At 64.8% G+C, this 113295-nt stretch carries 100 protein-coding genes, 1 tRNA gene, 1 pseudogene and 2 riboswitches (2 of these 104 cut by a window edge); of the genes and pseudogenes, 37 read left to right on the top strand and 65 right to left on the bottom strand.

Features of this window, described 5'->3' with window-relative positions:
- Positions 1–743, top strand: the end of a protein-coding gene (locus tag QUG03_RS08015; RefSeq protein WP_488877554.1) for a putative bifunctional diguanylate cyclase/phosphodiesterase. The gene continues 1018 nt to the left of window position 1, outside the view; the window shows 743 of its 1761 coding nt (coding positions 1019–1761); its start codon lies off the left edge, out of view; the stop codon is at positions 741–743.
- Positions 744–792: 49 nt separating this feature from the next.
- Here the strand turns inward: QUG03_RS08015 and QUG03_RS08010 are convergent, their stop codons facing one another.
- The 20 genes and pseudogenes from QUG03_RS08010 to cbiB all read right to left on the bottom strand — a co-directional run bounded on the left by QUG03_RS08010 (position 793) and on the right by cbiB (position 24717).
- The gene (locus QUG03_RS08010) at positions 793–2085 is read right to left on the bottom strand and encodes a cobyrinic acid a,c-diamide synthase CobB (protein WP_500819801.1); all 1293 of its coding nucleotides are present in this window, start codon (positions 2083–2085) and stop codon (positions 793–795) included.
- On the bottom strand, positions 2085–2687 hold the full coding sequence (gene cobO / locus QUG03_RS08005) for a cob(I)yrinic acid a,c-diamide adenosyltransferase (RefSeq protein WP_231163386.1): 603 nt from the start codon (positions 2685–2687) through the stop codon (positions 2085–2087). The genes QUG03_RS08010 and cobO overlap by 1 nt, the downstream gene beginning before the upstream one ends.
- Positions 2688–2716: 29 nt before the next feature.
- Entirely contained in the window at positions 2717–3739 is a 1023-nt protein-coding gene (locus tag QUG03_RS08000; RefSeq protein WP_227108425.1) for a FecCD family ABC transporter permease, read from the bottom strand.
- The gene (locus QUG03_RS07995; protein ID WP_486637185.1) at positions 3736–4704 is read right to left on the bottom strand and encodes an ABC transporter substrate-binding protein; all 969 of its coding nucleotides are present in this window, start codon (positions 4702–4704) and stop codon (positions 3736–3738) included. Before QUG03_RS07995 ends, QUG03_RS08000 begins: the two co-directional genes overlap by 4 nt.
- Before the next feature lie 254 nt (positions 4705–4958).
- Positions 4959–5492, bottom strand: a pseudogene (locus tag QUG03_RS07990) (ABC transporter ATP-binding protein); the annotation flags it as partial.
- Positions 5493–5495: 3 nt separating this feature from the next.
- On the bottom strand, positions 5496–6602 hold the full coding sequence (locus QUG03_RS07985; RefSeq protein WP_500819800.1) for a CobW family GTP-binding protein: 1107 nt from the start codon (positions 6600–6602) through the stop codon (positions 5496–5498).
- A complete protein-coding gene (gene cobJ / locus QUG03_RS07980; protein WP_500819799.1) occupies positions 6599–8143 on the bottom strand; it encodes a precorrin-3B C(17)-methyltransferase in 1545 nt (514 codons plus the stop codon). The genes QUG03_RS07985 and cobJ overlap by 4 nt, the downstream gene beginning before the upstream one ends.
- Before the next feature lie 175 nt (positions 8144–8318).
- Positions 8319–9158, bottom strand: a complete 840-nt coding sequence (locus QUG03_RS07975) for a cobalamin biosynthesis protein (RefSeq protein WP_500819798.1) — start codon at positions 9156–9158, stop codon at positions 8319–8321.
- Positions 9155–9958, bottom strand: a complete 804-nt coding sequence (gene cobM, locus QUG03_RS07970; protein ID WP_253314338.1) for a precorrin-4 C(11)-methyltransferase — start codon at positions 9956–9958, stop codon at positions 9155–9157. The genes QUG03_RS07975 and cobM overlap by 4 nt, the downstream gene beginning before the upstream one ends.
- On the bottom strand, positions 9955–10683 hold the full coding sequence (cobI, locus tag QUG03_RS07965; RefSeq protein WP_500819797.1) for a precorrin-2 C(20)-methyltransferase: 729 nt from the start codon (positions 10681–10683) through the stop codon (positions 9955–9957). The genes cobM and cobI overlap by 4 nt, the downstream gene beginning before the upstream one ends.
- Positions 10680–11804: a cobalt-precorrin-5B (C(1))-methyltransferase CbiD gene (gene cbiD / locus QUG03_RS07960; protein WP_500819796.1), complete on the bottom strand. Its 1125-nt coding sequence runs from the start codon at positions 11802–11804 to the stop codon at positions 10680–10682. The genes cobI and cbiD overlap by 4 nt, the downstream gene beginning before the upstream one ends.
- 5 nt (positions 11805–11809) lie before the next feature.
- Positions 11810–13369 carry a precorrin-8X methylmutase gene (locus tag QUG03_RS07955; protein ID WP_500819795.1) on the bottom strand — a complete coding sequence of 520 codons (1560 nt, stop codon included), beginning with the start codon at positions 13367–13369 and terminating at the stop codon, positions 11810–11812.
- The gene (locus QUG03_RS07950; RefSeq protein WP_235088674.1) at positions 13366–14067 is read right to left on the bottom strand and encodes a cobalt-precorrin-7 (C(5))-methyltransferase; all 702 of its coding nucleotides are present in this window, start codon (positions 14065–14067) and stop codon (positions 13366–13368) included. The genes QUG03_RS07955 and QUG03_RS07950 overlap by 4 nt, the downstream gene beginning before the upstream one ends.
- Positions 14068–14103: 36 nt before the next feature.
- A complete protein-coding gene (gene cobA / locus QUG03_RS07945) occupies positions 14104–14826 on the bottom strand; it encodes a uroporphyrinogen-III C-methyltransferase (protein WP_500819794.1) in 723 nt (240 codons plus the stop codon).
- Position 14827: 1 nt separating this feature from the next.
- Positions 14828–16732 (bottom strand): putative cobaltochelatase, encoded by a 1905-nt coding sequence (locus QUG03_RS07940; protein WP_500819793.1) that lies wholly within the window; start codon positions 16730–16732, stop codon positions 14828–14830.
- A 165-nt stretch (positions 16733–16897) separates the two neighbouring features.
- Positions 16898–21031: a cobaltochelatase subunit CobN gene (locus QUG03_RS07935; protein ID WP_500819792.1), complete on the bottom strand. Its 4134-nt coding sequence runs from the start codon at positions 21029–21031 to the stop codon at positions 16898–16900.
- Positions 21028–21357: a (2Fe-2S) ferredoxin domain-containing protein gene (locus tag QUG03_RS07930; RefSeq protein ID WP_107800024.1), complete on the bottom strand. Its 330-nt coding sequence runs from the start codon at positions 21355–21357 to the stop codon at positions 21028–21030. The genes QUG03_RS07935 and QUG03_RS07930 overlap by 4 nt, the downstream gene beginning before the upstream one ends.
- On the bottom strand, positions 21354–22400 hold the full coding sequence (locus tag QUG03_RS07925) for a HoxN/HupN/NixA family nickel/cobalt transporter (protein WP_235088681.1): 1047 nt from the start codon (positions 22398–22400) through the stop codon (positions 21354–21356). Before QUG03_RS07925 ends, QUG03_RS07930 begins: the two co-directional genes overlap by 4 nt.
- 108 nt (positions 22401–22508) lie before the next feature.
- Positions 22509–22691, bottom strand: a riboswitch (cobalamin riboswitch).
- Between the two features lie 105 nt (positions 22692–22796).
- Positions 22797–23783, bottom strand: coding sequence for a threonine-phosphate decarboxylase CobD (gene cobD, locus QUG03_RS07920; RefSeq protein ID WP_500819791.1), 987 nt, complete (start codon positions 23781–23783; stop codon positions 22797–22799).
- Positions 23776–24717 (bottom strand): adenosylcobinamide-phosphate synthase CbiB, encoded by a 942-nt coding sequence (gene cbiB / locus QUG03_RS07915; protein WP_500819790.1) that lies wholly within the window; start codon positions 24715–24717, stop codon positions 23776–23778. Before cbiB ends, cobD begins: the two co-directional genes overlap by 8 nt.
- A gap of 130 nt (positions 24718–24847) precedes the next feature.
- Here cbiB and QUG03_RS07910 point away from each other — a divergent pair, with 130 nt between their 5' ends.
- The 3 genes from QUG03_RS07910 (at position 24848) to QUG03_RS07900 (ending at position 28040) form a co-directional block, all read left to right on the top strand.
- Positions 24848–26317 carry a cobyric acid synthase gene (locus QUG03_RS07910; protein ID WP_500819789.1) on the top strand — a complete coding sequence of 490 codons (1470 nt, stop codon included), beginning with the start codon at positions 24848–24850 and terminating at the stop codon, positions 26315–26317.
- A 215-nt stretch (positions 26318–26532) separates the two neighbouring features.
- Entirely contained in the window at positions 26533–26994 is a 462-nt protein-coding gene (locus QUG03_RS07905) for a hypothetical protein (protein WP_500819788.1), read from the top strand.
- A gap of 470 nt (positions 26995–27464) precedes the next feature.
- Positions 27465–28040 (top strand): DUF2726 domain-containing protein, encoded by a 576-nt coding sequence (locus tag QUG03_RS07900; protein WP_500819787.1) that lies wholly within the window; start codon positions 27465–27467, stop codon positions 28038–28040.
- Positions 28041–28110: 70 nt separating this feature from the next.
- Here QUG03_RS07900 and QUG03_RS07895 read toward each other — a convergent pair whose 3' ends face one another.
- The 8 genes from QUG03_RS07895 to QUG03_RS07860 all read right to left on the bottom strand — a co-directional run bounded on the left by QUG03_RS07895 (position 28111) and on the right by QUG03_RS07860 (position 34127).
- Positions 28111–28785: an H-NS histone family protein gene (locus tag QUG03_RS07895; protein WP_500819786.1), complete on the bottom strand. Its 675-nt coding sequence runs from the start codon at positions 28783–28785 to the stop codon at positions 28111–28113.
- Positions 28786–28974: 189 nt separating this feature from the next.
- Positions 28975–29907, bottom strand: a complete 933-nt coding sequence (locus QUG03_RS07890; protein WP_500819785.1) for a zonular occludens toxin domain-containing protein — start codon at positions 29905–29907, stop codon at positions 28975–28977.
- A gap of 11 nt (positions 29908–29918) precedes the next feature.
- On the bottom strand, positions 29919–30272 hold the full coding sequence (locus tag QUG03_RS07885) for a hypothetical protein (RefSeq protein ID WP_500819784.1): 354 nt from the start codon (positions 30270–30272) through the stop codon (positions 29919–29921).
- Entirely contained in the window at positions 30269–31693 is a 1425-nt protein-coding gene (locus QUG03_RS07880; protein ID WP_500819783.1) for a hypothetical protein, read from the bottom strand. Before QUG03_RS07880 ends, QUG03_RS07885 begins: the two co-directional genes overlap by 4 nt.
- A gap of 69 nt (positions 31694–31762) precedes the next feature.
- The gene (locus QUG03_RS07875) at positions 31763–32017 is read right to left on the bottom strand and encodes a hypothetical protein (protein ID WP_500819782.1); all 255 of its coding nucleotides are present in this window, start codon (positions 32015–32017) and stop codon (positions 31763–31765) included.
- A 234-nt stretch (positions 32018–32251) separates the two neighbouring features.
- The gene (locus tag QUG03_RS07870) at positions 32252–32458 is read right to left on the bottom strand and encodes a hypothetical protein (protein ID WP_500819781.1); all 207 of its coding nucleotides are present in this window, start codon (positions 32456–32458) and stop codon (positions 32252–32254) included.
- 18 nt (positions 32459–32476) lie between these two features.
- Complete coding sequence (locus tag QUG03_RS07865; protein WP_500819780.1) at positions 32477–33805, bottom strand: phage/plasmid replication protein, II/X family; 1329 nt, start codon at positions 33803–33805, stop codon at positions 32477–32479.
- Position 33806: 1 nt separating this feature from the next.
- On the bottom strand, positions 33807–34127 hold the full coding sequence (locus tag QUG03_RS07860; RefSeq protein WP_118267649.1) for a CTX-RstB family phage integration protein: 321 nt from the start codon (positions 34125–34127) through the stop codon (positions 33807–33809).
- Between the two features lie 255 nt (positions 34128–34382).
- Here QUG03_RS07860 and QUG03_RS07855 point away from each other — a divergent pair, with 255 nt between their 5' ends.
- On the top strand, positions 34383–34799 hold the full coding sequence (locus tag QUG03_RS07855) for a DUF3693 domain-containing protein (RefSeq protein ID WP_500819779.1): 417 nt from the start codon (positions 34383–34385) through the stop codon (positions 34797–34799).
- A 34-nt stretch (positions 34800–34833) separates the two neighbouring features.
- Here the strand turns inward: QUG03_RS07855 and QUG03_RS07850 are convergent, their stop codons facing one another.
- Positions 34834–35529: a DUF1906 domain-containing protein gene (locus QUG03_RS07850; RefSeq protein WP_500819778.1), complete on the bottom strand. Its 696-nt coding sequence runs from the start codon at positions 35527–35529 to the stop codon at positions 34834–34836.
- A 74-nt stretch (positions 35530–35603) separates the two neighbouring features.
- Positions 35604–35912: a hypothetical protein gene (locus QUG03_RS07845; RefSeq protein ID WP_500819777.1), complete on the bottom strand. Its 309-nt coding sequence runs from the start codon at positions 35910–35912 to the stop codon at positions 35604–35606.
- 327 nt (positions 35913–36239) lie between these two features.
- On the opposite strand from QUG03_RS07845, the gene hpaR reads away from it, so the two are divergent.
- Positions 36240–36689, top strand: coding sequence for a homoprotocatechuate degradation operon regulator HpaR (gene hpaR / locus QUG03_RS07840; RefSeq protein ID WP_500819776.1), 450 nt, complete (start codon positions 36240–36242; stop codon positions 36687–36689).
- Here hpaR and QUG03_RS07835 read toward each other — a convergent pair whose 3' ends face one another.
- The gene (locus QUG03_RS07835; RefSeq protein ID WP_500819775.1) at positions 36690–37490 is read right to left on the bottom strand and encodes a M90 family metallopeptidase; all 801 of its coding nucleotides are present in this window, start codon (positions 37488–37490) and stop codon (positions 36690–36692) included. It lies immediately after the preceding gene.
- A 162-nt stretch (positions 37491–37652) separates the two neighbouring features.
- Here QUG03_RS07835 and QUG03_RS07830 point away from each other — a divergent pair, with 162 nt between their 5' ends.
- The 8 genes from QUG03_RS07830 (at position 37653) to QUG03_RS07795 (ending at position 44566) form a co-directional block, all read left to right on the top strand.
- Complete coding sequence (locus QUG03_RS07830; RefSeq protein ID WP_227108360.1) at positions 37653–38849, top strand: cation:proton antiporter; 1197 nt, start codon at positions 37653–37655, stop codon at positions 38847–38849.
- Between the two features lie 4 nt (positions 38850–38853).
- Entirely contained in the window at positions 38854–39987 is a 1134-nt protein-coding gene (locus tag QUG03_RS07825; protein ID WP_107800002.1) for a YbdK family carboxylate-amine ligase, read from the top strand.
- Between the two features lie 26 nt (positions 39988–40013).
- The gene (gene nudC / locus QUG03_RS07820) at positions 40014–40817 is read left to right on the top strand and encodes an NAD(+) diphosphatase (RefSeq protein WP_227108358.1); all 804 of its coding nucleotides are present in this window, start codon (positions 40014–40016) and stop codon (positions 40815–40817) included.
- Positions 40818–41207: 390 nt separating this feature from the next.
- Positions 41208–42122 carry an MBL fold metallo-hydrolase gene (locus QUG03_RS07815; RefSeq protein ID WP_500819774.1) on the top strand — a complete coding sequence of 305 codons (915 nt, stop codon included), beginning with the start codon at positions 41208–41210 and terminating at the stop codon, positions 42120–42122.
- 27 nt (positions 42123–42149) lie between these two features.
- Positions 42150–42452, top strand: a complete 303-nt coding sequence (locus QUG03_RS07810) for a hypothetical protein (protein ID WP_107800000.1) — start codon at positions 42150–42152, stop codon at positions 42450–42452.
- Positions 42440–43279, top strand: a complete 840-nt coding sequence (locus QUG03_RS07805; protein ID WP_500819773.1) for an MbnB/TglH/ChrH family RiPP precursor modification enzyme — start codon at positions 42440–42442, stop codon at positions 43277–43279. Before QUG03_RS07810 ends, QUG03_RS07805 begins: the two co-directional genes overlap by 13 nt.
- A 19-nt stretch (positions 43280–43298) precedes the next feature.
- On the top strand, positions 43299–43970 hold the full coding sequence (locus QUG03_RS07800; protein ID WP_500819772.1) for an HvfC/BufC family peptide modification chaperone: 672 nt from the start codon (positions 43299–43301) through the stop codon (positions 43968–43970).
- An 11-nt stretch (positions 43971–43981) separates the two neighbouring features.
- Positions 43982–44566, top strand: coding sequence for an HvfX family Cu-binding RiPP maturation protein (locus QUG03_RS07795; RefSeq protein ID WP_500819771.1), 585 nt, complete (start codon positions 43982–43984; stop codon positions 44564–44566).
- Positions 44567–44785: 219 nt separating this feature from the next.
- Here QUG03_RS07795 and QUG03_RS07790 read toward each other — a convergent pair whose 3' ends face one another.
- The 3 genes from QUG03_RS07790 to QUG03_RS07780 all read right to left on the bottom strand — a co-directional run bounded on the left by QUG03_RS07790 (position 44786) and on the right by QUG03_RS07780 (position 46224).
- On the bottom strand, positions 44786–45325 hold the full coding sequence (locus QUG03_RS07790; RefSeq protein WP_500819770.1) for a hypothetical protein: 540 nt from the start codon (positions 45323–45325) through the stop codon (positions 44786–44788).
- 295 nt (positions 45326–45620) lie between these two features.
- Positions 45621–45696 (bottom strand) — tRNA-Thr (locus QUG03_RS07785).
- A 45-nt stretch (positions 45697–45741) separates the two neighbouring features.
- On the bottom strand, positions 45742–46224 hold the full coding sequence (locus tag QUG03_RS07780) for a hypothetical protein (protein WP_500819769.1): 483 nt from the start codon (positions 46222–46224) through the stop codon (positions 45742–45744).
- A 263-nt stretch (positions 46225–46487) separates the two neighbouring features.
- Here QUG03_RS07780 and QUG03_RS07775 point away from each other — a divergent pair, with 263 nt between their 5' ends.
- A complete protein-coding gene (locus tag QUG03_RS07775; protein ID WP_500819768.1) occupies positions 46488–47699 on the top strand; it encodes a SpoIIE family protein phosphatase in 1212 nt (403 codons plus the stop codon).
- 9 nt (positions 47700–47708) lie between these two features.
- Here the strand turns inward: QUG03_RS07775 and QUG03_RS07770 are convergent, their stop codons facing one another.
- Positions 47709–48464, bottom strand: coding sequence for an N-formylglutamate amidohydrolase (locus QUG03_RS07770; RefSeq protein ID WP_500819767.1), 756 nt, complete (start codon positions 48462–48464; stop codon positions 47709–47711).
- Between the two features lie 193 nt (positions 48465–48657).
- Positions 48658–49395: a class I SAM-dependent methyltransferase gene (locus tag QUG03_RS07765; protein ID WP_500819766.1), complete on the bottom strand. Its 738-nt coding sequence runs from the start codon at positions 49393–49395 to the stop codon at positions 48658–48660.
- Positions 49396–49630: 235 nt separating this feature from the next.
- Positions 49631–49793: riboswitch (FMN riboswitch) on the bottom strand.
- Positions 49794–49876: 83 nt separating this feature from the next.
- On the opposite strand from QUG03_RS07765, the gene QUG03_RS07760 reads away from it, so the two are divergent.
- Positions 49877–50242 carry a YfeK family protein gene (locus QUG03_RS07760; RefSeq protein WP_107798990.1) on the top strand — a complete coding sequence of 122 codons (366 nt, stop codon included), beginning with the start codon at positions 49877–49879 and terminating at the stop codon, positions 50240–50242.
- A gap of 97 nt (positions 50243–50339) precedes the next feature.
- Positions 50340–54275 carry an ATP-dependent RNA helicase HrpA gene (hrpA, locus tag QUG03_RS07755; RefSeq protein ID WP_500819765.1) on the top strand — a complete coding sequence of 1312 codons (3936 nt, stop codon included), beginning with the start codon at positions 50340–50342 and terminating at the stop codon, positions 54273–54275.
- Positions 54276–54359: 84 nt separating this feature from the next.
- Here the strand turns inward: hrpA and QUG03_RS07750 are convergent, their stop codons facing one another.
- The 3 genes from QUG03_RS07750 to QUG03_RS07740 all read right to left on the bottom strand — a co-directional run bounded on the left by QUG03_RS07750 (position 54360) and on the right by QUG03_RS07740 (position 57864).
- Positions 54360–55676 (bottom strand): MFS transporter, encoded by a 1317-nt coding sequence (locus tag QUG03_RS07750; RefSeq protein ID WP_500819764.1) that lies wholly within the window; start codon positions 55674–55676, stop codon positions 54360–54362.
- A 66-nt stretch (positions 55677–55742) separates the two neighbouring features.
- Positions 55743–56984, bottom strand: a complete 1242-nt coding sequence (locus QUG03_RS07745) for a GNAT family N-acetyltransferase (protein WP_500819763.1) — start codon at positions 56982–56984, stop codon at positions 55743–55745.
- A 79-nt stretch (positions 56985–57063) separates the two neighbouring features.
- A complete protein-coding gene (locus QUG03_RS07740; protein ID WP_227108334.1) occupies positions 57064–57864 on the bottom strand; it encodes an AraC family transcriptional regulator in 801 nt (266 codons plus the stop codon).
- A gap of 137 nt (positions 57865–58001) precedes the next feature.
- Here QUG03_RS07740 and QUG03_RS07735 point away from each other — a divergent pair, with 137 nt between their 5' ends.
- The 6 genes from QUG03_RS07735 to QUG03_RS07710 all read left to right on the top strand — a co-directional run bounded on the left by QUG03_RS07735 (position 58002) and on the right by QUG03_RS07710 (position 64874).
- Positions 58002–58892 carry a DMT family transporter gene (locus tag QUG03_RS07735; RefSeq protein WP_488905718.1) on the top strand — a complete coding sequence of 297 codons (891 nt, stop codon included), beginning with the start codon at positions 58002–58004 and terminating at the stop codon, positions 58890–58892.
- Between the two features lie 142 nt (positions 58893–59034).
- The gene (locus tag QUG03_RS07730; protein ID WP_107798984.1) at positions 59035–59814 is read left to right on the top strand and encodes a class II glutamine amidotransferase; all 780 of its coding nucleotides are present in this window, start codon (positions 59035–59037) and stop codon (positions 59812–59814) included.
- A 68-nt stretch (positions 59815–59882) separates the two neighbouring features.
- On the top strand, positions 59883–61688 hold the full coding sequence (locus tag QUG03_RS07725) for a putative nucleotidyltransferase substrate binding domain-containing protein (RefSeq protein WP_253314266.1): 1806 nt from the start codon (positions 59883–59885) through the stop codon (positions 61686–61688).
- On the top strand, positions 61688–62296 hold the full coding sequence (locus QUG03_RS07720) for a 3'-5' exonuclease (protein ID WP_227108331.1): 609 nt from the start codon (positions 61688–61690) through the stop codon (positions 62294–62296). Before QUG03_RS07725 ends, QUG03_RS07720 begins: the two co-directional genes overlap by 1 nt.
- 241 nt (positions 62297–62537) lie before the next feature.
- The gene (gene exaC, locus QUG03_RS07715; RefSeq protein ID WP_500819762.1) at positions 62538–64058 is read left to right on the top strand and encodes an acetaldehyde dehydrogenase ExaC; all 1521 of its coding nucleotides are present in this window, start codon (positions 62538–62540) and stop codon (positions 64056–64058) included.
- 153 nt (positions 64059–64211) lie between these two features.
- Positions 64212–64874 (top strand): class I SAM-dependent methyltransferase, encoded by a 663-nt coding sequence (locus QUG03_RS07710; protein ID WP_500819761.1) that lies wholly within the window; start codon positions 64212–64214, stop codon positions 64872–64874.
- 51 nt (positions 64875–64925) lie between these two features.
- On the opposite strand, the gene QUG03_RS07705 is transcribed toward QUG03_RS07710, so the two are convergent.
- The 12 genes from QUG03_RS07705 to QUG03_RS07650 form a co-directional block, all read right to left on the bottom strand.
- On the bottom strand, positions 64926–67121 hold the full coding sequence (locus tag QUG03_RS07705) for a phosphocholine-specific phospholipase C (RefSeq protein WP_500819760.1): 2196 nt from the start codon (positions 67119–67121) through the stop codon (positions 64926–64928).
- Positions 67122–67137: 16 nt separating this feature from the next.
- Positions 67138–67314, bottom strand: coding sequence for a hypothetical protein (locus QUG03_RS07700; protein ID WP_488905714.1), 177 nt, complete (start codon positions 67312–67314; stop codon positions 67138–67140).
- A 189-nt stretch (positions 67315–67503) separates the two neighbouring features.
- Positions 67504–68859, bottom strand: a complete 1356-nt coding sequence (gene creD, locus QUG03_RS07695) for a cell envelope integrity protein CreD (RefSeq protein WP_500819759.1) — start codon at positions 68857–68859, stop codon at positions 67504–67506.
- 115 nt (positions 68860–68974) lie between these two features.
- Positions 68975–70393, bottom strand: a complete 1419-nt coding sequence (gene creC / locus QUG03_RS07690) for a two-component system sensor histidine kinase CreC (protein ID WP_500819758.1) — start codon at positions 70391–70393, stop codon at positions 68975–68977.
- 1 nt (position 70394) lies between these two features.
- Complete coding sequence (creB, locus tag QUG03_RS07685) at positions 70395–71075, bottom strand: two-component system response regulator CreB (RefSeq protein ID WP_107798977.1); 681 nt, start codon at positions 71073–71075, stop codon at positions 70395–70397.
- The gene (gene nudB, locus QUG03_RS07680; protein ID WP_107798976.1) at positions 71072–71536 is read right to left on the bottom strand and encodes a dihydroneopterin triphosphate diphosphatase; all 465 of its coding nucleotides are present in this window, start codon (positions 71534–71536) and stop codon (positions 71072–71074) included. The genes creB and nudB overlap by 4 nt, the downstream gene beginning before the upstream one ends.
- On the bottom strand, positions 71536–72159 hold the full coding sequence (locus QUG03_RS07675; protein ID WP_019100757.1) for a response regulator transcription factor: 624 nt from the start codon (positions 72157–72159) through the stop codon (positions 71536–71538). Before QUG03_RS07675 ends, nudB begins: the two co-directional genes overlap by 1 nt.
- Before the next feature lie 18 nt (positions 72160–72177).
- Positions 72178–73461 (bottom strand): mechanosensitive ion channel family protein, encoded by a 1284-nt coding sequence (locus QUG03_RS07670; RefSeq protein WP_235088712.1) that lies wholly within the window; start codon positions 73459–73461, stop codon positions 72178–72180.
- 137 nt (positions 73462–73598) lie between these two features.
- A complete protein-coding gene (lolD, locus tag QUG03_RS07665; RefSeq protein WP_107798975.1) occupies positions 73599–74309 on the bottom strand; it encodes a lipoprotein-releasing ABC transporter ATP-binding protein LolD in 711 nt (236 codons plus the stop codon).
- Positions 74302–75546 (bottom strand): lipoprotein-releasing ABC transporter permease subunit, encoded by a 1245-nt coding sequence (locus QUG03_RS07660; RefSeq protein ID WP_107798974.1) that lies wholly within the window; start codon positions 75544–75546, stop codon positions 74302–74304. The genes lolD and QUG03_RS07660 overlap by 8 nt, the downstream gene beginning before the upstream one ends.
- A gap of 72 nt (positions 75547–75618) precedes the next feature.
- Entirely contained in the window at positions 75619–75840 is a 222-nt protein-coding gene (locus QUG03_RS07655; protein WP_048415208.1) for a hypothetical protein, read from the bottom strand.
- A 74-nt stretch (positions 75841–75914) separates the two neighbouring features.
- A complete protein-coding gene (locus tag QUG03_RS07650; RefSeq protein ID WP_500819757.1) occupies positions 75915–76694 on the bottom strand; it encodes a C40 family peptidase in 780 nt (259 codons plus the stop codon).
- A 229-nt stretch (positions 76695–76923) separates the two neighbouring features.
- Between QUG03_RS07650 and QUG03_RS07645 the strand changes: the two genes are divergently transcribed.
- The gene (locus tag QUG03_RS07645) at positions 76924–78606 is read left to right on the top strand and encodes an ABC1 kinase family protein (protein WP_486637155.1); all 1683 of its coding nucleotides are present in this window, start codon (positions 76924–76926) and stop codon (positions 78604–78606) included.
- A gap of 1 nt (position 78607) precedes the next feature.
- Positions 78608–79420, top strand: coding sequence for a hypothetical protein (locus QUG03_RS07640; protein ID WP_500819756.1), 813 nt, complete (start codon positions 78608–78610; stop codon positions 79418–79420).
- 265 nt (positions 79421–79685) lie between these two features.
- On the opposite strand, the gene QUG03_RS07635 is transcribed toward QUG03_RS07640, so the two are convergent.
- Positions 79686–80324, bottom strand: coding sequence for a hypothetical protein (locus tag QUG03_RS07635; RefSeq protein ID WP_500819755.1), 639 nt, complete (start codon positions 80322–80324; stop codon positions 79686–79688).
- 368 nt (positions 80325–80692) lie between these two features.
- Here QUG03_RS07635 and QUG03_RS07630 point away from each other — a divergent pair, with 368 nt between their 5' ends.
- The 4 genes from QUG03_RS07630 (at position 80693) to QUG03_RS07615 (ending at position 89387) form a co-directional block, all read left to right on the top strand.
- Entirely contained in the window at positions 80693–81115 is a 423-nt protein-coding gene (locus tag QUG03_RS07630) for a hypothetical protein (RefSeq protein WP_500819754.1), read from the top strand.
- Positions 81116–81420: 305 nt separating this feature from the next.
- Positions 81421–82413: a DUF2860 family protein gene (locus QUG03_RS07625; RefSeq protein ID WP_500819753.1), complete on the top strand. Its 993-nt coding sequence runs from the start codon at positions 81421–81423 to the stop codon at positions 82411–82413.
- Between the two features lie 214 nt (positions 82414–82627).
- Positions 82628–83494 carry a YopJ/AvrA family T3SS effector serine/threonine acetyltransferase gene (locus QUG03_RS07620; RefSeq protein ID WP_500819752.1) on the top strand — a complete coding sequence of 289 codons (867 nt, stop codon included), beginning with the start codon at positions 82628–82630 and terminating at the stop codon, positions 83492–83494.
- A gap of 211 nt (positions 83495–83705) precedes the next feature.
- Positions 83706–89387, top strand: a complete 5682-nt coding sequence (locus QUG03_RS07615; protein WP_500819751.1) for an alpha-2-macroglobulin family protein — start codon at positions 83706–83708, stop codon at positions 89385–89387.
- 119 nt (positions 89388–89506) lie between these two features.
- Here QUG03_RS07615 and QUG03_RS07610 read toward each other — a convergent pair whose 3' ends face one another.
- On the bottom strand, positions 89507–90043 hold the full coding sequence (locus QUG03_RS07610) for an AidA/PixA family protein (RefSeq protein ID WP_500819750.1): 537 nt from the start codon (positions 90041–90043) through the stop codon (positions 89507–89509).
- A gap of 78 nt (positions 90044–90121) precedes the next feature.
- A complete protein-coding gene (locus tag QUG03_RS07605; RefSeq protein WP_486637147.1) occupies positions 90122–90649 on the bottom strand; it encodes an inclusion body family protein in 528 nt (175 codons plus the stop codon).
- A 247-nt stretch (positions 90650–90896) separates the two neighbouring features.
- Here QUG03_RS07605 and pbpC point away from each other — a divergent pair, with 247 nt between their 5' ends.
- Together pbpC and QUG03_RS07595 are read left to right on the top strand one after the other, a co-directional pair.
- Positions 90897–93149 carry a penicillin-binding protein 1C gene (gene pbpC / locus QUG03_RS07600; protein WP_500819749.1) on the top strand — a complete coding sequence of 751 codons (2253 nt, stop codon included), beginning with the start codon at positions 90897–90899 and terminating at the stop codon, positions 93147–93149.
- A 73-nt stretch (positions 93150–93222) separates the two neighbouring features.
- Positions 93223–94263, top strand: coding sequence for a patatin-like phospholipase family protein (locus QUG03_RS07595; protein WP_500819748.1), 1041 nt, complete (start codon positions 93223–93225; stop codon positions 94261–94263).
- Positions 94264–94427: 164 nt separating this feature from the next.
- On the opposite strand, the gene QUG03_RS07590 is transcribed toward QUG03_RS07595, so the two are convergent.
- From QUG03_RS07590 to yedE, 3 genes are all read right to left on the bottom strand, one after another.
- Complete coding sequence (locus tag QUG03_RS07590) at positions 94428–95963, bottom strand: DUF3472 domain-containing protein (RefSeq protein WP_500819747.1); 1536 nt, start codon at positions 95961–95963, stop codon at positions 94428–94430.
- A 138-nt stretch (positions 95964–96101) separates the two neighbouring features.
- Complete coding sequence (gene yedF, locus QUG03_RS07585; RefSeq protein ID WP_019100738.1) at positions 96102–96341, bottom strand: sulfurtransferase-like selenium metabolism protein YedF; 240 nt, start codon at positions 96339–96341, stop codon at positions 96102–96104.
- Entirely contained in the window at positions 96338–97549 is a 1212-nt protein-coding gene (gene yedE / locus QUG03_RS07580; protein WP_227108292.1) for a selenium metabolism membrane protein YedE/FdhT, read from the bottom strand. The genes yedF and yedE overlap by 4 nt, the downstream gene beginning before the upstream one ends.
- A gap of 374 nt (positions 97550–97923) precedes the next feature.
- Here yedE and QUG03_RS07575 point away from each other — a divergent pair, with 374 nt between their 5' ends.
- A complete protein-coding gene (locus QUG03_RS07575; protein WP_107799168.1) occupies positions 97924–98943 on the top strand; it encodes a transporter in 1020 nt (339 codons plus the stop codon).
- Positions 98944–98950: 7 nt separating this feature from the next.
- On the opposite strand, the gene QUG03_RS07570 is transcribed toward QUG03_RS07575, so the two are convergent.
- On the bottom strand, positions 98951–99856 hold the full coding sequence (locus QUG03_RS07570) for a LysR family transcriptional regulator (RefSeq protein ID WP_500819746.1): 906 nt from the start codon (positions 99854–99856) through the stop codon (positions 98951–98953).
- Between the two features lie 158 nt (positions 99857–100014).
- Here QUG03_RS07570 and QUG03_RS07565 point away from each other — a divergent pair, with 158 nt between their 5' ends.
- A complete protein-coding gene (locus QUG03_RS07565) occupies positions 100015–101568 on the top strand; it encodes an MFS transporter (protein WP_500819745.1) in 1554 nt (517 codons plus the stop codon).
- 179 nt (positions 101569–101747) lie between these two features.
- Here QUG03_RS07565 and QUG03_RS07560 read toward each other — a convergent pair whose 3' ends face one another.
- On the bottom strand, positions 101748–102404 hold the full coding sequence (locus QUG03_RS07560; RefSeq protein ID WP_500819744.1) for an O-methyltransferase: 657 nt from the start codon (positions 102402–102404) through the stop codon (positions 101748–101750).
- Positions 102405–102548: 144 nt separating this feature from the next.
- On the opposite strand from QUG03_RS07560, the gene QUG03_RS07555 reads away from it, so the two are divergent.
- Entirely contained in the window at positions 102549–103217 is a 669-nt protein-coding gene (locus tag QUG03_RS07555; protein WP_500819743.1) for a class I SAM-dependent methyltransferase, read from the top strand.
- A gap of 152 nt (positions 103218–103369) precedes the next feature.
- Here QUG03_RS07555 and QUG03_RS07550 read toward each other — a convergent pair whose 3' ends face one another.
- Positions 103370–104305: a LysR family transcriptional regulator gene (locus QUG03_RS07550; protein WP_107799172.1), complete on the bottom strand. Its 936-nt coding sequence runs from the start codon at positions 104303–104305 to the stop codon at positions 103370–103372.
- 86 nt (positions 104306–104391) lie between these two features.
- Here QUG03_RS07550 and QUG03_RS07545 point away from each other — a divergent pair, with 86 nt between their 5' ends.
- A complete protein-coding gene (locus QUG03_RS07545) occupies positions 104392–104871 on the top strand; it encodes a GNAT family N-acetyltransferase (RefSeq protein WP_107799173.1) in 480 nt (159 codons plus the stop codon).
- Positions 104872–105012: 141 nt separating this feature from the next.
- Here QUG03_RS07545 and sbcC read toward each other — a convergent pair whose 3' ends face one another.
- The 3 genes from sbcC to QUG03_RS07530 form a co-directional block, all read right to left on the bottom strand.
- Positions 105013–108438 (bottom strand): exonuclease subunit SbcC, encoded by a 3426-nt coding sequence (gene sbcC, locus QUG03_RS07540; RefSeq protein WP_500819742.1) that lies wholly within the window; start codon positions 108436–108438, stop codon positions 105013–105015.
- Complete coding sequence (sbcD, locus tag QUG03_RS07535; RefSeq protein ID WP_227108263.1) at positions 108435–109655, bottom strand: exonuclease subunit SbcD; 1221 nt, start codon at positions 109653–109655, stop codon at positions 108435–108437. The genes sbcC and sbcD overlap by 4 nt, the downstream gene beginning before the upstream one ends.
- A 73-nt stretch (positions 109656–109728) precedes the next feature.
- A complete protein-coding gene (locus QUG03_RS07530) occupies positions 109729–110202 on the bottom strand; it encodes a hypothetical protein (protein WP_107799176.1) in 474 nt (157 codons plus the stop codon).
- A 211-nt stretch (positions 110203–110413) separates the two neighbouring features.
- Between QUG03_RS07530 and QUG03_RS07525 the strand changes: the two genes are divergently transcribed.
- Positions 110414–111520 (top strand): acyl-CoA dehydrogenase family protein, encoded by a 1107-nt coding sequence (locus QUG03_RS07525; RefSeq protein ID WP_158274271.1) that lies wholly within the window; start codon positions 110414–110416, stop codon positions 111518–111520.
- A 225-nt stretch (positions 111521–111745) separates the two neighbouring features.
- On the opposite strand, the gene QUG03_RS07520 is transcribed toward QUG03_RS07525, so the two are convergent.
- Together QUG03_RS07520 and QUG03_RS07515 are read right to left on the bottom strand one after the other, a co-directional pair.
- Positions 111746–111940, bottom strand: a complete 195-nt coding sequence (locus QUG03_RS07520) for a hypothetical protein (RefSeq protein ID WP_107799178.1) — start codon at positions 111938–111940, stop codon at positions 111746–111748.
- Positions 111941–112071: 131 nt separating this feature from the next.
- A complete protein-coding gene (locus QUG03_RS07515; RefSeq protein WP_500819741.1) occupies positions 112072–113112 on the bottom strand; it encodes a histone deacetylase family protein in 1041 nt (346 codons plus the stop codon).
- Between the two features lie 137 nt (positions 113113–113249).
- On the opposite strand from QUG03_RS07515, the gene QUG03_RS07510 reads away from it, so the two are divergent.
- Positions 113250–113295, top strand: partial view of an Lrp/AsnC family transcriptional regulator gene (locus QUG03_RS07510; protein WP_227108254.1) — the 5' end (the start) only. It continues 428 nt past the right edge of the window; 46 of the gene's 474 nt are visible here — the first part of the coding sequence; the start codon lies at positions 113250–113252; its stop codon lies off the right edge, out of view.

Raw genomic sequence — 113295 nt, 5'->3', positions numbered from 1 at the left:
AGCAAGGCGAGCTGGAAATGCATTATCAGCCCAAGGTCAGGCTGGATACCGAAGAGGTGGTGGGTTTCGAAGCCCTGGTCAGATGGAACAGCCCGGCGCAAGGCCGGGTAAACCCCGACGATTTCATGCCCACGCTGGAGTCATGCAATCTCTTGAGCCGTTTCACTTATCTGACGCTGGAGCTGGTGCTGTCCCAGCAACAAAGCTGGATCAGCCAGCGACAAAAGCCATTCAAGGTGGCGGTGAACATTTCCGCGCGCATGCTGGAGGACAATCGGTTTGTCGAAGAAGTGATGGCGCGGCTGGCGCTCTACAAGGTTCCGCCCAGCCTGCTGGTGCTGGAGTTGACGGAAACCGCGCTGGTCATCAACCCGGTCAAGGCCAAGGAAATGATAGAACAACTGCACGCTCAGGGCGTGTCCTTGTCGATAGACGACTTCGGCGCGGGCTTCACCTCCTTTACCTATCTGAAAAGCTGCCCCATCACCGAGATCAAGCTGGACAAGGCGTTTGCGCAGGACTTGGAGCCGGGCTCCTTCAACGCCTCCTTGATTCAGTGCATGGCGGTCTTCTGCCAAAGCCGCGCCATTGACTTCATTGTCGAAGGCGTTGAGCGTAAAAAGTATTGGCCGGTCTTGATGCAACTGGGTTGCTGCCTGGCCCAGGGCTTCAGCATTGCCAAGCCGATGCCGGCCGCCAAGGTCTTGTCGTGGTGGGAGACCTGGGAGCAAGGCAAGTCATGAGGGCGGGCCGGTCGCGTCTCGGATCGCGGGCAAGGGCTCAGGCAACGGTTCAGGGCAGAAACAGGCTTGCCGCGGCGCGGGGGTTGGACGGGAAATAGGCGTGGAAATAACTGGCCAACAGGCTGCCGCTGCGGTACAAGGCCTCGCCGGTTCCGGCGCCGCTGGCGCGCGCGGCGCGGGCGATCGGCTCCAGCGCCGTGTCCAGCCGGGTGTAGTGGAAGGTGTGGCCGCGCAGCGCGCCGCCGGGGAAGGTCATTTGCTGAAGTCCCAGCCCGCATAGCCTGTCTTGAAGGACCGCTTGGCCGGGCAGCAGGCCCAGCATAGACGCGCTGTCGCCGTCGCGGTTGGTCAGCCGTTCCAGCAGATAGAGCATGCCGCCGCACTCGGCGTATAGCGGCTTGCCGGCCGCTATATGTCCATGCAGCCCCGCTTTCAGCGCGGTGTTGGCGGACAGCGTGTCCAGATGCAGCTCCGGATAGCCGCCGGGCAGGTAGACGGCGTCGCAGTCCGGCAATGCCGTGTCGGTCAGCGGCGAGAAGAAGCGCAGCTCCGCGCCCAGCTGGAGCAGCGTTTCAAGATTGGCCGGGTAGACAAAGGCGAAGGCGGCGTCGCGGGCGATGGCGATGCGCCGGCCGGCCAGCAGTTTCGGCGGCTCGGCGGGCGCGGCGGGGGGAAAGGCCACCGCCGGCGGCAGCGCGGCCAAGGCGGTGGCGGCGATCTGGCCCGCCATGCGCTCGAGACGCACGTTGAGGTCGGCGATCTCCTGCGCCTGCACCAGGCCCAGATGACGCTCCGGCAGCCGCGCCGCCTCGTCCCGGCGCAGCGCGGCCAGCAAGGGCAGATGGGCCGGCAACTGCTGGGCCAGCATTTCGGCGTGGCGATCGCTGGCGACATGGTTGGCGATAAAACCGTGAAAGGCCAGGCCGGGGCGGAAGCTGGCCAGACCGTGGGCGACGGCGGCGAAGCTCTGCGCCATGCCGGCGGCGTCTATCACCGCCGCCAGCGGCACGCCGAGCAGGGCGGCCAGATCGGCGCTGCTGGGCGTGCCGTCGAACAAGCCCATGCTGCCCTCGATCAGGATCAGGTCGGCCTCGGCGGCGGCCTTGTACAGGCGGGCACGGCAATCGTCCTCGCCGTTCATCCACAAGTCCAGGCCATAGACGGTGTGGCCGCTGGCCCGCTCCAGCACATAGGGATCGAGGAAGTCCGGCCCGGTCTTGAACACGCGGACCCGGCGGCCCTGATTGCGGTGATGGCGGGCCAGCGCCGCCGTCAGCGTGGTCTTGCCCTGGTGCGAGGCGGGGGCGGTCAGGAACAGCGCCGGGCAGCGCAAGGACGTCATCAGAACTCCACCCCGCGTTGCGCCTTGATGCCTTGCTCGCGGTAGGGGTGTTTGACCAAGCGCATTTCGGTGACCAGATCCGCCGCCTCAAGCAAGGCTTCCGGCGCATGGCGGCCGGTGACCACCACGTGCTGCATCGCCGGCCGGGCGGCGAAGGCGGCCAGCACTTCGTCCAGCGGCAGGTATTCGTACTTCAGCACCACGTTCAATTCGTCGAGGATCACCATGTCGTAGTCCTCGCTCCCCAGCATCGCCAGCGCCTGCTCCCAGCCCTTGCGCGCAGTGGCGATGTCGGCCTCGCGGTCCTGAGTGTTCCAGGTATAGCCTTCGCCCATGGTATGGAAGTCGCAGTTGTCGAAGCCGCCCAGCAGATCGCGCTCGGCGGTATGCAGCGCGCCCTTGATGAACTGCACCACGCCCAGGCGCATGCCGTGGCCGACGGCGCGCAAGCCCATGCCGAAGGCGGCGCTGCTCTTGCCCTTGCCGGTGCCGGTGTTGACGATGAGCAGGCCTTTTTCGCCGGTGGCGGCGGCCTTTTTCTTTTCAAAGCCCGCCTTGCGCTTCTCGGTCATGCGCTGGTGGGAAGCCGGATCGGTTTTCATCGTGTCGTCCTTGTGTGGGGCCGGCGCCGTCAGCGGCGCAGCAGCCAGATAAAGAAGGCGCCGCCGACGGCGGCGGTGCCGACGCCCACCGGGATGTCTTCCGGCGCGATCAGGGTGCGCGCGGCGGCGTCCACCCAGATCAGGAACAGCGCGCCCAATAGCGCGCAGGCCGGCAGCAGGCGGCGGTGGTCGGCGCCGACGCAACGGCGGGCGATATGCGGGATCATCAGGCCGACAAAGCCTATCGCGCCGCTGACCGCGACCATGGTGCCGGTCAGCAGCGAGGAGGCGGCGAACACCGCCAGCCGCAGCCGGGTCACGCGTATGCCCAGCGTGACCGCGGTCTGCTCGCCGGCCATCAGGGCGTTCAGCGGCCGCGCCACGGTCAGCAAGGCGGCGAGGCCCAGGCACAGCGCGGCCAGCGGCGCCGGCAGCAGCTCCCAGCGCGCCTGGCCCAGGCCGCCCAGCATCCAGAACAGCACGGCCGAGGCCGAGCGGTGGTCGCCCAGATACAGCATCAGATTGGCCAGGGCCATCAGCAGGAAGGACACAGCCACGCCGGCCAGCAGCAGACGCTCGGCCTGCAAGCGGCGCTGGCGCACGGCGATGCCGGTGACCAGCAGGGTGGCCAGCAAGGCGCCGGTGAAGGCGGCCAGCGGCAGGGTGGCGCCGCCCAGCACATTGCCGCTGAACAGCAGCACCGTCACCGCGCCCAGCGTGGCGCCGGAGCTGACGCCCAACAGGTGGGGATCGGCCAGCTGGTTGCGGGTGGTGGCCTGCAAGGCCGCGCCCACCAAGGCCAGGCCGGCGCCGACCATGCCGCCCAGCAGCACGCGCGGCAGCCGCAGCTGCCAGATGATCAGATCCTGGCCCGGCTGCCAGGCCGGTTCCACCGGCAGGCCCAGCTGGTGTAGCAGCACATTGGAACTGACGGCGAATTCAACCGGCGCGGCGCCCAGGCCGGAGGCCAGCGGCAGCGACAGCGCCAGCAGGGCCAGCAAGAGGCTCAGCAAGGGCCAGGCCGGCGGACGGTTGGCGATGGCGCGGATCACTTGGCGAAGACTTCCGGGTGCAGGCCGCGCGCCAGCGCGCTGATGGCGTCGGCGTTGGCGATGCCGGGCGTGGCGCTGTCGTAGGGCAGCACGATGAAGCGCTTGTCGCGCACCGCCGCCATCTTGTTCAGCGCCGGGTGTTTCTGCAGGAAGGCGATCTTTTGCTGGGCGGTGACCTTGCCGTAGTCGATGATCACGACCACTTGCGGATTGCGCGCCACCACGGTTTCCCAGTCGACGCGGGTCCAGCTGGCGTTGACGTCGTTCAGGATGTTGCGGCCGCCGGCGGCCTGGATCAGCGCGTCGGGCATCGCCAGCCGGCCGGCGCTGAAGGGGCGATCCTCGCCGCTGTCGTAGACGAAGACCGACGGCGTGGCCTTGCGTTTGGCGACGCGGGCGGCGACGGCGTCCACTTTGGCGCGCATCTCGGCCACCACTTTTTGCGCGCGCGGCTCCACGTCGAAGATGCGGCCCAGATTATGGATGTCGCGATAAACGTCGTCCAGGCTCGCCGCCGGGCGTTTCATCACATGGGCGCAGGATTCGCTGAGCTCGTAGACATTGATGCCCAAGGGCGCCAGCGAGGCCGGCGTCACCGGGCCGCCCACGCGCAGGCCGTAGTTCCAGCCGGCGAAGAAAAAGTCGGCGTTGCGGGCCAGCAGCGCTTCCGACGAGGGGTAGTCGCCGGCCAGTTCCGGCAGCTTGCCCAGCGCCTGTTTCAACGGCGCGTTCAACTTGTTCCAGGCGCTGATGCCGGTATAGCCGACCATGCGGTTCTGCAGGCCCAGCGCCACCATCATCTCGGTCAGATTGATGTCGTGGCTGACCGCGCGCTGCGGCGCGCGCTGAAAGACGACCTTGCGGTTGCAGCTGTCCACGGTCAGCGGGTAGGCGCTGGCGTGGGCCTGGGAGGCCAGCAGCGCGGCCAGGCCGCAGGCGATGAGCGAAGGCGGATTCAGTTTCATAGGTTTTCTTCTTCCAACAGAGTGATGCGGGGGTGGCCGGCTTGCGGGTGGCGGTCCACCAGCGCGCGCACGCCGAACACCTCGGCCAGGAGCCGGGGCGTCAAGACGGTTTCCGGCGCGCCGCTGGCGACGATGCGGCCGGCCTTCAGCGCGTACAGGCGGTGGCAGAAGGCGGCCGCCAGGTTCAGGTCGTGCAGGGTGGCGACGGCGGCGATGCCCAGCCGGCGCACCAGGCGCAGCAGCGATAGCTGGTGACGCAGGTCCAGGTGGTTGGTGGGTTCGTCCAGGATCAGCAGCTCGGGCTGCTGCGCCAGCGCCCGCGCCAACAGCGCGCGCTGCTTCTCGCCGCCGGACAGGGTGGCGAAGGGCTGGTATTGCTGCGCCGTCAGTCCCACCTGGGCCAGCGCCTCGTCGACGATGGCGTGATCTGCCGGCGATCCGCCGCGCAGCAGCGACTGGTGCGGAATGCGGCCCATGTCCGCCACTTCGCGCACGGTCAGGCCGAAGTCCTCGGGGAATTCCTGCAGCACCACCGCCACGCGGCGGGCGAAGGCGGCGGCGGACTGAGACCAGATGTCGGCGCCGTCCAGCCTGGCTTCGCCGGCCAGCGGCTTGTTGAAGCGGAAGGCGCAGCGCAAGGTGCTGGTCTTGCCGCTGCCGTTGGGACCGATGACGCCGACGAATTCGCCGGGCCGCACCGTCAGCGCGATGTCGCGCAGCAGCCGGGTCTCGGGCGCCACGGCGGGGTCCGGCGACCAGTCCAGGCCGCATAATTCCAAGGCGCTCATCGGCTAGCTCCAGTGCGCGCCGGTGATGTCGCGCAGCAGCGCCAGCACCCGCGGGCGGCTGGGGTGGTAGCCGATGAAGACCAGCTGCGCCTGGCGCGGCGCGGCCAGCGTCTCGTCGCGGCTGAGTTCGATGCGGCTGCGCACGCCCTGGGCCAGCAAGCGGCCGGGGCCTTCCGCGCAAGCGGCGAAGCCCTTGATTCTGAGCAGCGGCTCCTCGCCGGCGATGGCCTCCAGCGCCGCGGCCAGCTTGTCGGGGTCTTGCGCTTCCTTGCTGCGGATCATGAACGATTGCCAGCCCGGGTCTTGCTCGTGGAAATGCTTGTGGGTGGACAGTCCATGGCTGTGCGCGGCCTGGCCGCCGTGGCTGTGACCGTCCAGCAAGGCCTGGTTGGCCAGCGGCCGCATCGCCAGCCCCGGCATGCTGGCCACCGGGCCGTAATGGCGGTGCGCGGCCGGCGCGGCCTCATGCAGGTGCAGGCCCAGCGTCAGCCGGGTGTCCAGCTTGGCCTGGTAGGCCAGTTCGATGAAGCGTATCGACGGCGCTTGCCGGCGCACGGCGTCTTCCGCCGCCAGCAGCGCGTCGGCGGACAGCGCGTCTATCTTGTTCAGCACCACGATGTCGGCGTGCCCCAGTTGTTGCTCGAACAAACCCGCCACCGCGTCGGCCTTGCCGCCGTCGCCGGCCGGCGCGAAATGCCCGGCCAGCAGCAAGGGGGTGTCGACCACCGCCAGCGTGGCGTCCAGCACGAAATAGGGCGCCAGCGCCTCGCTTTGCAACTGGGCCATCACCGCGCTGGGCAGCGCCAGGCCCGAGGTTTCGATCAGCACGTGGTCGATCTGCTGGCGGCGCTGCCACAGCGCCAGCATGGTGGGCAGGAAGTCGGCGTCGTCGTCGTAAGCCACCAGGCCCTGGGCGAGATCGTGGATTTCCACGCCGGCGTCGTCGTCGCCGCGCAGCAGGCCGCCGTCTATCGACACCTCGCCGAATTCATTGACCAGGATGGCCAGCCGGCGCTGCTTATTGTTTTCCAGCAATTTGCTCAACAGCGTGGTCTTGCCGGCGCCGAGGAAGCCGGTCAGCACGGTAACGGGCAGGCGCGGCGCGCTCATGCGGGTTCTCCCGCGGGCAAGGCCGCCAGCACGCCGGCGAAGTCGTCGAAGGCCTGCGGATAATCCAAGCGTGGCCGGTCGATCACGATGAAGGGGATGCCCAGCGCGGCCGCGGCGGCCGCCTTGGCGTCAAAGCCGCCGGCCGCGCCGCCGTCCTTGCTGATCACGCAGTCGATTTCCCAGTCGCGCCACAGCGCCTCGTTGGCGGCCTGCGAGAACGGGCCTTGCATCGCGCAGATGCGCGAGCGCGGGATGCCCAGCTCCAGCGCCCGTTGCAGGTGCTGCGGGTCCGGCGCCAGCCGGACGAACCATTCATGCTTGCGGCCGGCGTCGGCGGCGACGAAGCGGTGCAGTTCCTTGCTGCCGGTGGCCAGGAACACGCGTTTTCCTTTAGCCATCGCCAGCCTGGCGGCCGCATCGCTGTCGGCGCAGCGAATGAGCGGATGCGCGCTGGCGCTGGCCGGCCGCTCATAGCGCAGATAGGGCAGGGCCAGTTCCTTGGCCAGTGCCATCAGTTGCTGCGACATCTCGCTGGCGTAGGGGTGGGTGGCGTCGACGATGGCGCTGGCCCGGCTGCCGGACAGCAGTTCGCGGCGGCGCTCCACGCCCAGCCGGCCGCTGACGGTGGCGACGCCGGGCGCCGCCTGCTGCGCCTGCTCGCTGCCGTAATCGCTGGCGCTGCTGATCACCACCGCGCGGCCGGTTTCCGCGATGGCGCGGGACAGCGCGTTGCCGTCGCTGGTGCCGGAGAATACCCAGGCCGCGCCGGCGGGCAGCGCGTCGGCCTTCACCGTGTCCTGGGTGTCGTCCCAGTTGAAGTAGCCGCGCGGGGTGAACATCCAGTTGCGTTTGCGGCGGGTGAAGCGGTTGCCGATGACGATGCTGGTCAGCATGTCGAAGCGGCGGGTGCGCAGCTCGGCCAGGGTGACGATTTCCACCGCCTGGTCCTCGCGGTAGGCGTTGCGGACGATGCCGCACAGCGTTTCCGGCTTCTTGTGCTGCAGCATGATGTCCAGGATGCGGTAGACGCCTTCCTGGCGCTGGCGGCTTTGCACGTTGTAGAACACCACCGCCAGATCGGCCTGGGCGATGTGGCGGGCGCGGGTTTCAATCCATTCCCACGGGCACAGCAGGTCGGACAGGCTCAGGGTGGCGAAGTCGTGCGACAGCGGCGCGCCGAGCAGGGAGGCGCAAGAGTTGGCCGAGGTGATGCCGGGGATCAGCTGCACGTCGAAGCCATCGTCCTCGCGCATGTCCTCGTAAGCCAGCGTGGCCATCGCGTAGACGCCGATGTCGCCGCTGGACAGCAGAGCGACCGTTTTGCCGGCGCGGGCTTCCGCCAGCGCCAGCTGGGCGCGCTCGCGCTCCTGGGTCAGCGGCAGGGTGCGGATGTCCTTGCCGGTTATCCACGGTTGCACCCAGGTCAGGTAGAGATCGTAGGACACGATCACCTCGCTCGCCGCCAGCGCCTGGCGGGCGAGATCGGGAATCAGTTCGGCGCGGCCGGGGCCGACCGAGACGAGGTAGAGTTTGCCGGTCATGGGTTCATTCGTATTCATGGATGATGGCTATGCAATGTCGGGTGTTAGTTTGCAGATGGTTTCTGCAAAGCTGGATAGGTGTGCGCTGCGCCCCGCGTGGGAAAATCCCTGTGGCGGGTAAGTCCGTAGCGCGGGTTGGACGCCAGGCAATACCTGCGATTCCATTTTCGATGGCTCATGTTTTGTCGGCCGCATCGCTCGCGGGTATGGCATGGCCAACCCGCGCTACGCACTGCGTCAAGCCCCTCTCCCCTCGCGGGAGAGGGGTTGGGGAGAGGGGGGCATCCTCCACCACCGCCACCGTCACCCCGTCGCGCGCGGTCTTGGGGACGATCAGCCCGCCCCTGGGGCTGGCGATCAGCGCGCAGGGCTCGCACACGCCGTCCACGCCGACGTTCCGCCGCACCCAATCCGAAGGCGCGCCGGTCCAGCCGCGGGCGGCGACGTCGGCGCGGGCGATGACGCGCAAGGGCAGCGCGTGGCGGGCGCAGAACGCCAGCAGGCCGGCTTCGTCGGCCTTCAGGTCTATCGTCGCCACTTCGCGCACGGCGGACAGCGGCCGGCCGGCCAAGGCTTGCAGAACCGCTTGTTCGATGGCCTCGGCGCTTTTGCCGCGGCGGCAGCCTATGCCCAGCGTCAGCGGTTTCATCGCTTCGGTGGCGGTGGTGATGGCCGGGATGGCGCCGGTCAGCCGCGCCGCCTCGTAGGCCAGTTGATTGGCGCCGCCTTCATGGCCGGACAAGAGCGGGATGGCGAAGCGGGCGGCTTCGTCCATCACCACCACCGCCGGATCGCTGTACTTGCTTTGCGGCAGGCCGTCCAGGTAGCGGACGGCGATGCCGCTGGCCATCACCAGCACCCAGTGGCTGTGCGCATGGAAGGCGGCGCGGAATTGCTCGCGCGCGCCGGTCTCGGCTTGCAGCCACGGCTGGTACAGCCTGGCGTCCAGCGCCGCCGCCAGCTTTTGCCCCAGCGGCAGCGCCTCGGCGCGCACCAGCCACACGGCGCGGCTCATGCCTGCTTTTCTTTCTGAAGGCTGGCCCGCTTGGTCTGGCGGTCGTCGCCGTCGCGGAAGATGTGGGTGAAGCCGGCCGCGTACAGGCTGGATTCGACGCCGCCTTCGCGCGACAGCGCTGCGCCGACCAAGAGCAGCGTGGTCAGCAGCCAGTCTTTCTGCTTCACCTCGGACAGCATCTGGCCCAGCGTGGAGCGATGGACGGACTGGTCCGGCCAGCTGGCGCGGCGCACCAGCGCCACCGGGGTATCCGGCGGGTAATGCAGCGACAGGTCGGCGACGGTCTGCTTCAGCCGCTGGCCGGACAGGAAGATGCACATCGTCGCGCGGTGGGCGGCGAAGCTGGCGATCGACTCCGTCTCCGGCACCGCGCTGGCGCGACCGCTGGTGCGGGTCAGAATGATGGACTGGGACACCTCGGGCCGGGTCAGCTCGCTGCCCAATGCGGCGGCGGCGGCGGTGAAGGAGGACACGCCGGGCACCACTTCGTAGGCGATGCCCAGCGCTTCCAGCCGGCGCATCTGCTCGTTGGTGGCGCCGTAGATCGCCGGATCGCCGGAATGCAGCCGCGCCACGTCCTTGTCTTCGGCCTGGGCGCGGCGGTACAGCGCTTCCTGCTGGTCCAGGTTCAGTTCGGCGGTGTCGTGGATTTCCGCGTCCGGGCGGCAGTGGCTCAGCATCTCCGCCGGCACCAGCGAGCCGGCGTACAGCACCATGGGCGCCGCGCCCAACAGGCGGCTGCCGCGCAGCGTGATCAGGTCGGCGGCGCCGGGGCCGGCGCCGATGAAATACACTTTCATGAATGGCGTCTTTCTCTGGCTGTCTTGCGGATCAGCATGGTGGCGAGGTAGCCGCTGGCGTCTGCGCTCAGTTGCGAGACGTCGGCGCACAGCACTTCGCCGGGCAGGCCGATGCGGCGGGCGAAGGCGCACAGCTGGGCGATGCCCATCTCGTTCAGCAGCGCCAGCACGTCCGGCAACCGCTTGCCTATCTTCATCAGCACGATGAGGTCATGGCTGTCGATATCGGCCCGCAGCGCGGCCATCTCGTCCGGGCAGGGCAGGATCAGGATGCGTTCCTTGCCTTCGCCCAAGGGCCAGGACAGCGCCGACGCGGTGGCGGCGAAGCTGGTGACGCCGGGGAAGGTCTGCGTCTCCAGCGCCGGCAGCATTTCGCGCAGCGCCGCCAGCAGGTAGCCGTAGGTGGAGTAGGTCATCGAGTCGCCTATGGTCAGGTAGGCGACGTTCCGGCCGGCTTTCAGTTCGGCGGCCAGCCGCTCGGCCAGCGCGCCGTAATGGCGGGACAGCGCGCCGCGGTCCGGATTCATCTCGAATTCGATCTCGCGGAAACGGCCCTCATCCAGATTCAGCCCGACCAGGCATTGCCGGGCGACGGAGGTGTCGCTGGAGGTGGCGCGCGGCAGGTAGACGATGTCGGCCTCGCGCAAGGCGGCCAGCGCCGCCACCGGAATCAAGCCGGCCGGTCCGGGGCCGACGCCTATGCCTATCAATCGTCCCAGTTTCATGCTGCTTCTCCCAGCGGGGTGCCGTCCATGCTGAACAGGCGCACCGCCACCTGCCGCGCGCTGGGCACTTTCGCGGCCATCAGCGCCGCGGTGCGGCGTTCTATTTCCATCCAGTAGCCGCGCGCGTCCGGCTGGCTGCTCATGATCTGCACTACGTTCTCCACGGTATTCGCTTGTTTGATGGCGGCCACCAGCTCGGGCGCATAACCCCGCTCGGCGGCGACGGCGGCGACGGCGTCCATCGCCATGCCGCTCTTGCCGGAGTGGGTGTTCCACACCCCGTCCAGCAGCTTGGCGATCTTGCCCGGGTGGCCCAGCACCCACAGCGTGTCTAGGATGCGGCCCTGTTCGAGCAGCACCGATTCGGCGAAGTCCAGCGAGTCGCCGACGAAGTTGGCGATCTGCACCACCTGCTTTTTCTCCAGCCCCAGCGTGTCGGCGGCGTAGCCGCGGCCTATCTTGCCGGGGGTGAAGGCGATGGCCGGCGGCCGCTCGCCCAGCGCCACCCGCACATAGACCTCGATGGAGGCGATCCACGCCGCCTGCGACATCGGCTCGACGATGCCGCTGGTGCCCAGTATCGAGATGCCGCCGACGATGCCCAGCATCGGGTTGAAGGTGCGCTTGGCGATCTTGTCGCCGTCGACGCAGCCTATCGCCAGGTCGAAGCCCGGGTCGGGCCGGCCGGCCAGCGCCTCGGCCAGCGCCAGCCGCATCATCTGCCGCGGCACCGGGTTGATCGCCGGCTCGCCGGGCGGGATGCGCAGGCCGGGCTGGGTGACCATGCCGACGCCGGCCGCGGCCAGGAAGCGTAGCGCGCCGCTGCCGTTTACTTTTACCTCGGCGAAGATCGTCGCGCCGTCGGTGTTGTCCGGGTCGTCGCCGGCGTACTTCAGCACTTCGGCGCGGACAGTATCCGCGTCCAGCCAGGCCACGCTTTGCACCGGCACCGCCAGGTAAAAGTCCGGGTCCGGCAAGCTGATGAAGACCTCGTCGGCGTCCACGCCGTCCAGCAGCAGCAGCAGCGCCGCCTTGGCGGCGGCTGTGGCGCAGCTGCCGGTGGTGCGGCCGCGGCGCATGCCGTTGGGGGCGAGGGCGGCGAGGTCGTAGGGCTGGCGCACCGGGCTCAGGCTTCCTGCTGCTGATGCACGTGTTCGATCGCGTCTATCATCAGCGCGTTGACCACGGTGGCCGCCCACGGCGAGCCGCCGCGGGTGCCGCGATTGGTGATGCGCGGCACTTGCAGCAGCGCGCGCAGCTCGTCCTTGCATTCGCGGGTGCCGACGAAGCCCACCGGCAGGCCCACCACCAGCTGCGGCCGCCAGCCGTGATCGCGCACCAGGCGCACTACCTCGCGGATGGCGGTGGGCGCGTCGCCTATCGCCACCACGCAGTCGTTGCCGAACTTCTGCCAAGCGCGGCGGATGCCGGCGGCGGAGCGGGTGATGCCGTTGGCTTCGGCCAGCAGCCGGGTTTCCTCGTCGTGCACGCCGCACCAGGTTTCCACTTCCAGCTGGCGCAGCACTTCGCGCTTGAGGCCGGTTTCCACCATGGTGACGTCGGTGACCACGCGGCGGCAGCGCAGCAGCGCGCGCATGCCGGTTTCGCAGGCGCCGGGCGAGAAAAACAGCTCGTCCACGCTGTTGAAGTCGCCGGTGGTGTGCACCAGCCGCATCAGCGCGGTGCGCTGCTCGGCGGGGAAGGCCGACCAGTCGCGGCCCTCATTGATGATGCGCATGCTTTCCGCTTCTATCGGGTGCGGGGTGTAGCGTTTCCAGGCCGGCGGCTGGCTGGAGCTGGGCTCGCGCTCCAGCAGGCCGCGCACCTTGCCGTGGTGGCCGCGCTGCGGCTCGCCCACTTGTTGTTCGAAGCCGACGATCTGCACCCGGTACTTGCACAGCGCGCAGTTCATCGCCGCGCGGCCTTCCACGCCCTCCTGCGCGCGTTCCAGGAACACCTCGGCCACTTGCTCGTCCGGGCCCAGATAGCCGGCGCTCAGCACCTCGATCTCCGGATGGCGCGCCGCCAGGTCCGCCGCCGCGCCGTAGATGCGCTTGACCAGCACGCCGTCGAACAGAAAGTAGGGCAGCATCACGATGCGGCGGTAGCCCAGCATGGCGGCGGCGCGCAGGCCATCGGCCACCAAGGGTTTGGCGGTGCCGGAATAGCAGACGAAGGATGCGGCGAAGCCCAGGCCTTCTTCCAGCATGCGCGTGAGCTTGGAGATTTCGGAGTTGGCGTCCGGGTCCGAGGTGCCGCGGCCGACAACGACCAGACAGGTGTCGTTGCGCGACACGGTGTGCGGCGACGCCGCCTCGGCCTCGACGATGCGTTGACGACACAGCGCCAACAGCCGCGGATGCAGGTCCAGCGCCGCGCCGAAGTGAAAGTCAATGCCCGGATGCGCCTGCCGCAGCGCCAGCAGCTCGCTGGGCATGTCGTTCTTGGCGTGGGTGGCGGCCAAGAGCACGCCGGGCACCATCACCACGGTTTTGGCGCCGGCGGCCAGCACCTGGTCCACCGCCTCGTCTATGGTGGGGCGGGCGAACTCCAGAAAGCCGTGAGCCACCTGGCGCTCGCCGGCGCGCGCCTTCAGCGCGTCCACCAGCTGCATGAATTCGTTCACCCCGTCCGGGTCGCGGCTGCCGTGGCCGGCCAGCACGATGGCGTAGTCTTGCTGGCTCATTTGTGGGTCGGCTCGATCTGGCTGTCCATCGGCGCGAGCGTGCGGATCAGCATGATGCTCATGTCGGAGAAGCGCTGCTCCGCGCACTCGGCCAGCGTGCCGCGCCATTCCGCCTCGTTGCGGGTCAGGTTTTCCCACACTTCCACCTGCTGGCCGGCCGGGATGCCGTTTTCCAGCAGATAGGCGGCGATGTGCCAGGGCATGAAGGAACGCGCCTCGTCCCAGGGGCAGGGGATCACGATGGCGTTGCGGCCGTCCTGCAACACATGCACCAGGTGACGCTTGAACGGGGTCAGGTCGCCGCGGCGGTGGAAGGTGATGAAGCTGGTTTCGTCGAAGCACACCTTGCCGCGCGAGGCCAGGATCTGCGCCGACGAGATGCCGGGTATCGTTTCCACCGGGTGGCCGCAGGCGCGCTCCACCCGCTCCAGATACTGGAAGCCGCTGAAGTGGATGTCGCCCATGAACACCACCACGCAGTTTTTGCCGGCGCGATGGCGCTCGGCGACGATGTCCAGCTGCGCCACCTGGTCGCGGTAGCCCATCTGGATCACTTCGGCCGTGTCCGGGATCAGCGGGCGCACCACGTCCACCACCGCGTTGAAGCCGGCCACCACGTCGGCCTCGCGTATCAGTTGGGCCGAGCGTTGCGGCAGGTAGCCGATGTCGCCGGGTCCGGCGCCTATGCAGATGATCATGCGAGTTCTTTCCTTGTTTCATTGGCGGCGGACGGGCTACAGGACGCCAGCGCCACCGTCGGTCCGATGACGATCAGCGCCGGGCTTGTGGATGCCGGCCGCGCTCATGTCTTGTTCCAGCGCGTCCAGGGTGCTCAGCACCTGGCGCTGCTGCGGCAGGGTGCCGTTTTCTATCGCCGCCGCCGGGGTGTCGGGTTTCAGGCCGTGGCGCAGCAGTTCGGCGCGGATCAAGGGCAGCCGCTTGACGCCCATATAGATCACCAGCGTCATGCCGCTTTGCGCCAGCGCCCGCCAGTTGGGCTCGTCGCCGTCCTGATGCGGGTGGCCGGAGACAAAAGTGACGCCGTGGACGAAATGGCGGTGGGTCAGCGGAATGCCCAGCGTGGCCGGCACCGCCAGGCCGGCGCTGAGGCCGTTGACGATCTCCACCTCGATGCCGGCCGCTTGCAGCTTCAGCATTTCCTCGCCGCCGCGGCCGAAGACGAAGGGGTCGCCGCCCTTGAGGCGCGCCACCGTCCTGCCGGCGCGGGCCTCGTCCATCATTCTTTGCTCAATGGCGGCCTGCGGCGTAGACGGCCGGCCGCCGCGCTTGCCGACCGGCACGATTTCAGCGTCCGGCCGCAGCAGGGTGTGAATATCCGGATGCACCAGATCGTCCACCAGCGCCACATCGGCCAGCCGCAGGCAGCGCGCGGCCTTCAGCGTCAGCATGTCCAGGTCGCCGGGACCGGCGCCTATCAGATAAACCTTGCCCGTCATCTCAGCGGCCCAGTCTTTGTCGAATCGTCAATGTCAGTTGCTCGCCGGTCAGGGCGTCGCAAGCCAGGTATTCGGCGCCCAGCGCCTCGGCCAGTTCGCGGGCGCGGCCCAGGCGGACGAAGTCCTGCTCGGTGTCCAGCACCAGCGTCGGCGTGCCGGCCAACTGGCCGGCCAGGTCCAGCGCCTGCCGCCACGGGTCGCCGTCTCCGTCCAGCGCCACATTGGCGCGGCCGTCGCTCAGGATGACCAGCAGCGGCGCCGGGCCGCCCAGCTGGCGGGACAGCGTGTCGGCGGCCAGCGCCAGCGCGTGCGCCAGCGGGGTGCGGCCGCCGGTGGGCAGCTCGCGCAGCGCCCGTTCGGCCTGTTCCACGCGGTTGCACGGCGGCAGCAGCAGTTCCGCCTGCTGGCCGCGGAAGGCGATCAGCGCCACCTGATCGCGGCGGCGGTAAGCGTCTTCCAGCAGGCTCAGCACCGTGCCCTTGACCTGTTCCATCCGCTGGCGCGCCGCCATCGATCCCGACGCGTCGACGACCAGCAGGATCAGATTGCCCTGTTTGGCGACGCGGACCTTGTCGTGCAGGTCGGCGCGGGTGACCGCGAAGTTGTTGGGGTCGCGCAGCAGCGCGTGGCGCAGGGTGGCGTCCACCGCCAGCTGGGCCGGCTGCGGATTGGCCTCGGCGCGCACATAGTGGCCGCGCTGACGGCTGGCGCCGTCGCTGCGGCGGCCGGCGGCGTCGCCGGAGGAGGGAGCCTGGACGCGGATGCGGGCGATGTCGCCGGCCGGCGCAGCGGCGAAGATTTGCTCGCCGCCATGGCCGGACGTGTCCGCTTGCTGTTCGCCGTCGCCATCCGGCGGCGGCTGGTCGGCGCCGTTCCGCTCCTGCGGAGGCGGCGGATTCGACGCTTGCCGCGTCATCTGTTCCAGCTTGTCCTGATCCAGCCCGCTCTGTTCGAACGGCTTGCTGCGGCGGCGGTGCGGCAGCACCAGCCGGGCGGCGTCGCGGATATCCTCGGCGGAGGCGTCGACGCGGCCGTCCAGCGCCGCCAGCGCGCGGGCGGCCTTGTTCAGCACGATGTCGGCGCGCAAGCTGCTGACTTCGAATTCGCAGCACAGCTCGCTGACGAAGTGGAACAAGCTATCGCTGAGCCGGGTTTGCGGCAGCAAGGCGCGGGCGGCGGCGATCTTGGCGCGCAGCGCCTCGCTGTCGGCCTGCCACTGCGCGGCGAAGCCGGCCGGATCGGCCTCGAAGGCCAGGCGGCGGCGCACCACCTCGGCGCGCTGAAGAGGCTCGCGCGGCGCGGCCACGTCCACCATCAGGCCGAAGCGGTCCAGCAGCTGCGGCCGCAAATCGCCTTCTTCCTGGTTCATGGTGCCAAGCAGCGTCACCCGCGCCGGGTGGCTGACCGCCAGGCCCTCGCGCTCCACGGTGTTGACGCCCATCGCGGCGGCGTCCAGCAGCACGTCCACCAGATGGTCGGCCAACAGATTCACTTCGTCGATGTAGAGCATGCCGCGGTGGGCTGCGGCCAGCAGGCCGGGCTTGAAGGCCTGCTTGCCGCCTTGCAGCGCTTTTTCGAAGTCCAGGCTGCCCAGCACCCGGTCCTCGGTGGCGCCCAGCGGCAGGTTGATGAAGGGCACCGGGCCGTCATGCAGCGCGCGCGCGTCGCCGGAGCACACCGGGCACAGCGGCAGCGGGTGGTCCGGCTCGCAGTTGTAGCCGCAGCCGGCGGCGCGGCGGATGGGCGGCAGCACGGCGGCCAGGCCGCGCGCGGCGGTGCTCTTGGCGCTGCCCTTGTCGCCGCGCACCAGCACGCCGCCGACGGTGGGGTCCACCGCGCAGATCAACAGCGCCTGCTTCAATTGTTGCTGGCCGACGACGGCGGCGAAGGGGTAAATCGGGCTCATGCTGAAACCCTTATTTGCCGCGGAAGCACACGGAAAGACACGGAATTGGGCGCAGCGGGGCGATGTGGATGCTTCTGCGCCCATGCTCCGGGAAACGATGGGATTTTTCCGGTTTTCATTTCCCTGCTTTCCAAGTGTTGCCCTGGCTCATTGTGTTTTGGGGTTTCATGCTTTGCTCTCTCCGCGCGCTTCCAGCAGCGCCTCGCTATCCAGGTGCAGCTGGCGCAGGGCGGCCAGCGTCTCCGGGTCCGGCTCCGCCCACAACTGGCGCTGCGCGGCTTCCAGCAGACGGTCGGTGATGGCGTTCAAGGCCCAGGGGTTGCTGTCGGCGAAGAACTGTTGCATCGCCGGGTCCAGCGCGTAGCTTTGCGCCAGTTGTTCATAGACCCAGTCGTCCACCACCTGGGCGGTGGCGTCGTAGCCGAACAGATAATCGACGGTGGCGGTCAGCTCCAGCGCGCCCTTGTAGCCGTGCTTCTGGATGCCGGCTATCCACTTGGGGTTGGCCACCCGTGAACGGAACACGCGCAGCACTTCCTCCTTCAGCCCGCGCACCGCCGGCGCTTCCGGATTGTGGCTGTCGCCGAAGAAGGCGCGCGGCTGGCGGCCGCTGAGGCTGCGTATCGTCGCGATCATGCCGCCGTGGTATTGCAGGTAGTCGTCGCTGTCGAAGATGTCGTGTTCGCGGTTGTCCTGGTTGTGCAGCGCCACTTCCACGCCGGCCAGCCGGTGGCGCAGCGCGTCGCGGGCGTCGGCGCCGTTGGCCTCGCGGCCGTAGGCGTAGCCGCCCCAGTTGACGTAGGCGGTGGCGAAGTCGGCGTCGTTCTGCCAGTTCTGCTCGTTGATCAGCGGCAGGATGCCGGCGCCGTAGCTGCCCGGTTTGGCGCCGAACACGCGGTACAGCGACTGCGCGTCGGCGTCGGGCAGGGCGCCCAGCAGCTCGTTTTTCAGGTCGGCCAGGTAGTGCTTGCGCAGGAAGTTCTGCTCCAGCGGCTCGTCCAGCCGCGCCACGGTGTGCACCGCCTCGTCGATCAGCGCAATCAGATGCGGGAAGGCGTCGCGGAAGAAGCCGCTGATGCGCACGGTGACGTCGATGCGCGGCCGGCCCAGTTCGGCCAGGGGGATCACTTCCAGACCCTGCACTCGGCGGCTTTCCTGCTGCCAGTGCGGCTTGACGCCGAGCAGGGACAGGATTTCGGCGATGTCGTCGCCATGGGTGCGCATCGCGCTGGTGCCCCACACGCTGATGGCCACCGATTCGGGATACTGGCCGGTTTCCTTCAGATGGCGGGCCAGCATCTCGCGCGCCAGGCCGTCGCCGATGCGCCAGGCGGCGTTGGAGGGCAGGCTGCGCGGGTCCACCGAGTAGAAATTGCGGCCGGTGGGCAGGATGTGGGCCATGCCGCGCGTGGGCGCGCCGCTGGGGCCGGCCGGCACGTAGCCGCCTTCCAGGCCGCGCAAGAGATTGTCTATCTCCTCCGCGGTGCGGGCCAGCTTCAGGCACAGCTCAGCGCAGACGAAGGTCAGCACGCGTTCCAGATCGGCGTTCGGTTCGATGCCGGGCAGCACGGCGGCGACGGCTGCCGGCACGGCGGCGCTGTCGTAGCCGCGCGCGGCCAGCTCGGCGATCAAGCCGCGCGCCAGCTTCAGCACCGCGTCGTGCGCGTCGGCGCGGGTGACCAGGGGCGGGCCGGCCAGCGCCTGCAAGGCTGCGGGGGTGTCGCTCAGCCGTTTGCCCTGATCCTGCTGCCACAGCGTCCAGTCGCCGCCGCAGGCCGCCGCCACGCTGGCGGGCAGGCCGGGGATGCCGAGGTTGGGCAAGCGGGTCAGCGCCAGCAGCATGTCGACCAGCGCCTCGCCCTGCGGCGCGTTGCCCAGCACGTGCAGGCCGTCGCGGATCTGCGCCGCGCCCAGCTCGCACAGATAGCCGTCGATGTCCTCAATCAGGTGGGCGACGTCCACGCCGTCCATCTTGGCCAGGCTCAAGGGCACGCCGTCTTCGTTCAGCGTGTCGTCCCAGTCGTGGTCATGATCGTGGTGGTCGTGGCTGTGGCCGTGATGGTCATGGTGATCATGGTGGCCGCGGTGATGGTGGTGGTCGCCATGATGGTGATGGTGGTGGCCATGATCGTGGCCGTGCGCGGCCTTGGCTGGGCGATACTTCGCCGCCGCGGCCGTCGCCGGTTTCATCGCGGCAGCCGGTTTGGCCGCCTGCGGCCGGTATTTGCCGTGGACGGCTGCGGGCGCGTGATGATGTCCGCCATGCGGGTGCGGGTGATCATGATCGTGGCGAGGCTCGTGCTCATGTTCGTGCTCATGCTCGTGATCATGTTTCAGCATCGCCGCCAGGTCGGTGTCGAGCTTGGCCTCCTTGATCAGGTCCCAGATCTGTTGCTGCAACAGCGGCAGCTTGTTCGGGTCCAGCAGCTCCACCTGGTAGTACTCGTCCACCAACTGGGTCAGCTGCGCCAGCGGGCCGTAGCTGTCGGCGGTGGTCATCGTTGGCGTCAGGTGGTCGATGATCACCGCGTGGCCGCGGCGTTTGGCCTGCGAGCCTTCGCCCGGATCGTTGACGATGAAGGGGTAGAACAGCGGCATGTCGCCCAAGAGCGCATCCGGGAAACAGTTCTGCGACAGGCCCACCCCCTTGCCCGGCAGCCATTCCAGCGTGCCGTGCTTGCCGACGTGGACGATGGCGTCGGCGCGCCAGTCGTCGCGCAACCAGCGGTACAGCGCGTAGTAATGATGGGTGGGCGGCAGGTCCGGCGTGTGGTAGATGGCGTCCGGGTCCATGCCGTAGCCGCGCGGCGGCTGCAGCGCGACGAAGACATGGCCGTAATCCAGGCCGGAAAACACCAGTTCGTCGCCGTCGACGTAAGCGCCGCCCGGCGGCTGGCCCCAGCGCTGCAGCATTTTGTCGCGCAGACTGTCCGGCAGCTCGTCGAGCCAGGCCTGGTAGCGCTGGGCCGGCACGCGGGCGGCGGCGTTTCGCATCTGCTCGGCGCTCAGGTAATCCTGATCGTAGGCGCCGCGGTCTATCAGCTCATGCATCAGCGCGTCGCTGTCCGGCGGCAGCGGGTCCATCTGGTAGCCGCGGCCCTGCATGCCGCGCAGCATCGCGTACAAGGAGGCCGGGGAATCCAGGCCCACCGCATTGCCTATCTGCGAGGCCTTGCTATTGGAGTTGGTGAAGATGAAGGCGATGCGTTTGTCGGCGTTTTCCACATGGCGCAGCCGCGCCAGGCGGGCGGCGATGCCGGCCAGGCGGCGGGCGCGGTCCGGCAGCGGCGCGTATTGTTCGGCCTGGCCGGGCTGGTCGATCATGGCCGGCTGCTTGAAGCTCAGCGGCACGCCGATGATGCGGCCGTCGAATTCCGGCAGCGCCACGTTCATCGCGGTGTCCAGCGGGTTGAAGCCGCGGTCCGAGGCTTCCCATTGCTCGCGCGTCATGCTGCTGGTGATGGCCTGCAGCACCGGCAGGTTCAGCCGGTCCGAAGCCTCCACCGCCCAGCCGGGCTGGGTGGGGCCGTCGTTGTTGATGTCGCCCATCGCGAACGAGGTGGTGTTGATCAGCAAGGACACCTTGGCGCGCGGATCGGCCAGCAGCGCCAGCGCCGCAGGCAGGCCGCCGTCTTGAATCGTGCGCAAGGACGAGGTGAACACCGGCAGCGCGTTGACGCCGCGCTCGGCCAGGCAATCGACCAATAGATCAATGAAGCGGGTGTTGCCGGACAGCCAGTGGGCGCGGTAGAAGCACAGGCCCACGGTGGGCCAGTCCGGGTTGCGGATTTCCAGCCAGTCGGCGAGCGAGCAGGGCGCGCTCAGCTCCGGGTGGTAAACGCCGTGCTCGGGCAGCGGCAGCGGCGGCTGGTAGCCGAAGCCGGTCAGCAGCAGCCTGTCCGCCAGGCAGCGCATCAGCTCGCCCAGATTGGCGCTGCCGCCGGCCTGCAGATAGGCGTGGACGTCCTGCTGCAGCGATACCGGCGCGCTGCACAGCGCTTGCAGCTCCGGGTCCGGCTCGCCGGTGCCGCTGAGCACGATGACCGCGGTCTGCAGCCGGCGCGCGTGGGCCAGCAACCGCTCCAGGCCGGGTATCGCGTCGGCGCGGCCCAGCACGCGCAGCACGATGGCGCGGGCCTGGGCCAGTTGGCCGTCCAGCAGTGCTTGCATCGCGGTCTCGTCGGCAATGCCTTGCAGCGAGATGCCAGACACGGAGGGGAAGTCTTCCGGCCAGCGCGCGCGCGACAGCGCGGCGAGATCGGTGCCGGCGTGGCTCAACAAGGCGAGTGCGGCGCTCATGCCTGCGCCTCCGTTTCGATGTCGCCGACGCCGGTTTTATGGAACACCAATTCCTCGACCGGAACGCCGCCCTTCAGATGCTGGCAGACGATGCGTTCGATATCGCTTTCATTCACCTTGCGGTACCAGACCCCGTCCGGATACACCACCATCACCGGGCCTTCCTTGCACACGGCGAAGCAGTGGCTGCGGGTGCGCTTGGCGCGCAGGCCTTCGCAAGCGTCTATGCTGCGGCCCAGGTGCAGGAACATCGCTTCCGAACCCTGGCCGTCCGGCGTGCAGCGCGGGCCGGTGCACATCAGCACGTGTTTGTCGTGGGTTCTCATCGCGCCTCCGGCGTCAGTTGGTCAAAACGCTTCCATTTATAAATGGCGGCGGAGGCAAGCCACGTCAGCAGGAACACGCCGATGACGAAGTAGCCGAAATGAGCCAGATCGTCGTTGAGCGCTGAGATCAGGTCCCAGAAGCCACCGGTGAGCTGCAGCTTGTCCGCCAGCAGGCCCAGGCCCTCCAGCCCGCCAATGCCGACGGCGACGAGGACGGAAACGAAGGTGATGGTCAGGTTGTACCAGAGCTTGCGCACCGGATTGACGAAGGCCCAGCCGTAGACTTCCACCATCATCATGCTGTCCAGCGTGTCCACCAGCGCCATGCCGGCGGCGAACAGCGCCGGGAACACCATGATGTGCCACAGCGCCACGCCGTTGGCGCTTTGCGAGGTGGCGATGGCGAACAGGCCGATTTCAGTGGCGGTGTCGAAACCCAGGCCGAACAAAAAGCCGATGGGCAACATATGCCAGCTCTTGGTCACCATGCGAAACAAGGGCTTGAGCAGGCGCGCGATCAGGCCGCGGTTGTTCAGCAGCAGATTCAGCTGCTCGTCGCAAATGGCCTCGCCGGCGCGGGCGCGGCGGAAAGCGCCCCATACCGCGCGCAAGGAAGACAGATTGATCAGCGCCAGCGTCAGCAGAAAGAAGGCCGACACGCTGGTGCCGATAACGCCGCCTATCTCCTTGAAGCCGGCGACGCGGCTTTGCAGCGCGCTGGCGGCGAACACGATCAGGGCGACGGCGATGACCACCACCGCGGAGTGGCCGGCGGAGAAGAACAGGCCCACCGCCGACGGTCGGCGGCCTTCCTGCATCAGCTTGCGCACGGTGTTGTCGATGGCGGCGATGTGATCGGCGTCCACCGCGTGGCGCAGGCCGAACAGATAGGCGAGCAGGGCGGTGGCGAGTTGGGCCGGGTGATCGGCGAAGGCGGCGAAAGCCCAGGCCCAGGCCAGCAGATTGGCCAGGATCAGCCCGGCGAGTATCGGCGCGTGCTGCGCCAGACGGCGGCCGGCGGACGGCGCGGTGGATGAATGCATGGTGCCCTCGGAGACGATTTCCGTCGCGCAAACGAGGGCACAGGTCGCCGAGTGTTCATGAGCGGCGCATGTGCGTATCCCCCGGTACACCCCGCCCGGTTTCTGCTTGCGTCGACACGTATGACGGCCGGTCTCCTGGCTCGCGCGTCGCCGTCCGGCGCCGCCTTCCCGGCCCGTTTAGGGGCCAGTGGCTTTAGGCGTGGACTCTGCGCTTACAGTTGCGGGGGCAGCCGCGGTCTTGCACCGCGTTCCCGTTTCACCCTCTGAGAACCTGTTACGAGCTGCCGCGCATCTTGGCTGGCGAGCTCGCACACAGGTTTTTGGGGCACCGTCATGATGGGGTCGGATGATACGTGACAAAAACCAGGCTGTGAACAGCTGGCGTTTTGATTTTAATTACAATCGCCGCCAATCCGCCAAGGCCTGTTCCAGCCGCGCCCAGTCCTGTTCGCCGCTAGGCAGGCCAAAGCGCAAGCTGGGCAGGGACTCGAAATAACGGCTCAAGATGCCGAGCCCCGCCAGATGGCGATGCAAGGGCCGGCTGGCCTCGCCGGGAACCCACTGGAACAGTTCGCAGCCGCCGGCCGGGGCGAGCCCGTGCCGCTCCAGACAGTTCCGCAGCCGCGCGCTATCGCGCAGCAGCTTGCTCCTCATGGATTGCTGCCACGCGGTGTCGCCAAGCGCCAGCGTCACCGCTTCGCGCGCCGGACCCGCCATGGCCCAAGGCCCCAGTTCCTCGGCCAAGGCCTGCCGCAGCGCGGCCTGGGCGAACACGAAACCGGCGCGGGCGCCGGCCAGGCCGAAGAATTTGCCGACCGAGCGCAGCACGATCAGGCCCGGCTTGCCGATATGGGGGAGCATGCTGTCCCGCGGCGACGCATCCAGAAACGCTTCGTCGACCAGCAGCCAGCCGCCGCGTTCCGCCAGCCTTTGCCGCCAGTCTTCCAGCAAAGCCGGTTCAAAACGGTCTCCGGTGGGGTTGTTGGGGTTGCAGATTTGAACCACGTCCAGCTGATCAATATTCGCGGCCAGCCCGTCCGGCGTGAACCGTTCCACGCGGTGTCCGCGCCTTTGCCACTGGTAGGGGTGTTCGGCGTAGCACAAGGTCAACATGCCGACGCGGCAGGGCGCTCGCAGCCGCGGCAGCACCTGGATGGCGGGTTGAGAACCGGCCACCGGCAACAGTTGCCCGCAACCGTAATATTCCGCCGCCGCCGCTTCCAGCCCGTCTTGGTCCTGCGGCAGCCGCAGCCAGCCGTCGGCGGACAGCGGCGGCACTGGCCAGCCATTGGGATTGACGCCGGTGGACAGGTCCAGCCAATCCCCAGGCGGAATACCGTATTCAGCGGCCGCGCGCAGCAGGCCGCCTCCGTGTTCAAGCATGCATGACTCCAATCAAAACAGCCCACAATAGGGAAAGACCGGCCCACAGCCATGCGCCGCGGCCGACCAAGCGCACCGCGCGGCCGATGTCCTGATGCGTGGGCGCGGGGCCGCAGCCCAAGGGCGGGCGCTCCTTCCACTGGCCATGGTAGCGCGCGCCGCCGCCAAGGGAGACGCCCAGCGCGCCGGCGCCGGCCGCCATCACGGGGCCGGCGTTGGGACTGTACCAAGTGGGCGCCTGCGCTCTCCAGCAGCGCCAGCCGCTTGCCGGGTGGCCCAGCAGCAAATAGGTGAGGGCGGTCAGCCGCGCCGGGACATAGTTCAACACATCGTCGAGGCGGGCGGCGGCCCAGCCAAAATGCAAATAGCGGGCGTTCTTATAGCCCCACATCGCATCCAGCGTGTTGGACAGCCGGTACAGTACCGCCCCGGGCGCGCCCAGCAGCAGAAACCAGAACAGCGCGGCAAAGACCGCGTCGCAGCCATTTTCCAGCACCGACTCAATGGTGGCGCGGGCAATCCCGGCCTCATCCAGCTCGCTCGTGTCGCGGCTGACGATCCAACCCACCCGTTCACGGGCCAAGGCGAGATCGCCGTCGGCCAGCGCCTGTCTGACCACCTCCGCATGCTGAGCCAAGCTCCTGGCGCCCACCGCCAGGTAGAGCAGAACAAGCGGGACAATGGCTGACAGCAGCGGCAGCCGGGCCAGCAGCCAGGCCGCCAGCGTCAGAGGCAGGATCAAGAGTGAAACGGAGAGGGCGCCGCGCAGACGCATGCGCCAGCGGGGCTCGGCATCGGGCGAGGAGGGGTAGGCAAAGCGCTCAACGGCCCGGGTCAGTCGACCGAAGCCGACCAATGGATGCCAGCGCCGCGGCTCGCCCAGCAGGCGGTCCAGCAACAGCGCTAGCGGTAGAAACAATGCGGAATTCAACACACAACCTTATATAATGGCCGACCGCCGCTTGGAGGTATCCAATGCGCAAATTTTTAGGGTTTGGGATGGCCGGAATGAATCAAGCCGCCATTCTAAGCCTTGTTCGCCATCTATGTGCAGGGGGAATGCCATGGCCAAGACCATCATGATTCAGGGCGCCACGTCCGATGCCGGCAAGAGCGCGCTGGCCACCGGCTTGTGCCGGCTGTTGGCCCGCCGTGGCGTGAGGGTGGCGCCGTTCAAGCCGCAGAACATGGCGCTGAACAGCGCGGTGACGGTGGACGGCGGTGAGATCGGCCGCTCGCAGGCGGTGCAAGCGCAGGCCTGCGGGCTGGAGCCGCATACCGATATGAACCCGGTACTGTTGAAGCCCAACAGCCATACCGGTTCTCAGGTCATCATCCACGGGCGGGCGATAGGGAATATGGAGGCTCGCGGCTATCACGACTACAAACCGGTGGCGATGAAGGCGGTGCTGGCGTCCCACGCCAGGCTGGCGGGGCAATACCAGTGCATCATCGCCGAGGGCGCCGGCAGCCCGGCCGAGATCAATCTGCGCGACGGCGACATCGCCAATATGGGCTTCGCCGAAGCGGTGGATTGCCCGGTGATCCTGGTGGCCGACATCGAGCGCGGCGGCGTATTCGCTCACCTGGCCGGCACCTTGGCGCTGCTGTCGGAATCCGAGCGCGCCAGGGTGATCGGCCTGGTGATCAACCGCTTCCGCGGCGACCCCAGCCTGCTCAATAGCGGCATCGATTGGCTGGAACGGCATACCGGCAAGCCCGTGCTGGGCGTGCTGCCGTATTTGCACGATTTGCACCTGGAGGCCGAGGACAGCATGGGCCTGGACAAGCCGGGCGGCGCGAGCGGCTCCGGCGACAAGCTGCGCATCATCGCCCCGGCCGCGCCGCGCGTCAGCAACCACACCGATTTCGATCCGCTGCGCCTGCATCCACAAGTGGAATTCACCCTGGTGCGCGCCGGCGCGCCCATCCCACCGGCCGATCTGATCGTGCTACCCGGCAGCAAGAGCGTGCTGGCGGACCTGGCCTGGCTGCGGGCGCAGGGCTGGGAAGAAGCGATACGCCGCCATCTGCGCTACGGCGGCAAGGTGCTGGGCATTTGCGGCGGCTTGCAAATGCTGGGCCGCAAGCTCCACGATCCAGACGGGTTGGAAGGCGAACCGGGCAGCGGCGACGGACTGGGCTGGCTGGATATGGAAACCACGCTGGCGCCGGAAAAGCGACTGACGCGGATGTGCGGCCGGCTGACCTTGGACCACGCCGAGGCCACCGGCTACGAAATCCACATGGGCGTCAGCGCCGGGCCGGCGCTGCAGCGGCCGGCGCTGCATTTCAAGGACGGCGGCGCGGACGGCGCGCGCTCGGAAGATGATCAGATCCTGGCCACTTATCTGCACGGCGTCTTCGACGAGCCGGCCGCCTGCCAGGCCATCCTGCGCTGGGCCGGATTGCAAGAACCCGTGGCGCTGGATTACCCGGCGCTGCGAGAAACCAATATCGACAAGCTGGCGGACATGCTGGAACAGTTTTTGGACCTTGGGCCTATCATCAGCGGCTTGCCTAAAAGCGATTGAACCACTGAAGCCCAGGGGTGGGCTTCAGGCGGGTTCTGGCGGTGCCTTGGTTTACCCTTATGTTCGCATAATGTATATTATGTCAAATCTTAGAAACATACGGCGCAGGGTCCGCAGCCTGCTCAAATGGTTCAATTCCCTGTCCTTTTGTACAGGTTAATAAAACACAACACTTTCCATCGTTGGGGGTTCGAGCAACAACTATCCGCAGCAAAATGAAACGCAAGCTACCTTGGTGTGAGTTCCCATGCAGCCCTGACGATCTCGTCCGGGCTGTTTGTTTTCGTGACGTAACGGAAATTGCCGCAGAGATCGGCGTAGACGTTGCTGAGGTTGGCCGCTGGCGATCTGGACATAAACCAGTCCCCAAGCTGGCCTATCTCTACCTGGCCAACAAAACGTCCACAGTGCTAGGAACACAGTTCGGCCCGTTCTGGGGCTGGAAGCTGGCCAACGATGGCCAGGCGCTAATCTGCCCAGCCACGGGCGAGCGCATCAACTACGAAGAAATCGCGCTAATGCATGACTATCGCCGGGCCAAGCGCCTTGTCGTGCAACAAGCGGAGCTGATCGAACGGCTCATGATCGAGCGGGACTTCTACCGAGAGAACTGCCACCGACAAGCCAAGTTCGGCGCAATGCTGAACCGGATCATAGACCCCGACGAAGGCTGCTAGCCAAGCCATCCCACCGGCATTCCCTTTCTCATTCTTGAGAAAAAAGACGCGCTCTGTTGAAAAGCACCAAAAGCCAGTCCTGGCGCGCCTTGCAGCGCCGTTTCGATGCTGCCGCCCTCCTACCGGTTTTCTCAAAATGAGAAAAAAGACGGGTATTACCAGTCACCCGTCTAGGCCGCTACGCGGCCCAGGGCGGCGCAATGCAAACATGTCACAACGCCCTACTACGCTCGGCCAAGGCCGAGCTAGTCCCCGTTCCGCCCATTGCCGGCACAAAACGCCGGCATGGGGCCCCCACGGGCGCGCGAGCGCGGGGCTGACCATAACTAATCGCTCTACACCGTTTTTACTGTCTGCAAAAGAGCCGTGGCGTGGCCTCTCTCTATTTTCGTTACGGTGACGAATAAGATGGGTTTGCATGTAGAGTTTATTCGTCTAGCATCGCCGTTACCGTAACGCGTGAGAAAAACATGACAACGATTGCAATCATTCTCATTGTCCTGATAGTCGTCGCTGCATTCATGAAGAGCAGCAAAAGCAGTGAACTGAAATTAAAAAAAGAAGAAGCCGGGGCAAAAAAAAATGAACCCGAATACAAGGCAAGCTCAAATAAATTTGGCAATGCCAGGTTCAAGCTCAAGGGGAAAACTCTGCTCACGCAACGTGAGCAAGAGTGCTTTAACCGACTGACAAAAAGCCTATCACCTGACTTCCTCGTTTTTCCTCAAGTAGCCTTTAGCCAGATTATCGACACTGAAGGAGGGAGCAAATTCGACAACGAAGGGCTGCGCAGAACAATGAGCCAGAAAGTAGCGGACTTCGTGATCTGCAAGACAGACCTCACAATGATCGCGATCATAGAACTTGATGACCGGTCGCACATTGGGAAAGAAGAGAAAGACAGGCAAAGAGATTCGATCGTCAGGCAGATAGGACTCATGCCGCTACGGATCCCAAGAACACCCCCACAGCGAACACTAGATGAGTACGCTAGCGTGCTGAAAAGAATGCACCCCAGGGAAGAACAAGCACTAGAGCGTGCTTAATAAATTGCGGGAGGTAGTTACAAAAAAGCCCAGGGCGAGCACCTGGGCATTTTTACGAGTGGAGTTTTCGTTACGGTAACGGCGTTGCCGTAGGAATTTCCAGGTACTCGAGCTTGCCACCAGCCGCGAGCCATTCCTGAACCCATAACGGTTTACGACCCCGACCAGTCCAGGTCAATAAAGGCTCAGCTGGATGCGCATAACGAGCAGGGAAATTGTTTTTCGTTACAGTAACGGATTTAGACGTATTGGGGATTTCCGTTACCGTAAACGGCTCTGCCCCAAGCGAACGAGGAAGCACTACAGCATGACCCTTTTTTGTACGAGTCTTTTTCGTTACGGTAACGGGTTTGTCCTCAATAACCTCAATTTCCGTTACGCTAACGCTTTCTTGGGCGGGTTGATTTTCCGTTACGGTAACAGGTTCTTTGTACCGATTTTCATCAAACCAGGCCGGCATGCCAGAACGTTTAGCGCCTGCAAGATAAACCTGCTCAACAATATGAGAATAAATAACCTGCCCTTCTTTGTTGCCTGAGTCAGATTCATATTGCATACGAAGAATTGCAGAAAGAACAGCCCAATCATCAGAGGACAAATCTATTTGTACTCTGTCTTTTTTTCTTTCCCTAAAAAGACGCTGGCGCTCAGCATTAGTTAAAGCTTTGCCACTAGCCGGACGGCCACGTTTCTTAGCAGCAGGAATCAATTCAAGCGTTGCGCTGTCATTCATGTCTTTAGCCATTTCAGTGACCTCCGTTTAGATAATTCATTATCCGTTATGGTAACGAATAATGGAAGTTATTTAATTGAAATTCGTCAATTAAATTATTGGAGTTGCATTTACGCAACTAAATGCTGTGCTTTAAATAAAAAGCCAGGGAGCAAACTAAGCAAAACAAAATAAAGCCAATAAGCGAATGTGAATCCATTGCTAAAATCCTTTTTGCTGGAAAATTCTCAGATATGAACGGCGAGAAATGTCGTGACTATGGCGAATAAAAAGTGACAGGTTCATAGGCATTACTCTTGCCGGCTGGAAACGATCTGGTCGAGCTTTTGCATGAAAGGCTCCCAATCCTTTTTGTTTCCTGACAACGAGGATATAAGGAATAACCATAAGAGCACGAAGAAAAAGGCCAAAAGCTTCAGAAAGTCCTGCATAACATTTCTCCATAAATGTCTTAGGAGGCGGCATGTAGCGCCCTACCCTATGCCATTCCGGCAACATGCAATAAGTCCCATCGTCCGATTCATCCATAATCACCTGCTCGGTGTCGTAGGCATCAAAAGCCCTTTTGCCAGACGTGTACCACGTATCAGCACGGACAGGCGGATTCATCCGGCCATAGAAAACCCGCGCAACAAAAAACTTGGGAGGCCTTAACCCTGTCAGTCGTGTCACGATTGGGATTGACAGCTTGTCTAGGCGCAAGCAGTCCACCGTGTATTCGTGCAACAGCTTTCGGATTTGGCTGTCCAGGGCATCCACGTCCTGAATCTGGATAAAGACGTCCCAGCGGAATTTTCTCGCATGGACGAGCCACGCCATAATTGAACGCCGGCCTTTTTCCTGCCAATCCCGAGAATTCAGGAACACGGCACATTCATCTAGGACGAGCGCGCCGAAGGTATCCTCTGCTCGGGTTTCCGAGCCAAGGCCCAAGGCATGCAAATCATCGGAAGTCGGGATATCCGGCAAACGGATATAGCTCTGCTTTGAGCGTGGATTCTGGCAGAGCTTCTCAAGATTGATTTCGACGTTGCCGGCAATGCGCCTGCCCTGCTCTGCATACGCGATCAAGCGGCCAACGGACTGGACACCTTTGCCACCGCCAAGATGGCCCGTGATGAAGTAAACCGACATCGCAATGCCCCCTAGAATTTCTGGCCGAGCTGATAGCCGTGGATAAACTGTCGGGTTTTCCAGGAAAACCACATATAGCCAAACTTCGCTATGCGAGCCGTGACGATGGCAGAGACGCAAGACGGGAAATTGCTTGGGAGTACCAGCCAAGCCGCAGTCTGAAACCATGTGTCAGACGGCGCATGTATCAGCACCACCACCAAGCCTTGAATCACTTGCTGGAAAGCCACAAACGCCGTGACAAGCGCCACCATCAACGTCATGGCTGCGGCCCAATTCTTAGCCGCTTTAATGCCAAACTTAGTCAGAACGTCAACAAAGAAACCGGCGAGCTTGCTGTAAAACCATTCAAAGATTTTACTCATTTATCATCCTCCGGTTTCGTGCCAAGGAACATGCCCATAATCGTCAATGCCGTGACACCATACCAGAACCAAATCATGGCATTTCTGATTGGCGGCAAATACTTGCAAACAGGAATCGTCATGGAATTCGTTGACGACATCATTGGCATGTCCAGTTGAATATCCGTACATTGCGGGTCTGGAAACATTTTCATGAGCCAATCCAGGCTCAAGCTGGGCATTGTCATTCCGGACAAAAGAGAAAAGTCCGTGTCATTGCTTGGAAGGTCGCCTTTTCCCGGAGAAGATGAATCTACCTTAGTCATATCCGTCACAAGATTCACAAGCTTGTCTACGCCGGTTTTAACACCCTGTTGTGTCGTTTCTTGAGAAACACCGCATGTCCCGACTTGCTGGCAAGTTATCGGTGTACCGCCTGTCCCGGTTCCCGTGCCCGTTCCCGGCGGATTGCTCGTTGTATTGCCGGCCTCAGTTGTCGAACTAACAACTTTGCCGTCCTTAATTGTTGTCGTAGTCGTCGTATTACTAACTTTGTCGTAGCTCTTGACTTGCGTGCCGCCATCAACTGTTGGGGAAACGGTTGCTGCCGGATTTTTGTTTTTAACATCATCCCAGCTTGGGTAGATAACGACATTTCCAGAAGAGGCATCATAAACATTACCATCGGCCATTTGATATTGACCATTTTTCGCACCATCGCAAGCTGGGTTGGTTCCATCAAAAGAATAAGTATTGCCAACTCTAACAATTGAGCACGTGACACCAGTTTTTTTAACAACAGATGGGTCTTTTATTATGCAACTTCCGCCAACCTGCAAATAGCCTGGAGGGCATCCACCCTGCAAATCCGGCGAACTTACATTGCCCGTATATTTGTTTGCATTTGTAATTGGACCAGGATAGCCATCCGCAAAAAATGAACCACGATTCACCCAATTAAAGCCATTAGGGGGAGATGGTGTGGTGCCATCATCATTTTCTTTAATCCAAACCCAGCACCAGCCAGAGGAACGGCAATATACTTGGCCCCAACTCGAATTAGGCCCATATTGATCATCTCTAGCATCATCACTTTTTGTGGGAAATTTGGCTGGAGTTGAGCTTGTAGATTCTGGTGGCGTTGGGTTGCCTGTTGAATCACGTGGCCAGCCATCAGGTGATGGGAGGCATGCGGGATTGACGGCCACCATGCAGTCATAGCTTGCATCACCCGCCGGATTAGACGTCATTGCAACACCAAGAACCGGATTCCCGGCAATAACTCTCGTTGCGACTGTCCCCGCCATTTTGCCGCCATTGATTGCAGCATTCAGTATCACCGGATAGAGCGTCTGGCCAACGCCCGCGTATGACTGAACAGGTGCCAGCAATTGATATAGCGTTACGGTGACGAGAATGATAATTCTGAGTGACTTGCCCATTTAATCCTCCTAGAAGGCAATGGCGCTGCCACTGCCGTGGCCGCGCCATTTCCTTCAGAGTCGGCCCAATTAGGCGATTTTCTTAAACAACTTTTTCGCGATGGCGTACACCAGAATGATTGCGGCCACACCCAGAACATACGGCGTTACAGCAGTCGCAGAAGCATTCGCGTTGGACATGACTGCGGCGCCGGTAGTGTTCAAAGCCGCAGCCATGTCGGGCAGCGTAACGCCATCGGCCATAGCGGCAGCGGAAGCGCTAGCGCCCAGGACAACCAGGGACAGACGGGAGCCGAACTTGCGAACAACGGTCAGGTGTTTCATAGGATTTTCTCCAGAAGCTGTTTAGACGAACGGAACATCATTCCGAGCAAATAGCCTGTTCCCCAACACAGGGAGCAGTAACCGGCAATCAAGCCGATTTCTTGAGGCGTCAGAGTCATCGCTGCTGCCCCGCAAAGAAGCCGAGCGCAAAGCAGATGAACAGACCGATAATCAGGTTCAGTTCATTGCTCGGGATTTGGCCAATAACTGACAGCGAAGCAGAAGCATCCATAATCACGACGCCTGTTTAGTGGCCCTAGCCGGTGCAGAAGCTTCCGGCTTTTGAACAGGGCGATAAGTGGGTTGAGAAGATTGCGCCTCAACACGAGCCGGAGCTGGGCTCGAAACGGTGTACATCGGAGCCGGCGCATACATGTCGTAGCCAGCGATGGCCACGAACGAGATCAGCAGGCCGATGACGAAGAAAACGAGATTTCGCATAGAAACTTTCCTTTACCGTTACTGTGACGAATATTGTTGAAACACTTGTGGCCTAGAGCGAGGGACTTCATAGTCCTTCGCGGCCTGGAGCAAGTTCGCGAGCCTGTCGGGATCTTCAATGCGGCCATTGGCCACCATCGGCAGCGGAATTTCCTCGTTTGCAGCAACAGCCGCGGCGCGATCTGAACGCTCGGCCTCAGCAAGCGCCTGATCGGCTTCAAGGCGTGTGCGCTCGACAAACAAGCGCTCTTGATGCTGCCAGTACCAGTCCGGGCAAGTTGCCGGTGCGACTTCAACGACCTTGATCACGTGATTGATCTTGTCGAACTTGGCCAGCGGTTCGCTGATGTCGATACCGTAATCACGCAAGGCTTTTGCGTGACGGTAGAACGTGGCCTGGCTGACTAACTGGCGAACGTCCTCGCCGCGCAAGTAGCAAGCGGCAGTCATGCGGATTTTTGAGGGCAAGCCCTCGATGTCGAGACGAGTGATGTCCTGGCGAACGCGGGACAAGAGAGGCCGGACCTCGGCGTCAAAGAGGTTAACGATGTTGTCCATCGTGATGTCTCCCAGGAACCGCAGACCTTTGTCGCGCAGCAAGAGGCGTCCTGCCTCCATTTCCAGCCGCACAATGCCTTGTTCCCGTGCAAATTGATAAACAGGGTCACACTTGATTTGAGAGGTAGAGCGCCCATGCTTGTGACCGGGGGCGAGCATTTCGAGATACTTGATGTAGGCCTTCAACATCTTGCGACCGCCCTTGCTGCCCCAGGCGCACGACTCAGGGCTAGCGCGGTTGCGTTTGACGTTGCTGATGGACTGTGTAGAGAGCCAGCGCATGAAGGCTTCGGCGTCCTTCGGACTGCCGGTTTGATAATTGCGCGTGATGTGAAGACCGGAGATCGTAGCGCCGGTCCAGTGGACAAGGTTGACGCCGTGTTCAAGGTCATACACTGACGGATTTGCGTTTACCACCTGCTCACCAGCGGTGAAAGGAGGCAAACGGAAACGCGACAGGACTTCATTGCACTTCGCAATGGTCTGTTCGAAGTCCATGTTGAACAGGTTGTCGGGCCGATCCAGGCGACCCACGTTGCCGGACAAGGTGATGCGGAAACCGTCGCACTTGACGATAACCAGGCTATCGAAAGAGCCGCGCAGGAACAGCTTTGAAGACTGCCCCCACTCAGGGTTATCAATCAGTTCACCGGTTTCCATGTCCCTGCCCCACTTGCCGACTACACCCGAATCGACCAGCGGCAAAGTCGGTTCAACTTCACCCGTTTCGGGGTTAAGTCGACCCGGATGCAGCTGCGAGATCGAGATGTAGTCGATGAAAGCGGACATATCAGGCGGCGGCCTTGTCTACAGGCTTGAGCAGCACAACGTGGGAAACGCCGTTGACCATGGGCTGCATCTTGCCGTTGAAAATCTCGTGGCTGATGTCCAGCTGCGCATGGCAGGGATAGGTCAACGACATGAAAGCCGGTTTGGCGGAGTCAGCCACCGGCAACTCAGCGACTTCATAGCCAACGCCCAGCTTGTTGAATTTCTCGGACGCGGCGTTCTGAGCCGGGACAAGCACAATCAATGTGCGCATGTCGAACGGCTTGCCGGACTGCTTGGCAATGCCGCTCATGTGAAGGAAACCGGACAAAATGGCTTTCATGGGTAGGTCCTCAGTTGGTGCGTGAAAGGGCCAGACGGACGACTGGCCGAGAAGCGAAGACAAAGCCGGTGCGGCAGACAAAAAAGAAGGGCTTGGACGTTGTCATGGCGTGGCCATGACAACGAAATAGAGCGCAGAATTTGGACCGGTACACGGCATGCCTCCCCTGCTAAAATTGGGTAACAGACAACTTCACTCGCATGAGTGACAACCGAATATTATTCTCACTCGGTTGAGTGAACAAGAGAGGAAAACATGAAGCTCAGCAGCGACTACCTGCGCGAAGCCATGGAAAAGATGGGCGAGACAAGCAATAGGAAGGCAGGAGAAAAGCTAGGCATCCATGGGAACACAATCGGGCAATACCTGAGCGGCGAACGCATCATGGACGACTTCGCATGCATCATGATCGCCAAAACCTTGGGCATTGACGGCATGATTGTCATCGCAGCAGCACAGATGGAACGCGAGAAAAATCAAGCACGTAAGGACGTTTGGGAGGACTTGCTAAAAAAGATGGGCGCCCTCGCCCTGGGCGGGCTGACGGCGGGGGCGATGCTGATGGGGAGTCTAAGCGCTGACAATGCTAGTGCGTCTCAGCGCATGACAAATGCTGCATGTAGCGTTGCCGCAACATGCCATTTGTATATTATGTCAAATAAAGGAGGCTAGGAAAAGCGCTTCAAGTTCTTCGCCGCCTTCATCGTCAAGCCCTCTCCGTCAGAACCTGCCATCTCACCGTGCCGGCCAACTGGTCGTTTTGCGTCTGATCGGCGTCGATGCCGATCCTGTTCACCGGCTGAGGCACCAGGGTCTGCACCATTTGGTAGCCCCGTTGCGGGATCTCCGGCACGCTGCTGCAAGATTGCCAGTAATGCTGGAAAGGCAATTCATACAACTGCGCTCCGCTCAATCCCGCGTCGGACCCTACATACAAGCCTGGCGCGTAGCCCGCGGCGGAAACCGCTTCAAACCATTGCGAGCAATAGTCGGCCACATCCTGCGCCGCCGTCCCGTCCGCCACGCCTTCCAGATCGCACCAGATGTTCACGCCGGGCAATAATCCGACCGTTTTCGCATGCGCGGCGGTGTTCTGGCCGTCGCTTTTGCCCATGGCCGCATTCGGCGACCAGCCGGGCTCTCTCACATGTTGCACGGCCATCAAGACCAGGCCCGCTTCAAGAATATCCTGCGCTTCGCTTGCGGACAGGTCTGAGGCGTACTCATCGGACCCTAGCGAGAGATAACGAACGCAAAATTGGTAGCCGGAGGCGGCGAACTGCCGGGCAAGCTCCAGGGACAGCGGCGTATCGGCGTCAAAGCCATGCGCGCCGGCCGGAGCGGCTTCAACGCAGACTCCGCTTGGACTGTAAGAGGCGTTCATCTTCTTGGTCTCACGCAAAAAACAACACTCATCAGCATAAGCCAGGCGGCGTCTTGCGCAGTGGCCATTGGGATGGTTGCGTCCTGGAATGACTATGTTTCGTTTTGACGCTTGGTCGCGGGCTTGTGAAAACAATCCGGCGGCGGGTTGCCCTTGATGGCGGCGCTGTAGATTTTTCTGGCCAGCGCGAAATCGGACTCGCCGTAACACGATGGATCGGCTTTCAGCGCCTGCTCCAGCATATTGGTCAGGTGGGCCCATTCCTTATCATTTAACGTTACGGTGACGGTATTTGCCCGGTACTTTCGTTGCCGTTCCGCCCCGGACATTGCAAGGCCGGTACTAGGACGGCCGCGCTTCCTGGCTGCGGCGGCTTCGCCTTGTCGCTGTTCTTCCTTCATTGCCCGCCCTCCTCTGCCCGTTTGTGCCTGTTGGTCCAAGTTAATTATGCGTCACTGTGACGTAAATTCAAAATTATCGTCACCGTAACGCAAATTATGCTCTTGGAGGCTATGCCACTTGGCGCTTTTGCCCGTTACTTCGCCCGGTATGCATAATTAATTCAATGAATATATGGTATTGAGATGCTATTTTTTTTGTTTTTGGATTAAAATTTGGAATAAAGTAAATATGTGACAGGTATTTGCATGGCATTTTATTTGTCGAGTTCGCCCTCTCGGGCGATAACCAGCAACACTGGCTGCGCGCAGCCGGAAGCAACGATCTAAATGACCAACAAAAACATAAAACTACATAATCAACGGCTGCCCCAGCACCTGCTGCGGGCCAGGGAATCGGTGATGGCTTACTTCCGCCCGATCCTCAACCGTTACGGGGTGACAGAGCAACAGTGGCGCATTCTGCGAGTGCTGGAGGACTTTGGCGATCAGGAGGCCGGCGTTATCGCGGACCGGGCTTGTATCCTGCCGCCAAGCCTGACCGGCATCCTGGTCCGCATGGAAAAAGCGGGGCTGATCCATCGTCAGCGCGACCATGTGGACAGCCGACGTCTGATCATTTCAATGTCGCGGGACGGCCGTGACCTGATTCAACAGATCTCCCCGCTGGCGGAAGACTGTTATCGCCAGATAGAAAGCCATTTGGGCCAGGAAAAGCTGAGCCAGTTGCTGGGCTTGCTGGATGACCTGGAGAGGCTGCCGGCACCGCGCGCCGGTTGATCAGAACTCCGGGCCCGGGGCGGGTTCCGCCTCGGGCTCGGGCAACCTCGCCGCCGGATCTTGGCGGTAGAACAAGACAAGCTGCTCGTACAGCTCCGGGCTGTCCAACTTGAGATGGTGCGGCAGCTCGAAAAAGGCTTCGCTCAACACGGCGAAGAACTCGGCCGGGTTCTCCGCCGCGTACGGGTCCAGCCAGCCGGGATCGATGCCACGGTCCAGCATTCGGCACAACAAGCGATAGCCCCGGGACCAGACGCGGCTCCATTGCGCCTGTTGCATGCCCTTGTGCAAGGGCGGCGAACCGTTGGCCGGGCCATTGAGCATGTCCAGCTTGTGCGCCACTTCGTGAATCACCACGTTCCAGCCGTCCAGCTGCTCGGAGGCGCGCGCGTCCGGCAGCGACAACACCACCGGGCCGTCCTGACGGGCCTGGCCTATCAGCACGCTCTCGCTCTCATGCTGCAGGCCTATGCCGTCCATCCAGATGTCGCGCGCGACAAACGGCGACGGGTACAGCACCACGTCGTTCCAGCCGCTCAGGGCGGCTTTGCCCAGATTCATGGCGGGCAGCGCCATTTGCAGGGCCACGCTGGCGCATGAGCGGGCGCTTAAGCGCACCCCGTCTTGGCCGGAGAAGCTTTTGCTGCGCAAAACCCAGGCCGCCAGTTCGATCAGGCGCGATAGCTCCGCCTCGTTCAGCCCGGCCAGCAGCGGCATGCGCGCGGCCTGCTCTCGCAGCGCGGCCATCGTTTCCGGAGCGGTTTTGCCGGATAGCGCGCGGCGAATCCACTCAATCACCATGAACTCTCGTCCCGTTTTATCGTCTCTCATACTCTGAGGGCGATTTCGCGCATTTCAATGCGCGTCCCATCCGATCCGTCGCAAGACGTCAACATTCCGCTTTCGCTGCGCCGGCTCAGGCTGGCGCGTCAGTCAAAATCAAAAATAAACGGGGGAATTATCATGAGCCTGCCTTGGCAAACGCTGGCGCTCAATCCTTTGGCGGCATTCGGCGTGCTGTTGTCGCTGGGCGTGATTGGCGGCCAGATCGCCGTGCGGGTGGCGCGTCTGCCCGCCATCGTCGGTTATGTGCTGACCGGCTTGCTGATTGGTCCGCACAGCCTGCGGCTACTGGACGAGCAACTATTGCAGCAAGCGTCCATCTTCGTGCACCTGGCCTTGGGCATTGCGCTGTTTGAGGCCGGGCGCCGCGTGGATTTGCGCTGGCTGCGGGTGGAACGCACCTTGTTGCTGACCACCTTGTTCTATTGCCTGCTGACCTTGCTTGGCCTGTTCGCCGCCTTGCAGCTGTTCGGCCTGGGTCTGGCGGCCAGCCTGATGCTGGCCGCGCTGGGCGTGGCCACTTCGCCGGTGGTCACGCTGGAGATTGTGCGCGAGTCTAACGCGGACGGACAGGTCAGCGAACGCCTGCTGGTGGCCACGGCATTGTCCAATCTGCTGGCCCTGCCCTGCTTCGCGCTGGCCTTGTCCTATGGCCATCTGTCCGGCAACAACGGCGTGGAAAGCGGCATTCTGCTGCCGGGCTGGCTGACCTTGGCCTCCTGTGCGCTGGGCCTGTTGGCCGGTCTCGCGGCAATCCAGCTTAATCGCTGGCTGGGCGGCCGGCAGCGGGAATCGCAGAAAGTCATGCTGTTCGGTTTGATCGCGCTGGTGGTCGGCGTGGCGGACATGCTGCAGGTCTTGCCGTCCCTGGCCTTGCTCACGGCCGGCCTGGCCACGCGCAACCTCAAGCACGGCCATACCGTGACCGAACGCGGCATCATGTCGTCCGCCCATATCTTTACCGTGGCGTTCTTCGTGGCCGCCGGCGCGCAACTGGCGCCGCAGTCGCTGGCGCAGTTCTGGCCGGTGGCCCTGGCCTGCCTGCTGCTGCGCACCGGCTTCGCCGTGTTGATCTGGTGGCTGGCGGCCGGCGCCAATGGCCTGCCCAAGCGCCACGGCGCCTGCCTGGGCTTGGCGCTGAACTCCTGGTCCGGCGGCACTTCTTTGCTGATGAGCTTGGGAGCGATTTCCCTGGGCGCCGCCGCGGGAAACTTCAGCGGAGTGATGATGGCCATCCTGGTGATCAATGAATTGTGCGCGCCGGTGCTGACCCGCCTGGCCTTGAAGCTGGCCGGCGAAACCCGGCCGCAGGAGTGAGACGATGCTGGAATTCAACCGCAGTCAGCCGCTGACCCTGGGGGTGGAGCTGGAGCTGATGATTCTCAATCGGCGCGATTACGATCTGACCCGCGGCTCGGACGATTTGCTGTTGCAGGTGAATCGCCTGCAGCACGGTTTCGACATCAAGCCGGAAATCACCCAGGGCATGATTGAGATCGGCACCGCCGTGCACAGCGACGTCAACAAGATGCTGGAGGAGATTCTGGCCATCCGCGAGCTGCTGGTCAGCAGCGCGCGCAAACTGAATCTGGGCCTGGCCGGCGGCGGCTCGCATCCGTTCCAGCATTGGGACGAGCAACGCATCTACCCCAAGGAGCGCTATCACCTGGTGTCCGAGCTGTACGGCTATCTGGCCAAGCAGTTCACCGTTTACGGCCAGCACATCCACATCGGCTGCCCGGACGGCGACAGCGCGGTGCGCCTGACCCATTATCTGGCGCGCTACATTCCGCACTTCATCGCGCTGTCCGCGTCTTCTCCGTTTTATCAGGGGGTGGACACGCTGTTCCAGACCTCGCGACTGACCAGCGTCAACGCCTTCCCGCTGTCCGGCTGCATGCCTTGCGTCAACAACTGGGCGCAGTTCAACGACTATTTCCGGCGCATGGCCAACCTTGGGATTGTCGCCAGCATGAAGGACTTTTACTGGGACATCCGGCCCAAGCCGGAGTACGGCACGGTGGAAATCCGCATCTGTGACACGCCGCTGTCGGTGGAGACGCCAGTGCTGCTGGCGGCTTACGCGCAGATGCTGGCGCACCGCTGTCTGAGCGAACGCCAGGACGAGGTGTGTCAGGAACATTATCTGACGTATAGCTACAACCGCTTCCAGGCCTGCCGCTTCGGTTTTGACGGAATGTTGGTGGATGCCGGCAACAATAGCCAAATCGGACTGCAGGAGGATTTGCTCAACACCTTGAATCAGCTGGAGCCGCAGGCCGAGGCGCTGGGCAATCAGGCGCAGTTGACCGCCTTGCGCCAGCGGGTGTTGAAGCGGCAGTCCGACAGCGCCTGGCTGCGGCAGGTGTTCGACGACAGCGGTTCTTTGTCCGAGGTGGTGCGCCGGCAAAGCGAACACTGGATGTACGCGGCGCCGGGAGTGGGCGTAAACTGAGGGGCTCAAACCTTAACCAAGCCGCCATGCCATTCGACCTGCCCGCCCTGCCCGATCCCGCGCTGCCTGCCCGCTACTGCATTTTCGAAGGGCCCAAGATCCTGTTGCTGGACCAGGCCCTGCCGGATGACCGCGCGCGCGCCTGGCCGCTGGCCCAAATCCTGTTCATCGGCGTGCATGAGGAACACAATCTGTTTCTGGCGGAACTGGTGGGTGCTCCGCCGGCCGGCTGCGAGTGGCTGGCCCTGCGCCCGGCCTTGCTCAGCCTGCCTTCCGGGCTGACGCCGGCCATCGCCCGCGCCGCGCAAATCCGCCAGTTCCAGCGCACTCATCGTTATTGCGGCCGTTGCGCCGGGCCGCTGCTTCAGCGGCCGGACGATAGCGGCAAACGCTGTTCCAGCTGCGGCCAGCTCTACTATCCCAAGCTGTCGCCGGCGATGATGGTAGTAATCCATCGCGGCCGGCAATTGTTGCTGGCGCGCAGCCCTCATTTCGTCCCCGGCGTCTACAGCGCGCTGGCCGGTTTTGTCGAGCCCGGCGAAACCCTGGAGGAATGCGTACACCGCGAGGCGTTTGAAGAGGTGGGCGTGCGCATCAAGAATCTGCGCTACGTCTGCTCTCAATCCTGGCCCTTTCCCCACTCGCTGATGCTGGGCTTTACCGCGGAGTACGACAGCGGCGACATCCAGCCTCAGGAGGGCGAGATCGAAGACGCCGGCTGGTTCGACATCGACGCCCTGCCGCAAACGCCGACGCCCATCTCCATCGCCTATCAATTGCTGAATCACACCGTGGCGTGGCTGCGCGCTCGGGACGAGGGGCGGGCCTAGCCGCATGGCGGAGGGCCCCGTCTCGCCCCCGCGCTACACCCCTATCCATCTTTCCATCACAAGCAGGCCGGCGCGCCTGCTTGATCCTCCACATCGTTTTGACGCTGTCCCCGTCTACTTCCTCCGCCCTCTCCCGTCGCCGCCCATCGCCGAATATTCAAGGGATCTTCACCTCTGCATATAAGTTTTTCTACTCATATCCATAAATACAAAAAGTAATGCTGATATAAGCGCGGTGATAAGCTTTAGTCATAGCCAAAGCGACGCGACTCCCGCCTGCAAGGGGAAATCTCGTCGAATTCAATGAAATACGGCGGCGATGACGCAGGCCGGCCTCCCTCCTCAGGCCAAATCACCGCGCCGCACAAGGAGCGCAAAATGAAAATCCGCATGCTTGCCTTATCCCTCTTGCTGGCCTGCGCTGCCAACGCTTCCCTGGCCAGCCCAACTCAATGCGAAAACAAAGACTACGCCTTGCAATTGCTGGGCTCGGGCGGGCCGATCTCCGATGACGGCCGTGCTTCGTCCGCCTCGCTGATCTGGTGGAAGGGCAAGCCGGTGGCGCTGATAGACGCCGGCGGCGGCGCCTTTCTGCGCTTCGGCCAATCCGGCGCGCGGCTGGAAGACGTCGGCTTCATCGGCCTCACCCACTTTCACACCGACCATGTATCGGACTTGCCCGCGCTGCTCAAGGGCAGCTACTTTTTCAGCTCGCCCCGCGCCATTCAGATGTCCGGCCCAACGGGCGGCGCCGGCTTTCCCAGTCTGAGCGGCTTCATGAACGCCCAGTTCAACGCCAAAAGCGGCGCTTACGCCTATCTGTCCGGCCTCTACTCCGGCCAGGGCGACATCCCGCTCAAGGTCTCGCTGTCCAATGTGGACTACCGCAAGACCACGCCGACCACAGTGTATGAAAAAGACGGCGTCCGCATCAGCGCGCTCGGCATTCCGCACGGCGACGTGCCCTGCCTCGCTTATCGGATCGACACCAAGGACGGCAGCATCGTCGTCTCCGCCGATCAGAACGGCGGCAACCCTCGCTTTATCGATTTCGCCAAGAACGCGGACATTCTGGTGATGCCGCTCGCCATCGACGAGCAGGCGGACCCCGCTTCCGCCTTCCTGCACGCCAAGCCGTCCGTCGTCGGCCGCATCGCCGCCGCGGCGAAGCCCAAGCAGCTGGTGCTCAACCATTTCATGGGCAAGGGCCTGCGGCTCAAGGAGCAATCGATCTCCATCGTCCGCCGTTATTACCCAGGCCCGATCCACGCCAGCCGCGACCTTTCATGCTTCCAGGCGCATTGAGCGCCGCCATCCCAAAGGAGAACCGACATGAAAAAACAGATCATTCTTTCCATCGCCATGACATCCTTGCTCGGCCTGAGCGCCGAAGCCGCATTGGCGGCGGAAGCCAGCCAGCCGGCGCAAGCGGTGAAAAGCCAAAGCGGCCATGGCGGCAAATGCGCCAGCGGCAAGTGCGGCACGGTGAAGATGTATGAGAAAGCCCCTCTCCGGCACGATCCGCAAGATCAATTGGTGCGCGCCCGCGACGGCAAGTGCGGCAAGACCGGCCAAGGCGTCCACTCCGACCAAACCGGCAAGGGAAAAATGGTGGAGGGCGTATGCGGACAATAAATCAACAGGCCGTCGGCGTGGGGCTGCGCGCCGAACATGCCCAATGGCTGGCCGATCACCCCCCGCAGCCTGAAATCGACTTCCTGGAAATCACGCTGGAAAACTGGATGGACATCGGCGGCCGCAAACGCGAGCAGCTGGACCGTCTGGCGGAGAAATACCCGTTGATCTCGCATGGGCTCAGCCTGTCGATAGGCGACGAGCTGCCGCTGGACGCGGACTATCTCCAGCGCGCCAAGCGCTTTCTCGACCGCTATCGCATCCGCCTGCACGGCGACCACCTCAGTTACTCCCGCGATCGGCAAGGTTATTTGTACGAACTGCTGCCGATCCCCCGCGGCGAAGCGACCGCGGCGCGCGTCGCCGCCAAGATACGCCAGGTTCAAGACCTCCTGGATAGACCGTTGATCCTGGAAAACATCAGCTACTACCACGCCCACGCCGGCCAGATGGAGGAAGCGGACTTCATCCGCGCCGTTGTCGAACAAAGCGGCTGCCAATTGCTGCTGGACATCAACAACGTCTACGTCAACGCCTGCAACCACGGTTACGACCCGCGACGCTTCATCGCCGATCTGCCGTCCCAGGCCATCCGCTACTTCCACATCGCCGGCCACTGGCGCCGCGACGATGGCATCTTGATCGACACCCACGGCGCGGCCGTATGCGAAGAGGTGCTGGAACTGGCCCGGCACGCCGTGGCTTTGCACGGCTCCCGTCCGCTGTTGCTGGAGCGCGACAACCAGTTGCCGCCGTGGCGGGAGCTGTGCGAAGAAGCGGCCGCGCTGCGGCGCCGCATCCACCTGCCGGCGGCCCAGGCCGCCTGAGCGCGGCAAAGGAGACATCATGAACGCGATATCGGACATCGAAACCTTCAGCCGGCGGCTGCGGGGCGGCCCGGAGGCCTCGGGCGAGCGTTCCGTCGAGCTTTACCGCCAGTTTCTGCGCGGCAATATCGAGGAAGTGCTGAGCCATGTCTTCCCCTTGTTCTGCGCCAGGCTGTCGGCTGAGCAGCTGCGCAGCCGCATCGACGACTTTTTGGCGGGTCACGCCTCGTCCAGCCCCGAGTTCCACCACATCGCCACCGAGTTTCTCTGTTTCTCCCAAGCCGGCCTGCCCGCGGATCTGCGGCAATGCCTGGAATACGAGTGGCTGCTGTTCAGCGTGGAAATAGACGAGGCCGTCGTGACGCCGCCCTCCGCCGGGCTGGCGACGGAAAGCTCCGTTTTCTCGCTCAATCCCACGCTGGCCTGCGTTGAACTGCAGCTGGACTTCGCCGGGCTTGCCGGCCCTTACGCCATCTTCCGCGACGCCCGACATCAGGTGATCCGGAAACCGCTGAGCGCCTTAGATCGCTGGCTGCTGGAGGCCTTGCGGACGCCTTGCGCCTATCCGGCGCTGTCGGCCGAAGTTCCGCCCGACGCGCTCTGGACCTGGCTCAAGGAAGCGCTCGTCACCGGCTTGATACAGATGCGCGACATGCGCGCGCCGGCGTCCGACGCCGCCCGCCCAATATGAGGAATACGAAAATGATTGCCAAGATAATGAATGGTTTCGACCAGGCGCTTGCGGCTTGCAAGCAATACGACTTCATCGCCCTGCTGGGCGTCCGCCTCTATCTGCTGCCGGTGATCTACGTCGGCGCCCATTCCAAGGTGGTCGGCTTCAGCGCGGCGGTGAGCTGGTTCGGCGCTCCGGCCAGCGAAGGCGGCCTGGGCCTGCCCTTCCCCGTGCTGTTCGCCTTTCTGGCCGCGGCCACCGAGGTGCTGGGCCTGGTCTGCATCGCGCTCGGCTTGTTCACCCGGGTGATGGCCATCCCCATGATGGTGCTGATGAGCGCGGCCAGCGCCATGGTGCACCTGCCGCGCGGCTGGCTGGCCATTGCCGCCAAGGACATGGAGTCCAGCCAGCGCTTGGCCGGCTTCCTGTCCTGGCTGGCGGAGAACTTCCCCGGCCGTTACAACTACATCACTGAACTGGGCGACCCGGTCATCCTGAACAACGGGATGGAGTTCGCCGCCACCTACTTCGTCATGCTGTTGGTGCTGTTCTTTTACGGCGGCGGCCGCTACGTCAGCGCGGATTACTGGCTGCGCAAGCGCTTTGCCGCTTAAAAGCGCTTCAAAATCCGCTGCGCGTCAAGCCGAGAGCGTTCTCGGAATATAGAGCTCGCCTGCAGGCCAATGATGGCCGCCCGTCTTTTGGTCAGTTCGAACAAGCATGCCGGCCGCCTATAACAGGCAGTAGCTGGCATCCTCATGTCGGCCTCCTGTTATGACCATGAGCCCCAGCCTGATTGGCTGGGGTCTTTTTATGCCCTCGAAAAAAGGGGCCTATCCCCTGATGGCAAGATGGTGGCCGACTAAAATGACGCAAATTGAAAATGCGATCGAGTCATAGGCAAGCAAGAATTGATAGGCATTGCTGCCGGCATACGAAAGAAAGGCGTATCCGGCAGAAACCAAGAGCATCCCAAAGAATTTTTTCTTGCTTCTTTTGCTTGGGCCCTTATCGTAGTAAGCGAAAAAATTGGCCAAAGCGCTGGTGAAGGCGGTCCCGTATACTGTCCAACTGGAAGAGGTGCGGGCCTCGTAGATCGCGAGGCTGTTCAGCGCACACAGTGTGGCTTGCAAGAAACCTGCTCGCCCGCCTTTCCAATTGAAATGAAACTGCAGTTCCCTTTGGGTCTGTAACCACAGCCAGCCAATTCTTACCGTTGCAAAATTCCAGCACTCTCTAAAAGCCATAAGGTCGAACTGCAAGTTCGGCGCCCATGGAAAGTTCTGATTCAGAATTCTCAGCGTTTCGGCCGCGCTTGTTTCGATATCGACTCTCATCCCTTCCGGAGTGAGGAAATTGCCATCTCCAGTCATTTGTCAGTCTCCCATAAGGGGTGAATCAAATTAACGATTGGCGTGCCGATTAATGTCGCCGTTACATCAATAAGTAGCCGACTAAAGTATTTTTCTACAGAAACAATGCTTTATGACGGTTTATAGGGGTGAAGACGATTCTTGGCTAAAGAAGTATGGGGAAAAGCGTAACAATGCGCGAAGCGGCGGGGCGGCGATATTTTGGCGTAGTGGGAAATATTAGCCAATGTGGCCGGCACTCCCCTAAAACGCACCAAGGGCCTATAGAGAAAACTCTATAGGCCCTTGATTTTATTGGTGCCGGCGGCAGGAATCGAACTCGCGACCCCCTGATTACAAGTCAGGTGCTCTACCAACTGAGCTACACCGGCGAAGAGAGGCGTATTATGTCTTGCCTCAATGGCTTTGGCAAGCCGTCAGCGCGTCTTTTTCGGCGCCTTTTTATGCGCCTTCTTCACGCTTTTTCCTACCTTTTTGTTTTTGCTGATTTTTTTAGCGGGCGCCTTGGCCTGCGGCGCGCGCTTTGCGGTTTTGGCTGCGTGACGCGGCTTTTTGGCCGTCGATTTTTTGACGGTCGATTTTTTTGTTGCCGGCTTGGCCGCCGCCTTGCCGTGACGCGTCTGCTTGGCGCTAATGGCCTTGGCCTGACGCTTGCCCTGCTTCGCGGATTTCGCCTTGGCCTTGCCTTTGGCCTGGCGAGCAGGCTTGGCTTGCTCTTTGGCGCGCGCCGGTTCCGCCGCCTGAACGGTTTTGGCCGGCGCGGCCTTGCGCGCAGGCTTGCTCGCCGGCGCCATCTGCACGTCGCCGGGCAGAGGCATGTCTTCGGGTTCGGCCAGGCTGGCCGGGCTGATCAACGCCAGGCTCAAGGCCAGCGCAATGGTGTGCGTCGCGAATTTCATGATCGGGGGTCTAATGCTCTCTGGGATGAAACGGGCCGCGCTTTGCGCCGCCAAAACCCGCATACTAGCACGGGGTTTCCCGCGCCCTGGCGGAAATTGACGACGGCGGGCAAAGTCCAATCCGCCGCGCGGACTGATTTTTATTGCCGCAGTGCGCCATCGCCGCCTCACATATGCTATACCCACAGTGCAATGCCAATGTAATTGCCTTTGCGCTCGTTTGCGCCGCTCGCTTCCCTTTCCTGACACGTAATGGAAACAGCATGCCCCAGCCCAAAATTTTGCTGGTGGACGACAGCGCCACCAATAGCCTGATGGTCCGCACCTTCGTTGAAGACCTGGGCTATCAATGCGATCTCGCCGGCAATGGCCGGGAGGCCGTCGCCAGGTGTAAGACAGTCGGCTACGACTTGATCCTGATGGACATCATCATGCCGGTGATGAACGGGCTGCAGGCCACGATGGAGCTGCGGACCCTGTTCGGAGAACACTGGGTGCCCATCATCTTCCTGACCGGCCTGAGCCAGCAGCAAGATCTGATCGAAGGCCTCAAGGCCGGCGGCGACGACTATCTGACCAAACCGGTCAGCCCGGACCTGCTGACGGCCAAGATCCAGGTATTTTTGCGCATCGCCCAAATGCAGCGGCAGATCAACCAGGACGCGGTGCGCCTGGAGCGCTACTTCCAGAACAATGAGCGCGAACAAAGCTACGCCTTGGAGCTGATCGAGCGGCTGAATCGGCAACAACTGGAACTGCCGGCCCATGTCTGGCGTCATTTGCGGCCGGCTTCCCAGTTCAACGGCGATCTGGTCTGCTATGCCCGCGCGACAGATCGGGAATACCTGATGCTGGCCGATTGCACAGGACACGGCCTGACCGCGGCCATCAGCGCCATCCCGGCGGTGGAGTGCTTTTACGAGCTGGCTCAGGCGCAAGCGGCCTTGGGCGACATCGCGGCGGCCATCAACGACAAACTGCACCGCCTGCTGCCCTCCGGGCGCTTCGTCGCCGGCATCCTCATCGGAATCGACGCGGCCGCGCAGTCTGTGCAGGTCTGGAACGGCGGCATTCCCTGCGCGCTGATGTTTGATCCGCAAGGGCGCAAGGTCAAGCAATTCCGTTCCGAGCACCCGCCCCTGAGCATTTTGGCGGCTAGACAGTTCGACCGTTCGCTGGAAACCAGCATGTTGAAGCCGGAGCATGCGCTGGTCGTCTGCTCGGACGGCATTACCGAGGCCCAGGCGGACAATGGCCAGATGTTTGGCCTGGACGGCGTGATCAAGGCGGTGGAAGCCGGCTGGCCCGGACGGATCGGCAATACCGTATTGCAGGCGCTGCAGCGCCACCGCCAGAACGAAGCCATCTTGGACGACGCGTCCTTGCTGGTGGTGCATTCGCCATCGGTCCCAAACCAGCCTGAGGCCGATATCGGCTGCGCCGTGCCAAACCGCTCCCGCTGGCACGACGCCTGAGCGCCGCGCCTAGTCCTCCACCTCTCTCACATAGCGCACCAGCGCCTGCAAGAGCTGGGAGAAACGATGCGCGGCCAGATTCCCGTCCGAGGGCGTGAGCCAGGTGCTGCTGATTTCCAGCTGAATGGCGGGCACGCCCAGCCGCGAAGCGAATTTGGCGATGGTCTGATGCTTGGACGCGGCGAAGTAGTTGTCGGAGACATTGAGCACGCCCTGCCCTCGCAAACGCTGCTCCAGCCGCTGTTGCAGCCAGGGCTTGCCCAGGAGCGAAGCCCCGTTCAAGGTGCCGAAATCCACGTCGTAAGGCCGGTAAGGATGGCTGCCGTGCAGGTCCAGCACCAGCAAGGGACGCTGATCGGCGATCAAAGCCGCCAGCTTGCGTTTGAAGGCGTTGTCGTCTTCGTAATTGGGGTCGGACGGCGAGGCGCGGGTGGTGTAGATCGCGGTGGCGCCGGCCAGTTGGTGCAGCATCGCCGCCAAGGCCGCGGTGCCGCCGCCGTTGGAGAAACGGTATTGCCCGTCGCGGAACGGGCTGGTGGCGTGCGGCGCGGTGACGATGATGGGACGCTTGCCCTCCAATACGGTAAACCACGGCTCGCCGTTTTGCGGCGGCCTGTCCTTGGCGGCATCCGCCTCCTGCTGCAGCTTGATGGCCTCGACGATGTGGGCCGGTTCGATGACGGCCTGTTCCGGCGGGGTCTTGCCGACGGCGGGCGCCGTCGATAAGGCCAGAATCAGAATCCCCGCTACCCATCCGCTTCTCATCGCCCTCCTCCTGATTCTTGCCCGATCATTGCTGGACCGGGCATGCGCGGCTTGGTTCTAAGAACCTGTTTGCGATCTGCTACGCGCCGGCGATACGGCGTTGAAAACAGCCATGCCGTTTTTCAGCCGTTTTCGCCTTGCCGCGACTTGCGCGAGACTTTGAACAGGTTCGGGCCAGTCCGGCAAGGCTGCGCTAACGCGCCGGCTTTCGCGCGGAGAGCAGCAGTAGGGCCGGACGGCGCGCGTGCGGCCGCAAACCGTCCCGATGCGCCAGGGTCTGCGGGTCCGGCGCGGGCTCGCCCAGGTGAAGCAGTTGGAAGCCGGCGTCCAGCAAGCCTTTCACATAGCTTTCCACCGTGCGGTGATGTTTGATCACGCCGTCGACGAACCAACGGCTTGCGCGCGCATCTTGCTGAAAGTAGGCGTCCAGCGTCCAGTGCGATGGCTCGCCCGCCGCGTCCAGCGCCCAGCCCTGAGGGCTGGCCGTGCAAATCGGGTGCTCCACCGTCAGCGCGAACACGCCGCCGGGCCGCAGCGCGGCGAACACGCGCGCCGCCGCCGCCGCGTAATCCTCCACATAGTGCAGGGCCAGCGAGGACACGGCCAGATCATAGGCGGCGGCCGGAGGCTGAAAACCCTCGATGCCCGCGCACTGGTATTGGATGGCGGAATCCTGGGTGCGCGCCCGCGCCTGTTCCAGCATGCGTTCGGACAAATCCACCGCGGTGACGCTGGCCGCGCCCTCGCCGCGCGCCCAGCGGGCGAAATCGCCGAAACCGCACCCCAGGTCCAGGATGTCGATGCCGGCCAGCGGCGGCAGCGCGCCGCGCAAGGCGGGCTGCTCCAGCACGCCGTTCAGCCCGGTGTCGCTGTCACGCAAGGCTTGGTATTGGGAGAAAAAGACCGGATGGTCGTAGATGTTTTGCTGCATGTGGAGGCTCCGTAAATACTTAAGGAAAGCGCCCCAGGGCGGCGCACGGCCATGCCGACGCGCAAAAGCGCGCCGGGCTCTCTGAGCCTGTTCAAAGTCTCGCGAGCAAGGGCGAGACAAGGCGAAAACGAGTGAAAAAGCGGAATGTACAAGTGGTACATGAGCATTTTGAGCTCGTTTTTAACGCCGTATCGCTGAAGCGCAGCAGACTTTGAACAGGCTCTCACGGCCTGGCGCGCGTCTTCTCTCATCCGGACTCTCACCGTCGGCTTCGGCTTCTCACCGAATCTGCTGACCCGCGCATCGTGGAAACGGCTGCGCGGCGCTCGCGGGCTCGTCGCCGGCATTCGCCGCGACATACCGCCGGTGGGGAATTTCACCCCGCCCTGAAGACCGGCACAGCATAAAGGCGGCGCGGAAGTTGGACAAGCCCCGCCCCATCGCGCATAGTCTGCGCATTCCAATTGCAATGGAGCGAAGCATGACCCCGAAGCTGCCGATCTGGCTGTTTTTTTGTTTGAGCGCCGGCGCGGCCGTCGCCGCGCCCACCCCGGCCGCCAAGAACGAGATCAACCATCTATTGGACTATCTGGCCCAATCCGGCTGCGAATTCAATCGCAACGGCAGTTGGTACGGCTCTAAAGAGGCCCGCGATCATCTAAACGACAAATACCAGTATCTGCTGAAAAAAGACTGGGTCAGCAACGCGGAAAGCTTCATCGAGCGCGCGGCCACCCAAAGCAGCATCAGCGGCAAGGCCTATCAGGTGCGTTGCGGCTCGGCGCAACCGGTGGCCAGCGCCGGCTGGCTGAAAGCGGAGCTGGGCCGCTACCGCCAGCGCAAATAAGCCGTTCCGCCGGCGTCCGGCCGGCAATCCAGGCCTGCCGGACCGCCACGCAGCTGTTATAATCGCCGCTTTCCTGTAATCCAGTGTTCTTTTCCCGATGACTGCTGCCCAGCTGCTGGCCCAACTCAAGGCCGACCTCCCCTCCTGCCTGATCCGCGACCGCCACGCCTTGCGCCGCAAACTGAGCGACGCCGCCGAGCGGCTGAAGAAAAACCAGCCCGCGGACAGGCAGCTGGCCGATATCCAGACGCAGATCGAGCGCTCCGCCGCCAAGGTGGCCGCGCGCCGCGCCCATCTGCCCAAGCCCGATTTCGACGACGCCCTGCCGGTCAACCAGAAACTGGCCGACATCAAAGCCGCCATCGACGGCCATCAGGTGGTGATCATCTGCGGCGAAACCGGCTCCGGCAAAACCACCCAGCTGCCCAAGATCTGCCTGGAACTGGGCCGCGGCGTGCACGGCCTGATCGGCCACACCCAGCCGCGCCGGCTGGCCGCGCGCTCGGTGGCCAGCCGCATCGCCCAGGAGCTGAAATCCACGCTGGGCGAGCATGTCGGCTTCAAGGTGCGCTTCACCGACAAGCTGTCGGACAAATCGGTGATCAAGCTGATGACCGACGGCATCATGCTGGCGGAAACCCAGACCGACCGTTATCTGGAAAACTACGACACCATCATCATCGACGAGGCGCATGAACGCAGCCTCAACATCGACTTCCTGCTGGGTTATCTGAAACAGCTGCTGCCGCGCCGGCCGGACCTGAAAGTGATCATCACCTCGGCCACCATCGACGCCGACCGCTTCTCCCGCCATTTCGACGGCGCGCCGGTGATCGAAGTCTCCGGCCGCACTTACCCGGTGGAAGTGCGTTACCGCCCATTGGCGCAACGCGACGAAGACGAGCGCGAAGTGGAAATGGAAGGCGCCATCGTCGACGCCGTCGACGAGCTGTCGCGCCAGGGCCCGGGCGATATGCTGGTCTTCCTGCCCGGCGAGCGCGAAATCCGCGAAACCGCGGAAAAACTGCGTAAATCCGGCATCCGCGGCTACGAAATCCTGCCCTTGTTTGCCCGCCTGTCCAACGAGGACCAGCAAAAGATCTTCAAGCCCTCCGGCGGCCGCCGCATCGTGCTGGCCACCAATGTGGCCGAAACCTCGCTGACGGTGCCGGGCATCAAATACGTGATCGACACAGGACAGGCGCGCATCAACCGCTACAGCCCGCGCGCCAAGGTGGAACAGCTGCAAGTGGAGAAGATCTCCCAGGCGGCGGCGCGGCAGCGCGCCGGCCGTTGCGGCCGCGTCGAGGCCGGCATCTGCGTGCGCCTGTACGGCGAGGACGACTTCAATCAGCGTCCGGCCTTCACTGATCCGGAAATCGTCCGCTCCAACCTGGCCGCGGTCATTCTGCGCATGGCCGCGCTGCGGCTGGGCAAAGTGGACGCCTTCCCCTTCATCGAAGCGCCCAGCAGCCGGCTGATCGCCGACGGCTACCAGGTGCTGACCGAACTGGGCGCGGTGGACGACAAGGGCGAACTCACCGGCGTGGGCAAGGAGCTGGCGCGGATTCCGGTGGACCCGAAAGTGGGCCGCCTGCTGCTGGCCGGCCGCGACTTCGGCTGCGTGCGCGAAGTGCTGATCATCGCCGCCGCCCTCAGCGTGCAAGACCCGCGCGAACGCCCGTTCGAGGCGCGCGAGGCGGCCGAACGCGCGCAGGCGCGCTTCAACGACGAGAAGTCCGACTTCCTGTCCTTCCTGCACCTGTGGGACTTCTTCTCCGACGCGCTCAAGCACAAGAAATCCAACCGTCTGCTGATCAACACCTGCCACGAGCACTTCCTGTCCCATCTGCGCTTGCGCGAATGGCGCGAACTGCACGCGCAGCTGGCGGACATCGCCGGCGAGCTGGGCCTGATCAAGCGCGAACAGGCGCACGCCGACGCCGAGCAGCCGGACGCGCAGATGACGCAGAAAAAGCGCCAGCAGCTGGACGCCGTCGCTTATGAAAACCTGCACAAGGCGCTGGTGACCGGCCTGATCGGCAATCTGGGCATGAAAAACCAGGAAGGCGACGATTACCAAGGCACCCGCGGCGTCAACTTCCACGTCTTCCCCGGCTCCGGCCTGAAAAAGGCCAAGCCCAAATGGCTGGTGGCGGCGGAACTGGTGGAAACCACCCGCCTCTACGCCCGCTGCGTGGCCAAGATCGAGCCGGAATGGGTGGAAAAGCTGGCGCCGCACCTGGTCAAATACCATTACTTCGACCCGCACTGGGAAAAGAGCCGCGGCGAAGTGGTGGCCAGCGAGCGCGTCACCCTGTACGGCCTGACCCTGGTGCCGCGCCGGCCGGTCAGCTACGGCCGCATCGCGCCGGAAGAAGCGCGCGAGCTGTTCATCCGCGGCGCGCTGGTAAATATGGACTACGTCAGCAACGCGCCCTTCTTCCAGCGCAATCAGCAATTGATCCGCGAAGTGGAGCAGCTGGAGCACAAGGCGCGGCGTCAGGACGTGCTGGTGGACGAAGAGGCGCTGTTCGCCTTCTACAGCGAACGGATTCCGGCCGAGGTGGTGGACGCCGCCAGCTTCGAGGCCTGGCGCAAGGAGGCGGAAAAGACCGAAGCCAAGCTGCTGCAGCTGACGCGCGAAGAACTGATGCGCCACGCCGCGCAACATGTCACCGAAAACCAGTTCCCGGAATGGCTGGAGCTGGAAGACGGCCGCCTCAAGCTGCGCTACCGCTTCGAACCCAACCACCCGCTGGACGGCGTCACCCTGGACGTGCCGCTGGCCATCCTCAACCGCCTGCAGCCGGCCGCTTTCGAATGGCTGGTGCCCGGCATGGTGCGCGAGAAGCTGCAACAGCTGATCAAGGGCCTGCCCAAGCAGATCCGCCGCTGCTGCGTGCCAGTGCCGGACTTCGTCACCCGCTTCCTCAGCGTCAATCCGGACCAGCAGCAGCCGATCGCGCCGCAGCTGGCGCGCTTCATCCTGCGCGAAACCGGCGGCGTCAAAGTGGACATCGACGATTTCCGCGTCCAGGAGCTGCCGGCCCATCTGCTGTTCAACTTCCGCGTCATTGACGACGGCAAGCAGGAAATCGGCCTGGGCCGCGATCTGCTGGCGCTGCAAAAGCAGTTCGGCCAGGCCGCCCAGCTGACCTTCCGCGACACCAGCGCGGAGTTCGAGCGCGACGAAGTCAGCAGCTGGGACTTTGGCGAACTGCCGGAAAGCATTCAGTTCGCCCGCGGCCGCCAGCAGCTGACCGGCTATCCGGCGCTGACGCTGGAGCAGGACAAGGTGGCGATCCGCCTGTTCGACACCCAGTTGATGGCCGAGCGCCATCACCGTCAAGGCGTGATCCGGCTGCTGCAACTGCAGCTCAAGGAGCAGATGAAGCAGCTGTCCAAGGGCCTGCCCGGCATGACCCAGCTGGGTCTGCAACTGCGCGCGGTGGCCAATGTCGACGAATTGCTGGCCGACGCCATCGCCTGCATCTGCGACCGCGCCTTCATCGGCGACGACGCGCTGCCGCGCAATGAGAAAGCCTTCAACGAGCAGAAAACCCGCGCCCGCACCCGGCTGCCGGCCGTCAACCAGGCGGTGACCCAGTATCTGGGCCAGGTGGCGTCCGAATACGGCCCGCTCAGCGTCAAGATGCAGAAGCACAAGCTGGGCTACGAGTTGCAGCAGCAATTGGCCAAGCTGGTTTACAAGGGCTTCCTGGCCGCCACGCCGTGGAGCCAGCTGCCGCACCTGCCGCGCTATATGCGCGCGATGGGCTTGCGCATGGACAAGCAGCCGGCCAACCCGCAGCGCGACGGCCAGCGTGGCGCGGAAATCCGCGACCTATGGCAGAAATGGGAAACCCGGGTGGCCGAGGACAATGAAGCCGAAGGCGCGTCCCAGGCGCTGCTGGATTTCCGCTGGCAGATCGAGGAACTGCGCGTCAGCCTGTTCGCCCAGGAGCTGAAAACGCCGTATCCGGTGTCTGCCAAGCGGCTGTTGAAGCTGTGGAGCGAACTACCACGCTAATGCTCGCCAGACCTTGAACTGGCTCGCCCTGGCATGAGAAAACGGCGGCGTCTTTATCGACGCCGCCGTTTTTCTATGCGCGCTTCAATGCACCGGATGGGACAAGCCCGGCCTATCCCCCCAGGCCAGCAGGAACACCCCCATCGCCAGCCCCTCCAGGCAGAAAATCATCAGATAGCCGGCCAGCGCCAGCGAGCTGGCCTCCATCCACACCGACAGCAAGACCGGCGTGAAGCCGCCCACCACCGCGTAAGCCACATTGTAGGAAAACGACAGGCCGCTGAAGCGGATGGGCGCCGGGAAGGCGCGCACCATCAGAAAAGGCACCGCGCCGACAATGCCGGCGAAAAAGCCGGTCAGCGTGTACAGCGGGCGCAACCAGCTTACGTCATGCCCCATGGTCTGGTAAAAACACCAGCTGCTGACGCCCAACAGCAGGCTGCCCGCGGTGAACACCGGCCCGCCGCCGAAACGGTCCACCGCCAGGCCGGCGACGATGCAGCCCACGCTCAGCGCGATGATGGCCAGGCTGTTGGCGGACAAGGCCTCCACCGGCGGCACGCCGAACTGCTTTTGCAAAAAAGTGGGCGTCATCAGAATCACCACCACGATGGTGACCGACAGCATCGCGGTGGCCGCCATCGACACGGCCATGCCCAGACGATGGCCGCGCAAGGCCGCCTTCAGTGGCAGCTCGGCGGACAGCGCCTTGCGCGCCTGCATTTCGTTGAACACCGGCGTCTCATGCAGCCAGCGGCGCAGATACATCGCCACCAGGCCGAAGACGCCGCCGATCAAGAAGGGAATCCGCCAGGCGCCGTCCTCCAGCTGCTGCGGCGTGAAGAACAGATTCATCGCCATCGCGATCAGGGAGCCAAACAGAATGCCTATGGTCAGCCCCGAGGTGATGATGCCGCAAGCCAGGCCGGTGCGGCGCGGCGGCGCGTGCTCGGCGACAAACACCCAGGCGCCCGGCACCTCGCCGCCGATGGCCGCGCCCTGCAATACGCGCAGCAGGAGCAGCAAGATCGGCGCCCATATCCCTATGCTCTGATACGTGGGCAGCAGGCCCATCGCCAGCGTCGGCAAGGCCATCAGCACAATGCTGAGCGTGAACATGCGCTTGCGGCCGAACAAATCGCCGAAGTGAGCCATGACGATGCCGCCCAGCGGCCGCGCCAGGTAGCCGGCGGCGAAAATGCCGAACACCTGCAATTGGCGCAGCCAGCCCGGAATGTCGTGGGGGAAGAACAGCTTGCCCAAGACCAGGGCGAAGAACACGTAAATGATGAAGTCGTAAAATTCCAGCGCGCCGCCCAGCGAAGCCAGGCCCAGCGTCTTGCAATCGTTCCGGTTCAGTTTGCGCGCGGGTGCCGCGGCGGCGCTCGCCGTTTGAGTCATATCAGGTCCTTTCCGCGACCAAGATGCACACGCCCTCCCCGCCGCGCGGCGCGAAGGGCTGGGCCATTATTTTTTGAAGGGATTGATCGTCGGCGCGTCCTCGTGCTGGACGATGCCGAAGCTGCTGCGGATCAGCGAATTGAGCACAGGCTGGCGATGGCGTATCCACAGCGAGGTGGGCACAGGCTGGCAGCCCATCCTCGCCTTGGGTTCCAGCGCGGTGCGGCCGAAGATCACCCGCCGTCCGCCGGCGGCCAAGGCCGACTCGATCGCCGTGTGCAGCAGGCGCAGGTAAAGCGGCAGCTCCTTGGCCGCGGCGCGGTCGAAGCCTATCTGCGCGGCGGTGACTTCCGCGCCGTCTTTCAAGACCAGCAGGAAGCCCAGCAGCGCGCCGTTCCGCCACAAGCCGCGCAGTTCCGCCCGCTCCGACCCCAGCGCCGCCATCCGCCGCCAGTAGTCGGCGCTCACCGTCACCGGCCGCAGCGTGGCATTGTCTTGCACCGCCAGGTAAAGCGCTTGCATCCGCTCCGCCTGCGCGTCCACCTGTTCCGGCGTCATCACGCCGATCTCGCAGCCGGCGGCTTCCACGGGCTTGAAGATCTGCTGGCGGATGGCGCTGCGGTATTTGGAGGTCATGCCGGCCAGGTAGTCGTCGTAAACGCGCCAGTCCTCGGCCAGCGGCAACACCATATTGGGTTCCGTCTCCAGGGTGCTGTAGCTGAGCTTGCCCAGCGCCCGGCTGTCTTCCCGCGCCGTTTCGTCCATGTCCTTGACCAGCACGAAGTCGATCTGGCCGTTCAGCTTCTCCGCGCGGCGGATGCGGTAGAGAATCTCCGCCACCGCCTGCCAGCGGGTCTGCGGGTCCAGATCGGCGGCGAAGGCCGCGCCGTCCAGGCCGTAGCTGAGCATATTGCCGCAGACCAGCAGCCGTTGCCGCAGCTTGGGCTTGAGATTTTGCGCCAGCGCCGCGCGCAGCGAGCCTTCCGGCCGCGGCCCGGGATGGGCGTGCAGGGTTTCCAGGCTGACTTCCAACAGCTGCATCGCCACCGCCGCCACCGGCTCGCCGTCGCGATAGGCCAGCGCGTAGCGCACTTCGAAATGGGCGAGCTCGGACCGCTCCAGCGCGCGCCAGTAATCGCGGGACATCAGCAGCCCGTGCCGGGCCGCCAGCTGATCCCAGTGTTGTCCGTTCAAAAAGTCTATGCGCTCGGAGAAGGCGAAATTCAGCGCGCTGGCCTGCCGCAAGCGGCGGCGCAGCTTCCAGCCGTCGCCCAATTGGCGGGCCAGTTGTTTGATTTTCTTGCTCATGGCTTGGGGCGTAGAAGGCTGGTTCTATGATTGACAATCATTCCAGTGTGCCGCAATGCCAAACGGGCAACAAGCTCCCTCAAGGCGCGCCGTCGGTCAGCAAGCGCCGGTAACGCTCCGGGGAATAGCCCAACTGCTTGTTGAACATGGCGATAAAGGCGGAAGCGGTGCCGTAGCCCAGATCGGCGGCGATGTCCTGCACCGCCCGCCCCTCGCGCAGCCAGGCCAGGGCCCGCAGCAGCCGCACCCGGTTGCGCCACTGGACAAAGCTCATGCCCAGCTCGCGTTGAAAATGGCGCGCCAGCGTGCGCTCGGTGCCGTGCACGCGCCGCGCCCACTGCGCCAGCGTGGCCGCGTCGGCCGGATTGTCGCGGATGGCGGCCAGAATGGGCGCCAGCTGACGATGCCGGCTGTCCGGCAGATAGCTGTCCTGGTGGCCGGCCTGGGCCAGCCGCGCCAGCAGCAGCTCGGCCTGACGCCGGTCCCACGGGTCCCGGATCGCGGTAACGCCGCGCTGGCAGAAGTCATCCAGCAGCGCGCGCAGCAAGGGCGTTTGCGGAATCAGGCAGGGGTGGGCGGGCAGCCCGGCGGCTTCCTCCGCGCCGACGTAGACCGAGGTGTAGCGCATCGCCTGGCGCACCGAGGCGGAGTGGCGCACCCCGGCCGGCACCCAGATCAGAAACTCCGCCGGCGCCGCCAGCGCGCGTTCGGCCTGACCGGCTTCGATCAGGCTCAACTCGATCACCCCCAGGCTGATGCAGTTCAACTGCCCCCAAGGGTGGCTGTGCGGCGAGAACTCGGTCTGCGGCGTCAGCTGGTCGTAGCGCAGATGGATCGGCGCCGGCGCCGGCAAGCCCTGGTCCAGTTCGGAATAGTCCAATTTGTCGGTTTCCCGCTATCGTCTTGTCTGGTTTGCGTTATATGCATTGAATCAGACAGCGCTACACTGCGCACTGTCAATGCTTTTCTGTGCTCTCGCCCGCCCGATCGGACGAAAGCCGCATCCGGAGCCATCCCATGTATTCATTGTTTCCCATGCTGGCCGTGCTGATCTGGTCCGCCAACACCGTGGTGTCCAAGGCCGCGGCCCAGGCGCTGGACCCCGCCGCCATCTCCTTCTACCGCTGGCTGCTGGCCGCGCTGATTCTCACCCCCTTGAGCCTGCGGCCGGCGCTGCGCCAATGGCGCGCCATCCGTCCCTGGCTGGGCCGCTTCGCCGTGTTGGCCGCGCTCGGCATGGTGATGTACCAATGCCTGGCTTATTACGCCGCGCACAGCACCAGCGCCACCAATATGGGCGTGATCTGCGCCTTGATTCCCTTGCTGGGGCTGGCGCTGAACGCCGTCGCCTTCCGCCAGCCGGTGGGCGCTCACGCGCTGTTCGGCGTGGCGGTGTCCTTGCTGGGCGTGCTCTATCTGCTGGGCCAGGGGCGGCCGCTGGAGCTGCTCAGCGGCGGCGTCAACCGCGGCGACGCGCTGATGCTGGTGGGTTCGCTCTCCTACGCGCTGTACGGCATTCTGCTGCGCCGCTGGGCGCCGCCCTTCGGCAGCTGGACCAATCTTTACATCCAGGTGCTGCTGGCGGTGTTGATGCTGGTGCCGGTGGCGCTGAGCGCGGACAGCCTGGCGGTGCCGCCGCAAGGCGCGGGCCTGGTCGCCTTCGCCGGCATCGCCTCCTCGGTGCTGGCGCCCTATCTGTGGATGCGCGGCATTCAGGGCCTGGGCAGCGAGCGCACCGCCATCTTCATGAATTTGCTGCCCTTGTTCACCGCCGTGATCGCCAGCGCGCTGCTGGGCGAAACCATTCACGATTACCACTGGCTGGGCGGCGGCCTGATCCTGCTCGGCGTCAGCCTGAGCCAGGGCGGCTGGGCCAAGCTGCGCGGCCTCGTCCGTTCGACGGCCTGAGCTTCGCTTTTCCCGCCGCGCCCGGGCTCCACGGCCGGCGCGGCGGGATTGCCGCGGCCCCGCTTATCGCCTAAGCTCTGTAACAAAACCGCAGCCGGCGCGGGCCGGCCATGACAACCTCTTTACCGTGGAATCAGAAACCATGTGCCAGTTACTGGGCATGAATTGCAATACCCCAACCGATATCCTGTTCTCCTTTGAAGGCTTTCACCGCCGCGGCGGCCAGACCGACCACCACGCCGACGGCTGGGGCATCGCCTTTTTCGAGAGCAAGGGCTGCCGCATCTTCCTGGACGACAAACCGTCGGTGGAATCGCCGGTGGCCAATCTGGTGCGCAACTATCCGATCAAATCGGAAAACGTGATCGCCCATATCCGCAAGGCCACCCAGGGCGAAGTCAATCTGGCCAACACCCACCCCTTCATGCGCGAGATGTGGGGCCGTTACTGGATCTTCGCCCACAACGGCAACCTGGAAAACTTCCAGCCCGAGGCCGGCTGCCATTACAACCCGGTGGGCAGCACCGACTCCGAGCGGGCCTTCTGCCACCTGATGGAACGGCTGCGCGCCAAATGGTGCCAGCAACCTCAGCTGGACGATTTGTTCGCCGAAGTGGCGCGACTGGCGGCGGAGATCTCCAGCCACGGCGTGTTCAACTTCATGCTGAGCAACGGCGAGGCGCTGTTCGCCCACTGCTCCACCCATCTGCACTACATCATCCGCCAGGCGCCGTTCAACACCGCTCACCTGGTGGACGACGACGTCAGCGTGGATTTCGCCTCGGTCACCACCCCGCATGACCGCGTGGCGGTGATCGCCACCCAGCCGCTGACGGACAACGAAAGCTGGACGCCGCTCGTCCCCGGCGAGCTGCTGCTGTTCCGCGACGGCTCTCCGCTGCTGCAGCACCTGCCGGGCTGAGCGCCCGCCGACAAGCCCTTGCCGCCGGTGTTATGCTGGCGGCAATGTCTTGTTCCGCGAGGCCCGCCATGCAGCGATTCGACTTCAGCCACGCCCCATTCGACGCCCTGAGCCCGGACGAACGCCTGAGGCTGGAGGCTTGCGCCGACATCCTGTTCTACGCCGACGAGCAAACCGTGCTGGCGCCGGACGCGCCGGTCACCGCCCTATACGTGGTGATCAAAGGCGTGGTCAGGGAAATGGCCGGCGACGAGGTCGTCGCGCTGTACCGGGCGCAGGACGGCTTCGACGCCCGCGCCACCGCCGCCGGCCAGACCCGCCACCGCTTCATCGTCCAGGAGGAAGCGCTGCTCTACAGCCTGCCGCGCGCCGAAGTGCTGGCGCTGACCGAGAGCAACCCGCGCTTCGGCGCCTACTTTTACGCCAGCGTGTCGGAAAAGCTGGGCCGGCTGGCGCAAGGCGCCGGCCAGCGAGAACTGCAAACCCTGCTGGCGGCCACCGTGCGCGACGCCGGCGGACGCCAGCCGGTGTTCGTGGACGCCGGCGCCAGCCTGCGCGACGCGGCGGCGGCGATGAAGGAACACAAATCCAAGTCCGTGCTGCTGCGCGGCGACGGGCGGCTGGGCATCCTCACCACCACGGACTTTCGCGACATCGTGCTGAACGGCGTGCCTTCGGACGCGCCGGCGGCGGAATACTGCCAGTACGAGCTGCTGACCATAGACATAGACGACTTCCTGTTCAACGCCCTATTGCTGATGACGCGGCGCAATTTGCGGCGCCTGGTGGTGACCGAGCGCGGCGAGCCGGTGGCCATGCTGGCCCAGGTGGACGTGCTGTCCTATTTTTCCAATCACTCCCACTTGATCGCGCAGCGGCTGGAGCGCGCGGCAACGCTGGACGAACTGACGGAAGTGGCGGAGCAGATCCCGCGGCTGGTGCGCATTCTGTCCGGCCACGGCGTCAAGGCGCTGCAACTGGGCCGGCTGGTGCAAAGCCTCAACGCCCGCCTGTTCGCCCGCGCCTGGCGGCTGATCGCGCCGCCGGAGCTGGCGGCCAACAGCTGCCTGCTGGTGCTGGGTTCGGAAGGCCGCGGCGAACAGATACTCAAAACCGACCAGGACAACGCGCTGCTGCTGCGCGACGGCGCGCCCTGGCCGCAACTGGAAGCCAGCTGCCAGGCCTTTTCCGCCGCGCTGTCCCGCTTCGGCTACCCGCCCTGTCCCGGCAACATCATGCTGAGCCACCCGGATTGGCGCTTCAGCGGCGCCGAGCTGCGCGACCGCCTGCACCGCTGGGTGCACAGTCCGGACGGAGACGCCTTGATGCGGCTGGCCATCTTCGTGGACGCGGAAGCCGTCTGCGGCGACGCCGCGCTGCTGGAAGACGCGCAAAACTATCTGCGCGCCACCTTGCGCGACGACGCCGGCTTCTTCTCCCGCTTCGCTCGCGCCATCGAACAATTCGACACCCCCTTGGGCCTGTTCTCCCATCTGCAAACCCGCGAGCGCGACGGCCGCGCGGCGCTGGACCTGAAAAAAGGCGGCATCTTTCCGCTGGTGCACGGCATCCGCGCGCTGGCGCTGGAATACGGGGTGAGCGAGAACAATTCACAGCAAAGACTGCAGGCGCTGGCAGCTCAGGGACGGCTGGAGCGAGGCCTGGCCGAGGACGCGGGCGAGGCGCTGTCCTATCTGATGCAACTGAGACTGGAACAAGGGCTGGAACGGATGAGCGCCGGCAAGGCGGCCGACAATCTGCTGGAGCCGGACAAATTGTCCTCGCTGGAACGGGACCTGCTCAAAGACGCGCTGGGCGTGGTCAAACGATTCAAGACGCAGTTGCGCCACCATTACCGGCTGGGCAGTTTCTGATGCTGTCCGCCCTGCTGCGCCAATGGCAACGCCGCCGGCTGCGCGACCCAGCCTACGCCGGCATGTATAGCGAACACCCGGACGAGCTGGTCAGCCTGGACTGCGAAACCACCAGCCTGAATCCGGCGGAAGCCGAGCTGCTGTCCATAGGCGCGGTCAAGCTGCGCGGCAACCGCATCCTCGCCAGCGAGGCGCTCTATCTCTTGGTGCGGCCGGAGCGCGCGCCGCAGGCGGACAATGTGCGCATCCACGGCCTGCGGCCCATCGACGTCAGCCAGGGCCTGGCGGCCCGGGACGCCGTGCGTCTGCTGCTGGACTTCATCGGCGGCCGGCCGCTGCTGGGCTATTACCTGGAATACGACCTGGCCGTGCTCAACCGCTACGTCCGTCCCTGGCTGGGCGTGCCGCTGCCTCAGCGGCGCATCGAGATTTCCGGCCGCTATTACGACTACAAACTGAGACAGAACCCGGACGCCCACATCGATTTGCGGCTGGCCAGCATCTGCCGGGATCTGGACATGCCCGCGCCGCCGCGCCACGACGCGCTCAACGACGCCATCAACGCGGCCATGCTCTATCTGGCGCTGAAACAGCGCGGCTACGGCTGATGCCTTGCCTCCAACTCTGCGCGCCACGCTTCACGACGCGCGGAGGACTGGACCATTTCCCAACCCGCCACCGCCAGATCCGGCCCGTCAAGACAGGCCGGCGGCGATGGCGCCGCCGCCTTTGAACGACACGGCCAATAGGACAGGTGACACGCCCGAACTGACGCATCGCATTCTACAATGCCCTGCTGCGCGCCCAAGCTTGCGCGGCAAGCGGTCTATCCACAACAGGAGAAACACCATGCGTTACGCTCACCCCGGCACGCCCGGCGCGTTGATCGCCTTCAAGCCCCGCTACGGCAACTATATCGGCGGCGAGTTCACGTCCCCGGTCAACGGCCAGCATTTCACCACCACCTCGCCGGTGAACGGCCAGCCTATCGCCGAGTTTCCGCGCTCCGACGCCGCCGACATCGACAAAGCGCTGGACGCCGCCCACGCGGCCGCCGACGCCTGGGGCCAGACCTCGGCGCAAGAACGTTCCTATCTGCTGCTGCAGATCGCCGACCGCATCGAAGCCAATCTGGAGGTGCTGGCCGTCACCGAAACCTGGGACAACGGCAAGCCGGTGCGCGAGACGCTGAACGCCGACATCCCGCTGGCGGCCGATCATTTCCGCTATTTCGCCGGCTGCATCCGCGCCCAGGAAGGCACGGCGGCGGAAATCGATCACAACACCATGGCCTATCACATCCACGAGCCGCTGGGCGTGGTGGGCCAGATCATCCCGTGGAACTTCCCCATCCTGATGGCGGCGTGGAAGCTGGCGCCGGCGCTGGCCGCCGGCAACTGCGTGGTGCTGAAACCGGCGGAACAAACGCCGCTGGGCATTTCCGTGCTGATGGAAGTGATAGGCGATCTGCTGCCGCCGGGCGTGATCAACGTGGTCCACGGCTTCGGCAAGGAGGCCGGCCAGGCGCTGGCCACCAGCAAGCGCATCGCCAAGATCGCCTTCACCGGCTCCACCCCGGTAGGCCGTCACATCCTGCAATGCGCGGCGGAGAACATCATCCCGTCCACCGTGGAGCTGGGCGGCAAATCGCCCAATATCTTCTTTGAAGACATCATGCAGGCGGAACCGTCCTTCATCGAGAAGGCCGCCGAAGGCCTGGTGCTCGCCTTCTTCAATCAGGGGGAAGTCTGCACCTGCCCGTCCCGCGCCTTGGTGCAGGAATCCATCTATCCGGCCTTCATGGCCGAGGTGCTGAAGAAGGTGAAGGCGATCAAGCGCGGCGATCCGCTGGACACCGACACCATGGTGGGCGCCCAGGCTTCGCAGCAGCAGTTCGACAAAATCCTGTCCTATCTGGACATCGCGCGCCAGGAAGGCGCCGAGGTGCTGAGCGGCGGCAAGCTGGAACCGCTGGAGGGCGGCCTGGCGCAGGGTTATTACATCCAGCCCACCTTGTTGAAGGGCAATAACAAGATGCGGGTGTTCCAGGAGGAGATCTTCGGGCCGGTGGTCAGCATCGCCACCTTCAAGGACGAGGCCGAAGCCGTCGCCATCGCCAACGACACCGAGTTCGGTCTGGGCGCCGGGGTGTGGACCCGCGACATCAACCGCGCTTACCGCGTCGGCCGCGCGATCAAGGCCGGCCGGGTCTGGACCAACTGCTACCATCTCTACCCGGCGCACGCGGCCTTCGGCGGTTACAAGAAGTCCGGCATCGGCCGCGAAACCCACAAGCGTGCGCTGGATCACTATCAGCAAACCAAGAATCTATTGGTGAGCTTTGACGGCAAGCCGCTGGGCTTCTTCTAGGAAGCTGCGCACGGCTAGCGAGATCGTGAACGGTTGTTAAACCCCAAAGCGCCGCGATGCGACAATCATCGCGGCGCTTCAGCTGCGCTTAAGCATTGTTTTCTAGCATGGCTTCTCCAGGACAAACCAGCATGTCAAACCGGAGAAAGTCCCATGCGCAGCTCTGATCCACTCGAAGCCTCCCCCGCCTTTTGCCCCATTTGCGCCAAAGCGCTGAACGCGCCCGCCGTCTGCCGGGCCCATTTGACCGCCCGCGCTCCCCGCCTGTTTCTTCGCGAGTGGATAAACCGGCCCGGCCGGGTGGGCGCGGTCTGGCCCAGTTCCAAGCGCCTGGCGCAGTGCATGGCCGCCCAGACGCCGATGTCCGGCACCGGTTTGGTGATCGAGCTGGGCGGCGGCACCGGCGCCATTACCCAAGCCTTGCTGGCGCAAGGACTGAGCCGCGAGCGCTTGCGGGTGGTCGAACGCTCTCCGGCCTTTGCCCGGCATCTGCGGCAGCGTTTTCCCTCGGTCCAGGTGGTACAGGGCGACGCCGCGCGGCTGGCGGCCTTATTGCCGGAACACGCGGCGATAGACGCCGTCGTCTCCAGCCTGCCGCTGCGCTCCCTGCCGCGGGCGGAAGCCTTGGCCATCGTCGAACAATGGCGTCGCGTATTGCCGGCCGGCGGCGCGCTGCTGCAATTCAGCTACGCCTTGCAGGCGTCGGCGGACTGGCTGGGCGCGGGTTTTGCGCTGCGCGACAGCCAACTGGTCTGGCGCAATCTGCCGCCGGCCAGGGTGATGCGGTTCGAGCGCCTGGGCACGCCGGGCCATTAAAAAAGCGGCGCCGTCGGCGCCGCCCGTTTTAAACCGGCAAGACCGGCCGGCTCAGGACGTGGCCCACTGCTCGCCCTGCGCCGCGCCGCCCATCGCCGGATCGCTATAACCGTCGCGGCCGGTTTCCACCCGGCCGGCGAAGCGGCGGCTGAAGCCGGGGAACACCGGCGCGCTGACGCTGACGTCGTACCAGCCGTGACTGTCTTTCAACGGCCAGTTCAACACCGCCTCGCCCTGCGGCCCCACTGTGATGCGCTGCGGGTCGGTCTTGGCATAGGCGTTGGCGCGCACCAGGAACTCGCAGTTTTCGCGGCCGCTATTGTGCAGCTTCAGATAAACGTCGCCGGCGGCCGGGTCGTAACAGACCTGAATCTCCGGCTGCGCCTTGCTCACGCGGCCCAGTTGGCCGGCGTCGCCGCTGAAGTGGCGATGAAAGCCGTTGGGGCCCAGCACCCACAAATCGTAAAGATTGGCGTCGTAATTGACCCGCCACAGCCCGGACAGCTGCTTGCCGGCCTCCACCGCGTAGCGGCGCGGCGGCGCGTCCAGATGGCGACGGTCGTACACGTGGAACACCGCCGCCGCCTTGCCGCTGTTGGCGAAGATCAATTCCACGGCGCCGGCGTTGCCGTCCACCCGCGCGCTGGCGTGCAGCTCGTAAGGCAAGGCGCGCGAGCGGCGCAGGCCGACGGCCTGGACCGGCAGTTCCGGCAAGGCCGGCGCGTTGGGCTTGGTGCGGCCGGGCAAGGCGCGCGCCCGCGCCGCCAGCGCGGCGGTGGCCGGCAGCTTGGGCAGCTCGGCGTTGGGGTTGACGAAGTCGAAACAGGACAGCAGATCGCCGCACACCGCGCGCCGCCAGGCGGTGATATTGGGCTCCTTGACGCCGAAGCGCTGTTCGATGAAGCGGATCACCGAGGTGTGGTCGAACACCTGGGAGTTGACCCAGCCGCCGCGGCTCCACGGCGAGATCACGTACATCGGCACCCGCGGCCCCGGCCCGTAAGGCACGTGGATCAGGTCGGCGCGCTCATTGCCGGTTTCGCTGCTGCGCAGATGATGGTATTCGCCGTCGGTGGCCACGGTGGACGCGCCGGCCAGCACCGCTTTGGCCGGGTCCGCGTCCCAGCTCAGATAACTGGGCGCGGCCGGCGGCGGCAGATGGTCGAAAAAGCCGTCGTTTTCGTCGAAATTGACCAGGAAAACCGTCTTGCTCCACACCTCGGGATTGGCGGTCAGCGCGTCCAGCACGCGGGCGGTGTAATCGGCGCCCTGCGCCGGGCTGGACGGGCCGGGATGCTCGGAGCCGTCGGCGGTGGCGACGATGTAGCTGACCTGGGGCAGCCGGTTGGCCAACACGTCCTGACGCAGATCGTCCAGCGTCCAGGTGGACAAGCCCTTGCTCTTGAGCGCGGGCTTGGCGCCGGCCTCGCCGAAGTAGGCGGCGCGGAAGCTGCGGAAGCCGGCCACCGGGTTGTCGGTGAAGTTGTCGGCCATGTCCTGGTAAATCTTCCAGCTCACGCCGGCCGCTTCCAGCCGCTCGGCGTAGGTGCTGAAGGTGTAGCCGCCCTTGGGGTTGTAATCGACGGAGTCGTAGGCGTTGGCGATCACCGGGCCCTTGCCCTTCTGCAAGGGATCGTTGCCGCCGCACCACAGGAACACGCGATTGGGGTTGGTGCCGCCCTGAAACGCGCAGTGATAGGCGTCGCACAGGGTGAAGGCGTTGGCCAGCGCGTACTGGAACGGCAGGTCCGTCTCCTTGAAGTAGCCCATGGCGTGGTTCTGCTTATAGGTGGGCCAGGCGTTCATCACGCCCTTGCCCCAGGCGTATTGCGCGTCCGACCACACATGCGGCGTGCCTTCCACCCGCATATAGGCGAAAGTCTGGGCGGTGTTGAGGTGGAACGGCGCCACCACTCGCGGCGGCGTGGCGCTGTTCCCCTGATTGGTCTGATACCAGACGGTCTTGCGCTTGAGCAAGGCGCTGTCGGCCAGCGGCAGCGGGAAGCGGTCGCCAAAGCCGCGCACCCCGGCCAGGCTGCCGAAGTAATGGTCGAAGGCGCGGTTTTCCTGGGTCAGGATCACGATGTGCTCGACATCCTGAAGGGTGCCGGTGCGGTTGTTGGCGGGAATGGCCAGCGCGCGCTGGATGGAAGCTGGCAGCAGGGACAAGGTCAAGGAACTGGCGGCCAGCGCGCTGCCGCGCTTGATGAACTGGCGGCGGGAAGCGGAAACGGGAGTGTCGGTCATGGCGGGCTATCCGGGTTCAGGGCGCGCAGCGCAGCGTGGCAGGCGGCTTGGTTTGATCGGAATTGCCGTTGCCCGGTTGGCCGGCTTGGTCCTGATTGTCGCCCAGGCAGCCGGCGAGCGCGGCCGCCAGCAGACAGGCGGCCAGCCGGCGCGCCCAAAGGGCGGAGCTGGGCGAAAGAGTGGTGAGCGTCATCGGGGTGCAATCGTCTTGTGGCGGCGCGGCGCGCCGCGGTGAAAAACCAAGGGCCCGGGGGCGGAATCCCAGGCCCTTGCCCTGCCCGGCGATGAGGCCGGGCGGGAAAACGATAGCGAGAACGCGTTACCTAATGATGTCGGTTTTGTGAATTAGCCAAAAAATGCTTTTGTCAATGCGTTGGCGCGCTCAAGGCTGGGGCGGCTCCAGCGGCGCGGCGGCCTCCTCGCTCCGCGCGGAGAAGCGATACCAATCCAGCCGCCGGGTCAGCGTCATGATGGCGGTCAGCGCGGCGAAGAGCAGCAAGCTGCCCAGCAGCAAGGCGTTGTCTTCGGACTGCAAGAGGCCGTACAGCACCGCGTACAACAGGCTGATCAGTCCGGCGAAACCCAGGCCTCGTTTCCAGCCGCCCAGGATGTGGCTGACGTAGAAGCCTATCTGTCCGACGCAGGCCGTCGCCGCCAACAGATAGGCCGGCCCGAAGCCCAGGTGTTCGGACAAGGCCAGCAGAATCAGGAAAAACATCACCAGCGCCATGCCCACCAGCACGTACTGGATGGGGTGCACGCGCAGGCTGCGCAGCGTTTCCAGCAGGAAGAATGACAAGAAGGTCAGACCGATGAACAGCACCGCGTATTTGACCGAGCGTTCGTTCTGCTGGTACTGGTCCACCGGCTGCACCAGGCCGGTGCTGAAGGACGGCAAGGCGCTCAGGCCGGATTTGCCGTCGCTGAAGGCGGCCTGCTGGAAACGGTCGTTCAGATTATTGGCGAACCAGCTGCTCTCCCATTGCGCCTTGAAGCCCTTGGCGTCCACGCTGCGTTGCACCGGCAGGAAGTTGCCGATGAAGCTGGGGTGCGGCCAGTTGGACGTCAGGCTCAGCGTGCTGCTCTCGCCCACCGGCACATAGCTGATGCTGCGCGTGCCCTGCAAATTGAGTTGGAAGGCGAACGGCAGCGTCTGCGGCTTGGCGAAGTCCAGCAACTGCGGTAGCGGCGCGTGTATGCCCTCGCTCATCCGCGGCAGGCCGGCGCCGGCCGCGAAAGGATGCGGCTTGCCGCCGGCGCTCAGCTGCGGCACTTTGCCGATGCCGCGCGGATCGCTGATGCCCACCGCCAGATAGGGGGTTTTCAGCTGAATCGACGGTTTGAGCAGCTCAGGCTGCGGCGGGATCTCGAAATGGCCGCTGAAACCGGCCTCGCTGCCGAAGATCAGCGCCTGATAAATGCCCAGCGAACGCGAGCTGACCTTGAGCTTGCCGTCCACCGCCAGCTGGCGCGGCAGCACATAGCGTTCCAGTTCGTGCTTGACGCTTTGCGTCTTGCCGTTCTGTTTCTCCTCCACGGTTTCCACATAGGGGATCACCAGCACCGGGCCGATCACGGTTTGCTCGCCGCTGGTGCTGGCCACCACTTTTTCCACCGCTTCTTCCTGGTAGTGCTTGCGCTCGGAAATCAGATTGCTGATCGCGCTCACCGGCACCAGCAGCGCCAAGGACAGCGCCAGCAGGATCAGTATCTTGGTCAATAAGGGGTTTTTCTTCATCGCTTGTCTCCTGGTTGCATGACGGGAGACAGCCTAAATCCAGGCGATGAAGCGGGAATGAGCCCGTGTGAAGTCTCGGTGAAGTTGGCCGAAGCCGCTCGCTATCGAAGCGGGCTCAGCCCGCCGGCAGCCACAGCCGCGCCTCGGCGCCGCCGTCGGCGTGGTTGGCCAGTTCGGCGCGGCCGCCGTGCAGCTGGGCCACTTCGCGCACCAGGCTCAGGCCCAGGCCGGTGCTTTTGCCGCTGTCTGGCCGCGGCAGAGAATAAAAGCGCTCGAACACCCGTTCCAGCGCGTAATCCGGCACGCCCGGCCCGTGGTCGCGCACGCGGAGCAGATAGCCGCCCTCTTCCGGCGCGCCGCTCAATTCGATGACGCCGCCCGGCGGGCTGAACTCCAGCGCGTTGTCCAATAGATTGGACAGCGCCTGCGCCAGCAGCAGGCGGTCCGCGTTCAGCCGGGCCGGCGCCAGCCGGCAAACCAAGCTCACGCCGCGCCCGGCGGCGGCCAGCGCCTTGCCGTCCACGGTTTCCTCGATCAAGGCCGGCCAGTCCAGCGGCTGGGCGTCCGGCCGCAGCCGCGACTCCACCCGCGCCTGCCACAGCAGCCTTTCGATCAACTGCTGCATGCGCAGGCTCTGCGCCAGGATGTTGTCGACGAAGCGGCGGCGCGTGTCCGGCGGCGGGTCTTCCCGCAGCAGTTCGCCGGCGCCCCGTATCGCCGCCAGCGGGCTTTTCAATTCATGGCTCAGCGTGTGCACATAGCCTTCCACATAGGCCTTGCCCTCCAGCTTGCGCCGCATCGCCTCCACCGCCAGGCCCAGGCTGTCCAGTTCCGGGCTGCCCAGCCGCGGCACATTGGCCGGCTGGCCGGCCGCCACCGCCTCAGCGTAGCCCACCAGCCGGCGGATGGAGCGGTTGATCCACCACACCATCACCGCGCCTATCAGCAAGGCCGCGCCCAGCAGCGCGCCGCCGGCCAGCATGATCTTGCGCTCGCTGCGGCGGATCACCGGCTCCATCGTCACATTGGGCTTGGACACGGTCAGCGAGCCGACAATGCGCCCGTCCAGGCGCACCGGCGCGGCCACGTGCATCACGCTGCTGTTTTCGTCGTCCGGCCTGCTGCGGGTGCTGCGCGCGCCGTATTCGCCGCGCAGCGTGCGGTAGACGTCGTTCCAGCGCGAGTAGTCCCGCCCCAGATCGCGGCCGCTGGAGTCGAAGATCACCACGCCGCGCGCGTCGGTGACATAGACGCGGAACTCCATATTGTTTTTGACGATGCCGGAAATATTGGCGGCGATGGGCGGCCGCGCCTTGTCGCGGAAGGCGCGGGCCAAGCGTCCCTTGGCGATGTCGCCGTCGGCCAGGTCGGCGGCGGCGATGCCGGCCAGCACATTGGCGCTGTCCACCAGCGTGCCCTCGGTGGCGCGCCGCACGCCCGGCTTCACTTCCTGGGTGAAAATGGCCAACACGAACCAGCCGGCCACCGCCACGATCAGGAAATAGCCGAGGAACAGCCGCAGGCCGAAGCGCATCTCACTCGCCCAGGCTGTAACCCAGGCCGCGATGGGTCTGGATGGGCTGGGCGTCGGGGTCGATGTCGCGCAGCTTGGCGCGCAGGGTCTTGACGTGGGTGTCCACGGTGCGGTCGAAGCTGTCCTCGGCGTCGCGCCACACCCGTTCCATCAGCTGCTGGCGCGAAAACACCCGGCCCGGCTCCGCCAGCAGGGTTTTCAGCAGCAGGTATTCGTAGCGGGTCAGGTTCAGCTTGCGGCCGGCGAAATGGACGCAGGCGCGCGCCTCGTCCAGTTCGAAACCGGCGGGCGCCGGCGCGGCGGCCGGCGCCTGGCCCTTGGCGTAGCGCCGCAGGATGGTGCGCGCGCGGGCGCTGACTTCGCGCGGCGAAAACGGCTTGGCCACATAGTCGTCGGCGCCGATCTCCAGGCCGATGATGCGGTCCATTTCCTCGCTGCGCGCGGTCAGGAACATCAGCGGCACATCGGCGCGCTCGCGCAAGCGGCGGCACAGATCGAAACCGTTGATGTCCGGCAGGCCCACGTCCAGGATGCACAGCGCCGGGACGGCCCGCTCCAGCCGCTCCAGCAGCGGCAGGCCGCGCTCGAACCACTCGACGTCGAAACCGTCCGTCTCCAGCGTGTAAATCAGGGTGTCGGCGATGCCGGCCTCGTCCTCGGCCAGCCAGATCAGCGGCTTCATGGCCGCGCCGTCGCCGGCGCCAGCCTGTGCGGCAGCAGCCGCAGCGCCTCGGCGTTGGACGGCGAAAACACCTTGTCGGCGGCCGCGTCCCACGGCAGCCAGAGCTGGGCCAGATGCTCGCGCGGCGCCAGCGTCACCGTCTGCGGCCGCTCCAGGCACAGGCCGAACACATGCTCGTCGTTGTGGGTGACGCCGTCCGGATAACGGTGGCGCCAGTGCGGATAGATTTCGTAGCGGTTGACCAGGCCCCAGTCGCTGAGCCGGGCGTCGTCGCGCGCCAGGATCAGGCCGGTTTCCTCGGCCAGTTCGCGCAACGCGGTGTCGCGCAAGGCTTCCTCGCCTTCGCGGCTGCCGGTCACGGATTGCCAGTAGCCAGGCTTGTCGGCGCGTTCGATCAACAGCGCCTGGCCGTCCGCGGTGTGAATCACCACCAGCACCGACACCGGTTGTTTGTCGCCCATCAGCGCTTGCCTCCGTTGGCCGGGCTCTGGCTGGCCAGCAGGCCGGCCAGCTCCACCGCGGACTTGACGCCCATCTTGTCGAACACGCGGGCGCGGTGCACTTCCACCGTTTTCATGCTGATGGTCAGTTCCTCGGCGATCTGCTTGTTGAGCTTGCCGGTGAGGATCAGCTGCATCACTTCGCGTTCGCGGTCCGTCAGCAAGGACAGCGCGGCGGACACCTTGCTGCGGCGGCCGTGCAGCAGGCGGTTCTGCTCGTCGCGCAGCACCGCGGCCTCGGCGCGCTCTAGCAAGCGCTCGTCGTCGAAAGGCTTTTCCATGAAATCCAGCGCGCCCAGCTTCAGCGCCGCCACCGCGTGCGGCACGTCGCCGTGGGCGGTGAGCATGATCACCGGCGGACAGTAAGGCCAGCCGGCCAGTTTTTCCAGCAGCATGATGCCGCTCATGCCGGACAAGCGCAGGTCCAGGATGATGCCGTTGAAGTCGCCGCCGTCCGGGCAGGCCAGAAACTCCTCCGCGCTGTCGAAGCCGCTGGCCAGATAACCCTGGCCGTCCAGCAGCCATACCAGCGACTCCCGCACCGCGGCGTCGTCGTCTATGATTGCCAAGCGTTTGCCTGCCATGGCGGCGTCTCCCCTGCCTTAGTCTTGCGGCTTATCGTTGAGAATGCGGATTTCCCGCTGCGGGAACGGCATTTGTATGCCATGTTGCTGGAACAGCCGCCAGATTGCCATATTCAGATCGGATTTCAAGCCCATGAAACCGTTTTCCGGGTCCGCCACCCAAAAGCCCAGCTCCAGATTGATGCTGCTGTCGGCAAACAAGGTGACGAAGCCGCGCGGCGCCGGGTCCTTCTGCACTCGCGGATGGTCGGCCGCCTGCTGCAACAGCGCCAGCGCCTTGTCCAGATCCGTGCCGTAAGCCACGGACACCGGCAAGCTGGTCCACATGCTCTTGTCGGAATACGACTGGTTGACCACGGTATTGGACATCAGCGAATCGTTGGGAATCAGCGCCTCGGTGCCGTCCGCGCCCTTGAGCACCACGTAGCGGGAAGTCATCTTGGTCACGTAGCCGACGCGGTTCTCCACCATCAGCCGGTCGCCGATGCGGATGGAGTGGTCCAGCAGGATGATGAAGCCGGACACGAAGTTGCTGGCGATCTTCTGCAAGCCGAAACCCAGGCCGATACCCACCGCGCCGCCGAACACCGACAGCACAGTCAGATCGATGCCCACCACCGGCAGCGCGATCAGCACCGCGGCGATCAGCAGCCCGGTGCGGGTCAGCTTGGCGAACACGATGCGCAAGCTGGGGTCCAGATGCTTCAAATTCATCAAGCGGGATTCGATCAGGCGGCTGGCCCACAAGGCCACCACCACGATGATGGACACCCACAACAGGCCGTTGAGTATGGTCAACATGTTCAGGCGGCTTTTACCCACCGAGAACGACATCGATTCCAGCCACTCGATCACCACCATGTCGAAGCCGATGGCCCAGCTGACAAAGCCCAGCCACAGCACCGTGGCCAGGAAATGCTCGGTATGGCGTTCGAAACGCCCCTTGGGCAGTGCCTGACGCACCACCGCGCAGCACAGCCGGATCAGGGTCAGCCAGAACAGCATCGCGCTCAGCAAGTGCAGCACCATCGCGCGCTCGTGCAGCAGATGCACCCAGGCGGAGCGGGACAGCATCACCAGCGCCTGCGCCGCCACCGGCAGCACCAGGCGGAAGCCCACATAGGGCAAGAAGCGCTCATAGCGCTCCGGATTGTGATCAAAAAACTGTTTGAAGGCGAAACGGGCCAGATAGAAAGCGATGAACACGCACAAGACGCCTATCGCCGACTCCATCAGGCCGGACGGGGTTTGCAAAATATCCAGCAAGGCATCGAAGTCGATTTCTTCACGCTTGAACAGCAATGTGGTTTCTCCCAGAGTTGGTTTGCTCGGTTTTCAAAGCACCGGCTCAAAGTCTAGCGAGCAGAAGCGGGGCCGCCGCCAAGGGCGGACCGACGCGCCGCTCGCCTTGCGACGGAGCGTGAACCGGTTTCTAAACATCAAAGCGCCTGGCCGGCGGCCGCGCGCTCCTGCTCCATATCCATCAGCCGGCCCTCGTTCAGCCGCAGCGTGCGCTGAGTGCGCGCCGCCAGCTCCAGATCGTGGGTGACGATGATCAGGCTGGTGCCCAGCGTGCGGTTCAGCTCCAGCATCAGATCGAAAACCTGCTTGGCGGTGTGCACGTCCAGATTGCCGGTGGGCTCGTCCGCCAGCAGGCAGGCGGGCCGGGTCACCAGCGCGCGCGCAATCGCCGCCCGCTGACGCTCGCCGCCGGACAGTTCGCCCGGTTTGTGTTGCAAGCGCTGGCCCAGGCCCACGCGGCCCAGCATCTCGCCGGCCTCCCGCTCGGCCTGCTTGCGCGGCATGCGGCGGATCAACAGCGGCATCATCGCGTTTTCCAGCGCGCTGAATTCCGGCAGCAGATGATGGAACTGATAGACAAAGCCCAAGGAGGCGTTGCGCATCCGGCCGCGCTCCGACTCGGACATCGTCGCCAGATCCCGCCCCAACACCTCCACGCGGCCCTGGCTGGGCGTGTCCAGCCCGCCCAAGAGGTGCAGCAGCGTGCTCTTGCCGGAGCCGGACGCGCCGACGATGGCCAGGCTGGCGCCCTTCTCCACCGTCAGGCTGACATCGGACAACACCGTCAGCTGCAGCTTGCCTTCGTTATAGGACTTGCCCAGCCCTTGGCACGACAACACATTACTCATAGCGCAAGGCCTCCGCCGGTTGCGTGCGCGCCGCGCGCCAGCTGGGGTACAGCGTGGCGAACAAGGCCAGCAGCAGGGAAATCAGGGTGATGGTGGACACATCGCCCCACTGCACGTCGGACGGCAGGTAGTCGATCATATACACCTCGCTGGACAAAATCTTGCTGCCGATGACGCGTTCGATCAGCGGCACGATTACGTCCAGGTTCAAGGCGATCAACACGCCCGAGGCCACGCCGGACAAGGTGCCCAGCACCCCGGCCACCGAACCCTGAATCATGAAGACTTTCATGATGCTGGCCGGCGACGCGCCCAGGGTGCGCAAAATGGCGATATCCGCCTGCTTGTCCGTCACCACCATCACCAGCGTGGACACCAGATTGAACGCCGCCACCGCCACGATCAGCGTCAGGATGATGGTCATCATCCTTTTTTCGATCTGCACCGCGCGGAAGTAATTGGAATTGGTGTCGGTCCAGTCCGTCACCAGGTTTTGCGGCAGCTTGGCGCGCAGCGCCTGCTTCACCGTGGGCGCCAGCATCGGATCGTCCAGCTTGAAGCGCACGCCGCTGACGCTGTCCCCCATCCGCGACAACACCTGTGCGTCGCGCAGGTTCACCATCGCCAAGGAGGAGTCGAACTCGAACATGTCCACCTTGAAGATGCCCACCACGGTGAACTGCTTGGAACGCGGCAACATGCCCGCCGGCGTGATCATGCCCTGCGGCACGAAGAGCATCACCTTGTCGCCCAGGCCCACATTGAGCTGGCGCGCCAGCTCCGCGCCCAGCGCCACACCGAACTCGCCGGGGCGCAAATTCTCCAGCTTGCCGGTCACCATGTGCTGGCCCACGTCCACCACCTTGTCCTCCAGCGCCGGTTCGATGCCGCGCACCAGGCCGCCGCGCACATTGCCGTAAGCGGTAAACAGGCCCTGGCTGTTGACGAAGGGCGCGCCGGCCAGCACATGCGGCTGCGCGCCGCCCAGTTGCGCCACCTGCCGCCAATGATCCAGCCGGCCGTCGTAAGTGCTCACCTCCAGATGCGAGGCCACGCTCAGAATGCGGCCGCGGATTTCCTTCTGGAAGCCGTTCATCACCGACAGCACGATGATCAGCGCGGCCACGCCCAGGGCGATGCCGACGATGGAAATCAGGGAAATGAAGGAAATGAAACCGTTGCGGCGCTTGGCCCGCAGATAACGCAGGCCGATAAAGGCTTCAAAAGGCCACTGCATCAAAAAAGCTCCTTTCCGGAGCGAGTCGCGGGCTCGCCGCGCGTAGCCCGAGGGGGTGGATGAAAACGGCGCTCAGCGCCCTTGATAAGGGTTGTGCAGGCTTTGCATCACCTGCACCAGGAAATCCTTGACCTGGCCTTCGTCGCAGCCCATCAGCACCGCGTCCTCCAAGGCGTCCTGCGCCAATTGGGCCAGTTCCTCCAGGTTTTCCTGCATCACTTTCAGCTTCTCCACGCAGGCCACCACATTGCCTTGCGGGTCTTTCCACACCGGTATGTCCACTTTCAATGCCATCGTTTCGCTCCAAAGCACATTGCCCGCAACGCGGGCAATGTTGTTCCTGCATCCTTATCAGCTTAAGCCGCCAATCAACGCTTGGCTTTTTTCTTGGCGCCGCCGGCCGCCTTGCCGCCCTTCTTGGCCGCGGCTTTGCCGCCGCTCTTGCCGGGCTTCTTGGCTTCGGCCTTGCCGCCCTTCTTGGCGGAGACCTCCGGCTTGCACTTCTTGCCCTTGCGGCACTTCGCCGCCGGAGCGCTTACCGCCGCGGCCTTGCGCGTCGGCGTCGCCACGGTCAGATCGTCGGAAGTGTCCGCCGCCTGCGCCGCCGTGCTGCGGTTCACCCGTCGCGCGCCGTTGAAGCGGCCGTTCCAGTAACTCTGGTTGATATTGGCCACTTCGATATTCTTGCCGGTGCGCGGCGCGTGGATGAATTTGCCGTTGCCCATATACATGCCGACATGGGAATAACTGAAGCCGCGGGTATTGAAAAAGACCAGATCGCCGGGCACGAGTTCGCTGCGGTTGATGGATTTCCCAACGCGGGCCATTTCAGCGGAAGTGCGCGGCAGATTCACTTTCAAGGACTTTTGAAACACATAGCGGATGAAGCCGCTGCAATCCAGGCCGTTTTCCGGCGAGTTGCCGCCGAAACGATAGGCCACGCCCAATAGGCTCATGGCTTGCAACAACAAATCCCCCACCGCGTCTTCCGCGGGGGAGGAGAATTTCGAGATGGGGTCGTCCTGGCCAGACTGCGCGCTAGCTTCCGCCGCGGGGCGCCCTTCCGGAGGGGCCTTTTCCGGCGCCGCTTCAGCGAATACCATAAAGCCCGCCAGCACCAGAGTCATTAAGCGGAGTTGCAATTTCATAGGCCGAACTCTATCGGACGGGGGCGGCAGTGTAAAGCCGCAGGCAGGCCGTTTCCAGCGCTTTGGGCCGGCCCGCTTGAACCTTGGACGAGACAGCCGGCACTAATGGCGTACAATCCATCGCACTGGCATGGCCGGCGGCGAAACCGCGCGGCGGGACGGCGCCGGCGCACCCGGACGGCAAGCCTTTGTTTTTGAGCGAAAACCCAATGCCCACAAGGCAGAACCGATGCTGAGAGAAACCCTGATCGCCATGCGCGACCTGCCGCGACTGAAGGAAATCAGCGGCATTCTGATCCGTCACGGCCTGGGCGAATTCGCCCAAAGGCTAAAATTACCGCGCGCGGTGGAAAAGGCCGGCCAATGGCTGAACCTCAACCTGCCGGAGGCGGAAAACCGCCCGCCCACCCCGGTGCGCGTGCGCCTGGCCTTTGAAGAACTGGGCCCCACCTTCATCAAGCTGGGCCAGATTCTCTCCACCCGCGTGGACGTGTTCCCGCCGGACTGGATCGCCGAATTTGAAAAACTGCAGAACAGGGTGCCGCCGGTGCGTCCGGAAGCGGTGCGCCGCCTGGTCAAGGCCGCGCTGGGCGACGAGCCTGAAAACGTGTTCGCCCACTTCGACTTCAATCCCATAGGCTCCGCCTCCATCGCCCAGGTGCACCGCGCCACCCTGCACGACGGCAGCGACGTGGCGGTGAAACTGCGCCGCCCCGGCATTGTGGACAAGGTGGAAGCCGACCTGCGCATCCTCAACCACCTGGCCGGCCTGCTGGAACTGGAGTTTCCCGACGTGCGCCGCTTTCAGCCGGTGGAAATCGTCGGCCAGTTCGCCCGCTCGCTGAAGCGGGAAATGGACCTGGCGGTGGAGGCCCGCAATTCAGAGCGCTTCGCCCGCGACTTCGCCGACGATCCGGAAGTCCAGGTACCCAAGGTCTACTGGGACTACACCAACGCCGCCGTCAACGTGCAAGACTACATCGCCGGCGTGCCGGCCGCCCGGCTGGAGCAACTGGCCGACAGCGGCCTGGACCCGGTGCTGCTGGCCCAGCGCGGCGCGGACGCGGTGCTGAAGATGATTCTGATCCACGGCTTCTTCCACGCGGACCCGCATCCGGGCAACGTCTTCTTCCTGCCCGAACACCGCATCGCCTTCATCGACTTCGGCATGGTGGGCCGCATCAGCCATGGCCGCCGCGATGAAATCGTCGATCTGCTCGCCGCCGTGGCCAACCGCGACGAAGCCGGCATCATCGACGTGCTGATCGAATGGACCGGCAACACCCCGGTCAACGAACGCCAGTTCGCCCACGACGTGGGCGAATTCCTGTTCCAGTACGAACACGTGCCGCTCAAGGGCATCAACATCAGCCAGCTGATCGCCGACATCATGGCGCTGATCCGCGACCACTCCATCCTGCTGCCGCCGGACATGGCCATGTTGTTCAAGGCGCTGATCACCCTGGAAGGCCTGGGCCGCCAGCTGGACCCGGATTTCCAGCTCATCGCCCACATCACCCCCTTTGTGCGCGAGCTTTCCATCGCCCGCTACCACCCGGCGGCCCTGCTCAAACGCGGCCGCCATTCGCTGGGCGAAGCGCTGGCCATGCTCTCCAGCCTGCCGCGCGACCTGATGCGCATGGGCAAGGACATGCGCCACGGCAAGTTCCGCGTCAATCTGGACCTGCAGCGGCTGGACAGCTTCGGCCGTCAATTGGACCGCAGCACCAACCGGCTGACCATGGGCATCGTCACCGGCTGTCTGATCATCGGCTCCTCCATCGTGATGACCGTCAACGCCGGGCCCAAGCTGTTCGGCCTGCCCTTCTTCGGCTTCGTCGGCTTCATGCTGGCCATGTTCAACAGCGTGTGGCTGGTCTGGGCCATCTGGCGCTCCGGCAAGGATTTGTGACATGAAATCTAGCAAGACAACCCTGATCGCAGCCGCTTTGCTCGGCCTCGCCGCCGCGGCCAACGCCGCCGACGTGATCACCCTCAACTGGCGCGACGGCGACGAAGTGGCCGCCGCCTTGCGGCCGCAACTGCGCGACGGTGAAAAACTGGGCGCGCTGGGCAACCAGCTGATCCTGGACGCCCCGCCCGGCCGCAGCGCGGAGCTGCGCCGGCTGATCCGCCAGCTGGACGTCAAATCCTCGTCCCTGCTGGTGGAAGTGGCCCAGGACGGCGTCAGCCGAGAAAGCAAATCCGCGGTGCAATTGGGCGGCCAGGTACAGGGCGGCGGCTACAGCATCAGCACCGGCAAGCCGATGACGCTGCGCCCCGGCAGCCAAGTGGTGATCGCCGGCGGCGCCAGCCAGTCCAACACCCGGCTGCAAGCCAGTCAGGCGCTGCGCATGCTGGACGGCAAGACCGGCTTCATCGAGATAGGCAGCAGCCGGCCGCTGCCCTGGCTGATGTTCGGCCCTGACGGCCGGCCGGTGGTGGGCGTGCGCTACCAGGACGCCGTCACCGGCTTCTACGCCCGGCCGCGGCTGCACGGCCAGCGGGTGACGCTGGAGCTGGCCGCCAGCCAGCAAGCCTTCAACGGCCAGAATCTGGACAGCGCCAAATTGGCCACCACCGTGGAAGGCGCGGTGGGCGAATGGCTGACCGTGGGCGGCATAGGCCGCGACCAAGGCGGCCAGGAAACCGTGCTCATCGGCGTCAGCCGCAGCAATGTGCAGCTGGAGCGCAGCATCAAGGTGCGAGTGACGCCGGCGCAATAAGAACCTGTTTACGATCTGCTGCGCGTCGTGAGACGTGGCACGGTGAGCACCGCTTCGAAATGCTCATGTACCGCTTGTACATTCCGCTTCTTCTGCCGTTTCCGCCTTGTCTCGCCTTAGCTCGCGAGATCGTAAACACGTTCTAAGAGCCGCTAACAAAACCGCGCAGCGCACCTGAGCCAAGGCGCGCCGACGCAGGCAGTACAAGTGGTACGACAAGGAGGCGCAACGCGGGATCAGGGGTTTTGTTAGCGGGTCTAAGCGCCTACTCCGCCGGAGGCAGCCCTCGCTCACTGCCCGGCATCTCGCCGCGGCCGCCGCGCGGACCGCGCGCGCCCCGCCCGCCGCCGCGGGAAAGCGTCCGCGGCGAATCATAGGCCGAGGCCGGGCGCTCCAACCTGGCCTCCAGCTCGCCGCCGCGCCAGGTCCACAGCATCGCGTTCAAGCGATTGCGCGCCTGACGCGCCCGCCATGCGCCGCCGTCCTCGTCCACCGTCATCGCCCCCTCCTGATTGCAGCTGGCCACCAGCGTCCAGCTGCGCACCCGGTAGTCGCGCACTTGCAGCAGGCGGTAAGCCGGCGCGCATTCCGCATCGTCCGCGCGCAACAGCACCAGCGCGTCCTCGCCGACGACGCGGGCGTCCGCGATGCGCACCCGGCGCCATTGCGCGTCCAGCGGCGCCACCAGTTGGCGATCATAGAATTTCAGTTCGAAGCGCCCGCCCAGCGAAGAGCGCAGCACCAGATGGTTGCCGGCCAGCGGCACATCCTGATGCACGAAAGCCAGCGCTTCCTGCAGATCCAGCCGGCGTTGGAGCGAACCATCGGCGGAATGCTGCTGCGAACAGGCGGACAAGACCAGCAACAACGGCACGGCCCAGGCAAAGCGGCGAATCCTCGTCATGCCAGCCCTTTCGCGGCATGGTTGCTGATCGTTCAATACTACCACCAATATTTCCAGCCCCGCCCGCCACCCCGGGTCCGCGCACCTCGGTCCGGGCGAAACGCCGCGCTTGCCTAGCACGCCGCGAGCCGGCAATAATGCGCCCGTGCTTGAGATTACAGGCACCGGGATTGAGAGCCCGTTCTGCAAAGATTCCCGGTTGTTCAGCGCAACCGGCGCCATTGCTGCGCCCATTTTTCGGCAAGCCGTGGCGGGGAGGCCTTCATGGTCTGCCGGGTCCTTTGCGCCGGTCTCTCAACCCTGTCACGTGCTCGCCATCCCGAATGAGAGCGGAGTCGCGGGCATGAACCTCGCAAAGGAGCCTCTTCATGAAACGCAATCACCCCCTTCGCCGCCGTTATCAGCCCGATCCCCAACCCCTGCCTTACCATGCGCTGCCCTTCGCCGCGCAACTGCCCGACCAGGCCCGGCCCCACTACTGGACAGTGCCGCCGCTGGCCGATCGCCGCCAAGCCTATCTGCTGGGACGGGAGTACGCGGGCCATTACCTCGTTTTCCTGCAAGACAACCCCGGCAGCGCGGATCGCTTCCTGCTGGCGCGCATTGCCGAAGACGTCGACTTCAGCGCCCCGGACGCGGCCAACGCTTGCTGGACCGGCTTCTTCCATCTGATCGAGCAAGTGCTGACGCAAAGCATCGCGCCGCTGGACGTGTTCGAGTACATCGACCGGCTCAACACCTACGAGGCGGCGTTGCAGCGCCTCTTGCATCAAACTCCGCCACAAACTTAATATATGCACAAAACCAAACCGCTTTCCCCATCGCATCGGAGGCCTAGCCGCGGGCTCGCTTAGTCCGCAAAGCGATAGTCTTTCCGGCTTGCGGGCGGCAGGCCCGCCGATGGCAATTCCGCAACAAGCCGCGGCTAAAACAAAGCAATCTCAGGCTTAATTTGCGGAGGAAGCGACATTTCGACCGGTCCCCGGCTTAATATGGACAGTCAATTCATTTTGCATAAACAAGCGACGCCCGCCATGCGGCTTGGCGCGGCGTCGGCGGAAACCATGGCAGCTCTTTTATTTTGAGGATGATGAATATGCGCACTATATGCGTAGGCTTGTCGGCTTTGTTGGCGGCTCAACTCGCAGTGGCGGACCCGATACCGGAAGAAAACGGCTTCTCCGGCAGCATCGGCCTGGGCGTGGGCGGCAACCGCGTCAAATCCAACCTCTTCAAGGGGGACAAAAACCAAAGAACCAACAGCCTGAACAGCGCGCCGGAGTCCCATAACGACTCCTTCGCGCTGCCGGTGCTGGATCTCAGCTACACCTTCGCCGCCAGCCGCACCCAGATCGTGTTCGACAGCCAGATTCACGACCCGCTGGGCATGGACGACACCCTGGAACTGGGTGTGCGCCAGCAAGTGGGCAACAACGGCATCGTCTCCGCCGGCCTGCTCTATGGTGGCCTCAGCAAGAACACCTGGACCGATCCCTACCTCGTGGGCTCGGACCGCGACGGCACCAAGCGCAAATCCACCGGCCTGTTGCTGGGCTGGGAAAACATCATGGGCACCGGCTTCAAGGCCCAGCTGACCCAGCGCAACATCAAGATAGACGACGAGCGCAGCGGCCAGAGCGTGGCCGGCCTCAGCGCGGCGGACCGCGCCACGCTGAACCGCAACGGCGACGCCACCTTGTTGAAAGCAGGCTATGAATGGGCCTTCGCTCCTAATCAAACGCTGACCCCGGGTCTAAGCTGGGGCAAGGACAAGCTGGACGGCGGCGCGATGAGCAACAAGAGCTACGGCCTGAGCCTGGACTACGCCTACAGCAGCGACCTCAACACCTTCAGCGCCGGCCTGCAATTCCGCAAACAGCGCTTCGACCAAAGCAACCCGCTGTTCGGCAATAAAAAAGCCGATAGCAATGCCTACGCCGTCGACCTCAACTACCTGCGCCATCAGCTGTTCGGCGAGAAAGCGCTGTCCGCCTTCGTCAGCGCTGCCTACGGCAAATCCAACGCCGACATCAGTTTCTACGACGCCGAAATCCGCTCATTTGGCGTGGGACTGATTTACTCGTTCTAAAATTGCCGCGACGACACGCGAGCCGCTTGGCGACAAGCGCTCCACCCCATGCCGGGAACCCGCTGATGCGGGTTTTTCTACGCCTCAAGACCATGAAAGGCAATCTCCGCCTGTTTTTCGATGCTATGCCAGGCCATGTCGTGATCGAATTTTGAAAGAGCTTTATTAAGCGCTGTCTACAATCGCCACTTCAAATACTCATCGGAACAAGGCCATGCCGGGATCAATCTCTAGCGCGACACACTCTTCTCACTTTGATAGGAGCGATAGTTATCGAACCGATCTCGGTCGTTACATCCGCGACGTGGAAAAAAGCTTGGACTCCGGCGCTTGGACAACATCCAGTTTTGCCAAACTGGATAAAGAATTCATACCCGGCCTAATTGCATCCGCCAACACCTCCAAGCCTGGGCTTAATCTGACTTACGCAAGCGACGCGAGGGACCTGTCTGACAAAATATTAGAGATATTTCACAAGGGAAGCGAATCGGGAAGATATATCGTAAACATGGGCTGCGACGGCATTCATTTTGCCGTGTTTGACTATAGGCTGGTAGAGGGCAGACCCTCCGTTCTGATGTTTGAACCCGCCAACTTCAACTCAACTGGCCCAATGTTCCTGGCTTTCAGAGCAAAATCCGCGCTGGACCAGCTAAGCTCCCACAACATCTGCTTTTCCATGATGGAAATGGACATTCAAAGAAGCGGGAGCGAATGCGCTATTTTCAGCCTGGCTTTGGCCAAGAAGCTGTTCAAAGAGCATCAGGCCGTATCAGAACTGCACCAAATGAATGCTTCGGGCGCCATCCCTTCCAGCAATGGATTCTTCTCCTCATCCGTGGAGTCCGACCAATTGATCCCCCCCTCTTTTTACAAGCACACCCAAGGCCGCGGCAGGCTGGAGAAATACGTTACCGCCCGGCCGGGCAGAGAGGCGCAGGAGATTAACAAGAAAGGGGAAACCTTGCTTGAACGGCAAAAACAGCACCTGGAAAATATCGGCGGGAAAGAACTGGTTAACTCCATTCATCAAAAGAGACTGGAAGAGCTGAAGCAGCTGATGCAGTCCATCAGCGGCTAGTCAAGCCTGGCCCATATGCCCGCGCAACAGCGCTAAGCTTCACGGCCCCAAGCGCCACCTCCGTTGAGCTCGCTTGGGCGCTAGCAAAGGCGCATGAGCATTGGGACGCATGAGTGCGGCGAGCGCCTATGGGCCGGTCTTTTTTACATCTCTTTCCTTGCCGCCGCTCCAGCCGCGTATAATTGCGATGGTATTTTCCGGAGCCTCGTCCATGTCTTTGCCATTCCGCCTTGCGCCCGCGCTTTTGGGTTTCGTCGGCGCCGCCGCTCTTGCCGCCGGCGTCACCACCTTCAGCCCCCAGGGCGAAGTCAAAGAAGTGCAGCAGGTGCGCGTCACTTTCAACAGCAGCATGATTCCGCTGGGCAATAGCGCCGCGCCGGCGCCGTTCGCCTGGAGCTGCGGCCTGAAAGCCAAGGGCCATTGGGTGGACGACAAGACCTGGGTGCTGGACGTGTCGGAAACCCCGGCCGCCAATACCGACTGCCGCTTCACGCCCAAGCCCGGCCTCAAGGACCTGCAGGGCAAGGCCGTGGACGCCGGCCTGAGCTTCCGTTTCTACACCGGCGCGCCGGTAGTGGTGGAACGCTGGCCGCGCAACGGCCGCATCGAGGAAGACCAGGCCTTCGTGCTGCAATTCAACGGCGTCGGCGTGCCGGCCTCGTCCTTGTATTGCCAATCCTCCAGCCTGCCGGAACGCATCCCGGTCCAGCCCCTGCCGGCCGGCGAGCGCGCGGCGCTGCTCAAGCATCTGAAACTGGAACAACAATCCGCCAAGGTGCTGACGCTGCGTTGCGGCCAGCGCCTGGCGCCGGACAGCAAGCTCACCCTGGTGCATCTGCGCGGCGCGGCCGCGCCGGACCGCCTCAACTACCAAGTACGGCCGCCGTTCACCGCCAGCATGAGCTGCCTGCGCGAGAACGCCAAAGGCGCTTGCATCCCGTTCAAGCCCATCACCCTCAACTTCAGTTCGCCGGTGCCGGAAAAACTGGCGATGGCGGTGCGCCTGAGCGGCGCCGGCGCCGAACGCGCGCCCCAGGCGGAAGCACGCGGCAAGGGCGAGCCGGTGGACAGCATCAGCTTCGCGCCGCCGTTCCCGCCCTTGGAAACGCTGACGCTGAAGCTGCCCAAGGACTTTGGCGACGAGGTGGGCCGGCCGCTGGTCAACGCCGAGCGCTTCCCGCTAGCCATCAAGCTGGCCGACTATCCGCCGCTGGCCAAATTCGCCGCCGCGCCGTTCGGCATCATAGAGTCCGGTGCGGACGCGGCGCTGCCCATCACCCTGCGCGGGGTGGAAGGCGATCTCAACATCAAATCCGTGCAATTGGGCGGCCAGGCGCTGCGGCTGAACAAGGACCAGGACATGATGGCCTGGCTGGCCAAGGTGCTGCGCTATCACGAGAGCGCCCTGCCCGCCGGCAAGGACAAGACTATAGAAAGCCGCCGCTTGTCGCTGCTGGCCAAGGAGCCAGCCGCCCAGCCGCTGAAGCTGCCCAGCCAGCCGGACAAGCAGGGCAAATGGCCGTTCGAAGTGGTGGGCATTCCCCTACCCAAACCCGGCCTCTACGTGGTGGAAGTGTCGTCGCGGCTGCTGGGCAAATCCCTGCTGGCCAGCACCAAGCCCATGTATGTGCGCACGGCCGCGCTGGTCACCAATATGGCGGTGCACTTCAAGAGCTCCAAGGAAAACGCGGCGGTGTGGGTGACCACGCTGGACAAGGGCAAGCCGGTGCCGGCCGCCCGCGTCAACATCTACGATTGCAAGGGCAATGCGCTGTGGTCCGGCAAGACCGACGCCAAGGGCGTGGCCGCGGTCAAATCCGTGCTGCCGGCCGGCGAGTGCGACAACGAGGAGCTGTCCGGCCTCTTCATCACCGCCGCCGCCAAAGACGCCAAGGGCAACGACGACGTGTCCTTCGTGCGTTCCAGCTGGAACCGCGGCATCGAATCCTGGCGCTTCCCCTTCCCCACCCAGTGGAGCGACAGCCCCAACATCCTGGCCCACACCATCCTGGACCGCGCCCTGTTCCGCGCCGGCGAAACCGTGTCGATGAAGCATCTGCTGCGCACCCAGGTCAGCCGCGGTCTGGCCCAGCTCAAGCCCGGCCAGCTGCCTCAGCAATTGCGCATCGTCCACGACGGCAGCGGCGACGAAATCAGCCTGCCGCTGAGCTGGCGCAACGGCCGCTACGCGGAGAGCAACTACGCGCTGCCCAAGGAAGCCAAGCTGGGCGAATACACGCTCTACCTGGAACGCAAGGGCGCACGCGGTCCGGACGACAAGGACAAACCGTCCAGCCCGGAGCTGGACGGCTACTCGCTGCGCAGCGGCGGTTTCCGGGTGGAGGAATTCCGCCTGCCCACCATGACCGGCCGCATCTCCACGGTGAAGAACGCCGGCATCGCCCCCAAGCAGCTGCCGCTCAATGTGTCTCTGTCCTGGGGCAACGGCGGCCCGGCCAAGGGCTGGCCGGTGGAAGTCAGCGCCATGCTGGCCGACGCCTATCAGCGCATCAAGGGCTATGAGGCTTACAGCTTCTCGCCGCCGCAGCGTCAGCGCGATCAGGCCGAATCCTCGCTGGACGGCAAGGTGCTGCTGGACAAGTCCGCGCTGCAACTGGACGCCAACGGCAACGGCAAGGCCACGCTGGACAAGCTGCCCAAGCTGGACCGCCGCTACGACTTGGTCACCGAGGCCGCCTACCGCGACCCCAACGGAGAAGTGCAAACCCTGACCCGCCGCATTCCGCTGTGGCCTGCCGGCCTGCAAGTGGGCATCAGCGTGGACAGTTGGATCACCGCCGGCCGCGCGCTGCAGCTCAAGGCCGTGGTGCTGGACACCGCCGGCAAGCCGCTGGCCGGCAAGAACGTCAAGATCAGCCTGCGCGAACACCGCTACCTGTCCAGCCGCAAGCGGCTGGTGGGCGGCTTCTACGCCTGGGACCACAACGAGGAAACCGACGACAAGGGCAAGGTGTGCAGCGGCGGCACCGACGGCCGCGGCCTGATGTTCTGCGAAATCAACCTCAAGGACGCCGGCGACATGGAGCTGATCGCCGAAGCCGCCGACGACAACGGCAATCTGGCGCAAAGCGCGCAATCCGTCTGGGTCAGCAAGCACGACGAGCTGTGGTTCGACGTGGACAACAACGACCGCATCGACATCCTGCCGGAAAAAATCAGCTACGCCCCCGGCGAAACCGCCCGCTTCCAGGTGCGCATGCCCTTCCGCAAAGCCACCGCCTGGCTGGCGATAGAGCGCGAAGGCGTGATCGAAACCCGAGTGGTGGAGCTGGAAGGCAAGAACCCGGTGATCGAGCTCAAGGTCGAGCCGGGCTGGACCCCTAACGTCTACGTCTCGGTGCTGGCGGTGCGCGGCCGCGTACGCGAAGTGCCGTGGTACTCCTTCTTCACCTGGGGCTGGAAAACCCCGAGCGAATGGTGGGACGCTTATTGGAACGAAGGCGGCGATTACACCCCGCCCACCAGCATGGTGGACCTGTCGCGGCCGGCCTTTAAATACGGCATCGCCGAAATCCAGGTGGGCGACGCCGCCAAGCGGCTGGACGTGACGGTGAGCCCGGCGCGCAAGAGCTACGGCATCCGTGAAACCGCCGACGTGAGCATCCAGGTCAAACTGCCCGGCGGCAAGCCGGCGCCTGCCGGCACCGAAGTGGCCTTCGCCGCGGTGGACGAGGCGCTGCTGGAATTGCAGCCCAACCGCAGCTGGGAGCTGATGCAGGCGATGTACCAGCGCCACAGCTACGGCGTGGAAACCGCCACCGCTCAACTGGAAGTGGTGGGCAAGCGCCATTACGGCCGCAAATCGCTGCCGCCGGGCGGCGGCGGCGGCAAGGCGCCCACCCGAGAACTGCTGGACACCCTGCTGCTGTGGCAGCCGCGCGTGGTGCTGGACGCCAACGGCAGCGCCCGCGTCAAAGTGCCTATCAACGACGCGCTGACCCGCTTCCGCCTGGTGGCGGTGGCCGACGCGGGCAATGATCTGTTCGGCACCGGTGAAGCCGGCTTCAACGTCACCCAGGACCTGCAACTGAGCTCCGGCATCCCGCCGCTGGCGCGCGAAGGCGACCAGTTCAGCGCCGGCGTCACCGTGCGCAACGGCGGCGACAAGCCGCTCAAGGTCAAGGTCCAGGCCGGCGCGCCCGGCCTGCCGGACTTGCCGCCGCAGGAGATCAGCCTGCCGGTGGGCGAGGCGCGGCTGTTGAGCTGGCCGGTGACGGTGCCCAATGACGTCAAGGAACTGAAATGGAGCTTCAGCGCTCAGCAAGTGGACGGCAAGGCCGCCGACAAGCTGGCGCTGCGCCAGGAAATCGAGCCGGCGGTGCCCATCTCCGTGGAGCAGGCCACGCTGCAACGCGTGGAGCCGGAACTGAGCATCCCCGTCGCCTTGCCGCCGGGTGCCCTGCCCGGCCGCGGCGGCATCCGCGTCAGCCTGCAGGCCAAGCTGGGCAATGAACTGCCCGGCGTGCGCCGCTGGTTCCAGGACTACCCCTATGTCTGCCTGGAACAGCGCAGCTCGGTGGCGCTGGGTCTGGCCGACGCCAAGCGCTGGGATCAGTTGATGAGCGAACTGCCGCTGTATCTGGACGGCAGCGGCCTCGCCGCCTACTTCCCGCTGGCCGAAGGCGCGCCGGATCGCGGCAGCGACATCCTCAGCGGCTATCTGCTGGCCGCCGCCCACGAAGCCGGCGTCGCTATTCCCGAAGCCCAGCGCGCGCGGCTGCTGGACGGCCTGTCCGCCTTTGTCGAGGGCCGGATCAAACGCGATCTGCCGCTGGGCCGCCAGGACGCAGACGCCCGCCGCCTGAGCGCAATGGAAGCGCTGGCGCGCTACGGCCGCTTCCGCCCGGCCATGCTGGACGTGCTGGACCTCAACCCGCAGAAGATGAGCACCGCCATGCTGGTGGACTGGCTGGCGCTGCTGAACCGCGCAGCGGACATCCCGCAGCGCGCCGCGCGGCTGAGCGAGGCGGAAAACCTGCTGCGCGCGCGGCTCACCTACCAGGGCACGCGCATGGGCTTCAGCACCGAGGCCAGCGACAACGCCTGGTGGCTGATGGGCAGCGCCGACGTCAACGCCGCCAAGCTGCTGCTGACGGTGCGCAAGCTGCCGGGCTGGCAGGCGGATATGCCGCGCCTGCTCACCGGCCTGCTGGGGCGTCAGCAAAAAGGCCATTGGGGCACCACCACTTCCAATCTGTGGGGCAGCCTGGCCGTCGCGCAATTCTCGCGTCAGTTCGAAACCACGCCGGTCAGCGGCCAGACCAGCGCCGCGCTGGGCGGCGCCAAGCTGAACCTGGGCTGGCCGCAGGAAGGCGTCAAGGCGCTGGGCCTGCTGCCCTGGCCCGCGGGCGGCGGCAGCCTGCAGCTCAAGCACGCCGGCGGCGGCGCGCCGTGGGCCACGGTGCAGGCCGAGGCCGCCATCGTGCTCAAAGCCCCGCGCTACGCCGGCTACAGCATCAAGAAAACGCTGAGCCCGGTCAGCCAGAAAACCAGCGGCCAGTACCAGCCCGGCGACGTGGTCAAGGTCACGCTGGAGATCCAGGCGCAAAGTGATATGACCTGGGTGGTGGTCAACGACCCGATCCCGGCCGGCGCCACCATCCTGGGCTCCGGCCTGGGCCGGGATTCCGCGATCAACGCCAAGGCGGACAACGACGGCGACCCCGCCGATTACGTGGAGCGCCGCTTCTCCGGCTACCGCGCCTACTACGGCTACGTGCCGCGCGGCGGCCTGAAAGCCAGCTACACCATGCGTCTGAACAACCCCGGCGCCTTCAAGCTGCCGCCGACGCGGGTGGAAGCGCTGTACGCGCCGGACGTGTTCGGCATGTTGCCCAACTCAGTGTTCAAGGTAGGAAAAGGGGAAAATTAAGCCGACGCGCCCCCTTTGGCCAATGTCAAAGAGGGCGCGCCGCAAACGGGCAATGCCTCATGCCCGCGCGTCGACGGCTTGCGTTCAAGGCAGCGGTCGCCGCCTCCGGCAGCCGCCGCTTACGGAATGACGATGGACACGCTGAGCACGCGCGTTCCCAGCCTTTCTCCATGGGAGCCGTCAGACTTGGGGCGGCCGTAGAGATGGAGCGTGATGCGGAAATCTTCTCGACCAGAGTCCGTCACATCATGAGTCCAGTAAAAAAACGATGCTTTTTCAGCATGGAGCCGCGTCATATTGATTTCGGAAGTGGCGGCATCCTGCTCGGGCAGCAACTGCCCTCTTTTGCAGAGGCATGGAGCGGTGATCGAGGTGGCTGCTTGCCCTCCGACACGGTCAACGGCATAGGGGATGATGCCCATTCCCTGACTTGGAGAGGCGCTCGCGCCATACCAGCGTATCGTATTCCCCACCCTGGCATCGGGCAGAGACAATAGGAGCAGACCATTCTGTAAACGCTCCTCGACTAGGGTATGACTGGAAAAAACCCGTACCGCGCCTTCATTGACCGCTGCGGGCGAATCCTCCTGCAGACCCAAGACGTTTTGCGGCACGTCCGGTTGCAGCGCCAGGGTCAAGTCGATAACCGGATTCATAATTCATCCTTACAATAGGTGAAGTGCCGGCAAGCTGAACAGTTTGCCGGCACTTCGGTTTCAATGAAATCTGATATTTCAAGAAACCTGAATAACGGGATCCCAATAGAAATAACCAAGCGTTTTAACTTGATTGCCGCTTACTTGCTCGGTGATATAAAACCAAACCTGATAATTTTCAGTGCCCGTATCCGTTACGTTGCAGCCAAGATAGTAGTTTGGAATTTGTTGCGCCGTATAATTCAGCGGGTCCACCACTTTGTCCGCATTCTGATTGGGAATGGGCACCCAAGGTCTGGACTCGGTCGGAACCGGGATGGAGGTCACCTGACTGCCGGAGAATTTTTGAATTTTGTAAACGATAACGCTTTGGCTGACATTCGAAGACAAAGACAGTGCGCGCCACCGGATCACGTCATCCACCTCGGCCTTCACCGCCAAATCAGCGGAAGCTTGTCCGCCTGTTACAAAGCGGCTCTCCGCCACCATGTAAACGTCCTGATGGGCGATGCCGGTTGGCTGGCCAGAGTTTTGGCTTGGGCCAGGATACTTGTTGAGAATGGTTTGCGTATCGAACACCATTTCAATGTTGACAATATTGCTCATTCCTTCCTCCGCATGTAGATCATTAATTAGGAGAGGCAGCTTCACCCCAAGGCCTTTTATTGATACAACAGGATCAAGAGAATAGAACCTAGTGCAAATACCTAATTAACAGCATGCAAAATATTTAATTGCAGATTAAAATGTTTTATTACGTAATATCGCAACAACAATCAATTACCGTAAAGACCACATGCAATGCATGCTCCACTTTCATGCCACCCACTCAGCCACAAACTCGGTCTCGCACATGATGCGCACCCTCCCTCTTCGACTGCTGCGTTCTAAACCTCCACGCCAAGCCTGCCTTTGGGAGCAAACCTCCATAAAGGGGGGGCAGTGGCTGGCTGCCCTGATTCTGTGCGCCGCCGCCGCGCCGGCGCTGGCCCAGCCCAGTTTTCAGCAGGTCAAGGCAGAATGGCGGCCGTCGGACGTGGTGGTGCTGGACCGCAACGGCCAGCCGCTGCAGCGGCTGCGGGTGGACAAGCAAGGCCGACGGCTGGACTGGGCGGGCCTGGCCGATACCTCGCCGGCCTTCCGCCACGCGCTGGTGGTGTCGGAAGACCGGCGCTTCTATCAGCACAGCGGCGTGGACTGGTCCGGCGTGGCCGCCGCGGCCTGGGGCAATCTGTGGAACACCCGCACCCGCGGCGCGTCCACGCTGACCATGCAGCTGGCCGGCCTGCTGGATAACGATCTCAAGGTGGGCCGCAACGGCCGCAGCCTATGGCAGAAGATGGGCCAGGGCTGGTCCGCCGCCTGGCTGGAAACCCACTGGAGCAAGGCTCAGATCCTGGAGGCCTACCTCAATCTGGTCGGCTTCCGCGGCGAGCTGGTGGGCCTGTCCGCCTTGTCCGCCACCTTGTTCGGCAAACTGCCGGCCGGCCTCAATCTGGAAGAATCCGCCATCGCGGTGGCGCTGATCCGCGCGCCCAACGCCGCGCCGGACAAAGTGGCCGCCCGCGCCTGCCGCATTCTGCAGGACATGCGCCGCCAGCCCAATTGCGCGGCGCTGGCGGTGCGCACCCGCCAGGCGCTGGCGCAGAGCCGCGCCGCCAATCCGCTGGCGGAGCAGGACGCGCCCCACTTCGCCCAAAAGCTGCTGCAGCGCCAGCCCTTGACGGCCGGCAGCCGCATCGCCTCCACGCTGGACCTGGGCCTGCAGCGCTACGCCGCCTCGGTATTGCGCCGCCATCTGGCCGCGCTGGCTCAGCGCAATGTGCAGGACGGCGCGCTGGTGGTCTTGGACAACGCCAGCGGCGACATCCTGGCCTGGGTGGGCTCCAGCGGCCGCGGCCTGTCCAACGCCGCCGAAGTGGACGGCGTCACCTCGCTGCGCCAGGCCGGCTCCACCCTCAAGCCCTTCCTCTATCAGCTGGCGCTGGAGCGACGCTACCTGAGCGCCGCCTCCCTGCTCGACGACAGCCCGCTAAGCCTGCAAACCGGCACCGGCTTGTACGCGCCGCAAAACTACGCCAAGGACTTCAAGGGCCTGGTGTCGGCGCGCACCGCGCTGGCCTCCTCCCTCAATGTGCCGGCGGTGCGCGCCATCGAAATGGTGGGCCCCAACGCGCTGCGCGACCGCCTGTACCGGCTGGGCCTGAGCAGCCTGCAGCAGGACGGCGACTATTACGGCTTCAGCCTGGCGCTGGGCGCCGCCGACATCCGCCTGCTGGAGCTGGCCAACGCCTACCGCACCCTGGCCAACCAGGGCCTGGCCAGCCCGACCCGCTGGACGCTGGCGGACCCCAAGCCCAAGCCGCAGCGGCAGCTGGACGCCACCAGCAGCTTCATCATCGCCGACATCCTGTCCGACCGCACCGCGCGCGCGCGCACCTTCGGCCTGGAAAGCGCGCTGTCCACCCGTTACTGGAGCGCGGTCAAGACCGGCACCAGCAAGGACATGCGCGACAACTGGGCGGTGGGCTTCTCGCGCCAGCGCACGGTGGCGGTATGGGTGGGCAACGCCGCCGGCGAGCCGATGTGGGACGTGTCCGGCATGCACGGCGCGGCCCCTGTGTGGCAGGCGGTGCTGGACCGCGCGCAGCAAGGCGCACCGGCATCGCTGCCGCCATCCCCGCCGGCCGGCGTGGTGAGCCAGAACGTGCGTTATGAAGGGGATGTGGAAGCCAGCCGCCGCGAATGGTTCCTGGCCGGCACCGAACGCGCGCTGATCGTGCCGGAGCGCGGCAGCGCCGCCAGCCAGACGCCGGGCATCGCCGCGCCGGTGGACGGCAGCGTCTACGCGCTGGACCCGGATATTCCGCCGGCCAATCAGCGCCTGTTATTGCGCGCGCGCGGCGTGGCCCGTCCGCAATGGTGGCTGAACGGCAAGCGCCTGGGCGCCGGCACCAGCCTGGCCTGGTTCCCCTGGCCCGGCCGCCACGCACTGGAACTGCGCGACGCCAAGGGCCTGGTGGTGGAAAAGATCCGTTTCGAAGTGCGCGGCGCGGTGGCCACACCTGGCCGAAAGGCCGGCAAGCCCGGGCCCCGCGTCAACTAATAGCGGCAAACGCCGCGCCATGCCGTACACATAAATGGCGAGTCATTCCCATTTCAACGACAAGGAGCGGCATATGAAATATTCATTCGAAAACCTGGCGCTGTCCGGCGGCGGCGTCTGGGGCATCGCTTACCTGGGCATGCTGGAGGAACTGGAGCGGGCCGGCGCGCTGGCGCAGATCCAGCGCGTGGTCGGCGCCTCCGCCGGCGCCATCTCCTCCATGCTGATCAGTTTCCGCCTCAGCGCGGCCAAGACCCAGGAACTGTCCGACTCCCTGGACTACAGCAAGATCCCGCAAAAAGCGGCTGATCCGGCCACGCCGCAACTGCAGGCCGCGCACAAGGCCTTCCAGGCCCAGCTGACCCTGCAGCCGCACGCCAAAAACATCTCGCTCGAAGACTTCATCTGCCTGCTGCGCCTGTTCAACAAGAAAGGCTGGTATTCCAGCGACTACTTCTACCACTGGCTGAAAGGCGTGGTCGCCAGCCAGTTCAAGGACGGCCGGCCGGACAAGAAATACACCTTCGCCGACTTCGCCAAGCCGGCGCTGCACAAAAACGACCAGCCCTTCCGTCAGCTCCACGTGATAGGCTGCGACGCCAACGCCCATCAGGCCAGAATATTCTCCGCCGAGCTGACGCCAGACGTGGAAGTGGCCGAGGCGGTGCGCATCTCCATGTCCATCCCCTTCTTCTTCGAAGCGCAAAACTTCAGCTACCCCGGCCAACCAGCCGGCGTATTCGTCGACGGCGGCACCATCTGGAACTACCCGATCAACTTCTTCGACGACAAGTACCCAGCAAAGCCCAAGCAGGGAAAAGATGAGGAGGAGGAGGAGAAAACCTTCGGCGCCCGTTTCGACGCGCCGCCGGGCAAGCCGTCGTCAGACGCCAACCTGATCCAGCACATCCAGAACATCGCCCAGAGCGCCTGGCAAGCGCAAAACCTGAACTATCAGTATTCGCCGCGGGATCAGGCGCGCAGCATCAATATCCCCACCGAAGGCGTCTTGGCCACGGACTTCAATATCAAGACCGGCGACGACAAGTATCAGCGGCTATTCCAGGCCGGCGCCGCCGCCACCCGCACCTTCCTCGCCAGCTGCGAAAGCTAAGAAGCGGCTCAAAGACTCGCGAGCAAGCGCGAGACAAAGCGAAAACGGCTGAGAAAGCGGAATGGTCAAGCGGTACATGAGCATTTCGAAGGTGTTTTCAACGCCGTACCGCCGCAGCGCAGCAGATCGTAACAGCCGCCCGCGCCTGACGGCGCGGGCTACGCTCACTCCGCGGCCAGCAAACGCCAGCGCTGATTCGCGCCGCCGTGGCAGCTCCATTGAATCAGTTGCTGGCCGGCCTGGGACGAGGCATTGGCCACGTCCAGGCATTTACCGGCCTGCGCGCCCGCCAGGCTGTACGCGCCGGCTCCGTCCGCCTTCAGGCTGAAACGCTGATTGGCCTGGCCGCTGCACGGCCACTGAATCAGCTTGCCGCCGTCCTGCTTGGCGCCGCCCTCCACGTCCAGACACTGCCGGGAATGCGCGGCGATCAATTGATAGCCGTCGCCGCTGGCGGCCAGCTGCCACACCTGGTTTTGCCCGGCGGCGGCCTGCTGAACGACGGCCGCGCCGGCGGACGCGCTATTGTCCTTGACCGTCAGCCACAGCCCGCTGCTCAGGGACTGCAGCCGGTAAGACTTGCCCGCCTGCGGCCCGACGGCGCTGCTGTCTATCAGCTTGCCGGCGCGCGCGTCGCTGCGGTCCAGCACGTCGGTCACGGTCAGATTCACTTGCAGCTTGGCCGGCGTCGGCGTTCCCGCCGGCAGCTTCAAGCTGGCCGCGCGGCGCTCGCCGGCGATTTCGCCGCCCTGCGCCAGGATCTTGCCGCTGGCCGCGTCGCTGACGCTGAGCTGGTATTTGAACTGCGGCGCGCCATAGGGGCTGGTTTGCCAGCTCGCCGTCACCGCGCGCGCGGCGGCGTCGTAAGCGGCGTTCAACTGATCGATCTTGGCCGGATCCGCTTCCGGCGCGGCCGGACGCCGGGCGGTGGAAATCAACGGAGATTGGAAGCCGGCCAGCGGCGCGCCCTGCTGCATCACAAAGCGGCCCTGCGCGGACACCGCGTGTTGCTTGGCCTGAGCCGGCGTCAGTTCCGTGACGGTGGGCGTGGCGCGATTGATCGCCTGCCAGCCCTGAGCGCCGCGCGCCCAGACATCGTAATACTCGGCGCTGCGGGTCACCTCCTTGGCCTGGCCGCTCCAGTTCTCGATGAAGCTGTTGGCGGACTGGGCGGCGAAGTCGATATTGGCCGCCGGGAAATCGAAAGTGGCGTGATGGGTCCAAATCCGCGTGGCCGCATCCCGCGTCCACATGCCAAAGTAAGTGTGGCCGTTTTGCTGCCAATTGCGCACCAGGGACGTTACCGGCTGGCCCAGCGTCCACTTGGTCTGCAAATCGAAATACTTCAGCCCCTCGCCCTCGCCGCCAAAGCGTTCCACCTTGGCGCCGGGCTTGGCGTACACCGCGCGTATCGGCACGTCGTGCACCGACACCGGGTCCCAGATTGAAAAGATATAGGCCGGCGCGCCGTTGTTGTGGCTCTGAATGCCGGTATAGCCGCCGGCATCGCGGCCGCCGTTCCAACCCAGGGTCTCGTAATAAGTGTGCTGATGCGTGTTCAACACCTTCACCGTCATCATCAGGATGTCGGCGGACACATTGGGATAGTTGAGATGGGCGGAACCGGTGCCGGCCAGCGCCGGCGCAATGGGAACACAGACAAGAGCCAAGCGGGCGAGACCGCGGCTGAATGAGTACATGGCAACACCTTTATTCAATAAGGGAAACCAAGGCCGGCCGCATACGACAACGGCCTGCCGCCAAAACACTTAATAAGTGAGTGAACGACAGGCCGTCGGGTTCCGCCCCAGCGGCGGAATGGCACTATTTACACAGGCTCAACGCTGGATCAGATAACGTATCGTCGGGCCGTCCTGCTGGATTTCCAGCACGGTGTAGCCATGGTTCTTGGCGTCCAGCGGGATGTTGTTGATCGACTGCGGGCAATCGGTCACCACCTCCAGGATTTCGCCCGGCTGAAGCTGCGGCATCGCCTCCAGCGTGGCCACCGCCGGATACGGGCAAGGCTCGCCCATCATGTCCAAACGGTAATTTGGGGTATAACTCTGCTTGCTCATGCCGCCTCCTTGCTGAATCTAGCCGCCTGCGCCTTATTGGCGAAAAAGCGTTTTTCCCACCACATCACCGCCAGCATCGCCAGCGCCAACATCGCGTAAGTGAGCACCAGGCCGCCTTGCGGGCCAAACACCGCCAGCAGGTTGACCTTGGCGTAATCAGTGGCCACCGCCGGCGCGATATCGTCCCACCACGCCGCCAGCAAGGTGGCGCCGACGATATTGCCCAGCCCCACCCACCAGTAATGCACCTGGCCCTCCACCGCGCGATACATCCAGCCGGTTTCGCAGCCGCCGGCCAGCACGATGCCGAAGCCGAACAAGACCCCGCCTATCACCGCATTGGGGCCGGCCCACAGAATCTTGGGCGGCACGCCCAGCTGCACATAGCTGTACACGCCAATCACGCTCACCGCCATGCCGGCGATGATGGCCTTGGCCATCTGGGTGCGGCCGGTCAGCCACAAATCGCGGAAGGCTGAGGTGAAGCACACCTGCGCGCGTTCGATGATCAGACCGAAAGCCAGGCCGAACAAGGCCGCCAGCCCCAGCTTGGGCATGGAGAAGGTGCGGGCCAGCGCCCACAGCGTGAAGGCGACGAAAATCAGCATGCCCAGGCGGAAACGACGCCGCGCCTGGTCCTCGCGCTGCTGCAAGGGCTGCGGCGCGCTCACCTTCTGCAGCTTCACCGGAATGCGGAACACCGGCAGCATGGTCACGCGCGCGCCCAACCAGGAACCGGCCGCGGTGGCCAGCGCAAACAGCCAGGCATGCAGGGAAAACTGCGGAATGCCGGTGAAGAAGGCCGCCAGATTGCAGCCCATGGCCAGCCGCGCGCCAAAACCGGCGATCAAGCCGCCCAGCACCGCCTGCGCAATGCGGACGCGATGATGCGGCATGCGCAGCTTGACGTTATTGGCCCACAAGGCCGCGGACAGACAGCCGGCGAACATGCCTATGATCATCATGCCGTCCACGCGGTCCAGCGGCGTGCCCTCAAGATGGATCACCTTGAAATAGCCCCAGGTTTCCGGATGGAAGCCAAACAGCTGCAAGGCGTGCCCGCCCCAGCGCGTGAACTCCCCGGTCACCGCCCAGAAAGTGCCGGTAATGCCGAAATAATAAGCGGACAACACCCCGGCGGCGATCACCGCCGGCACCGGCGCCCAGAAGCGCACCAGGTATTGCGTCTTGAAATCCTGCCAAGTCATGGCTCAGACGTCTCCCAATAAAAAAACCTGCCCGCGGGCAGGGTCAAAAATATACGGTTGGCATTGTAGAACAGTGCGTGAACCATGTCAGCGCCGGATTGTCTCACCCGCCGCCTATCGCAGGCAAACCCAAAGCCGGCCGGACTTGATCTGACGCGGCACGGCGGACGCGCGTCGGGCTTGCCGGCTGGTACTGATTAAAACAAAATCCCTTTGGCATCAAAGCCTTCGCACAGGCCAGAAAAACATATTAAGCACCCAGATATCAAAGCCCCCCAAAAAAACTTCAGCCCCCTCCCCTTCATCTCATCGTCACCATTTCGTCATCCGCCGCGCCTAAGCTGAGCTGTATTCCACCATGTCGGCCGCGCGCCATGAACCACGTCATTACCCAGCAGCAATACGGCTCGGACCAGGCCGGGCTGATCTGTGGCTTTCGCTTTCATCCGGATTGCGCCGGCGAAGAGATCGATTCCGCTCAGGCGCAAGCCTGGCTACGCGCGCCGCCGGACGGCGACGCCTTTCTATGGCTGCATTTCAATCTGGCCAATGCCGCCAGCGAACGCTGGCTGCGCGCGGCCTTGCCCTTGCAGGAAGATTTTTTCGAGGCCTTGCGCGGCGGCTCCAACTCCACCCGCATCGAATTGCTGGATCAGGCCTTGCTGGCGGTGATCAACGACGTGGCTTTCAGCTTTGGCCTGGCCTCGTCGGACATCGCCACCCTGTGGGCGCATGCTCAGCCGCGGGTGCTGATCACCGCGCGCGTCAAGCCGCTGCACTCGGTGGACCGGCTGCGCGCGGCGGTGCGCGCCGGCGCGGCCTTCCGCTCGCCGGCGGCCTTGCTGGTGCATTTGCTGCAAAACCAGGCGGACGCGCTAGCCGGCATCGTACGCGCCAGCGGCGCGCAGGTGGATGTGCTGGAAGACAGGCTGCTGGCGCAAAGGCTGGACGATCAGCGCGCGCAGCTGGCGGCGATGCGGCGTTCCCTGGTGCGCTTGCAGCGCCTGCTGGCGCCCGAGCCCAGCGCGCTGTTCCGCCTGCTGAACCGGCCGCCGGCCTGGCTGGACGCGGCCGACGCGCAGGCGCTGCGTCAGTCTTCCGAGGAATTTGCGCTGACGCTGAACGATCTGGCCGCCTTGGTGGAACGGATCAAGCTTTTGCAGGAAGAACTGGCGGCGCGCCTGAATGAGCAGAGCAACCGCACCCTGTTCACGCTGACCCTGGTGACGGTGCTGGCGCTGCCCATCAATATCGTCGCCGGTTTCTTCGGCATGAACGTGGGCGGCGTGCCGCTGGCCAATCATCCGCACGGCTTTTGGGTGCTGGTGCTGCTGGTGGCCGGCTTCAGCCTCTTGGCCGCCTGGTGGGCTTTCCGCCGTCAGCGCGGCGCGTAGGCGGCGCTCACGCCGCCCCGCCCGCCGGCGCGAACATGCGCTGGCATAAGAAGTCCACGAAGACGCGCAGCTTGGGCGACAGCTGGCGGCTGGACGGCCACAGCACATGGAACATGCCGGTCTGGCCCAGATAGGGCTCCAACACGATTTGCAGCCGGCCGGCGGCCAGCGCGTCGCGCACGATGAAGTCCGGCAAGTACGCCAGGCCCTGATTCTGGCTGGCGGCGCAGATCAGCGCCTCGATATTGTTGCAGCTCAAGGCGCTGCTGGGCGGCCAGTCCTGGCCGGCCGGCGCGCCGTCCAGCGCCCAGGTCTGCAGCTTGCCGGTGCTGGGGAAGCGATAGCGCAGGCAGGCGTGATGGGCCAGGTCCTCCGGGCTTTGCGGCGCGCCGCGCTCGCGCAGATAGCCCGGCGAGCCCACCACCAGCAGACGGAAGGGCCCCAAGGGCCGCGCCATCAGCCGGGAATCCGCCAACGGGCCGCTGCGCACCACCGCGTCCAGGCCCTCTTCTATCACGTCCACCATGCGGTCGGAGAAATCCAGGTCCAGCTCCACTTCCGGGTAACGCCGCATGAAATCCGGCAGGATGGGCAGCAACATGCGATACCCCACCACCGGCAGGCTGACCCGCAGCTTGCCGCGCGGCGCGGCGCGGCTCTGCGCCAGTTCGGCCTCGGCGTCGTCGATATCGTCCAGGATGCGGCGGCAGCGTTCGTAGAACAATTCGCCCTCCGCCGTCAGCCGCACATGACGGGTGCTGCGCTGTAACAGCCGCACGCCCAGTTTTTCTTCCAGCCGCGCCACGCTCTTGCCCACGGCGGATGAGGACACGCCCAGCGCGCGGCCGGCGCCGACAAAGCTTTGCGCCTCCGCGGCGCGTACAAAAGCGGCCAAACTGCTCAAACTATCCATGCCCACGTCCTTATTGAGGATTTTTTGTCCGCTTAATTTGGACACAGCGCCTGTTTTTCGTCAATTGCCGTCAAATTATCATGTGTTCGCCCAATGACCATCCGCATCCGCCCGCCGCGCCGCGCGGGCGCTTGTCCCACTCTTTGAAAGGCGAAATCATGCATCCCTCCAAACCGGCGCCCTCCCAACGCGCTCCTTTACTGACCCTGGCCGCGGTCTGCCTGGCCGCGCTGACCACGCCGCTCAGCTTCACCGGCCCGGCGCTGGCCTTGACCGCGATAGGCCGCGAGCTGGGCGGCGACGCGCTGGCCCTGACTTGGGTCACCAACGCTTTCATGCTCACTTTCGGCGGCTGCCTGATGGCGGCCGGCGCGCTGGCCGATCAATACGGCCGCAAACGGGTGTTTCTGCTCGGCATTGGCCTGTTCTCCCTGTCCTCGCTGGGCTTGTTCCTGGTCGGCAGCCTGCTGTGGCTGGACTTGCTGCGCGCGGCCCAAGGCCTGGGCGCGGCGCTGTCCTTCGCCAGCGGCCTGGCGGCGCTGGCGCAAAGCTTCGCCGGCGCGGCGCGCACGCGGGCCTTCAGCCTGATAGGCACCACCTTCGGCATCGGCCTGGCTTTTGGCCCCTTGCTGTGCGGCTATCTGATTCAGGCGCTGGGTTGGCGTTCCATCTTCGCGCTGGCCGGCCTGGTGGGCCTGCTCGCCTTGGGCCTGGCCGTCTATTGCATGCGCGAATCGCGCGACCCTCAGGCCGCCGGCCTGGATTGGCCGGGCGCGCTCAGCTTCACGCTGGCGCTGAGCCTGCTGACTTACGGCGCGCTGGCGGCGCCGGAGCTGGGCTGGAGCAGCCCGCGGGTGATTGCCCTGCTCTTGGGGGCCGTAGCCGCGTTCTGGCTGTTCGTGGCGCTGGAGCGCCGCGCGGCGCGTCCCATGCTGGACCTGAGCCTGTTCCGCTATCCGCGCTTTGTCGGCGTGCAATGTCTGGCCGCCGCGCCGGCTTACGCCTTCGTGGTCTTGCTGGTGCTGCTGCCGCTGCGCCTGGTGGGGGCGGAAGGCGTCAGCGAGGCGGAGGCCGGCCGGGTGATGCTGGCCTTGTCCGCGCCCATGCTGGCGCTGCCGCTGTGCGCGGCCTGGCTGACGCGCTGGCTGTCCGCCGCGGTTCTGTCCGCCGGCGGCCTGCTGCTGTGCGCGCTGGGGCTGTGGTGGCTTAGCCGCTATCCGCAGCTGTCCGCGCTGCAACAGACCCTGTGGCCCTTGCTGCTGATAGGCGTGGGCATCAGCCTGCCCTGGGGCCTGATGGACGGTCTGGCGGTCAGCGTGGTGCCCAAAGAGCGCGCCGGCATGGCCGCCGGCATATTCAGCACCACGCGGGTGGCGGGCGAAGGCATTGCGCTGGCCTTGGTGGGCGCGCTGCTGGCGGCCCTGCTGCAACAACGTCTCGCCCCCTTGTCCGCGGCGGCGCCCCAGGCGCTGGCCGCGGCCGCCAGCCAGGGGGCGCTGGGCAAGCTGGCCGCCGTCGGCGAGTTCTTGCCCGGCCTCGCGCCGGAGGCGCTGTCCCAGGCTTACGCCGCCGCCTTCCAACGGCTGCTGACGGTGCTGTCCGCCCTGACCGTGCTCAGCGCGCTGGTGGTGGCGCTGTTCCTGCGCGGCGTCGCTCAGACGCAGACGGAGGAAACGGACGCGAATCCGGCGCTGGACTCCGCCTGCTCTTGAGCGCGCGCGCCGGTTTGCCTTCCCGCGAGCCGGCGCTCGGAACGTGTTTACGATCTTGCGAGCTCAGGCGAGACAAGGCGAAAACCGCTGAGAAAGCGGAGTGTCACGGTACATGAGCATTTCGAAGCGGTACTCACCGTGTCACGTCTCACGACGCGCAGCAGATCGTAAACAGCTTCTCAGGCCGTTTCATTGACGATGGCGATGGAAAACCCGTCCCAACCCTTGACGCCCACGGTTTGCAGCGCGGTGGCGGTCAGCCGCGGCTCGGCGCCCATGTCTTCTATGAAGCGGCGCACGCCGGGATCTTGGCTGACCACATTGGCCACCGCCCCGCCGCGCGCCACATTGTCGCCGACGATGGCGGCGCCGGGGCGCGCCAGCTTCAGCGCCCATTCCAGATAAGCCGGGTTGTTGGGTTTGTCGGCGTCGATGAAGATCAGATCGAAGGGCTCGCCCCCGGCCAGCAGCGGCAGGCTGTCCAGCGCCGGGCCTTCCCGCAGTTCCACCTTGTCCGCCACGCCGGCGGCGGCGAGATTGGCCCGCGCCGTGTCCGCGTGCGCCGGATTGGCTTCCAAGGTCACCACCCGGCCGTCTGCCGGCAGCGCCCGCGCCAGCCAGATGGTGCTGTAGCCGCCCAGGGTGCCGATCTCCAGCACCCGCCGCGCCTGCATCAAACGCGCCAGAATATGCAGAAAGCGCCCTTGCAGCGGCGACACGTCCTGCGCCGGCAGGCCGGCGGCGGCGTTGGCCGCCAGCGCGCCGTTCAAAACGCCGTCCTCCACCCGCAACGCCGCGGTGAAATAGCGGTCCAGACCGCTCCATTCTGCTTGCATCGGCTTCTCCTGGCGCGGCCGCCCCGAACAACGGCCCGGCTTGACCGCGCATGCTTGAAGCCACCATGATAAGCGCATTTCAGGCCCAGCCGCCGCCACGCCTGTCATTGCGCCCAGGGCGCCTCGTTTTTAAGGGGAAAAGGTATGGACAGATTTCAAGGCGGCGGGTCCGACGGCTACGACGAGCGCATCGCCAGGCTGATTCCGGGCTACGCCCTGCTGCACCAATTGAGCGAGGCCTTGCTCGCCGGCCTGTTGCCCGCCGATGCGCGCGTGCTGATCGTCGGCGCCGGCACCGGCAGCGACACCCTCGCGCTGGCGCGGCGGCATCCCGGCTGGCGCTTTTGCGCGCAAGACCCGTCCGCCGACATGCTGGCCATTGCGCGGCGGCGCCTGGAGCAAGCGGATGTCGCCGGCCGCGTGGATTTCCGCCCCTGCGCGCTGGACGCCTTGCCGGAAACGGAGTTCGACGCGGCGCTCTGCCTGCTGGTGCTGCATTTCCTGCCTTCTCCGGCCAAGCTGGCGCTGCTGAGCGCCGCCCGCTCCAGACTGCGGCCGGAGGCCCCGCTGCTGCTGGCCGACCTTGCCGCGGCCCCATCCGCCGCGCTGGCCGCCGCCGGCGGCCACGCTTCTCAAAGCCTGGGCATGAGCGCGGAGGACGCCGCCCAGATGCGGCTCAAGCTGGAGCGCGATTTCCACCCCTTGACCGAGGCCGAACAGCGAGCCTTGCTGCAAAACGCCGGTTTCGCCGCGCCGGAGCGCTATTTCCAAGCCCTGCGCATCCAGGGGCATTGGACGCGACGGCTGGGCTGAGCCGGCGCTAAGAGCCTGTTTACGATCTGCTGCGCGTCGTGGAGCCTTACGCGGCGAGTACGGCGTCAGAATGCTCGTCCGCCGCTGGAACACTCCGCTTCTTCAGCCGCAACGCCTTGTCTCGCTCTCGCTCGCAAGAGCGTCGACACCTTCTAAGCCTGAAGCGACGGCGCGCAGGCGCGCAATTGCGCGCGCAGCCAATCATGGGCGGCGCTGCGGCCGTGGCGGGCGTGGCTGTACACCTTGAGGGTGTAGGACGGGATATCGAACGGGGCGGCGTGGACGGCGATGGGCGCGGCCTGGCTCAAGGCCTGCGCCGCCAGCCGCGGCAGCGTCATGATCCATTCGGACTCCGCGATGATGAAGGGCGCGGCCAGCACCGACGGCAGTTGCAGCGCCACGTCGCGGCGCAGGCCCCGGCGCTCCAGCGCGCGATCGATGCCGCCGCGGCTTTCTCCCCAGGGCGTCACCACCACGTGGCGCGCCGCCAGGTATTGATCCAGGCTGAGGCCGTCCCGGATGCGCGGATGGGCGCGGCTGACGATGGCCACGTAGCGGTCTTCCAGCCAGTCGAAGCTTTCAATCCCGGCCGCCGGCTCCGCAATCTCCTCGACATAACCCAGCGCGAAGTCTATGCGGCCGGCGGCCAGATCCTCGGCGGACTCGCGGCCGCGGGAATGCACCAGCTTGAAACGCAGCCGCGGCGCCGCCCGCTGCAAGCCCGCCAGCAGGCGCGGCATCACCGCGAAGGCGGTGTAGTCGGTCACCGCGATCACAAAAGCCCGTTCGCTGCGCTCCGGCTGGAAACCGCCGGCCTCGGCCAGCCCCTGCGACAGCGTTTCCAGCGCGGCGCTCACCGCGCCGGCCAGTCTTTCCGCGTAGGCGGTGGGCTGCATCGCATTGCCGATGCGCACAAAGAGATCGTCGCCCAGGGCGGCGCGCAGCCGCGCCAGCGCGTGGCTGAACGCCGACGGGCTCATCGCCAGTTCGTCGGCGGCGGCGCTGACCGAGCGCTGGCGCAGCAAGGCGTCGAAGACCAGCAGTAGATTCAGGTCCAAGCGGCGCAGGTCGGAATGCAGGATATTCATCATGACTTGAAAACAATGCAACGCATGCAGTTTGTCTTGGCCGTAGTATAGCGCTTAATCCATTCACCACTATTCAGGTTCCGTCCATGTCCATCCATATCCGCCCCGCCCAAGCCCAAGACGCCGCGCTGATCCTGCGCCTCATCAAGGAGCTGGCCGTCTACGAACGCGCCGGCGATCAAGTGGCCGCCACCGAGGACAGCATCGTCTCCAGCCTGTTTGGCGCGGACAGCCCGGCGCGGGCGCTGATTTGCGAGGTGGACGGCGAACCGGCCGGCTACGCCGTCTACTTCTTCAGCTATTCCACCTGGCAAGCCAAGCAGGGCCTGTATCTGGAAGACCTGTATATTTCGCCGCGGCAACGCGGCGGCGGCGCCGGCAAGCTGATGCTGCGCCGCCTGGCCCAGCTGGCGGTGGAACACGGCTGCGGCCGCTTCGAATGGAGCGTGCTGGACTGGAACCAGCCGGCCATAGACTTTTACCTGTCCATCGGCGCCAAGCCGCAGGCGGAATGGGTGCGCTACCGGATGGACGGCGCCGCGCTCGCCGACTTCGCCGCCGGCTGAGGCGGGCCTGTTCATGGTCTCCAAGCCAGAGCGAGGCGAAAACCGCTGAGAAAGCCGAATGCACACGCGGCGCATCAGCATTTCGAAGCGGCCCTCACCCGGTCGCCTCTCAACGACGCGCAGCCGATCGTGAACAGCTTCTTAGCCGCTCACCGTCAGCGCGGAGCAACCGGCGGCGCCGGCCCGACCCACCCGGATCTGCACCGGGATGCGCTCCTTCAAGGCCTCCACATGGCTGATCACGCCTATGGTCTTGCCGCCGGCGTTGAGCGCGTCCAGGGCATCCAGCGCCAGTTCCAGCGTGTCGCCGTCCAGAGTGCCGAAGCCCTCGTCCAGGAACAGCGAATCGATCGAGGTTTTGTGACTGGCCAGGTCGGACAAGGCCAGCGCCAGCGCCAGGCTGACCAGGAAGCTTTCGCCGCCGGACAGGGTGCGGGTGTCGCGCGCGGCGTCGGCCTGCCAGCTGTCGACGATTTCCAGCTCCAGCTCGCCGTCGGCGCGGCGGCGCAGCCAATAGCGGCCGTGCAGCCGGCTCAGGTGGCGGTTGGCCAGCGCCACCAGATGCTCCAGCGTCAGACCCTGGGCGAAGCGGCGGTATTTGTCGCCGCCGGCGGAGCCGATCAGGCCGTTCAAGCGCTGCCAAACGTCGGCCTCCTCGCGCAGGCCGTCGATGCGGGCGAACAGCTCGCGCTGGCCGTCGCGGCGCGCGGCGTCGTTGTCGAGCAGGGCGCGCAAGGCGCCGTCCTCGCCGGCCAGGCTTTGCCGCTCGGCGTCCAGCGCTTCCATGCGCTGGCGCAATTCCGGTTCCGGCTGCGGCGAGGCGTTGTCCCGCTCCAGCGCCGCCAGCCGTTCCGCGGCCTGTTGCCGCAACGCCGCCGCGCTCAGCCTTTCCCGCTCCAGTTGCCGGCCGAGCGCGCTCAAGCGCTCGCGCTCGGCCTCCGGCAAGGCCGCCGCCAGAAAGGCGGCGGCGTCCGCAAACGGGCTGGCGGCCAGGGCTTGGCCCCAGGCCTGTTCCGCGTCCTCGGCGCGCCGCCGCTGGCGCGCGGCGTCGCTGTCCGCCCGTTCCAGCGCGCCCTGGATCTGGGCCAGGGTCCGCGCGGATTCCTCGCAATCCGCGACCGCGGCCAGCCAGGCGGCCTCGGCATCGCCGTCCTCCTGCGACGGCGCGCCGTCCGGCAGCCGCAGCGCCCGCCAGCGCGCGTCCCAATCCGCGACGCGTTCTCCGGCGAGCCGGTACGCGGCGGCCTGGGCCTCCGCGTCGGTTTCCGCTTGCCGGCGAGCCAGTTCCAAATCTTTCCAGTCCCGCCAATCGGCGGCGCGCTGTTCCAGCCAGCCGGCCTCCTGCCCCGCTTCCGGGGCCTCGAAGCCGGCGGCGGCGATGTCGGCGTCGCGGCCGCCGGCCAGTTCCCGCAGCTCGGCCTCGCGCTGCGCGAGCTCGTCCCGCAGCGTTTGCAGGCTCTGTTCCAGGCTACGCAGGCCGTGTTCTTGCAAGGCCCGTTTCTGGCCCAGCGCCTGAACGGCCTCGCTTTGCCGCTGCGCGTCCGCGCGCGCCCGTTCCAGCGCCGCTTCCGCCTGTTCCGCGGCGCGCAGCGCGCTTTCCTGCCGCTGCTGCAGCCCTTCCGCGTCCCGGCAGGCCTGTTCCAGCCGCGGTCCGCGCCAGTCCCCGTCCGCCAGCCCCCAGGGCGCGCCCTCGCTCAGCCATTGCGCGGCCAGGGTTTCGCGGCGCGCTTGTTCCTGTTCCGTCGCCGCGTCCAGCTGGCGCAGCTGCGCTTCGTCGCGCGCCAGCTGCGCCGCCGCCTGCTGGCCTTGTTCTCGCAGCGTCTCCAGCGCGGCCTCCTTGGCGTTCAAGGCCGCTTCGGCGGCGCCGATGTCCAGCGCCTGATAGGCGGCCACCGCCGGGTGCTCGCAAGCGCCGCATAAGGGGCAGGGTTCGCCCGGCCGCAAGGCGGCGCGGTGCTGTTCCAGGCTGAGAATGCGCCGCTCCTGCTCCAGCAGCCGCCGCTTGTCCGCCGTTTGTTCCTGCGCTAGCCGGTAATCGGCGCGCAGCCGCTGCAAGTCGGCGTCGCGGCGCGCTCGCTCGGCCTCCTGCGCCGCTCTTTCCTCGCGCCGTCCGGCCAGCCGCTCTTCCAGCGGCTTCAGTTCGGCAGCCAGCGTCGCCAGGCCGCGCAAGGCCGTGTTTTGGCGCAGCGCGCGCTGCCATTGCTCACGCCATTCGGCCAGGCTGCGGCCGTCCAGCGCCGCCCGGCCGCCCTCTTCCGCCCGCCGCAGCGCGGCGGCGGTCTCCAGGCCGCGCCCTTCCGCCGCTTCGGTCTCCGCGTTCAAGGCCGCCAGGCCCTGTCGCTGGTTCAGCGTCCGGGCGTCCAGCTCCGCGACGCGCGCGGCGCAGCCGTCGCGCTGTTGCCGCAAGCGCTGCTGTTGATCGAAACCGGCGCGCCAACGTTCCAGCAACTCGCCCAGGCGAGCGTGGTGTCCCAGACGCCGGGCGGCGGCCTCTTGTTCCTCCGCCGCGGCCTTGAGTGCGTCCAGACGCGCTCCTTGGGTCCGCTCCAGCCGGCGGGCCTGGCTCAAGGCCCGCCAATGGCCGGCCTGCCAGTCCGCGTTCCGCGCCGCTTGCGCATGGCCAAGCGCCTGGCTTTCCGCGCTCAGACGCAGCAGCTCCGCCCGCGCCTGCTCCGCTTCCCGCCATTGCGGCAGGATGCGCTGCGCCGGCTCGTCGCGGCGCAAACACGCCAGTTCCGGCTCCGCCCGCGCCTCCTGCTCGCTGGCCCGCCGCCACGCCTCGTCGGCGTCCGCGCTCTGACGCCGCGCCTGTTCAAGGGCTTCGCGCCACTGCCATTGCTTGCGCGCCAGCTCCCAGTCCGCCTGCGCCTGGCGCGAGGCCGCGCCCAGCGCGGCCAGCCTGGCCTCCATGTCCGCGCGCCGCTCCGGTTCCAGCAGCTCCACGCCGTCGGCGCGCGCCTGCCATTGCTCCAGGGTCTGGCGCGCGTCGCGGGCGCGCTCGAACACCTGTTGCGAGATCAGGCCGTAGATTTCGCTGCCGGTCAGTTCTTCCAGCAGTTCCGCGCGCGCGTTGGCGTCGGCATTGAGGAAGGCGGCGAAACCGCCTTGCGCCAGCAGCATGGACTTGGTGAAGCGTTCGTAATCCAGGCCGGTGATGGCTTCGACGCGCTTGAGCTTGTCCGCCACCTGGCTGCTGAGGATCTCGCCGTCGGCGTCGGCCAGCTCCACCTTGGGCGCTTGCAGCGCGCCGTCCGGCTTGTCGCGGGCGCGGCGCTGGCTCCAGAAGGCGCGGTAACGCCGGCCTTTGACTTCGAACTCCACTTCCGCCAGGCAGTCCGCGGTGTGCCGGCTCATGATGTCGTTGCTGCCCTGGGTCACGGCGTCCAGCCTTGGCGTCTTGTGGTAGAGCGCCAGGCAGATGGCGTCCAGCAAGGTGGATTTGCCCGCGCCGGTGGGGCCGGTGATGGCGAACAAGCCGCTGCCGGCGAAGGGTTCGGCGCTGAAATCCAGCTTCCATTCGCCTTGCAGCGAGTTGAGGTTTTTCAGGCGCAGGCTCAGTATCTTCATGCCTGTTCCTCCCGCAGGGCGGCCAGGGTTTCGCGATAGCGCAGCCGCAGTTGCTCCTGCAGCGGCGGATCAAGGGTTTCCAGCGCCAGCCGGCGCTCGAACACGTCCAGCGGCGTCAGTTCGTCCAGGGTTTCGCCGGCGGCCGAGGCCAGCCCTGAGGCGGCCTGCCCGCGGTCGCGCCGCACGCGCAAGAGCTCCAGCGGCAGATCGGCGCACAGCGCCTGCGCGCGGGCGGACAGATCGCTCAGGTAGTCGTCTGCGCTGACCACGATCTCCAGCCAGACCGGCCGTTCCGCGCTGCCGGCCTCCGCCGCCTGCGCCAACAGCGCCGGCAACTGCGCCAGGCTGCCGCGCACCGAACGCAAGGGCTGGAAGCAAGGCACCGCCAGCGGCCGGACGGAGCCTAGGCCCTGCTCGTCCAGCTCCGCCAGCAACACTTCCTTGCCCTGGCCGGCTTCGTCGAAGCTCAGCGGGATGGGCGAGCCGCTGTAACGGATGTGCTCGTGGCCGCCCACTTTCTGCGGCCGGTGGATGTGGCCCAGGGCGATGTAGTCGGCCGGCGGGAAGGCGTTGCTGGGAAAGGCTTCCAGCGCGCCGACGTAGATTTCGCGCACGGATTCGCTGGCGCTGGCGCCCACCGTGGTCAGGTGGCCGCTGGCGACGATGGGCAGGGGCAGGCCCAATTGTTCGCGGCGGCGGAGCGCTTGCTCGTACACCTGCCGGTAGCGTTCGCGTATGGCGTCCTGCAAGGATTGCTGCTTTTGCTCGGCGCTCTGGCCGGCTTGGCTGCGCAGCACGTCGCGCGGGCGGATATAGGGCAAAGCGCACAGCAGCGCGCCCGGCTCGCCGTCGCGGCGCTTGAGCATCAGGACCTGATCGGCCGGGTCCTCGCTCAGGGCCGGCACCACGCTGGCGGACAGATAGGACAGCAGCGCGCGGCTTTCCGCCAGCGTGGCCACGGAGTCGTGATTGCCGCCCAGCAACACCAGTTGCACGCCGGCGCGATGAGCGGCGGCGATCAGGCCGTTGTAGAGTTCGCGCGCGTAGCTGGGCGGCGCGCCGGTGTCGAAAATGTCGCCGGCCACCAGCACGACGTCGGCCCGGTGGACGTCGGCCTGCTCCAGCAGCCAGTGGATGAAGGCCTGGTGCTCCGCCAGGCGGGTTTTGCCGATGAAATGCTGGCCCAAGTGCCAGTCCGAGGTGTGGAGGATGCGCATGCCGGCCGCTGTGTGGGTTCAATGCCCGGCAGTTTACCGGCTTGCCGCGTCCCGTCCAGTCCCGGACCTCGGCTCAGTCGCCCCACTTGAGGCTGAGACCCAGCCCCTGGCAGTTTCTGTCGTCCGGCGCGCAATTGCTGTTGCGGGTATGCAGCTGCAAGGCGCTGTCCGCGCATTGCGGCGAATAAGGGTCCTGATCGCAAAGCTTGGCGCTACCCATGGGCTGGGGCGGCGCGGAGGCGTAGGCGCGCTCGGCGCCCTTGGGCTGGCAATAGGCATAGCCGGGATGGCTTTGGCAGTCCACAGGCGTCTTGGGCTCTTGCTTGCTGCGCAGCGCCTGGTCCGCCAGCAGGCGGGTGCGCTCGGACGGCGGATAGCTGAAGCGTTTACTGTCGTAGCCCAGGCTCCAGCCCGGCGGCGGCTTGGCCGCGGGGCTCGCCGTTTCGGGCGGCGTCGGCTTGAGGTCCAGGTCCAGCGCCAGACTGGGGCCTGCCAGGCCTAGCGCGGCCAGCAGCAGGCCAAGAGATAGAATGGGAGATGCGCTCATCGGAACCTTTCCCCGTTCCGCGCTTATGAACTACCCGCGCCAAAGCGCGGCGGGAACGGTGTCAATGAAAAAAAAAGATAGAGCCGCGATGGCGTGGACAAGTTCCGCCGCGCGCTCAATCGGCAAGGACAGATGTCATGCTGTACACATAGACAGCGCCGTCTATCCCGCCCAGAATGCCGCTGAAATCAACCACGCCCCTCCCCGCGCCATGCACCAAGCCGAATCCCTCGCCCTGCTCCGCCGCGTAGACCAACGCGTCCGCCTGCAACTGTCGCCGCTGGCCGCCGCCATCGACCAGCAAGGATATTATCCGGAGGAGATATTGCGCGGCCTGGGCGAAGACGGCGCCTACGCGGCCCTGTTGCCGACGGAAGCCGGCGACGGGCCGGGCCTGGTCGCGGCGATGGCGGCCATCGCCGAAGTCGGCGCGGTTTGCGGCAGCACCGCTTTTCTGGCCTGGTGCCAGAGCGCCAGCGTATGGCTGCTGCGCCACGCGGCGCCGCGGGCGGAGCTGAGATCGCTGATGACGGAACTGGCCGCGGGCCGGCGCCTGGGCGGCCCCGGCCTGTCCAACGCGATCAAGCACCTGGCCGGCCTTGAGCCGCTGCGGCTGCATGCCGAACCTTGCCCCAGCGGGTATCGGATATCCGGCGATCTGCCCTGGGTGTCCAATATCGGCGGCGGCCATGTGTTCGCCGCGGCGGCGGCCGCTTCGGACGGCGGCAAGCTGGTCTTCGTCGCCGATTGCGACGCGCCGGGGGTACGGCTCTGCGACGGGCCGCCCACCGCCGGCATGGCCGGTACCCGCACATTGAGCGTGAGGCTGGACAAGGTGTTGGTGCCCGCCGAGCGGGTGGCGGCGGAACCGGCCGACTTCGCCGCCTTCATACGGCGCGTCCGCCCCGGCTTCGTGCTGGCGCAGGCGGCGGCGGGCCTGGGCATTGTGCAAGGCTGCCTGGACGACATCCAGGAAGCCAATCTGCGCGACGGCGAGCAGAATCGCTGGCTGGACCACTCGTATCAGGATCTGGCGGCCGAACTGGCCGATTTGTGGCGCGAGGCGAAAACGCTGGCGCCTCAGGCCGAGGCGGGCCAGGTTCAACCCTTGAGCGTGCTGCGCTTGCGCGCCGCGGTGGGCGAATTGTGCCTGCGCGCGGCGATGTCGGCTCAGCTGCACGCCGGCGCGGCCGGCTTTCTGCTGTCGCATTCGGCGCAGCGCCGGCTGCGCGAGGCCAGCTTCATCGCCATCGTGACGCCGACGCTGAAACAGCTGCGACGCGAAATCGATCTCGCGGAACAGGCGCAGCCGGCTTAGAAGCCGTTCAAAATCCGCCCCGCCTCGCTCTGCGCAACGCAGGATAAGGCTTTGCCGGCGGGCCTTGGAACGTGTTTACGATCTCGCTAGCTAAAGCTAGACAAGGCGTTGCGGCTGAGAAAGCGGAATATACGAGGGGCGCGCGAGCATGCCGAACGCCGGCGCTCGCCGCGCCACGCCTCACGAAGCGCGGCGGACTTTGAATGGATTCCTTGGAACGGGCGCTTAGTGGCGTAGATAGGCGAACAGCCCCACCAGCGCGATACAGGCGATCAACGCCGCATGCAGCAAGACTTCCTCCTGTCGGGCGCTGAGCCGCCATTTGACATGGCGTTTGCCCGCCAGGGGCAGGTTGGGCGAAAAATGCTGATAAAACGCGCTGGGACTTCGATCTGCGGAGTCGGGATGGCCGCTTTTCATGAGAAATAACTCTGAAGTTGTCGGGTGTAAGCAATTTTACACCCGCCACTCTATGCTTTTTACATTTTTTTCACAAGTTCGGCTTGCCGGCCGGCGGCCCGGCGATTTATTCGCCGCCGGGCTGACCCAGGTCAAACGCCTACGCCGCCCGCCTGGAAGCCCGTCAACACATTCACCGCGTTGACGCCGATATCGTCCACCATATAACCGCCCTCCATCACGAACAGCGTCGGCAAGCCCAGCTCGGCGATGCATGCGCCCAGGCGCAGGAAGTCTTCGCTCTCCAGGCGGAACTGGCTGATCGGATCATCCTTGAAGGTGTCCACGCCCAGCGACACCACCAGCGCGTCCGGCGCATAAGCGGCTATTTGCCCGCAAGCGTGGCGCAAGGCTTCGCCGTAGGCCGGCCAGCCGGTGCCGTGCGGCAGCGGGTAATTGTGATTGAAGCCCAGGCCGGCGCCCCGCCCCCGCTCGTCGCGATGGCCGGAAAAATACGGGTAGGAGGATTTGGGATCGCCGTGCAAGGACAGAAACATCACATCGTCGCGCTCGTAAAAAATGCTCTGCCCGCCGTTGCCGTGATGGTAGTCCACGTCCAGCAAGGCCACCCTGGCCGCGCCGCCGTCCAGGCAAGACTGCGCCGCGATCGCCGCGTTGTTCAGATAGCAGTAGCCGCCCATATACTCGGCGGCCGCGTGGTGGCCGGGCGGGCGGCACAGCGCGAAGGCGCTCTTCTCTCCCGCCAGCAAGGCGTCCATGCCGGTCAAGGCCACGTCGGCGCTGGCGCGCGCCGCCCTCCAGGTGCCGGCGGTGATCGCCACCCCGGCGTCCATCGCGTAAAAACCCAGCTTGCCGTCGATGAATTCGGGTTCGATGTCGCCGCGCAGATCGCGCACCGGCCAGATCAGCGGCAAGGCGTCGTGGCTGCGGCCGGCGGCGGTCCATTCGTCCCAGGCCCGTTCCAGAAAACGTACATAGCGCCGGCTGTGCACGCGGGCGTAGCGTTCGCTGTCGTATTCGCTCGGCGCGGCCACCGGGCCCAGCCCCGTCGCCCTCACTCGCGCCAAGATGGTGTCGGCGCGCCCCGGCTGCTCGAAACAGGGCATCAAGACCCCGTCTTTCAACTCGCAACCATGGTGCAGATGGTGCGCGTCGCTGTAAATCGTCAACATCGCCGTCCCTCCTCGTTGTCTCGCTTGAATAAGGCAAGGCCCCAGTATGCGCCGCGGCCGCTGGAATAGTTTTGCTTTTGCCCCGCCTTCGGCGCTAATCTGGAGCAAGAAAAAAATATTGAAAGCGATTGTTGAGCATGAATAGACTCAAAACTCCGCTGGATGATACGGATCTGACTCTGT

It is taken from the genome of Chromobacterium sp. CCUG 30098 (assembly GCF_059916605.1).
The sequence above is the reverse complement of the archived record's forward strand: the minus strand, read 5'-3'. Positions and strand labels throughout refer to the sequence as shown.

Excerpts from the sequence above, each read along its gene's own strand:
- QUG03_RS08010 (WP_500819801.1), bottom strand. The coding sequence starts at position 2,085 with ATGACGTCCTTGCGCTGCCCGGCGCTGTTCCTGACCGCCCCCGCCTCG.
- cobO (WP_231163386.1), bottom strand. The coding sequence starts at position 2,687 with ATGAAAACCGATCCGGCTTCCCACCAGCGCATGACCGAGAAGCGCAAG.
- QUG03_RS07995 (WP_486637185.1), bottom strand. The coding sequence starts at position 4,704 with ATGAAACTGAATCCGCCTTCGCTCATCGCCTGCGGCCTGGCCGCGCTG.
- QUG03_RS07985 (WP_500819800.1), bottom strand. The coding sequence starts at position 6,602 with ATGAGCGCGCCGCGCCTGCCCGTTACCGTGCTGACCGGCTTCCTCGGC.
- cobJ (WP_500819799.1), bottom strand. The coding sequence starts at position 8,143 with ATGACCGGCAAACTCTACCTCGTCTCGGTCGGCCCCGGCCGCGCCGAA.
- QUG03_RS07975 (WP_500819798.1), bottom strand. The coding sequence starts at position 9,158 with ATGAGCCGCGCCGTGTGGCTGGTGCGCGCCGAGGCGCTGCCGCTGGGG.
- cobM (WP_253314338.1), bottom strand. The coding sequence starts at position 9,958 with ATGAAAGTGTATTTCATCGGCGCCGGCCCCGGCGCCGCCGACCTGATC.
- cobI (WP_500819797.1), bottom strand. The coding sequence starts at position 10,683 with ATGAAACTGGGACGATTGATAGGCATAGGCGTCGGCCCCGGACCGGCC.
- QUG03_RS07955 (WP_500819795.1), bottom strand. The coding sequence starts at position 13,369 with ATGAGCCAGCAAGACTACGCCATCGTGCTGGCCGGCCACGGCAGCCGC.
- QUG03_RS07950 (WP_235088674.1), bottom strand. The coding sequence starts at position 14,067 with ATGATCATCTGCATAGGCGCCGGACCCGGCGACATCGGCTACCTGCCG.
- cobA (WP_500819794.1), bottom strand. The coding sequence starts at position 14,826 with ATGACGGGCAAGGTTTATCTGATAGGCGCCGGTCCCGGCGACCTGGAC.
- QUG03_RS07940 (WP_500819793.1), bottom strand. The coding sequence starts at position 16,732 with ATGAGCCCGATTTACCCCTTCGCCGCCGTCGTCGGCCAGCAACAATTG.
- QUG03_RS07935 (WP_500819792.1), bottom strand. The coding sequence starts at position 21,031 with ATGAGCGCCGCACTCGCCTTGTTGAGCCACGCCGGCACCGATCTCGCC.
- QUG03_RS07930 (WP_107800024.1), bottom strand. The coding sequence starts at position 21,357 with ATGAGAACCCACGACAAACACGTGCTGATGTGCACCGGCCCGCGCTGC.
- QUG03_RS07925 (WP_235088681.1), bottom strand. The coding sequence starts at position 22,400 with ATGCATTCATCCACCGCGCCGTCCGCCGGCCGCCGTCTGGCGCAGCAC.
- cobD (WP_500819791.1), bottom strand. The coding sequence starts at position 23,783 with ATGCTTGAACACGGAGGCGGCCTGCTGCGCGCGGCCGCTGAATACGGT.
- QUG03_RS07910 (WP_500819789.1), top strand. The coding sequence starts at position 24,848 with ATGGCCAAGACCATCATGATTCAGGGCGCCACGTCCGATGCCGGCAAG.
- QUG03_RS07905 (WP_500819788.1), top strand. The coding sequence starts at position 26,533 with ATGAAACGCAAGCTACCTTGGTGTGAGTTCCCATGCAGCCCTGACGAT.
- QUG03_RS07900 (WP_500819787.1), top strand. The coding sequence starts at position 27,465 with ATGACAACGATTGCAATCATTCTCATTGTCCTGATAGTCGTCGCTGCA.
- QUG03_RS07895 (WP_500819786.1), bottom strand. The coding sequence starts at position 28,785 with ATGGCTAAAGACATGAATGACAGCGCAACGCTTGAATTGATTCCTGCT.
- QUG03_RS07890 (WP_500819785.1), bottom strand. The coding sequence starts at position 29,907 with ATGTCGGTTTACTTCATCACGGGCCATCTTGGCGGTGGCAAAGGTGTC.
- QUG03_RS07885 (WP_500819784.1), bottom strand. The coding sequence starts at position 30,272 with ATGAGTAAAATCTTTGAATGGTTTTACAGCAAGCTCGCCGGTTTCTTT.
- QUG03_RS07880 (WP_500819783.1), bottom strand. The coding sequence starts at position 31,693 with ATGGGCAAGTCACTCAGAATTATCATTCTCGTCACCGTAACGCTATAT.
- QUG03_RS07875 (WP_500819782.1), bottom strand. The coding sequence starts at position 32,017 with ATGAAACACCTGACCGTTGTTCGCAAGTTCGGCTCCCGTCTGTCCCTG.
- QUG03_RS07870 (WP_500819781.1), bottom strand. The coding sequence starts at position 32,458 with ATGCGAAATCTCGTTTTCTTCGTCATCGGCCTGCTGATCTCGTTCGTG.
- QUG03_RS07865 (WP_500819780.1), bottom strand. The coding sequence starts at position 33,805 with ATGTCCGCTTTCATCGACTACATCTCGATCTCGCAGCTGCATCCGGGT.
- QUG03_RS07860 (WP_118267649.1), bottom strand. The coding sequence starts at position 34,127 with ATGAAAGCCATTTTGTCCGGTTTCCTTCACATGAGCGGCATTGCCAAG.
- QUG03_RS07855 (WP_500819779.1), top strand. The coding sequence starts at position 34,383 with ATGAAGCTCAGCAGCGACTACCTGCGCGAAGCCATGGAAAAGATGGGC.
- QUG03_RS07845 (WP_500819777.1), bottom strand. The coding sequence starts at position 35,912 with ATGAAGGAAGAACAGCGACAAGGCGAAGCCGCCGCAGCCAGGAAGCGC.
- hpaR (WP_500819776.1), top strand. The coding sequence starts at position 36,240 with ATGACCAACAAAAACATAAAACTACATAATCAACGGCTGCCCCAGCAC.
- QUG03_RS07835 (WP_500819775.1), bottom strand. The coding sequence starts at position 37,490 with ATGGTGATTGAGTGGATTCGCCGCGCGCTATCCGGCAAAACCGCTCCG.
- QUG03_RS07830 (WP_227108360.1), top strand. The coding sequence starts at position 37,653 with ATGAGCCTGCCTTGGCAAACGCTGGCGCTCAATCCTTTGGCGGCATTC.
- QUG03_RS07825 (WP_107800002.1), top strand. The coding sequence starts at position 38,854 with ATGCTGGAATTCAACCGCAGTCAGCCGCTGACCCTGGGGGTGGAGCTG.
- nudC (WP_227108358.1), top strand. The coding sequence starts at position 40,014 with ATGCCATTCGACCTGCCCGCCCTGCCCGATCCCGCGCTGCCTGCCCGC.
- QUG03_RS07815 (WP_500819774.1), top strand. The coding sequence starts at position 41,208 with ATGCTTGCCTTATCCCTCTTGCTGGCCTGCGCTGCCAACGCTTCCCTG.
- QUG03_RS07810 (WP_107800000.1), top strand. The coding sequence starts at position 42,150 with ATGAAAAAACAGATCATTCTTTCCATCGCCATGACATCCTTGCTCGGC.
- QUG03_RS07805 (WP_500819773.1), top strand. The coding sequence starts at position 42,440 with ATGCGGACAATAAATCAACAGGCCGTCGGCGTGGGGCTGCGCGCCGAA.
- QUG03_RS07800 (WP_500819772.1), top strand. The coding sequence starts at position 43,299 with ATGAACGCGATATCGGACATCGAAACCTTCAGCCGGCGGCTGCGGGGC.
- QUG03_RS07795 (WP_500819771.1), top strand. The coding sequence starts at position 43,982 with ATGATTGCCAAGATAATGAATGGTTTCGACCAGGCGCTTGCGGCTTGC.
- QUG03_RS07790 (WP_500819770.1), bottom strand. The coding sequence starts at position 45,325 with ATGACTGGAGATGGCAATTTCCTCACTCCGGAAGGGATGAGAGTCGAT.
- QUG03_RS07780 (WP_500819769.1), bottom strand. The coding sequence starts at position 46,224 with ATGAAATTCGCGACGCACACCATTGCGCTGGCCTTGAGCCTGGCGTTG.
- QUG03_RS07775 (WP_500819768.1), top strand. The coding sequence starts at position 46,488 with ATGCCCCAGCCCAAAATTTTGCTGGTGGACGACAGCGCCACCAATAGC.
- QUG03_RS07770 (WP_500819767.1), bottom strand. The coding sequence starts at position 48,464 with ATGAGAAGCGGATGGGTAGCGGGGATTCTGATTCTGGCCTTATCGACG.
- QUG03_RS07765 (WP_500819766.1), bottom strand. The coding sequence starts at position 49,395 with ATGCAGCAAAACATCTACGACCATCCGGTCTTTTTCTCCCAATACCAA.
- QUG03_RS07760 (WP_107798990.1), top strand. The coding sequence starts at position 49,877 with ATGACCCCGAAGCTGCCGATCTGGCTGTTTTTTTGTTTGAGCGCCGGC.
- hrpA (WP_500819765.1), top strand. The coding sequence starts at position 50,340 with ATGACTGCTGCCCAGCTGCTGGCCCAACTCAAGGCCGACCTCCCCTCC.
- QUG03_RS07750 (WP_500819764.1), bottom strand. The coding sequence starts at position 55,676 with ATGACTCAAACGGCGAGCGCCGCCGCGGCACCCGCGCGCAAACTGAAC.
- QUG03_RS07745 (WP_500819763.1), bottom strand. The coding sequence starts at position 56,984 with ATGAGCAAGAAAATCAAACAACTGGCCCGCCAATTGGGCGACGGCTGG.
- QUG03_RS07735 (WP_488905718.1), top strand. The coding sequence starts at position 58,002 with ATGTATTCATTGTTTCCCATGCTGGCCGTGCTGATCTGGTCCGCCAAC.
- QUG03_RS07730 (WP_107798984.1), top strand. The coding sequence starts at position 59,035 with ATGTGCCAGTTACTGGGCATGAATTGCAATACCCCAACCGATATCCTG.
- QUG03_RS07725 (WP_253314266.1), top strand. The coding sequence starts at position 59,883 with ATGCAGCGATTCGACTTCAGCCACGCCCCATTCGACGCCCTGAGCCCG.
- QUG03_RS07720 (WP_227108331.1), top strand. The coding sequence starts at position 61,688 with ATGCTGTCCGCCCTGCTGCGCCAATGGCAACGCCGCCGGCTGCGCGAC.
- exaC (WP_500819762.1), top strand. The coding sequence starts at position 62,538 with ATGCGTTACGCTCACCCCGGCACGCCCGGCGCGTTGATCGCCTTCAAG.
- QUG03_RS07710 (WP_500819761.1), top strand. The coding sequence starts at position 64,212 with ATGCGCAGCTCTGATCCACTCGAAGCCTCCCCCGCCTTTTGCCCCATT.
- QUG03_RS07705 (WP_500819760.1), bottom strand. The coding sequence starts at position 67,121 with ATGACCGACACTCCCGTTTCCGCTTCCCGCCGCCAGTTCATCAAGCGC.
- QUG03_RS07700 (WP_488905714.1), bottom strand. The coding sequence starts at position 67,314 with ATGACGCTCACCACTCTTTCGCCCAGCTCCGCCCTTTGGGCGCGCCGG.
- creD (WP_500819759.1), bottom strand. The coding sequence starts at position 68,859 with ATGAAGAAAAACCCCTTATTGACCAAGATACTGATCCTGCTGGCGCTG.
- creC (WP_500819758.1), bottom strand. The coding sequence starts at position 70,393 with ATGCGCTTCGGCCTGCGGCTGTTCCTCGGCTATTTCCTGATCGTGGCG.
- creB (WP_107798977.1), bottom strand. The coding sequence starts at position 71,075 with ATGAAGCCGCTGATCTGGCTGGCCGAGGACGAGGCCGGCATCGCCGAC.
- nudB (WP_107798976.1), bottom strand. The coding sequence starts at position 71,536 with ATGGGCGACAAACAACCGGTGTCGGTGCTGGTGGTGATTCACACCGCG.
- QUG03_RS07675 (WP_019100757.1), bottom strand. The coding sequence starts at position 72,159 with ATGGCAGGCAAACGCTTGGCAATCATAGACGACGACGCCGCGGTGCGG.
- lolD (WP_107798975.1), bottom strand. The coding sequence starts at position 74,309 with ATGAGTAATGTGTTGTCGTGCCAAGGGCTGGGCAAGTCCTATAACGAA.
- QUG03_RS07660 (WP_107798974.1), bottom strand. The coding sequence starts at position 75,546 with ATGCAGTGGCCTTTTGAAGCCTTTATCGGCCTGCGTTATCTGCGGGCC.
- QUG03_RS07655 (WP_048415208.1), bottom strand. The coding sequence starts at position 75,840 with ATGGCATTGAAAGTGGACATACCGGTGTGGAAAGACCCGCAAGGCAAT.
- QUG03_RS07650 (WP_500819757.1), bottom strand. The coding sequence starts at position 76,694 with ATGAAATTGCAACTCCGCTTAATGACTCTGGTGCTGGCGGGCTTTATG.
- QUG03_RS07645 (WP_486637155.1), top strand. The coding sequence starts at position 76,924 with ATGCTGAGAGAAACCCTGATCGCCATGCGCGACCTGCCGCGACTGAAG.
- QUG03_RS07640 (WP_500819756.1), top strand. The coding sequence starts at position 78,608 with ATGAAATCTAGCAAGACAACCCTGATCGCAGCCGCTTTGCTCGGCCTC.
- QUG03_RS07635 (WP_500819755.1), bottom strand. The coding sequence starts at position 80,324 with ATGACGAGGATTCGCCGCTTTGCCTGGGCCGTGCCGTTGTTGCTGGTC.
- QUG03_RS07630 (WP_500819754.1), top strand. The coding sequence starts at position 80,693 with ATGAAACGCAATCACCCCCTTCGCCGCCGTTATCAGCCCGATCCCCAA.
- QUG03_RS07625 (WP_500819753.1), top strand. The coding sequence starts at position 81,421 with ATGCGCACTATATGCGTAGGCTTGTCGGCTTTGTTGGCGGCTCAACTC.
- QUG03_RS07620 (WP_500819752.1), top strand. The coding sequence starts at position 82,628 with ATGCCGGGATCAATCTCTAGCGCGACACACTCTTCTCACTTTGATAGG.
- QUG03_RS07615 (WP_500819751.1), top strand. The coding sequence starts at position 83,706 with ATGTCTTTGCCATTCCGCCTTGCGCCCGCGCTTTTGGGTTTCGTCGGC.
- QUG03_RS07610 (WP_500819750.1), bottom strand. The coding sequence starts at position 90,043 with ATGAATCCGGTTATCGACTTGACCCTGGCGCTGCAACCGGACGTGCCG.
- QUG03_RS07605 (WP_486637147.1), bottom strand. The coding sequence starts at position 90,649 with ATGAGCAATATTGTCAACATTGAAATGGTGTTCGATACGCAAACCATT.
- pbpC (WP_500819749.1), top strand. The coding sequence starts at position 90,897 with ATGATGCGCACCCTCCCTCTTCGACTGCTGCGTTCTAAACCTCCACGC.
- QUG03_RS07595 (WP_500819748.1), top strand. The coding sequence starts at position 93,223 with ATGAAATATTCATTCGAAAACCTGGCGCTGTCCGGCGGCGGCGTCTGG.
- QUG03_RS07590 (WP_500819747.1), bottom strand. The coding sequence starts at position 95,963 with ATGTACTCATTCAGCCGCGGTCTCGCCCGCTTGGCTCTTGTCTGTGTT.
- yedF (WP_019100738.1), bottom strand. The coding sequence starts at position 96,341 with ATGAGCAAGCAGAGTTATACCCCAAATTACCGTTTGGACATGATGGGC.
- yedE (WP_227108292.1), bottom strand. The coding sequence starts at position 97,549 with ATGACTTGGCAGGATTTCAAGACGCAATACCTGGTGCGCTTCTGGGCG.
- QUG03_RS07575 (WP_107799168.1), top strand. The coding sequence starts at position 97,924 with ATGAACCACGTCATTACCCAGCAGCAATACGGCTCGGACCAGGCCGGG.
- QUG03_RS07570 (WP_500819746.1), bottom strand. The coding sequence starts at position 99,856 with ATGGATAGTTTGAGCAGTTTGGCCGCTTTTGTACGCGCCGCGGAGGCG.
- QUG03_RS07565 (WP_500819745.1), top strand. The coding sequence starts at position 100,015 with ATGCATCCCTCCAAACCGGCGCCCTCCCAACGCGCTCCTTTACTGACC.
- QUG03_RS07560 (WP_500819744.1), bottom strand. The coding sequence starts at position 102,404 with ATGCAAGCAGAATGGAGCGGTCTGGACCGCTATTTCACCGCGGCGTTG.
- QUG03_RS07555 (WP_500819743.1), top strand. The coding sequence starts at position 102,549 with ATGGACAGATTTCAAGGCGGCGGGTCCGACGGCTACGACGAGCGCATC.
- QUG03_RS07550 (WP_107799172.1), bottom strand. The coding sequence starts at position 104,305 with ATGAATATCCTGCATTCCGACCTGCGCCGCTTGGACCTGAATCTACTG.
- QUG03_RS07545 (WP_107799173.1), top strand. The coding sequence starts at position 104,392 with ATGTCCATCCATATCCGCCCCGCCCAAGCCCAAGACGCCGCGCTGATC.
- sbcC (WP_500819742.1), bottom strand. The coding sequence starts at position 108,438 with ATGAAGATACTGAGCCTGCGCCTGAAAAACCTCAACTCGCTGCAAGGC.
- sbcD (WP_227108263.1), bottom strand. The coding sequence starts at position 109,655 with ATGCGCATCCTCCACACCTCGGACTGGCACTTGGGCCAGCATTTCATC.
- QUG03_RS07530 (WP_107799176.1), bottom strand. The coding sequence starts at position 110,202 with ATGAGCGCATCTCCCATTCTATCTCTTGGCCTGCTGCTGGCCGCGCTA.
- QUG03_RS07525 (WP_158274271.1), top strand. The coding sequence starts at position 110,414 with ATGCACCAAGCCGAATCCCTCGCCCTGCTCCGCCGCGTAGACCAACGC.
- QUG03_RS07520 (WP_107799178.1), bottom strand. The coding sequence starts at position 111,940 with ATGAAAAGCGGCCATCCCGACTCCGCAGATCGAAGTCCCAGCGCGTTT.
- QUG03_RS07515 (WP_500819741.1), bottom strand. The coding sequence starts at position 113,112 with ATGTTGACGATTTACAGCGACGCGCACCATCTGCACCATGGTTGCGAG.